This is a genomic window from Curtobacterium flaccumfaciens (genome assembly GCF_004361695.1).
In the GTDB taxonomy this organism is placed as follows: Bacteria; Actinomycetota; Actinomycetes; order Actinomycetales; family Microbacteriaceae; genus Curtobacterium; species Curtobacterium flaccumfaciens_B.
Genome location: NZ_SNVW01000001.1, coordinates 514260 through 595169, shown reverse-complemented (window position 1 = coordinate 595169; position 80910 = coordinate 514260). Strand labels below are relative to the sequence as shown.

The following is an 80910-nucleotide window of genomic DNA, read 5'->3' as shown; positions in this document are numbered from 1 at the left end:
CCGCGATCCACGACTACATCACCTGGTGGAACACCGACCGCTCCCAGGCACGACTCGAGGGCATGAGCCCGGTTCAATACCGAGCTCACGCCCTCTCGGCCTAACCTGACTTCACGGTCCAACAAACCGGGACCAGTTCACAGCTGGCACCGCGCCTCCAGGCCGTCGTGTGGTCGCGTTCGCGACCCCCGCTCAGCTGAGCTGGTTCGCCTCGACCCAGGACAGGTACTCCGGGCTCACGGTGCCCGTGACGTACTCGCCGGTGAAGCAGCTCATCTCGAGGTCGGTGACGTCGGACCCCTCGATGATCGCGTCGCGCATGTCGCCGATCTCCTGGTAGATCAGGTGGTCGCTGCCGAGCACCCTGTTGATCTCCGGGATCTTCCGGTCGTGCGCGATGAGCTCCGCGCGGGTCGGCATGTTGATGCCGTACACGTGCGGGTAGCGGACCGGGGGAGCGGCGCTCGTGAACGTGACCTCGTTCGCGCCGGCTGCCCGGGCCATCTCGACGATCTCCTTGCTGGTCGTGCCGCGCACGATCGAGTCGTCGACGATGAGGATGTTCTTGCCCTTGAACTCTGACGACATCGCGTTGAGCTTCTGGCGCACCGAACGCTTGCGCTCCGCCTGCCCCGGCATGATGAACGTGCGGCCGACGTAGCGGTTCTTGTAGAAGCCCTCGCGGTACTCGATGCCGAGCTTCCGGGCGACCTGCATCGCCGCGGGCCGTGACGAGTCCGGGATCGGCATGACGACGTCGATGTCACCGGTCGGCGCGTACTGGGCGATCGTGTCGGCCAGGCGGTTGCCGAGCCGGAGCCGGGCGTCGTACACCGAGATGCCGTTCATGACGGAGTCCGGGCGGGCGAGGTAGACGTACTCGAACGAGCACGGCACCAGGCGCGGGTTTCTCGCGCACTGCCGGGCGTGCATCGTGCCGTCCATCTCGATGAACACGGCCTCGCCGGGGGCGACGTCGCGGACGATCTCGTAGCCGCCGGACTCGAGCACGAGCGACTCGGACGCGACGACCCACTCGGACTTGCCGGCGTCGTCGAACTTGTGCCCGAGGATGAGCGGCCGGATGCCGAACGGGTCGCGGAACGCCAGCAGACCGTGCCCGGCGATGGTCGCGATCGCGGCGTACGAGCCCTCGACCCGCTCGTGCACGCGCTCGACGGCGTCGAACACCTGCCCGGGGTCGAGGTCCTTGCCGCGCACCTGGCCCTGGAGCTCGTGCGCGAGCACGTTCACCAGCAGCTCGGTGTCGCTCGACGTGTTGAGGTGCCGACGGTCGATGTCGAAGAGCTCACGCGTCAGTTCCCGCGTGTTCGTCAGGTTCCCGTTGTGCACGAGGACGATGCCGTAGGGCGCGTTCACGTAGAACGGCTGGGCTTCTTCCTCGTTGCTGGCGGCACCCTTCGTGGCGTACCGGACGTGCCCGAGTCCCATCGTGCCGAGGAGGGCACGCATGTCACGGGTGCGGAAGGACTCCCGCACGTGACCACGGGTCTTGTGCATGTGGTGGATGTGACCCTCGACCGTGGCGATGCCCGTCGAGTCCTGTCCCCGGTGTTGCAGGAGGAGCAGAGCGTCGTAGATGGATTGGTTTGCGGGCCCCTGCGCAACGAGGCCGACGATGCCGCACATTCGCGGTGTGCTCCAGACCGTAGAATCGGGTGGTACCGAACAAGTCTGCCATGCCCTAGCGGAGGACTACGCATGCCCAACCCGTACGCAGAGGCCGGCGTCGACACCGCTGCCGGTGACCTCGCGGTCGAGCTCATGAAGTCCGCCGTCGCGGCGACCCACAACACGTCCGTGCTGGGCGGTGTCGGTGGTTTCGCCGGACTGTACGACGTCTCGTTCCTGAAGGACTTCGAACGTCCCCTGCTCGCGACCTCGACCGACGGCGTCGGCACGAAGGTCGCGATCGCGCAGGCGATCGACAAGCACGACACCATCGGGCAGGACCTCGTCGGCATGGTCGTCGACGACATCGTCGTGGTGGGTGCGAAGCCGCTCTTCATGACGGACTACATCGCCTGCGGCCGGGTCGTGCCCGCGCGCATCGCCGACATCGTCGCCGGGATCGCCCGCGGCTGCGCCGACACCGGCACGGCGCTGGTCGGTGGCGAGACGGCCGAGCACCCGGGACTCCTCGGGCCGGACGACTACGACGTGGCCGGTGCAGCCGTGGGCGCGGTCGAGGCCGGGTCGCAGCTCGGTGCGCACCTCGTGCAGGACGGCGACGTCGTCGTGGCGATCGCGTCCTCGGGGCTGCACTCGAACGGGTACTCCCTCGTCCGCCACATCCTGGGCCAGCGCGGCGTCGGGTACACGGACTCGCTGCCCGAGCTCGGCGGCGCGGGCGTCTCGGTGGGGGAAGCCCTGCTCGAGCCGACGCGCCTCTACACGACACCGCTGCTGTCGCTCATCGAGCAGCACCCGGGCGCCGTGCACTCGCTCTCGCACGTCACGGGTGGTGGCATCGCGGCGAACCTGGCACGCGTGCTGCCGGTCGGGTCCTGGGTCGAGGTCGACCGCTCCACGTGGGAGCCCCTGCCCGTGTTCCGGGTGCTCGCCGACATGGCGGGGACCCCGATCGAGGACACCGAGGGCACGTGGAACCTCGGCATCGGCATGTTCGCCGTCGTCTCGGCCGCTGCCGCGTCGGACGTCATCGCGTCGCTCGGCGCCGCGGGGCTCGCGTCGTGGAGCGTCGGGACGATCGCGACGTCCGCTCGGGACCTCGACGGGTTCGAGCAAGGCGCGAAGGGCGTGGACGGCGGCGCGGTGCGGCTCGTGGGGGCCTACGCAAGCTGATTTCCACATGTTGTGTACAGAAGATTCTGTACGTGATGTATTGGTCGGTACTGTTCTCGTGTGCGCAACCGTTCCACCGACTTCCGTGACGACATCCTCGCAGCGCGAGGATGGTTCGCGGCACTGATCGTCGTCTACCACCTGTGGGGCGTGCCCATCGGCGGGCCGGTGGGCATCGATCTGTTCTTCGTGATCTCCGGGTACCTGATCACGCGGCAGCTCGTCGACGAGCGGACGCGCACGGGGCGGGTGTCGATGGTCGCGTTCATCGCCAAACGGGTCCGACGCATCGCTCCGGTGGCCATCGTCGTGATCGTGGCCACGGTGCTGGTCTCGTCGCTCATCTGGTACCTTCCGCGGGCCATCGTCGTCGCCGGGGACGGCATGAGCGCGCTCGGCCTCGTCGCCAACTGGCACTTCATCGCCGAGCAGCACTCCTACCTCGAGCCGAGCGGGACTCCCTCCCCGCTCGAGCACACCTGGTCGCTCTCGGTGGAGGAGCAGTTCTACCTCGTGTGGCCCCTGCTCGTCGTCCTGGCGACCCTGCGGGTCCGCTCGGGCGCTCGCCGTCGGATCGTCGCCCGCGTCGTGGCGGTCGCGGCCGTCGCGCTCGTCCTCACCGCGGTCTACTCGGCATGGCGCACGGCCAGCGCGCCGGACGCCGCGTACTTCGACACCGTCGCCCGGAGCTGGGAGTTCATCCCCGGGATCATCGGCGGAGCCCTTGCTGCCTCGATCGACCGCATCGACGTCCGTGTCCGGACCGCGGTCGGGTCCGCGGGGTTCCTGGTACTCGTCGGGTCGGCGTTCTGGCTCGATCCGTCGATCGGGTTCCCCTGGCCTGGTGCGGTCCCGAGCGTGCTCGGCGCGGCGCTCTTCGTCACGTTCGGCATCCACGGAGGCGTGCCCCGTCGACTCCTGACCATCCCGCCGACGCGGTACCTCGGTCGGATCTCGTACCCGCTCTACCTCTGGCACTTCCCGGTGGCGATCCTGCTCCCGGTCGCCTACGGTCGGTCCACCACGGTCCTCGTCGTGGCGGCGGCGCTCTCCGTCCTGCTCGCCGACCTCACGTCGCGGTGGATCGAGACGCCTGTGCTGCGCAGCGGCTGGCTGCGGGGCTGGACCGCGGGCGGACACCGGCCGCTCCGAGCCGTGCTGGCGCTGCGGCGCTCGTCGCGGCGCCGGACAATCCGAGCCGCAGCGATCACAGCCGTGTTCCTCGTGCTCATCGGCGCATCGGCGGCGGTCCCGTCTCCGGGGAGTGCCCGGTTGACGGCCGCGGTGGCCGCGGTCGTGGGGGATGTCCGTCCGTCGCCGACGCGGGAGTGGGCCGACGACGTCGAAGTGCGCCGTGCCGTCGACGCGGCCCTGGCAGCACCGCGATGGCCGAGTGCCCTCGAGCCGTCGCTCGACCGGGCCTTCACGACGACGATCGCCGATGAGTTCGACGAAGTCGCCGGCTGTCGGTACCCGGACGGAACCGTCCTCGCTGAAGCGCTCCCGTGCGATGCCGGGCCGGCGACCGCCGCGCACACCGCCTTGCTCATCGGAGACTCGACCGCGACGGCGTGGGCGCCAGGGGTGGTCGACGCCCTCGTCCCGCTCGGGTGGCGCGTCCGGACCCTGGCGTTCTCTGCCTGCTCGCCGTTCGCCGTCCCCGCAGCCCGAGATGCACCGTCCTCCACGTGCTCCACGTCACGGCAGGCCGGGCTGGCATTGGCGGCCGGAGCCGAGGCCGACCTGGTCGTCCTCTCTGCCGGCGGGGAGACCTGGAGCGAGCGGGTCCGCCAGCTCCCGTCCGAACGACGAGCGGCCTTTGCCCGCCAGTGGAGCGCCGCGGTGTCGGACGGTGTCGACCAGTACCGGCGGCTCGCCGACCGTGTCGTCGTGCTCGGACCGTCGCCGCACGGTGCGCACACGAGCGACTGCGCCGTGCGGGTCGGCGGTCCGGAACGGTGCGAGACCGAGCTGCCGCGGGACGAAGTCCGGGCGAGCTGCGTCGGCGGCGATGTCGAGTGCGTGGACGTGACGCCGTGGTTCTGTGACGCTGACGGAGTGTGCCCGGCGTTCATCGGGGACACGCTCGTGCGCGCTGATCGGTCGCACCTCACGGCTCGGACGGCACGCTCGATGAGCGCGCTGCTGCGAGAGGCGTTGGTGAGCGACGAGCACTGAGGGTCTGGTCGCGGCCCGAGCCGAGCGCCGCGAGACCATGGTCCGGTCCGGTCCGGTCCGGTCCGGCTCCGTCGCGCTGCGGGGGCGGTCATGGTGGATCGGCCGGAAGCCCAGCCTGATGGCGACGGTGCGCCGCACACACGAGAACGCAGCACACACGAGCACGCCGCACACACGAGAACGCCGCGCTGCCGAAGTGGCGCGCGGCGTCGACGGTGAGCCGGGGTCAGGCGGACTTGTTCTGGTCCTGTTGTGGTTCGAACTCGTCGTCCTCTTCGAGCTGGTCATCACCGTATTGGTCTGCCCAGCGGTCGACGTAGGAGTTCTCGTCCGAGTGCTGCCCGGCGGAGAGCTCGCGTTCGAGCGCACCGTAGTTCGTCTCCGGGCTGAAGTACTTCAGCTCCCGGGCGACCTTGGTGTGCTTTGCCTTCTGACGGCCGCGCCCCATGCGTGACCCCCTCGTGATCGGCTCTGGTCCGGTCCTGGCGGGCGAGGAGTCACCCGGGGAACCGAACGGTTTCGTGGTTGGAAATCTGCCGATCACTCTACCATGTACCCCGATCTGGACGTCGCCGCGACGGCCCCGCCCCCAGCAGAATCGAAGTGATGACAGACGACGCCCTGGACCCAGTCGATCAGCACGCCCGGGTGGTGGTGATCGGGGCCGGACAAGCCGGTCTCTCCGTGGGATACCACCTGCGTCGGCTCGGTCTGACGCCGGGGAGCGACCTGGTGCTCCTCGACCGTGCTCCGAGCACCGGCGGGGCGTGGCAGTTCCGCTGGGAGGCGCTCCGGCTCGGCGCAGCGCACCGGGTGCACGACCTGCCCGGGATGAACGCGATGGGCCTGCGCTTCGACGACGCCGACCGTGCCAGGCCCGCGCGTGACGTCGTCGGCGAGTACTACCGCCGCTTCGAGCAGCACTACGACCTGCGGGTCCGGCGACCGGTCGCGGTGTCGTCCGTTTCACGCATCGACGGCGGCGCGGCCGGGCTCTGCGTCACGATGCAGACCGCCGACGGTCACCCGAGCCGGATCGCGGCCGACGTCGTGGTGAACGCCTCCGGCACGTGGGGCACCCCGTTCGTGCCCTGGTACCCCGGTCGCGACGTTTTCCGCGGCCGGCAGCTCGACACGACCGAGTACCGCACGGCCGCCGAGTTCGCCGGGCAGGACGTCGTCGTGGTCGGCGGTGGCACGAGCGCGATCGGCTTCCTGCTCGAGCTGGACGGGGTCGCGGCGCGGACGCGGTGGTTCACCCGACGCCCGGTGGAGTGGTCGGAGTCGGGGGCACTCGACGTCGAGTCCGCGGTGGCGGCCGTCGACGAGCAGGACCGGGCCGCCCTTGCCGGTGAGACCCTGCCGAGCATCGTCAGCGGCACCGGTGTCCCCGTGTCACGACGCATCCGGGCCGGGATCGACAGCGGGGTCCTCCGCGACTCGCCCGTCTTCGTCCGGCTCGACGAGACCGGGGTCGTGACGGCCGACGGCGAGCACGTGCACGCCGACGCGGTGATCTGGGCGACGGGCTTCCGGGCCGACCTGCGGCACCTCGCCCCGCTGCACCTGCGCACCGCGGCGGGCGGGATCGTCGTCGAGGACGGTCGGTCGGTCGACGAGCCGCGGCTGTTCCTCGCCGGGTACGGGCCGCAGGCCTCGACGATCGGGGCGAATCGTGCGGGGCGGCGGATCGCCCGGCAGGTGATGGACGCGCTGGGCGGCGCCTGACCTCGCAGCACGTGAGCGGGGGCGGGTGCGGGCCCCGCACGGTGCGAAGGGGCACCGTGCGAGGCGCGGGCGGGTCAGGCGGGGTCAGGCGGGCAGGGGATCCTCGACGCCACGACGGCGGCGGGACGCCCGCAGCACCACGGCGTCGAGCGAGAACCGCCCCGGCCCGGTGAACGCCACCGCCAGGGACGCCACGGCGAGCACGAGCACGTACTCGAAGCCGCCGTCCTGCGAGAAGAAGCCCGCGGACGTGTGCGCGAGGAGGCCGGCGACGACCATGTCCACCGCGAGCAGGGCGCCCACGATGCGGGTCGCGACCCCGAGCACGAGCAGGACGCCGCCGACGAGCTCGAGCCCGGCGACGAGGGGTGCTGCCACCTCTGCGAGGGGGACGCCCATGCCGGAGAAGCCCTGCACCACGTTCGGGATGCCCTGCGTGAACTTCTGGGCGCCGTGGGCGATGAACACCACGCCGAGGACGATGCGGAGCGCGGTCAGGCCGATGGAGGTCGATGTCGTTCGCATGCCGCCGAAGCTAACCGGTGACACGTCATCGGTTACCCTCGTTCGGGGGACTGCTCGGACATCACCAGGACATGCCCAGGCCCGGGTCCACCGAAACGCGGACCCGCGCTCAGGGAACGAGCTGCGGGTCCGCGTCGAGTGGAGCGTGGCTCAGGAACCGGCGCCGCGCCCGGTCTGCTGCTGCAGGCGGTCGATGTGCTCCGAGGCCTCGGCCTTGCTGAGGTCGGCGGGGAGTTCTTCGCCGGCCTCGCGAGCGAGGGTGTCGAGGTAGCTGCGCTGCGGGCCGGTCATCGGCTCGTCGCCGGTGACCCAGTCCTCCGGGTCCTTGCTGGCGGTGGTGGAGGGGTCGGGGCGGGGGCCGCCGAGGGTCTCCGGTGCGTCGTCGTCGCCGGTCGGCGGGGTCGGGTTCAGGTCTGCGTCGCTCATGGCGTGGACGCTACGCCGCACCTCCGACCGGGACATCCACCGCGGCGTCCCCCGATCGAGCGAGCCGGAACCCCGAGCGGACCGGGTCAGGCAGGGACAGCCGTGTACCGCACTAGGTCCGGGCCGACCGAGCTCACCGCGATGGGCACGACCCGGTCGCCCCGGCGGATCCAGATCGTCGCCGCCCGCTCGTCGATGCGGTCGACGTCGTGGAGCTCACCGTCGATCAGGACGGCGGCGCTGACCTGCACGGACCCGGTAGCGGGGCGCGGGGGCAGCCCGACGACGTCGTCGCCGAACTCCGGGTACCGGCCGGGCGACAGGAACGGGGACACCGGGGTGGTGACGATCTCGAGCCCCTCCTCGACGGGCCGCACCGCCACGAGCCGCACCGCCTGGTCGGTGGGCAGCGGGACGGCGGCCACCGGGGCGTCGGCCGACCCGGCCAGTGCGCGGAACGCGGGCCGACCGTCGGGGGCGAGCCGTGCCTCCAGGCCGTCGATCCGGACCCGTCCGCGACCGCGCGAATCGGCGTACGTGCCCGGTTCGATGCCGGACCGACGCGCTTCGAGACGGGAGACGACGACGCGGTCCGGCCGGTACCAGTCACGCAGGGTGGCCGGGTCGACCCAGCCGATGCTCGCGGCGCCGCGTGACAGCGCTGCCGACTCGTCGGCGGCGCGCTCGTCGATGGCGCCGAGCGGGTGTTCGCCGCGGACGGCGACGAGGCCCTCGTACGGGCCGCCGACCGGGGGTTCGTGGTCGAGCACCTCGACGCGCTTCGAGACCTTGCCGCCGTGCCCGTCGAACGTGGCGAAGGTGCGCAGGTCGGAGATCGTCATGACGTCAGATGCTACGACGCGTCCGGACCGTGCGCGCGACCGTCGCCGCGCGGCGGGGACGGCACGAGCACGCGCATCTCGCCCGTGCACAGGGTCTGGTCGACGCCCTCGGCCGGCCCCGCAGGACGGGTCGCCCGGCGCGGCTGCAGGCTGTTCCGCTGCGCCGAACGGAGCAGCCGGTCCTCCTGGGCCTCGTGCTGGAACACGCCGTCCGGCGAGCGTCGGAGCGCAGGACGGATCGGTTCGCCGCGACGCTCCTGGCCGGGCAGCGGGCGCGAGCGACGGCCGTACAGCAGCTCGGACGAGTCGAGCAGCCACGGCACGAGCGCGACGGTGACACCGTGCACGAGCAGCAGCTTCTTCCGGATCCGGCGGCCGCGGTGGTTGTGCAGGAGCGACTCCCACCAGTGCCCGACGATGAAGACCGGCGTGTAGACCGTGACGACCTCGGAGCCGTGCTCGGTCCGGTGCCCCTTGATGTACTTGATGAGGGGCATCGAGATGTCCCGGTACGGACTCGGCACGATGGTGAGGGGGACCTCGATGCCGTACTCGGCCCACTGCGCGCGGAGCCGTGCGGCGTCGGCGTCGTCGATCGCGACGTGCACGGCCTCGAAGCTCGCGTGCTTCGCGGCGATGGCGTAGTCGAGCGCCTTGAGCACGGGCTTCTGCAGCTTGTTGACGAGGACGATCGCGTGGTCGCCGGTGGCGCCGAACTGGGTCTCGACGTCGGCCTCGATCTCGTGCGAGACGTCGCGGTAGTAGCGGTTCACGCCGAGCATGAGGACGAACAGGACGGGCATGATCACGAACACGAGCCAGGCGCCGTGGGTGAACTTCGTGATCGTCACGATGACGAGGACGACGAAGGTGAAGGTCGCGCCGATCGCGTTGATGGTGAGGGAGCGGTAGACCTGGCCGCGGTTGAGCGGCGCCTCGGCGGCACCAGCGGCACCAGCGGCACCAGCGCCGTCCGCGCCGCCCGCGCGCGCCGTCCTCCCGCGGTCCTCCCGCAGCAACCGCGTCCAGTGCCGCACCATCCCGCTCTGCCCGAGCGTGAACGACACGAACACCCCGATGATGTAGAGCTGGATGAGGCTCGTCACGTTCGCCCGGTAGACGATGAGCAGCGCCGCCGCGACGAGCGCCAGCACGATCACGCCGTTCGAGTAGATGAGCCGGTCACCCCGCGTCGACAGGGCCTTCGGCGCGTACGAGTCACGGGCGAGGATCGAGCCGAGCAGCGGGAACCCGTTGAACGCCGTGTTCGCCGCCAGGAGCAGCACGGCCGCAGTGGTCGCCTGGATCACGAAGAACAGCACCGAGTCGTTCCCGAACGTCGCCGCCGCGATCTGCGCAATGAGGGACCGCTGCGGGGTGGTCGCGCACGCGGTGAACCCCTGCAGGTCGCAGGCCCGCTCGGCGTAGTGCACGCGCGAGATGAGCGCGAGCGAGATGAGGCCGACGAACAGCACGATCGCGATCGACCCCATCAGCACGAGGGTCATCTGCGCGTTCTTGATCTTCGGGCGGCGGAACGCCGGCACGCCGTTGGCGATGGCCTCGACCCCGGTCAGCGCCGAGCAGCCGGACGCGAACGCGCGGAGGAGCAGCAGGATGAACGCCGCCTGCGTCGTGTGCTCGACGTTCTGCACGGTGTACGCGGCCGACTCGGCGACGGGGGCGTTGCCCGCGGCGACCCGGATCAGCCCGGTGACGACCATGACGAACACCGACGTCACGAACAGGTAGGTCGGCACGGCGAAGGCCTTGCTCGACTCGCGGACGCCGCGCAGGTTCGCGGCCGCCAGCAGGACGACGAAGAGGAGCGCGAGCTCCACCCGGAACTCGTTGAGCACGGGCAGCGCGGAGATGATGTTGTCCACGCCGGAGGCCACTGACACCGCGACCGTCATGACGTAGTCGACGAGCAGTGCGGACGCCACGACGAGCCCGGCCTTCTCGCCGAGGTTCCGGTGCGCGACCTCGTAGTCGCCGCCGCCGGACGGGTACGCCTTGATGAGCTGCCGGTAGGACGCGACGACCACGACGAGCAGGAGCACGACGAGCGCAGCGACCCAGGGCGCGAAGGTGAGGAACGACATCCCGCCGAGCAGCAGGATCATGAGGAGCTCCTGCGGCGCGTACGCCACGGAGGACAGCGGGTCACTCGCGAAGATCGGCAGGGCCAGGTGCTTCGGGAGGAGCTGTCCTTCGAGCTTCTCGGAGGGGAGGGGATCCCCGATCAGTCGTGCTTTCAACGACCGGATCTCGTTCGTCACGAGCGGCAAACCTACTCATTTCCGGACGCGAGTCAACACGGGCGACCGGCCCGGTATTCCGCCTTGGTCGAACCGGGGTCACCGACATCGGGGGAGACCCCTTGTGGTTGACGCAGCGTCAACCAGTACCGTCACCAGCATGAGGGATTCGACAGACCCGACCGGTCCAGCTGCGAAAGCTCCGCACGGCATCGCCGACGTGGCGCGTTCCGCGGGTGTGTCGAGCCGGACGCTGCGGCACTACGACGCGATCGGGTTGCTGCCGGCGACCGCGATCGGCGACGGCGGGCTCCGCCGCTACGACGACCGCGCGCTGGTCCGGCTGCAGCGCATCCTGCTCCTCCGGGGACTCGGACTCGGCCTGCCCGAGATCCGCCGGGTCCTCGACGGGGAGCAGGACGACGTCACCGCCCTCACCGCACACGTCGCGTGGCTGGAACGCGAGCGCGACCGGATGGCGCGCCAGCTCGCCGCCGTGCGGACCACCATCACCAGGATCCAGGAAGGAGCGGACATGAACACCACCGACACGTTCGACGGGTTCGACCAGACGAGGTTCAAGCAGGAGGTCGCGGAGCGCTGGGGTGCGGACGCCTGGGAGAGCGGCTCGCGCTGGTGGGATTCGAAGGACCCCGCCGCGAAGGAGGCGTTCCAGGCCGAGCAGCGCGCGATCGCCGCCGAGGCGGCAGCGCTCGCCGCATCCGGTGACGGTCCGGCGTCCGAGGCCGGGCTCGCGCTGGCACGCCGTCAGTTCGCCTGGCTCGCCGAGGCCACACCGCCGGCGGAACTGACCGCGGACCGCTTCCGCACCCTCGCGGACATGTACGTGCAGGACGAGCGGTTCACGCACGCCTACGAGTGGGCGGGACCCGGCGCGGCACGCGCGCTCCGCGACGCGATGCACGCACTGGCCGACCGCGGCCTCTGAGGAGGGACCGCGGTCGGCAGCCTGGAGGCACGGGGCGCGACCACCTGTCGGCCGACGGCCGTCAGATGGACTTGCGCAGTGCCTCCAGGCCGTCGCGCAGGCGCGTCACGGTGTCCGAGCTGAGCGTCCCGCGCGTCGCGCGGCGACGGAGGTCCGCCCGGACCTGCTGCCGGAACGACGACAGGACCATCTCGACCTCGCGGAGTGCACGCGCACCCTCGGACGGCACGTCCACCGGCTCGTCGGCGGTCTGACCGCGCGGGGCCTGCGCGCTGGCCGCGAGGTCGGCGCGGAGCGACCGCATGGCGTCGCCCACCGAGGCGCGGACCCCGTCGGCCAGGGTCTTCACCGAGTCGTTCACGCCGTTCTCGACCGCGGCGATCTCGTCGGCACGGGCGTCGAGCTCGGCACGGCCGGCGTCGGTGATCGCGTAGACGGTCTTGCGGCCGTCGACGGACTTCGAGACGAGGCCTTCCTCTTCGAGCTTCGACAGCCGCGGGTACACGGTGCCGGCGCTCGGGACGTAGGTGCCGCCGAATCGATCGCCGAGTGCCTGGATGACCTCGTACCCGTGCATCGGGTGGTCGGCCAGCAGGACGAGCAGGTAGAGGCGCAGGTGGCCGTGCGCGAACACGGGGCTCATTCGAACACCTCACCGTCGGTGGTCGTCGTCGGCGTCGTCGTCGGCCCGGCGTCCGGGACGACCGGCGGCGCGACCGGCGGGGCGTGCAGCACCGCGATGTCGCCGGACACCGAGTTCACCTTGAGGTCGAGCCACTGGCCGGAGAGCTCGCCGCCCTGCTTGACGTACGAGCCGCGGACGCCGCGGATCTCAGAGTCGTCGAACTGGAGCTTGCCGGAGGCCGTGCTGACGGTGCAGCGGTAGGGCACGCCGTCCTCGAGCCGGACGCTCACCGAGCCGGACACCGTGTTCACGCGGGCCGAGTCCGGGGTGCCGTGCAGGTCGAGCACGACGTCGGCGGAGACCCCGTCGGCCGAGAAGCGTGGGATCTCGCCCGTGGCCACGACGTCGCCGGACACCGTGTGCACGGTCAGGGCGCCGTCGAGCTCGCGGATCGTGGTGGTGCCCGAGACCGCGTTGACGGTGAGGTCCCCGGCGAGCTCGTCGACGACCACGTCGCCGGACACGGTGTTGAGCGTCGCGCCGCGGTTCGTGCCGGAGAGCAGCGCGCCGGCCGACACGACGCCGACGGTCACCCCGGCGTCGCGGGGGACGAGGACGCTGACGTCGGCGTGGGCCTTGCCGCGGAACGAGCGGAGGAACCCGAGCGGGTCGTCCCACCGGATCTGCGGGTGGTCGATCGTGAGGGTGTCCCCGTCGAGCTCGATCTTGAGGGGCTTGCCGGACACGCTGTGGACCTCGATGCGGGCGGTCGGCTCGTCGTGGGCGACGACGTCGACCTGACCACCGGCGAGACCCACGCGGAGCGTGCGGACGATGCCGGTGTCGATCACCTTCGGCTCTTCGACGAGCCACTTCTCCTGGGCCATGTTGCTTCCTCCAACTCGCGATGTATCGCGTCTGTGCGAGACACGTTATATCGCGACCTGGACGTGCGCAAGGGGTTCAGGCGACCTCCGAGGCGGGGACGGGGCGCGCCTCCAGGGCGGCGGACTCGACGACCGCACCGGGCGTCCGCTCCGGGCTCCACGGGAACCGCCGGAAGAGGGGCATGAGCGGCTGCACCATCGGGCCGATCGCGAACGCTGCGACCACGGTGCCGGCGCCGACGTCGCCGCCGAGGAACCAGCCGACGATGACGACCGAGACCTCGATGACGGTCCGTGCCACCCAGACCGGCCAACCGAGCCGCTCGTGCAGCCCGACCATCAGTCCGTCGCGGGCACCGGCGCCGAACCCGGCCCCGATGTAGAACGCGGTCGCGACCGCCAGCAGCAGCAGGCCGGCGGCGAACAGCAGGATCCGGCCGACCAGGTCCGACGGCGTCGGCACGAGCCAGAGCACCAGGTCCGCCGAGGGCCCGATGGCCAGCGCGTTCAGCAGTGTGCCGATGCCGGGCTTCTGCCGGAGCGGGATCCAGAACAGCAGGATCACGCCGCTCGACACCACGGTGATGACGCCGAACGACCATGGCACGACGTTCTCGAGCCCCTCGGTGAGGACGGTCCACGACGAGACGCCGACGACCGCTCGGACCTGCAGTGCCGTCGAGGCGCCGTAGAGGAACAGTCCGACGAAGAGCTGCACGAAGCGGAGGGTGAGGGCGGTGGAGCGGGGCATGGCTCGATGGTCGTCGCGATTGGACTGCACGTCGAGGGCCAATTCGGCTACCGTGGTCTCGTGCCCCCGGTCCTCCTCAGTGCCCGCTCCGCCGCGCTCCTCCTCACCGACTGGCGCGCCGCGACCGACGCCCCCGCCTACGAGGCGCTGTCCGACGCCGTCCGCGTCCTCGTGATCGACGGACGCATCCCGCAGGGTGTGCGCCTCCCCGCCGAACGGGGCCTCGCCGCCGCGCTCGGCGTCTCGCGCACGACCGTCGCCAACGCGTACGCCCGCCTGCGGGAGGACGGCTTCCTGGTGTCCCTGCGCGGCTCCGGCAGCGTGGTCCGCCTGCCCGTCGGACTCATCGGCCGGCCCGACCCGGAACGACTCGGCGGTGTCGTCGAGGACGACGTCCTCGACCTGCGGAAGGCCGCCCTGCACGCGGCACCCGGCCTGGCCGAAGCGGTCGACCGCGCCGTGCGGCACGTGCCCGCGGCGCTCGCCGGGATCGGGTACGACACGGTCGGCGACCCCGGGCTGCGGGCCGCGATCGCCGACCGGTACACCGAGCGGGGGCTGCCGACGGACCCCTCGCAGGTCGTCGTCACCATCGGCGCGCAGCACGCCATCGCCCTGCTCGCCCGCGTGCTCGTGCGCCGCGGGGACGCCGTGCTCGTCGAGTCGCCCACCTACCCGCACGCGCACGAGGCCTTCCGCGAGGTCGGCGGACGCCTCGTCGGGGTGCCGGTCGACGCGCGGACCGGGTGGGACGCTGCGGCCCTCGAGACCACGCTGCGCCGGACCGCACCGGCGGTCGCGTACGTCATGCCGGAGCTGCACAACCCGACCGGCGCGACGATGTCCCCCTCGACGCGGGAGACGCTGCTGTCCGTCGCGGCGTCCGTCGGCACGACCGTGATCGCGGATGAGACGATGGGGGAGCTGCGGATCGACGGGGTGCCGTCGGTGCCGCTGGCCGCTGCGGTCGGTGCCGGTGCTGGTGCGACCGTCGTCATGATCGGATCGGCGGACAAGGTCTTCTGGGGTGGCCTGCGGATCGGCTGGATCCGCGCCGAACCGGAACTCCTGCAGCGCCTGCTGCTCGCCCGCCCGACGGGCGACCTCGGCACGCCCGTCCTCGACCAGCTGGTCGCGCGGGAGCTCGTCCCACGCACGGCGGCCGTCCTGGAGGCGCGGCGCGAGTCCCTGCGACAGGGTCGCGACGAGGTGGTGGGCGCGTTGCGCGCGCGACTGCCGGAGTGGGACGTCCCGTCGCCGGCGGGCGGGTTGACGACGTGGGTGGGACTCGGGCGCCCGGTGTCGAGCGCACTCGTGCTCGCCGCCCGGGCCGAGGGTGTGGTGCTCGCGTCCGGCGGGGTGTTCGGGCCGGACGGCGGGTTCGAGCGGTTCCTCCGGGTGCCGTTCACGATGCCGCCGGCGGACCGTGTGCGGCTGGTCGACGTGCTCGAGCGGTCGTGGGCGCGGATCGGTGGGGACGGCGCCGGCGTCCGGGGATCGCTCGCCGCTGTGGTCTGACGGGCTGTGTTCTGACGGGCGGTGGTCCGCGGGGCGGTGGTCTGCGGGGGTGTCTGCTTCTCGCCCGTCATCCTCGGGGGTGATGCCGGGCACGCCATCTCGCTCCGTGGGGTGATGTGCGCTGGCCGGTCGTGACGGGATCCTGGGGACCATGACCGCTTCGTCCGTCCGCCCCGCCGCCGCTGCCGCTCCGGCCGCCGCTCCGGCCGCTGCTCCCGCCCACGCGGTGCCCGCCGCCGCCCGGGTGTCGATGGCGCTGACCGGAGCCCTGCTCGCCGGCGTGCTGACCTCGTTCGGGCAGGCCGTCCCCGGGCTGTCGTCGGTCGCGAACTCGGCCGGGCCGTGGTTCGTCGTCGCCGCGGCCCTCTGCCTGCTCGCCGGGGTCCGGACCGGACGGGTCGCCCTGCCGCTCGCGATGGCGCTCGGCGTGGTCCTCCTCGAGCTCATGCACGTCGGCTACTGGGCGGCCTCGAACCTCCGCGGGTTCCCGGACTTCCTGTCGATCACGAACTTCTGGGTGCTGATGGGGATCCCCGCCGGGATGCTCGCCGGTGCCGTCGCCGTGTCCCTCCGCTCCCGCGACGTCCGGTGGCGGGGTGCCGCGCTCGGGGCGACGGCCGCGGTGCTCGTCGGCGAGGGTGTGCGTGCGCTGCTCCAGGTGGCCGACACCACCGGGCCGGTGACCTGGGTGGTCGAGATCGTGGTCGGTGTCGCGGTGCTCGCCGTGGCTGTCCTGACGGCGCGGTCCTCGGTCGGCCGGGTCGTGGCGCTCGGCACCGGCGTGCTCGGGACCGTCGGGGTGCTGGCGGTGTACCTGGCACTCGGCGGCTGAGCGGTCCGCGCGCCCGTCGGTCGAGCCGCTGCCGTTCTCCACGGATCCGCGTGAACGCGTCCGCAGAGGGGTCCGCCCTGCAAGGATCGGAGTGTGCACCTCCTCTCGGTCTTCAGCCTCCGCAACCGGGCCCTCATCGCGCTCGTCACGATCGTCGTCGCGGTCTTCGGCGGCATCGCGCTGACGAGCCTCAAGCAGGAGCTCATCCCGAGCGTCCAGTTCCCGCAGGTCGCGATCGTGAGCGCCTACCCCGGCGCCACGCCCGAGGTGGTGTCGAACGACGTCTCGACGAAGATCGAGCAGGGCATCCAGGCGGTGCCCGACCTGAAGTCGACGACCGCGACGTCGTCGACCGGGCAGAGCGTGGTGTCCGCCGAGTTCGCCTACGGGTCGAACCTGGCGAGTGCCGAGGACAAGATCCAGACGGTCGTCAACGCGCTCTCGCTGCCCGACTCCGTGCAGACGCAGATCGTCACCGGGTCGTTCGACGACCTGCCGGTCATCCAGCTCGCCGTCTCGGCGAAGGGCGACCAGGAACAGCTCGTCGACCGGTTGAACGCGACGGCGATCCCCGACCTCGAGAAGCTCGACGGCGTGCGCGAGGCGGACGTCTACGGCAACCCCGGCCGCCGCGTCGTGATCACCCCCGACGAGACCGAACTGGCCGCCCGGGGGCTCGGGCAGACCGCGATCTCGGACGCCCTCGACGACAACGGCACGCTCATCCCCGGCGGGACGATCACCCAGGACGGCTCGACCCTGTCGGTGCAGACCGGCGCACGGATCGCCTCCCTCGACGACATCGAGGCGCTGCCGCTCACCGGCGGGACGAGCGCGACGACGATCGGCGACGTGGCGAAGGTCGCGATCGAGGAGTCCCCGCGCACCTCGATCAGCCGCGTCGACGGCGAGCAGGCCCTCACGATCGCGATCACCAAGACGCAGGAGGCGAACACGGTCGACGTCTCGACGACCGTGCGGGACGCCCTGCCCGGCATCGAGAAGAAGATCACCGGCAACCCGCAGTTCACCGTCGTGTTCGACCAGGCGCCGTACATCCAGCAGTCGATCGACTCCCTGGCGGAAGAGGGGCTGCTCGGCCTCGGCTTCGCCGTCATCGTGATCCTGCTGTTCCTGCTGTCGGTCCGCTCCACGATCGTCACCGCCATCTCGATCCCGACGTCGGTGCTGCTCGCCGCGATCGGCATGCGGGCGGCGGACTACACGCTCAACATCATCACCCTCGCCGGACTCACCATCGCGATCGGCCGAGTGGTCGACGACTCCATCGTCGTCATCGAGAACATCAAGCGGCACCTGCAACCGGGTGTCGACCGACGGCAGGCGGTGCTCGACGGCGTGCGCGAGGTCGCCGGCGCCGTCACCGCCTCGACGCTCACCACCGTGGTCGTCTTCCTGCCGGTGGCGTTCGTCGCCGAGCTCGTCGGGGAGCTCTTCCGACCGTTCGCCCTCACCGTCACGATGGCCCTGGTCGCGTCGCTCGTCGTCGCCCTGACGATCGTGCCGGTGCTGGCGTACTGGTTCCTCCGGCCGCCGAAGGCGCACAAGCACGCGGGCACGGCGTCGCAACCCGCCGCCGCGACCCCGTCGGCCACCACGGGAGCGCTCTCGTCCGCCGCCGACCTGCACGACGCCGCCGCGCCGGACCGGCTCCGTCGGGGGTACCAGCCGGTGCTGCGCTGGGTGCTCCGCACGCCGTGGACGGTGCTGATCCTGGCGTTCGTGGTCCTCGGCGGCACGGCGGCGGCGCTGCCGTTCGTCAAGACGAACTACCTCGGCGACTCCGGCCAGAACACCTTCACCGTGACGCAGGACCTCGCACCCGGATCGAGCCTCGACGTCCAGTCGGACGAGGCCCGCAAGGTCGAGCAGCAGCTCCGGGCGGTCGACGGCGTCGACACCGTCCAGACGACCATCGGCACGAGCGGCCAGTCGATCCAGGCGGCCTTCGGCGGCGGGGCGACGGCGTCCATCCAGTACGCGGTGACGACCGACTCCGACGCCGACCAGGAGCGCATCCAGTCCGACACCCGGAAGCGGCTGAACGGCCTCGACGGGGCCGGCGAGATCACGGTGTCCTCGGCCGGCGGCGGGTTCGGCGGCAGCAGCGACATCGAGGTCGACGTCACCGCGCCGACCCAGGCGCAGCTCCGGACGGCGGCGGACCAGGTGCTCCGCGAGATGCGGAAGGTCGACGACACGACGGGCGCCACGAGCAACCTGTCCTCGGCGGAGCCGTACCTGGCCGTCCGGGTCGACCGGGTGAAGGCCGCCGCACTCGGGCTCACCGAGACGCAGGTGGGTGGGCTCGTCGCCGCGGCCGTCTCCCCGCAGGACACCGGCACCGTCGAGATCGACGACGCCTCCCTCGACGTGTACATCGCCAACCCGGATCCGCCCACGACGACGGCGGCCCTGCGCGCCCTGTCCGTGCCGACCTCGACCGGACCCGTGCCGCTGTCCGACGTCGCGACGATCGAGCGGTCCGAGGGGCCGACCACGGTGACGACCTCCGACGCCGTGCGCACCGCGACGATCACCGTCACGCCGGACGCCACGAACCTCGGTGCCGCCGTGCAGTCCGTCACCACGGCGGTCGACGGACTCGACCTGCCGCGCGGCGCCTCGGCCTCGATCGGCGGCGTCGCGTCGAGCCAGTCGTCCGCGTTCAGCCAGCTGCTGCTCGCGGCGCTCGTCGCGATCCTCATCGTCTACGTGGTGATGGTCGCCACGTTCCGCAGCCTGCTCCAGCCGCTGCTGCTGCTCGTCTCGGTGCCGTTCGCCGCGACCGGCGCGATCCTGCTGCAGATCGCGTCGGGGATCCCGATCGGGGTGGCGTCCCTCATCGGTGTGCTCATGCTCGTCGGCATCGTGGTGACGAACGCCATCGTGCTCATCGACCTCGTCAACCAGTACCGCAGGCGGGGGCTCCGCGTCCGCGAGGCCCTGGTCGAGGGAGCCACCCGGCGTCTCCGGCCGATCCTCATGACGGCGCTCGCGACGATCTTCGCGCTCGTGCCGATGGCGGTCGGGCTCACCGGGCAGGGTGGGTTCATCTCGCAGCCGCTCGCCCTCGTGGTGATCGGCGGCCTGGTGTCGTCGACGCTGCTCACGCTCGTGGTGCTGCCGGCGCTGTACTCGGTGGTCGAGGGCTGGCGCGAGCGTCGGGCGGATCGTCGGGCTGCGGCGGCCGAGCCGACGGCGACCGAGCCGGCGCCGACTGAGCCGGTCGTGGGGACGGAGGAGGGCTCGGCCTAGCGGCGGTACTCGGCGTCGACGGCCGCGATCGGGTCGACGGACGCGGCCCGGACGGGAGCGACGGGTCGAGGGGCGCCGTCCTCGCGTTCGACCGCGCGGAACCACGAGACGACGACGCACGTGAGCGTTAGCAGGAACAGGACGCCGGCGATCTGCGACACCACGGCCAGCTGACCGGTGGCGGCCGTGTACCCGCCGAAGGCGACGGTGGCGGTGAACGACAGCCCGAGCGAGAGCTCGGCGAACGTCTGCAGCGGGGAGTGCCGCTCCCACCGGGTGGTGGTGGGGCGCGCAGGACGGGTCGAGGTGTCGGTCACCCCGGAAGTCTCGTCGCGCGGAGTCCCGCGCGGCAGTCCCGACTCCGGGTGCCACCCGCCCGGGGCACGCCCGCCGCCCGCCACGCCGAGTCTCGCCTTGGCCGCCCGCCCGGCGTCAGCCGAGCCGGCGCTGCAGGAACGTCACGACCCGCTTGCTCATCGCCTCGTCGAGCTGCGCGATCGAGTGCGCCGTCCCCTCGACCGCGACGAACGTGACCGGCACGTCGTGCTCGCGGAGGGTCTTCGCGAACTCCTGCGACTCCCACAGCGGGATGAACTCGTCCGTCGAGTGCCCGATGAAGAACGGCGCCGTGTCGTCGGTGACGTGGTACTCCGGCGACGCCCGGGTCGCGGCCGGGCAGTCCGCGTAGGTCCGGCACCCCAGGTACAGCAGTTGCCGCCGCTGGAACGCCGCCGAGACCCCGTCGGCGCGGGTCGAACGGGTGGTCAGGTTGGTCGGCCCGCTCAGGTCGACGACGGCCCGGATGCGGTTGCCCTCGGCGTACGCGGTGGAGTCGTGGTCGGTGACGGCGAGCATCGCCGCGAGGTTCCCGCCGGCACTGCCGCCGAACACCCCGACGCGCGTGCTGTCCACGTCGTACGTCGACAGCGTCGTCGGGCGGAACACCCAGTCGAGCGCCCGCCGGACGTCGTCGAGCCCGGCCGGGAACGGGTCGGTCGGGGCGAGCCGGTAGTCCACGTTGAACGTCACGAACCCCTGCGATGCGAGGTACTTGCACACGGACCGGTAGGCCGCGGTGTCCTTGTCGCCGTGGGACCAGCTGCCGCCGTGGATCATCAGGACGGCGGGACGGGAGCCGCTCGCCTCGCGGATGGCCTCGGCGCGGCCGGCCACCCCGCCGGCACCGTCGGCCTCGGCCTCGGCCGCAGCGGACGCCGATGTGGTCGGCGCCGCAGCAGCACCGGCCGCGCCACCCGCACCACCACCACCACCGGGACGGTCGCCGCCGGCCCGCGCTGATTCCGACCCGGCTGAAGCCGCCGCCGCAGAAGCCGTGGCCGCGGACGAAGCCGCCGCCGTGGCACTCGGCGTCGCCGTGGTGCCGGGCGCGCTGTCCGCCGGCAGGCACACGTCGAGCCGCTGCAGTGCGTCCGCGCCGTACGGCACGTCCGCGACGACGTCGATGCCGTGGTACCGCAGCGAGAGGGGGTAGATGACGGACCCACCGGTCACGGTGCGGTTCTCGTCGCCGACCGGATCCGAGCTGCACGAAGCCACCACGCCGAGCGCCACGACCGCAGCGACGAGCGCGAGCAACGTGCGACGGCCTGACCTCATCACGACAACGGTAACCCGGCCCTCACACCACCGGCGTCCACCCAACGGAGGAACTGCCGGACGAACCGGACCCGACCCCCGGCCAGTCCGCACCGACCCCCGGGCGCTCCGCCACCGACCCCGGACGACCCGCCATCCGGACGCCGCGCCGCCCGCGGTGCCAGGATGAGAGGCGACACCGCTGGAGGACCCGTGAGCCGTCGCAAGGCCTGGAACGCCGACCCCGAACCCCTGCTCCGCGTCGAGGAGGGCTTCCGCCTCGACAGCGTCGACCCGGACGGCACCCCGGGTTTCCCGGGCCGGAAGATCGACGGGCTCGAGGCGCTCGCCGCCGGGGCCTCCCGGCTTTCCGCCCTGCAGGAGCGACTCTGGGCAGCGTCCACTGCGGGCGACCAGCGGCGGGTGCTCCTCGTGCTCCAGGCGATGGACACCGCGGGCAAGGGCGGCATCGTCTCGCACGTGGTCGGTGCCGTGGACCCGAACGGCGTGCACTACGCCGGCTTCAAGGCGCCGACCGCCGAGGAGCGCGAGCACGACTTCCTCTGGCGGGTCGAACGGCAGCTGCCGGACGCCGGTCAGCTCGGTGTCTTCGACCGCTCCCACTACGAGGACGTGCTGATCCAGAAGGTCCGCTCGTTCGCCCCGCCGGAGGAGATCGAGCGACGCTACGGCGCGATCGTCGACTTCGAGGACCGTCTCGCCGCGTCGGGGACCAGCATCGTCAAGGTGATGCTCCACATCTCGAAGGACGAGCAGCGCGAGCGGCTCGGCGAGCGACTGGACCGCCCCGACAAGCACTGGAAGTTCAACCCCGCCGACATCGACGAACGGCTGCTGTGGGACGACTACCAGCAGGCGTACCAGACGGTCTTCGACCGGACGTCGACCGCTCGGGCGCCCTGGTACGTGGTGCCGGCGAACCGCAAGTGGTACGCCCGGCTGGCGGTCCAGCAGCTCCTCCTCCGCGCCCTCGAGGACATGCAGCTCTCGTGGCCCGCAGCGGACTTCGACGTGGCCGAGCAGCGGCAGCGGCTCGCCGAGTCCTGACCACGGTGACCGGCCTGGAGGCACGGATCACCCCAGCCCCGCGTCCCGCGCCGGTCGCGGGGCTGGCCAGCGTGCACCGGATCACGTAGACTCACTCGGTCGGCCTTCGACGCCGTGACATTGTGATCACGGGCTTTTCGTTTGGGTGTGTGTTGCTCGAGGGCTGGAATCACGTCGATCCGCGACGGGATGAACCCCCTCCGCAAGCAGCCCCCGCCGATGTCGCTGTCGGGCGCTGCGGTACGTCTGCACCCCGAGAAAGTAGCCATGGCCCCGTACAACAAGGGCGGCGCGGACAACCGTGCCTCCGACCGTGTCCGTCACCCGAACGGCACCCCCGCCGCGCGCAGCAGCAAGCACCGCGGCTTCCGCGCCGCCGAGCCGTCGCAGCCGCGCCAGAAGCAGCGCTGGGACGCCGAAGAGCGCCGCGGCCGTTCGGCGCAGGGCGAGCGTCCCGCGCGTCCGAACTGGGAGCCCCGTGACGCCGGCGCCCGTCGTCCGGAGCGTGACGACCGCGGTGGTCGTCGGTTCGACCGTGATGACCGTGCGCCCCGCCGCTTCGACCGTGACGACCGTGCCCCGCGTCGTGACAGCGACGACCGCGCCCCGCGTCGCTTCGATCGTGACGACCGTGCGCCCCGTCGCTTCGACCGTGACGACCGTGCCCCGCGTCGCTTCGACCGTGACGACCGTGCCCCGCGTCGTGACAGCGACGACCGCGCCCCGCGTCGGTTCGACCGCGACGACCGTGCGCCCCGCCGCTTCGACCGCGACGACCGTGCCCCGCGTCGTGACAGCGACGACCGCGCTCCGCGCCGCTTCGACCGTGACGACCGCGCCCCGCGCCGGTTCGACCGCGACGACCGCGCACCCCGTCGTGACAGCGACGACCGCGCCCCGCGCCGCTTCGACCGTGACGACCGTGCGCCCCGTCGCTTCGACCGTGACGACCGCGCACCCCGCCGCGACGACGCCGAGCGCAAGCCGTTCGTCCCCGCCGACGACGTCAAGCTCGAGAAGCTCCAGGCCGAGGCCACGATCGCGGCCGACGTCGAGGGCGTGACCTTCGGCGACCTCGGCATCGGCGGCAACATCTCGCGTGCCCTCGGCGAGCTCGGTGCGTCCAGCCCGTTCCCGATCCAGGCGGCGACGATCCCCGACGTGCTCGCCGGCAAGGACGTCCTCGGCCGCGGCCGCACGGGCTCCGGCAAGACCATCGCGTTCGGCGCCCCGCTCGTCGAGAAGCTCATGGAGAACGGCGGCGGCACGAAGCGCAAGATGGGCCGCGCCCCGCGTGCGCTCATCCTCGCCCCGACGCGTGAGCTCGCCCTGCAGATCGACCGCACGGTGCAGCCGATCGCCCGCTCGGTGGGCCTCTTCACGACGCAGATCTACGGCGGCGTCCCGTACGGCCGCCAGGTGGGCGCCCTCGAGCGTGGCGTCGACATCATCGTCGGCACGCCGGGTCGTGTGCAGGACCTCATGAACAAGGGGACGCTCGACCTGAGCGAGGTCGTCATCTCCGTACTCGACGAGGCCGACCACATGTGCGACCTCGGGTTCCTCGAGCCGGTGCAGGAGATCCTCTCCGCCACCGCCGAGGTCACCCCGGAGGGCAACCGCGCGCAGAAGCTCCTGTTCAGCGCGACCCTCGACGCCCAGGTGGCGTCGCTCGTCGAGCAGTTCCTGCACGAGCCGTCGGTCCACGAGGTCGCCGGTGAGGACCAGGCCTCGTCGACGATCGACCACCGCGTGCTCGTGGTCGAGCAGCGCCAGAAGGACCAGCTCCTCGAGGAACTCGTGTCCGGCGACGGCAAGACCATCGTGTTCGCCCGCACCCGTGCCTACGCCGAGCGCCTCGCCGACCAGTTCGAGGACGCCGGCATCCGCGCGACCTCGCTCCACGGTGACCTCAACCAGTCGCGCCGCACGCGCAACCTGCAGCTGCTCACCAGCGGCCGGGTGAACGTGCTCGTCGCGACGGACGTCGCCGCCCGCGGCATCCACGTGGACGACGTGTCGCTCGTCGTGCAGGCGGACGCACCGGACGACTACAAGGCGTACATGCACCGGTCCGGCCGGACCGGTCGTGCCGGCAAGGAGGGCACGGTCGTGACGATCGTCCCGCGCAGCCGTCGCCGCAAGATCGAGGGCATCCTCGAGCACGCGGAGATCGAGGCGGACCTCGTCGACGCCGCTCCCGGTGACGGGATCGTCGCGGAGCTCGCCGCGCGGTAGTCGCGACCAGCAGCAGGACAGGAGGCCCGTGGCGGGATCGCCACGGGCCTCCCGTCTGCCCGGACCGCGTCAGCGGTTGAAGAAGAGCAGTCCGCGCACGTACCCGGCCTGGCCGGCGTGCTGCGTGCAGTCGTCGAGGATGCTGACGAGCCGGGCGCCGGCGGTGACGGGCGGGTCCCAGGCGTCGTCGACGACGGGGTCGAAGTCCTCCGGGGCGAGCGTGCCGACGTAGGCCACGGTGCGCGCGTGCACCGCCTGCAGGTAGCCGAGCAGCAGGTCGGCGGAGGCGCGGACGCGTCCGACGTCGTCGCGGGACATGCCGTACCCGAGCGCCTCGGCGGGGAACGGCAGGCCGAACCGCTCCACCCAGCCGTCGGCCGTCCACACCTGTTCGGAGCCGGCGAGATCGGCGATCTGCGCGTCCTGCCCCCGGGCGATGTGCCATGCGAGCCAGGCGAGCGTGTTCGCGCCCGTCGCCGGGCGCGACGCCAACTGGTCTTCGGACAGCCCCTCGACGGCACGTGCGACCGTCGACGGCACCCGGGAGAACGCTTCGATGAGGAGTTCGGAAGGGGTCATGCCGGCCACGCTACGCGGCGGCCCCGACACGGTCCGTCACACGCGGTGGGGCCGGTCAGGCGGTCAGGCCGCCGAGCGTGGTCGCGTCGTGGACGGCGCGGGAGTGCCGGTCGAGGGCGGTGCCGAGCCGGTCGAAGGCGTCGGCGAACCGGGCCCGGTCGTCCGGGGCGACGACCTCGCGGAAGGCCGCGGTGTAGACGGCGCCGATGCCGCGCGCGACCTCGGCGCCGGACGGCGTGAGGTGGATGAGGATGCTGCGACGGTCCTCGGGGTTCGGACGGCGCTCGATGTGGGCGCGCTTCTCGAGCCGGTCGATGAGCGACGTCATCGCGCCGGTCGACAGCTCGAGGTACTCGCCGGCCTGCTTCGGGGTGACGCCCTGGCCGTCCGCCGCGGCGAGGAAGAACACGAACCGGGCGTCGGTCGCGTTGAGGCCCCGGGTGGAGCTCTCGTGGTGGAGCACACGGGCGTGCTGCATCTGGAGCACGCGGAAGGCGGTCATCAGCTTCGCGACGTCGGTGTCCGGTGTCGTCTCGGGAACGCTGACGGTGGGGGATGCGGGGGCCGGGGGGAGCTCCTGGCCGCGCAGGAACGCGGAGGCCTCCTGGGGGAGTGCGGGGGCGGTGTCCGTCATCGGGCGGCTCTTCTCGGATGGGTGATCGCTCGCGCGATCGGCGGGGCGACACGGTATGTCGCCGTGCTGCTCATTGAACAAGTATCTCACCGATTGAACTACCCCCAGCAGTGGGGGCATTCCTCCACTTGTGAGCAGCACGGCAGCAAAGTAGCTTGATCGTCGTAGCAATCACCACGGCGACGAAGCGCGGCCAACCACCGCGGACCCGGCGCCACCTCGGATCAGGAGCCCCGCCATGTCTCGTGTCACCCCTCGCGCCGCCCGTCTCGCCGCCTGGATCGCCATCCCCGCCGCCCTCGTGGCCTCGGGGGTCGTCGTCTCCACCGCGTCCTACTCGGCCTTCTCGGCCACGACGGTCAACCCGACCAGCAACTGGACCGCCGGCAGCGTCGCACTCACCGACGACGACAACAACACCGCGCTGTTCAACGCGACCGGCCTCAAGCCGGGCTCGACCGGCGCGAACTGCATCACGGTCACCTCGACCGGGTCGCTGCCCTCCACCGTGAAGCTGTACGGCACCAACGCCTCGGCCACGAAGGCGCTCGACGCGAACATCACCCTGACGGTCGAGCAGGGCACCGGCGGCGGCTTCGGCTCCTGCACCGGCTTCACCCCGGCCGCCACGAGCGGCACCCTCTACAGCGGCCTGCTCAGCAACTTCACCGCGTCGAACTTCGCCACCGGTCTCGGCACGTGGGCCCCGACCGGCACCGCGTCGGAGTCGCGCGTCTACCGCTTCACCTACACGGTCTCGAGCACCGCACCGAACACCGTGCAGGGCGGCACCGCGGCCCTCGGCCTCACCTGGGAGGCCCAGAACAGCTGAGCGGGACCGACGGGAGCGTGATCGAACGCTCCCGTCCTCTGCACCCGGCGACGACCGGGACCGCACCCGACGCGGGCCCGTCCGTCACCCCTTCCAGAACGCGCTCCCGGTCGAAGGCAGTCATGACGAGCATCACAGTGCACGGTGGTCCCACACCGCACGACGTGGTCCGTGACGCCGTCGACTGGGGGCGCGTCGTCGTCGCCACCCTCGCCCGCGGCGTCGTCGCCACGCTGCTCGGGCTCGCGCTCTGGGCCGCCGCCCCCGCGGTGATCGGCTGGCAGCCGACGACGGTGATGACCGGCTCGATGGAGCCCCGACTGACCCCCGGCGACGTCGTGGTCTCCCGCCCGGTGACGGCCGGCGACGTCCGGATGGGCAAGATCCTGCTGGCCGACGACCCGGACCAGCCCGGGCACCTCCGGATGCACCGCTACGTCGAGGACGGCCCCGGAGGCACCCTCGTCACCAAGGGCGACGCGAACCCGCAGCAGGACTCCACCCCGCTCGAGCCCTCCGCGGTGCACGGCGTCGCGTTCCTGCGGGTGCCGTTCGTCGGGACGCCGATCGTGTGGATCCGCACGGGCCAGTGGGTGCCGGTCGGCATGCTGGCGCTCGCGCTGGTCGCGGTCCTCGCGCTCTGCACGATCGACGGGTCGCTCCGGCGCTTCGCCGTGTCGGACGACGATCCCGCCGGTTCCGCCGGTTCCGCGGGTGACGGTGGTGACGCCGGTGACGGTGGGGCTGACGGTGCTGACGACGGCCTGGAGGCGCGGGACGGCGCCGCCACGCGCCTCCAGTCCGCCCCCGCGCACGTCCAGAGCCGTCGCACCCTGCGTCGACAGGCTCGCCGTGCGCGTCGGCTGCGCCGACTCGGTGGCGCCGCACTGGTCCTCGTCGTCGTCGCCGGCGGCGCCGGCGTGCTGCTGCCGGCCCAGGCCGTCGCAGCCCCCTGGTCGAAGACCACCACGACCACCACCGCGTTCGGCGCGGGGACGGCGACGCCGGCCACCGCGCTGACCTGCACGGCGAACGGCGACGGATCCGTGAACATCGGCTTCACCTACGGCGGGCCGACGGCCGCGTCCTTCTCGGTGCTCAACACGAACGCCGGAACCATCGCCGCGACCGGTGCAGCAGGCAGCACCGCGCCGATCCGCGTCACGGGCCAGAGCATCCTGACACTCGGCGCCGTCGTGACCGTGAAGATCCGGACGAACTGGGCCGGGTCCTGGTACGTCGACAGCACCGCGACCGCCCGGATCCAGACGGCACTCGTCGGGACCAACCTCAGCTGCGCGACCTGACCCGACCGGTTCTCCACAGGGTGGCGCGGGGCACCCCGGGATGTCCCCGGCCGGCGCTACCGTGACGGCATGCGCATCCTGCACACCGGCGACTGGCACCTCGGCCGCACACTGCTGGGCGCTGACCTGCTCGAGCACCAGGCCGCGTTCCTCGACTGGCTCGTCGCCCAGGTGCACGAGCGCGCGATCGACCTCGTCGTCATCGCCGGCGACGTCTACGACCGCGCCATCCCGCCGGTCGACGCCGTCCGGATGCTGTCCCACGCGCTCGAACGGCTCGCCGAGACGACCACCGTCGTGCTCACCCCGGGCAACCACGACTCCGCCGCGCGACTCGGCTTCGGTGCCGGCGTGATGGGCACCCGCGTCCGGATCCTCGCCGAACCCGCCGGCATCGGCACCCCGGTGATCGTCTCCGACGCCTCCGGGCCGGTCGCGGTCTACGGCATCCCCTACCTGCACCCGGACCTCACCCGGTACGCCCTCGCCGCGGTGCCCGACGAACCCCTCGCGCGGTCGCACCAGGCCGTCGTCGGCGCCGCGATGGACCGGATCCGTGCCGACCTCGCCGAACGACCGGGCACGCGCAGCGTCGTCGTGGCGCACGCCTTCGTCGGCGGGACCGAGCCGAGCGACAGCGAGCAGGACATCCGCGTCGGCGGGGTCGACCGCGTGTCCGAGAACGTGTTCGACGGCGTCGACTACGTGGCGCTCGGCCACCTGCACGGCCCGCAGCGCGTCGGCGCCACCGACCGCATCCGGTACGCCGGGTCGCCGCTCGCCTTCTCGTTCGGCGAGCGGAACCAGCAGAAGTCGGTGACCGTGGTCGACCTCGACGCCACCGGCGGGGTGACCGTCGAACTCGTGCCCGCGCCAGTGCCCCGGCGGCTCGTCGACGTGCGCGGCAGCATCGACGACATCGAGTCCGGCACCTTCCGGTCCGCGGCGGACGCCTGGGTCCGGGTGGCCGTGACGGACACCGTGCACCCGGAACGGATGTACGCGCGGGTGAAGGACCACTTCCCGTACGCCCTGGCGATCACGCACGAGCCCGCCGACCGTGGCGAACGCGCTGCCGCGCGGGCCGTCACGGCGACGTCCGACCCGGTCGAGGTGGCAGCGGACTTCGTGTCCTTCGCCACGGGTGCCGCGCCCACCGACGACGACCGCGCGATCCTGACCGAGGCGTACGAGGCAGCCGCCCTGGCACTGCAGCGCGAGGGGGACCGCTGATGTACCTGCACCGCCTCGAACTCCGCGCGATCGGTCCCTACCCCGACCTCGTGACGATCGACTTCGCCGCGCTCGCCGCCTCGGGGGTGTTCCTGCTCGAGGGGCCGACCGGTTCCGGCAAGTCGACGATCATCGACGCCGTCGTGTTCGCGCTGTACGGCAAGCTCGCCGGGGCCGACGCCACCGACGACCGGCTGCACAGTCAGCACGCCGACCCCGCCGTCGAACCCTTCGTCGAGCTCGTCTTCGAGACCGGCGCGGGCGTCCACCGGGTCCGACGCACGCCGCAGTACGACCGCCCGAAGCAGCGGGGCAGCGGCACCGTGAAGCAGCAGGCGTCCGTGCAGCTCTTCCGCCTCGCCGGGCCGGCCGACGTCGCCGGCGAGCCGGTGTCGTCCCGCATCCCCGAGGTCGCCGTCGAGATCACCCGCATCGTCGGGCTCGACCGGGCGCAGTTCCTGCAGACCGTCGTCCTGCCGCAGGGTGAGTTCGCACGGTTCCTGCGCTCCCCGGGCGAAGAGCGCCGGAAGCTCCTGCAGTCGCTGTTCGGCACGCAGGTCTACGACCGCACGGCAGACGAGCTCGCTGCCCGTCGCCGCGCCGTGCAGGCCGAGGTCGACGGTGCGGACGCCCGGGTGCGCGACGCCCTCAGCCGGTTCGCCCAGGCGGCCGGCGCCGACGACCCGGACGAGGCATCCGTGCCCCCGACGGTCGTCGCACTCCGCGCCGCGGCCGACGCGGCCGAGGTCGCACGGGCCGCAGCCGCACACACCGCCGCAGCGGCCGCCGCGCACGAGCAGGCGGTCACCGCTCGTGCCGCTGCGCTCGAGCGCCGCGCCGAACTCCTCCGACGCCGGTCGCTCCTCGACGCGGGTGCGCCCGACGTCGACGCGGCGCGCACACGGCTCGCCCTCGCCGAACGCGCCGCACGTGTGGCCGCGGTCGCCGACGGGCTCGACGCCGCCCGACTCCGATCGGACGACGCGGCGTCGGCTGCGGACACCCTGCGCGCCCGACACCGGGTCGGCGCGACGGGGGACGACCTCGTCCGCCAGCGTTCCACCGTGGCCGAGTGCGTCGCCGCGGTCCGCCACCTCGTCGCCGTCGAAGCCGGGTTCACCGACCGCCGACGCTCGATCACCGATGCCACGACCCGTGCCGAACAGCGCACACGGCGGTTGGCCGACCTCGACACCGCGCTCGAGGCACGGCCGGCCGAACGGGCGCGCATCGTCGAGGACGCCCGTGCCGCTGCCGAGACGGCCGCCGGTGCCGAGGCCGCTCGGCTCGAGGTCGAGCGGGTCGGGCGACTCCGCGCCGACCTCGACGCCCGAGCTGCGTCCGAACGGCGGGTCCGGGGCGCCGAAGCTGCCGTGGGCGCGGCCCGGACCACCGCGCACGACCTGGTCCGCGCCGAGCAACAGCTCCGCGAACGCCGCATCGCCGGCCTCGCCGGGGAACTCGGTGCGGCCCTGCAGCCGGACGAGCCGTGCCCCGTGTGCGGTGCCGTCGAGCACCCCGCCGTCGCCCTCCCGCAGGACGACCACCCCACCGCCCAGGCGATCGAGGCGGCAGCCCGGGCCGCCCGCCGCGCCGAGCAGGAGCTCTCCGACGCCGCCGCTGCCCTCGCGGTCGAGCGGGCGGAGCACGAGCGACTCGTGCAGGTGCTCGGCGACACCGACGCGGTCACCGTGGAGGCCCTGGCTGCCGCCGCCGGAGCTTTGGTCGAGGCAGCGCACACCGCGGCCGTCCGTGTCCGTGCCCTCGAACAGCAGCGTGCCGCGCACGACGAAGCGACCCGCACCCTCGAACGGCAGCGCAACCAGGTCGACACGGAGCGGGCGGTCCTGGTGGCCTCGGCCGCGGCGGACACCGAGCGGCTCGAACAGGACACGGCGGCGGTCCAGCAGGCGACCGGACGCGTGACCGAGCTCCTCGACGACGAACCGGACTCGCTGCACGCCGGCGTCGCGCAGCTCGACGCGCTGGTCGATCGGCTCGATGCCGTGTCCCGTGCGGACGACCGCGCGGTCGCAGCCGTCGGGGCGGTCCGCGAACGCCTCGCCGAGGTCGACCGGGTGCTGGCCGAGCAGGAGTTCGACGACGTGGCCGCCGCTCGTGCCGCGCTCCTCGACCGTGCGCGCACCGAGCAGCTGCAGGGCGCCGTCGCGACCGCCGACCGCGAGCGCGCCGTGGTGGACGCCGGCCTGGCAGAGCCGGCCGTGGTGGCGGCCGCCGGGGACGACGCGGAACACCTCGACCTCGACGGTGCCCGGGTGGCCCGCGAGCAGTCCGCCACCGCCGCCGACGAAGCAACCCGCGCGGCGGCCTCCGCCGAGGACCGCGCCGCCGCCTCCGAGCAGTGCGCCGCCGAGCTCGCCGTGGCCGTGCGTGCCCGCGACGACACCTCGGCCCGGAGCCGTGCGGTCGTCCGCCTCGCCGACATCGCCGCCGGTCAGCCGTCGGTCAACCCGAGCGGGATCACCCTCGGCACGTACGTGCTCATGCGGCGCTTCGAGGACGTCGTCGCCGCGGCGAACGACCGCCTGCGGGCGATGCTCGCGGGTCGGTTCACGCTCGAGACCTCGGACGAGCGGGAGTCGGGTTCACGGGCGCGACGCACGGGGCTCGCTCTCGCCGTGCACGACCAGACGACCGACACCCGGCGTGCTCCCGGCAGCCTCTCCGGTGGTGAGACCTTCACGGTGTCGCTGTGCTTGGCGCTCGGGTTGGCCGACGTCGTGCAGGCCGAGGCCGGCGGGGTCTCGCTCGGCACGCTGTTCGTCGACGAGGGGTTCGGCACGCTCGACCCGGAGACCCTCGACGACGTCATCGGGCAGCTCGCACGGCTCACCGCTGGTGGCCGTCAGGTCGGGATCGTCAGCCACGTCGAGGAGCTCAAGCAGCGGATCCCGGAGCGCATCGCGGTGCGCCGGACGCTCGAGGGGGGCTCACGCGTCACGACCACCGTCTGACGGCTGGCGCGGCGGCGACGGCGACCGCGACCGCGACCGCGACGGCGATTGCGACGGCGACGGCGATTGCGACGGCGACGTCGGTCAGCGCACCTGGCGCCGCCGGTCGGCACGTCCGCCGCGGTCGGTCAGGGTGACGGCGTGACGTCCACGGTGCCGTCGGGCGGCGGCAGGATGTCCGCTGCGACCCACGGGAACACCCACGTGAACAGCACGAACACGATCGCGGCGAGGAGCACGAGCAGCTCGAGCACCTTGAGGGCGGTCGGACCGGGCAGGATCCGCCACACGAACGGGAAGATCACTTCGCGGTCTCCGAGAGTTCCTTCGGGGTGCCCTCCGACGCGGGCATCCAGTAGTCGAGCTTGGCGTGCGTGACGAAGCGCTCCTTGGCGGACCACATCGGGTGGCACGCGGTCAGGGTCAGCCAGCGGTCGTCGGCGGTGGGCTCCACGCCCGGCTTGTTCGGCACCGGCGCGATGGTCTCGATGTGGTCCGGGGTGACGATCTGCGAGTCCGTGACCTTGTACACGTACCAGACGTCGAACTTCGTCTTGGCGTCGGTGACCCGCACCACGACCGAGTCGCCCCGCTTGAGCTCGGCGATCTGGTTGAGCGGCTTGCCGTAGGTCACGCGGTGCCCGGCGACGGCGAAGTTGCCCTCGGCGCCCGGCATCGCGGTGTCCTGGTAGTGGCCGAGCCCGATCGTGTTGAGGACCTTCTCACGGTCGGTGCCCTCGCCGATGGGCCGGTCGTAGTCCTTGCCGAACCGCGGGATCTGCATCGTCCCGAAGACGTCGCTGAGGTTCGGCGGCTCGGCGAGCACGGGCGCGGGGCCCCGGTGCTCGGTGCCCACGCCGGCCACGGGCTTCTGCTGCCCGAGCCCCTCGACGAGGTGCGTCTGCGCGTTCACGGCGACGACGTCCGTCCACCACGCGGTCCACACGACGTACAGGCCGGTGCCGGCGCCGGCGATGATGAGGAGCTCCGCGATGAGGGACACGATCGCGCCGCCGACGGTCTGCCGACGACGGGGCGCCCGCGTCGCACGATCGGCGCCGTCTCGTCGGGAACGACGCGACGGGAGTGTCTCGTGTGCGGTCACGGGGCTCCTGATCCGGAAGGGGTGGTCGGACAGGTCTATCAGACCACGGCGACGACACCGTGACGAGGTTCTCCACAGCACCGTTACCGTGAGGAGATGCAGCACGTCCTCCGCGCCTTCGCCCCGGCCGACACCGATGCCGTCATCGCCCTGTGGGAGTCCTGCGGGCTCGTCCGTCCGTGGAACGACCCCCGACGCGACATCGCGCGGAAGCTGACCGTCCAGCCCGAGCTGTTCCTGGTCGCCGAGCCGGTGGGACCCGAGCCGGCCGAGCGCAACATCGTCGGCGCGGGCATGGCGGGGTTCGACGGGCACCGCGGCTGGGTGAACTACCTCGCGGTGCGCCCGGACCTGCAGGGCTCCGGCCTCGGCCGGGCGCTCATGGCGGAGTTCGAGCGCCTCCTCACCGACCTCGGCTGCCCGAAGCTCAACCTGCAGGTCCGTGCCGGCAACGAGCAGGTGCTCGGCTTCTACGGGTCGCTCGGCTACGCCCCGGACCACACGGTGTCCCTCGGTAAGCGCCTCATCCCCGACGCCTGACCGCCCCGGCCGACCCCGACCCCGACCCGAGTTTCGGCGTGAGCGACACCTCACGCGCTCCGGAAGCCGAGAAGTGTCGCTCAGCGCGAGACCCGGACGGCCCGCGACGGGAGCGGCGAACGCGCAGAAGCACCTACGCCAGCGCCAGCCCCACGGACGCGGCGAACGCCAGCACGATGCCGGCCCACTGCACCGCGGTCAGCCGCTCCCGCAGCACCACGCCCGCGAGCACCACGGTGCCGATCGGGTACAGCGCGTTGAGCACACTGACGACGGGCAGCGTCACCGGGTCGTCGCTCGAGTGCAGCCCCGCCTGGATGAACACGTTCGCCAGCGCGTCCAGCACGCCACAGGCCACCACCGTGAGCAGCAGACGGGCCGGCCACCGCACCGGACCCACCGGACGCACCACCGGCCCTGGAGGCACGGCAGACCCCGCAGCGTCGGCCGACGTGGCGGGGTCTCCCGCGCCTCCAGGGCGGCCGGCCAGCGCCGTGCCGACGGCCGCCGCACCGAGCAGCACCGCCTGCAGCACCCGCGCGACGACCAGGGGCGCGACACCGGAGTCGGACGGCGTGAGGTCGTACGCCAGCACGATGCCGCCGAACCCGCACCCGGCGATCGCCGCGGTGACGAGGCCGCGTGCCGTGACGCGCGCGCCGGAGGTGTCCCGGACGGCGGCGACGAGCACGACCGCGACCACCGCAACCACGAGCGCGGCGATCGCGAGCCCGGACAACGCCGTCCCGCGGAGCACCGCGACCAGCACGGGCACGACCGCGGCGAACACGGCGGTGAGGGGTGAGAGCACGCTCATCGGACCGATCGCCAGCGCACGGTAGAGCAGGAGCACCCCGACGCCTCCGGACGCCCCGGCGACGGCGCCCCACAGTGTGCCGGTCCAGCTGAGGACACCGCCGACCACCACGAGCCCGAGCAGCAGTGGCACGATCCCGACGGCCGCTGCGACGGCGGCGACGGTCACCGCGCGGAGACGCCGCGACGCCAGACCACCGAGGAAGTCGGCGAAGCCGTAGACGAACGCGCCGGAGAGGCCGAGGACGACGGTGAGCACGGCTCCCATCCTGCCCCGCCCGGTAGCCTGCGTGGCGTGAGCGTTCCCTACCACCGCCTGCCCCGCGTCGACGCACGCTGGAGGTGGTGGCGCCCGCTCGTGGCCCTCGCCTTCCTGGCGGGCTGGTACCTCGCGTCGCAGGTCCTCATCGCGGTCGCCTACTTCGTCCCGATCGGTGCCACGCAGGGGCCGCAGGGGCTGATGGACCTGCAGAACGACCTGGCGAGCGGCGCGCTCGACCCGACGGACCCGATCGTCCTGTCGATGTCGCTCGTGTCACTCGTGGTGCTGCTGCCCGGCATCCTGCTCGCGGTGAAGATCGCGCGGATCGGACCGGCCGGCATCCTGTCCTCGACGCGCTTCCGGGTGCGCTGGGCGTGGACGGCCTGGTGCCTCCTGCCGACGCTCGTCATCGCCGTGGTCATGTTCCTGTTCCAGACCGGCGGCATGTTCACGTTCGACGGCGGCTTCGGGTGGGACCACGCCGCGATCGGGCAGTCGACGGTCTCGATCGGCACGCTGACCCTGACGATCGTGCTCGTGCTGCTGCTCGTGCCGTTCCAGGGCGCGGCGGAGGAGTACATCTTCCGCGGCTTCCTCATGCAGACGATCGGCTCGTGGATCCCGTGGCGCGTCGTCGGCACGGTGGTCGCCGTGGCGGTCTCGACCGTGGTGTTCGCCCTGCTGCACATCCCGAACGGCTACAACGTCTGGGGCATCCTCGACGTCGGCTCGTTCGGCCTGATCGCGGCGATCATCGTCCTGCGCACCGGCGGCATGGAAGCCACCGTCCTGCAGCACGCGTTCAACAACATCATGATCTTCGTGCTGCAGGCGCCCGGTTGGTCCAAGATCGACCTCGACTCGTCGAACGGCACGGTCGGCGGCTGGCTGCTCACGCTCGCGACGTCGTTGGCGTTCTGGGGCATGGTGGAGCTCCTCGCCTGGTGGCGGGGCCTCGACCGGCGGTTCGCCGGGCAGGAAGCGCCCCGGTTCCGCGGTGTGGCCCCGGCCTGGGCAGGCGGGCGGCAGTGGCTCCGGCCTGGAGGCACGGGCTGGGCCACCGCCCCGACCCGCGCCGACGACGTGGCCGGGTCCGGCGACCGCGCGGGCGCTGTGGACAACGCCGTGGGTGTCGCCGGTCGGCCGTAGGCTCGTGGCATGAGCACCACGCCCGCGCCCGTCGCCGTGCCCGACGGGGGCGCCTCTGCGCCCGCTGGTGCGGTCTCGCAGGCGCGCGCCGCTGCGCTCGAGGTGCTGCGGCGCGTCTGGGGGTACGACGACTTCCGGGGCGAGCAGGCCGCGATCATCGACCAGGTCGTGTCCGGCGGTGACGCCCTCGTGCTCATGCCCACCGGTGGCGGCAAATCGCTGTGCTACCAGGTGCCGTCACTCGTCCGCGACGGCGTCGGGGTCGTCGTGTCGCCACTCATCGCCCTCATGCAGGACCAAGTCGACGCCCTCGCAGCGAACGGCGTCAAGGCCGCGTTCCTCAACTCGACGCAGGGCCCCGACGAACGGGCCCGCGTCGAGCGTGCGGTCGTCTCGGGCGAGGTGGACATGCTCTACCTCGCACCCGAGCGGCTCCGACTCGAGTCCACCCGCGCACTGCTCGACCGCGCGCGGATCGCCCTGTTCGCCATCGACGAAGCCCACTGCGTCGCACAGTGGGGGCACGACTTCCGTCCGGACTACCTCGAGCTGAGCGTCCTGCACGAGCGCTGGCCGACGGTGCCGCGCATCGCGCTGACGGCCACGGCCACGCCGCAGACCCACCGTGAGATCTCGGCTCGGCTCGGCCTCGACGACGCCGCACACTTCGTCGCCGACTTCGACCGGCCGAACATCCAGTACCGCATCGAGCCGAAGACCGGCGCGCTGCAGCAGCTCCTCACCTTCATCCGCACCGAGCACAGCGGCGACGCGGGCATCGTCTACTGCCTGTCCCGCAACTCGGTCGAGCGCACCGCGACCGCCCTCGCCGAGCAGGGGATCCCGGCGCTGCCGTACCACGCCGGCCTCGACGCCACGGTGCGGGAGCGCAACCAGTCGACCTTCCTGCGCGAGGACGGCATCGTCATGGTCGCCACGATCGCGTTCGGCATGGGCATCGACAAGCCGGACGTCCGTTTCGTGGCGCACCTCGACCTGCCGAAGTCGGTCGAGGGGTACTACCAAGAGACCGGTCGTGCCGGGCGCGACGGGCTGCCCGCGACCGCGTGGCTCGCCTACGGTCTGAACGACGTCGTGCAACAGCGCCGGATGATCGACCAGTCCGAGGGCGACGCAGCGCACCGACGGCAGCTCAGCGCGCACCTCGACGCCATGCTCGCCCTGTGCGAGACGATCGAGTGCCGCCGCGTCCGGCTGCTCGCGTACTTCGGGCAGGAGTCCACGGCGTGCGGCAACTGCGACACGTGCATCGCCCCGCCCGAGTCGTGGGACGGCACGGTGCCGGCGCAGAAGCTCCTCTCCACCGTCGTCCGGCTCGACCGTGAGCGCGGGCAGCGGTACGGCGTGTCGCACCTCGTCGACATCCTGGTCGGCAAGCCGTCGCCGCGCGTGCAGGAGCTCCGTCACGAGTCCCTCGCGACCTTCGGCATCGGCAACGACCTCGGCGAGGCCGAGTGGCGCGCGGTCGCGCGGCAGCTGCTGGCGCAGGGGTACGCCGCGGTGTCGGGCGACGGGTTCGGCACGATCGTCCTCAGTCCGACGAGTGCGGACGTCCTCGGCGGCAAGGTCACCGTGCGGATGCGCCGCGACCCGGTGAAGGCACCGCGCGGCAGCCGGGCACGACGCGCGGTCGTGACGGACATGCCGCAGGAAGCCGTCGGGCTCTTCGAGGCACTGCGCGTGTGGCGTGCGGCCCAGGCCCGCGAGCAGGGTGTCCCGGCGTACGTGGTGTTCAACGACGCGACGTTGCGCGGCATCGCGGCGGTGAAGCCGGCGGACGAGGACCAGCTGTCCGAGATCTCCGGCGTCGGTGGGGCGAAGCTCGAGCGCTACGGCCGTGCCGTGCTCGACGTGGTCGCCGCGGCGGACTGACCGCGACACATTCCCGGACGGGCATGCGGGTGCCGCGGCCGTCACTACACTCGGAGACTCCCGTCACGAGGAGGCCCGGTGTCCGGATCGACGAAGTTCACCACCACGCTCAGCCGTGCGGTGGTGACCCCGCTGGCACGCATGCTGTGGCGTCCACGGATCATCGGTCGGAAGAACGTCCCGAAGCGCGGCCCGGTGATCCTGGCGAGCAACCACCGCTCGTTCATCGACTCCCCGGCGATCACGCTGATGGCGCCCCGGAAGGTCTCGTTCCTCGCGAAGCAGGAGTACTTCACCGGGACGGGCCTGCGCGGTGCCGTGTCCCGTGCGTTCTTCGGCGGCATCGGCGCCATCGGCGTCGAGCGCGGTGCGGGGTCGGCGGCGCAGCACGCCCTCGACCTCGGCCTCGAACGGCTCGAGGCGGGCGAGGCCTTCGCGATCTACCCCGAGGGCACGCGCTCGCTCGACGGCCGGATCTACAAGGGCCGCACGGGCGTGGCCTGGCTCGCCCTGACGAGTGGCGCTCCGGTGGTGCCCGTCGCGCTCAGCGGCACCGAGGACGTGCAGCCGGTCGGATCGCGGGTCCCGAAGCTCGCGAAGGTGACGATCGAGTTCGGGAAGCCGCTCGACCTGTCGTCGTTCGGCGAAGCGTCCTCGGGCCGTGCTCGCCGCCACGCCACCGACGCCGTGATGGCCGCGATCCAGGAGCTCAGCGGCCAGGAGCCCGCGAACGCCTACAACAACCCGCCGGCCACGATCGTGGAGCGCGTGCGCCAGGCGCTCCGGCGTGACGATCCGACCGAGGCCGTCGAACCCGACTGATCATCGGTATCTGGTCGAGCGCTATTGCACATTTGAAATATCGGTGTTTGAATGAGGGCGTGCCCAGGGGCACATCCCACCGCGGTCCGGCCGAGAACGGACCGCCTCACACCGATCGGTAGGCCCGCAGCATGTCCTCCACCCCGCTCTTCGACTCCATTGCCCGCCGGACCGAGGGCACCGCGTCCGCGCAGTCCGACTCGGCTCCCGTCACGACCGGCGGACCGTCGCTCCCGACCACGGCCCGGGCGAGCTTCACGCCCGCTCCCACCTCCCCGATCTCCGCTCCGGTCCGCTCGCGTGACTCGATGCTCGTCCCCGCCGCCCTCGTCGCCGCGATCGACGAGATCCCGGCCAGGGTCGTCGCCGCTGCCGACGCCGGGCACGCTGTCCGCGCCGAGCAGCTCGTCCTGGTCGAGGCCGTCGCCGACGCGATCACCCGCGCGGTCGTCGACGCCGTCGTGGCCGAGCTCGAGCAGATCACCCGCGACGGCGTGGTCCGCGCCTGACCCGCAGCTCGCGCTCCCGATGACCTCGACGACCGACCTCCAGCCCATGCGTCCGCGCGGCGCGGCCAGGCACGCGGCGAACGCCGCCGCCGCAGCCGCCTCGGTGACCGAGGGCTTCCCGACCCGTCGGGCCCGCCGGAAGGCCGAGGCCGGGGCGTCGGGCGCGCGACGTCGGCCGACCGCCCCCAACGACACAGCAGCCGGCCGCGACTCCGCGGGCCACCACCAGACCACCGGGGCGGCGGCGACCACTCCCGCCGTCCCGGTCTCCACCGCTCCCGACCAGGCCACCCGGCTGGCCGGAGCGGGCGTGACGGGGCCGGGTCGCGCCTCCAGTCCCGGCCCGGCCACCCGGCGGGCCGGAGCGGGCGTGACGAGGCCGGGTCGCGCCTCCAGGCCCGCGGCCGACTCGCTCGCCCGCTCCGTGACCCAGGCGATCACCCTGCCGCTGCGGACGATCGGGCACGCGGTCGCCTCCGCGAAGGCGGTCCCCGTCACCGCAACAGCCGTCGCGGCCTGTCTGTTCGTCACGGTCGCGACCCCGCAGACCGCCGTGGCGGCGCCACCACCGGCGGCGCTCCCGGCGCTCGACGCGCAGGAGTACACCGTCGCCGAGGGGGCCACGATCCCGGTCCAGCGCGATGCGTTCGCGATCGGTCGGATCCCGATCCGGATGCCCGCCGCACCACCGCCGTCGACCGGCGACGGTCCGGCATCCGTCCGTCCGGTCGTCGGCACGATCCCGGCGGCGGGTGGGTTCGGCTCCCGGTGGGTCCGCGGCTGCGCGGCGTGCTCGACGAACCACCACGGGCTCGACTTCGCCGCACCCACCGGCACCGCGGTCGTCGCGGCGATGTCCGGCCGCGTGGTCGCCGCCGGTGTGCTCGGGGGGTACGGCAACCAGGTGCTCCTGCAGCACGCCGATGGGTCGCAGACGCGCTACGGCCACCTGTCGCAGATCGGTGTCCGCGTCGGCCAGTCGGTGTCGGCCGGGGAGCGGATCGGCGCCGTGGGCAACACCGGCGTCTCGACCGGGTCGCACCTGCACTTCGAGGTCATCCTCGGCGGCACCCCGGTCGACCCCGCGGTGTGGCTCCAGCACCGCGGGTTGCTCTGACGCCGCGGCCCCTCGCGCGCCTCGGACGGCTCCAGCACCGCGGCTCGCTCTGACGCCGGGCGCGTAGCGTCGACACGGAGAGCGGCACGGTGTCGCTCGGGAGACGGAGACGCACGTGCGGGTGACGGTACTGGGGACGGGGACGATGGGCGCCGGGGTGGCGGGGTCGCTGCTCCGTGAGGGCCACGAGGTGACGGTCTGGAACCGGACCGCCGACAAAGCAGCCCCGCTCGCTGCACGGGGAGGAACCGTCGCGACCGACCCGGCCGAGGCCGTGGCCGACGCCGAGGTCGTCCTACTCACGCTCTTCGACACCGAGGCCGTGCTGGACGTGCTGGAGTCGGCCGCCGGGGACGCCCCGACGGACGCCGTGTGGGTGCAGGCCTCGACGATCGGGGTCGCCGGCACCGAGACCGTCGTGCAGCTCGCCGGGAAGTACGGCATCACGCTCGTCGAGGCGATGATGCTCGGCACGAAGGCGCCGGCGGAGCAGGGCACGCTGACGATGCTCGCCGCCGGGCCCACCGAGGTCCTCGACCGCATCGACCCCGTCCTCGACGCCGTGGGGGCGAAGACCGTCCGTGCCGGCGACCAGGTCGGGGCGGGGACGGCGCTCAAGCTCGCCGCGAACGCCTGGATCGCCTCGATCACGGCGGCGACCGGCCAGTCCCTCGCGCTCGCGGCGTCTCTCGGGCTCGACCCGGCGCTGTTCCTGCAGGCGATCGAGGGCAGCGCGAGCGACTCGGCGTACGCCCACACGAAGGGGAAGTCGATCATCGCGGGGGAGTTCCCGGCGCAGTTCGCGCTCGACGGTCTGCGGAAGGACATCGGCCTCATCGCGGATGCCGCACGGGCGTCGGGGGTCTCGACCGTGCTGCTCGACGCTCTCGGCCGGGTCTACGCGGACGCCAGCGCGGCGGGCCACGGCGGCGACGACATCGCCGCGGTCGGCACCGCCTTCACGCCGCGCTGACCGCGCGACCGGCGCAAGCCGCGCCACCGGCGCAAGCCGCGCGCCGCGCAAGCCGCGCGCGCTGCGTCAGCCGCGGCGGAAGAACCGTCGGACGGCGTTCGTCAGCCGTCCGACGGTCTCGTCGTTCATCGTGTTGGCGAGGTCGAACGCCTCTCGGGCGGGGTCCGAGCCGTTCTGGATGCGCCGGAGTGCCGCGTCGGCCCGGGCGCGGGCGTCGAGTTCCGCGAAGGGCATGTCGTCCTCGGGGTCGTGCGGCGCGGGCGTCTGACCGTGTGCGCCCGTGTCTGCCATGGGAGCAGGCTACGCGGAGCGCCCGCGGACGGAGTCCACGTCGTCGACCACGCGGACCATCTGGTCGAGGAACGCGACGATCACCGCCATCTCGGCGTCCGACAGGTGCTCGGTCGCCTGGATCGCGCGGGAGTCGAGCTGGTCGAGCACGCGCATCACGTGGCGCATCGAGGCACCCGTGGCGGTGAGGATGACGCCGCGGCGGTCGTTCGGGTCGGCGTGCCGGACGACGTGGCCACTTCGGACGAGCCGGTCGACGAGCGCCGAGGTCGAGGCTGCGGTGATCTCCAGCTGCTCGGCGAGGTCCTTCGCGTTGACGGTGCGACCGGCCTTCTCGGCGTCGAGGAGCACGCGGAGCGCCAGCAGGGCGTTCTCGCCGATGCCGAGTGCTTCGCGGGCCCGGCGCTGCGCCGAGGTCTCGGCGGTCCGGTACCGGCGCAACGCGTTGAGCACGTCCACCGCGTCGACCCTGGACTCCTCGTCGTACCAGAATCCCGCGGCGCTCGTCGTCACCTCGGAAGTCATGACGACAATGCTAGACGGTCTAGTTAGTTTGTCTAGCGAGTGCGCCGATCGGCCGACTGCAACACCCGTGACGCGGCGACGAAACACCCCGGCAACGACCGGTCAGTAGGTTCACGACATGCAGGAGCCGACGTGCTGAGCCGACTCGCGGGGAGCGTCTTCCACGTCGGGAACGCCGTCGAACGCACGGACGTCGTCGCCAGGATGCTCGACGTCTACGTCGCGCGGGGCGAGCCGGCCGCGGTCGACCAGGACCGAGCGGTCGCCGCGGAGCTCCGGTCCGTCGTGGGTGCGGCCGGCCCGGCGAACGACCCGGACCGTGCGTCGACCATCGACTCGCTCGCCCTCGACCGGCACGAACCGGCCTCGATCGCGTCGGCGGTGGCGGTCGCCCGGGACCACGCTCGCCGTGCCCGCGACGTCGTCTCCACCGAACTGTGGGACTGCCTCAACGTCACCCGGTCGCGGATGCCGCGGAAGGTCTCGCCCGACCGTGCCCACGAGTTCCTCGGGTGGGTCCGCGAGCGCAGTGCCCTCGCCATCGGTGTCGTCGAGGCGGACGCCAGCCGCGACGAGGTCTGGGAGTTCTTCACCCTCGGTCGCTCGCTGCAGCGCTGCGCGGCGACGGCTCGGCTGGTCGCGTCCGGGCTGCTCGACCCCGAGTCCGGCTCGTCGTGGGCCACCGCGCTCCGTGCCTGCGGTGCCGGCGAGGCGTTCCAGCGCGGCCGCGACCACCACACGCTCGGCCCCGAGGACGCCGCCGCGTTCCTGCTCCTCGACGAGCACAGCCCCCGATCGCTCCGGTTCCTGGCGCGGCGGACGGACGAGTGCCTGGCGGACGTCGCGCCGTCCTGCATCGAGGACGAGGTGGGTGCGTTCACGGAGACGCGTCGGGACCTCGAGGCGGTGTCAGCTGACACCGCGCTGCTGGTCGCCCGGACGGCGGGGCAGCGCCTGGCGGTCGCGGCCGACCGGGTCGCCGCCGCCCTCGACGAACGCGTCTTCGCCACCGCGGAGGCGGCCCGGTAGGTCGCCTCCCGCCGTCAGGGCGACCGGGCGCCGGACTGGAGGCGCGGGGCGGGGCCGCCACGTGCCTCCAGGCCGTCGGTGGGTCGCGTCAGACGGCGCTGGACCGGTCGGCGACCGCCTCGTCGCGTTCCAGGTCGTGTCGCACCGCGGCGCGCGAGGCGCGCGTCCCGACCACGGGCACGGCGTGCGTGATCGCCAGGTGCAGGCGGGTGTCGGCGTCGTACCGGACCCGGAAACGCTCCCACCGGATGAGCCAGACGAGCGCGATCGCGAGCGCCACGAACCCGGAGGCGGCACCGACCGCGATGGCCCAGCGCGGACCCCAGGCGTCGGCGACCGCGCCGACGATCGGAGCGCCGATCGGGGTGCCCCCGGCGAAGATCGCCATGTAGAGCGCCATCACCCGGCCACGCATCGCCGGCTTCGTCGTGGTCTGCACGAGGGCGTTCGCCGTCGTCATGAAGGTGAGGGACGCGAGGCCGACGAACACCAGGACGAACGCGAAGGTCCAGTACGTCGGTGCGAGCGCGGCGGCGACACATGCGATGCCGAAGCCGGCGGAGGCGATCACGAGCGTGCGCATCCGCGGACGATCGCGCCGTGCCGACAGGAGCGCACCGGCGACCGAGCCGATCGCCATCACGGAGTTGAGCAGGCCGAACTCCCCGGCGCCCTTGTGGAACTCCACCCGCGCCATCGTCGAGGTGAAGATCGGGAAGTTCACGCCGAACGTGCCGACGACGAAGATCATGCAGAGCACGACGATGATGTCGGGCCGGGTCCGCACGTACTGGAAGCCGGCGATGATCTGGCCCTTGCCGCGCTTCGCCCGGATGCGTTCGGCGAGCTGCGCGGGGTCGACGAAGCGCAGCGCGATGAGGACGGCCAAGAACGACCCGGCGTTGATGACGAACACCCAGCCGGAGCCGATCGCTGCGATGAGCACGCCGGCGACCGCGGGGCCGATGAGCCGTGCGGCGTTGAACGACGCGGAGTTGAGCGCCACGGCGTTCGCGACGTGCTCGCCCTGCACGACGTCGGACACGAAGGCCTGCCGGATCGGGGTGTCGAACGCTGCGACGACGCCGAGCGCCAGGGCGAAGCCGTAGAGCGACCAGAGCGTCGCGGTGTCCGTGAGGACCATGATTCCCAGGCCGAGCCCGAGCGCCCCCATCAGTCCCTGCGTCAGCATGAGCATCTTCCGCCGGTCGAACCGGTCGGCGGCGAGGCCGGTGAGGGGGAGGAGCAGCAGCTGTGGTCCGAACTGCAGCGCCATCGTGATGCCGACCGCGATCGCGTCGTTGTCGGAGAGCTTGGTGAGGACGATCCAGTCCTGGGCGGTGCGCTGCATCCAGGTGCCGACGTTGGAGACGAGTGCCCCCGCGAACCAGATGCGGTAGTTGTGGGTGGACAGGGAGCGGAACATGGCGGTCACTGCTGGGCCAGCCTCCTCATGATCTCGGTGGCGTCGGCGAGGGTCTGCCGTTCGGCCTCGGTGAGTTCGGCGAGGCGCGGGGTGAGCCAGCCGTCCCGGCGGCGACGGGTCTCCTCGACGAAGGCGGCGCCGGCGGCCGTGGCGCAGAGGAGCACCTTGCGCCGGTCGTCCCCGTGGCCGTCCTTCGACACGAGGCCGCGGTCGACGAGCACGGCGATCGTCTTCGTCATCGACGGCGGCGTCACCCCGTCCTGCCGGCTGAGGTCGGCGAGCGACATCGCGCCGTCGCGGTGCAGCCGGGCGAGGGCGGAGAACTGCGCGTCGGTGACGGTCGTGTCGGCCTTCTGTGCGCGGAGGGTCCGGGACAGCCGGTTCACGGCGATGCGGAGGTCGGTGGCGTCGGTCACGGGTCGTTAGCCTACCTCATTAGTTCAGCGAACGAACTGGTTTGCGGGTGTACGCTTCGACTAGACAACAGGTGTTGCCAAGAGAGAAGGAGAACATGTCCGAGTTCGAGGGCAAGGTCGCGATCGTCACCGGTGGCGGCAGCGGCATCGGTGAGTCCATCGCGAAGGAGCTCGCCGCGGCGGGCGCGAAGGTCGTCGCCACCGACATCAAGCTCGACGCCGCGCAGCGCGTCGCGTCCGAGATCGAGGCCGCCGGCGGCACGGCCACGGCGTTCGAGGCCAACTCCGCCGTCGCGGGCGACAACGAGCGCATGGTGCAGTTCGCCGTCGACACGTACGGCGCGCTCCACCTCGCCGTGAACAACGCCGGCATCGGTGCGGCCCCGCAGCCCATCGGCGAGTACGACGTCGCCGCCTGGGACCGCGTGCGCGCGGTGGACCTCGACGGGGTGTTCTACGGCCTCCGCTACGAGATCCCCGCGATGCTCGCCTCCGGTGGTGGTGCGATCGTGAACATGTCGTCGGTGCTCGGCTCGGTCGGCATCGCGCAGAACGCGGCGTACGTCGCCTCGAAGCACGCACTCGTCGGGCTGACCAAGGTCGCTGCGCTCGAGTACACCGCGCAGGGCGTCCGCACGAACGCCGTCGGCCCGGGCTTCATCGACACCCCGCTCGTCCGGGCATCGCTGTCGTCCGAGGCCCTGTCGGCGCTCGAGGCCGAGCACGCCGCGAAGCGCCTCGGCACCGATGCCGAGGTCGCCGCACTCGTGCTGTTCCTGCTGAGCGACAAGGCGTCCTTCATCAGCGGCAGCTACCACCTGGTCGACGGCGGCTACAGCGCGCACTGAGCCTGGCCCTGGCGGGTCGTTCCGCGCGTGGGATGACGAATCGCGCATGGGAGGTCGGAAGTTCCGACTCCCCATGCGCGATTCCGCTTCCTACAGCGGGCGCGATGGGACGGAACGCGCTAGTGGAACTGCGGGATCGTGAGCCAGATCCCGAGCAACACCGCAGCGATGCACACCGCGAAGCACACCACCGCGCCCGCCAACGCGATCGGCGGCGTGTGCCCCGACCGAGCCGACTCCTGGGCGTACTGGGTGTGGTCGCCGCCCGCGTCCGTCGGCTGTCCGGTGCCGAGCAGCCGCAGGCCGAGCGTGTAGACGAGCACCACGCCGACGGCCGAGACGAACCCGACGCCCGCCACGGTGGCGATGCTGGTGAAGTCGATGTCCATGCGTGTCCTCCTCAGGCCTCTGCCGGCGCGACGGCCGGGTCCTTGCCACGCGAGCCGTCGGCGCCGCCGGTGCCCTCGGTGCCGTCGGTGCCGTCGGCGTCGCGCACGTCGGCGGCGTTGATCGGCTTCCGCCGGGCGAGGACGAAGAACGCCAGACCGGCGGCGAGCGCGAGCACCGCGACGACCACCAGGCCGAGCGTGGACGTCGCGGCGAGGGCCGTGGCGAGTGCGCCGACCACCGCGGCCGCCGGCAGCGTGATCACCCACGCGACGACGATCCGGCCGACGACCGACCAGTGCACGTCGGCGAGCTTCTTGCCCAGGCCGGAGCCGATCACGGAGCCGCTCGTGACGTGCGTCGTCGAGAGCGCGAACCCGAGGTGCGACGACACCAGGATCGTCGCGGCCGAGCTGGTCTCCGCCGCGAAGCCCTGCGGGGACTGCACGTCGGAGATCTTCTTGCCGACGGTCTGCATGATCCGCCAGCCGCCCGTGTAGGTGCCGAGGCCGATCGCGAGGCCGCAGGCCAGGATCACCCAGAGCGCCGGGCCGGTGCCCGCCGACTGGTAGTTCGCGGCGATCAGGGTCAGCGTGATCACGCCCATCGTCTTCTGCGCGTCGTTCGTGCCGTGCGCGAGCGACACCAGCGACGCCGAGATCGTCTGCCCGTGCCGGAAGCCGGTCGCCGCACCGTGCGTGGTCGCGTTCTTCGTGAGCGTGTACGCCAGGTAGGTCGCGACGAGGGCGATCACCCCGGCGATGACGGGGGAGAGCAGCGCCGGCAGCACGACCTTCGACACGACCGTGGCCCAGTCGACGGACTGCAGTCCGGCGCCGATGATCGACGCCCCGATGAGGCCGCCGAACAGCGCGTGCGTCGACGACGACGGCAGGCCGAAGTACCAGGTGGCGAGGTTCCAGAGCACGGCGCCGACGAGTCCCGCGAAGATCATCGTGGGGGAGATGTGGACGCCGTCCTGCCCCTCGCGGATGATGCCCTGGGAGACGGTCTTGGCGACCTCGGTGGAGAGGAAGGCGCCGACCACGTTGAGGACGGCGGAGATGAGCACGGCGGTGCGGGGCTTGAGGGCACCCGTGGCGACCGAGGTGGCCATGGCGTTCGCGGTGTCGTGGAAGCCGTTCGTGAAGTCGAACACGAGCGCAACGACGATCACCAGCACGACGGTGACGAGGACGTCCATGCCGGGGACGGTAGGCCCACGCCGCACCGGCTGCGTGAACGCCGGGTGAACAGGCTGGACCGCCTGCCGATCTGGGAGGATCGACCCGTGCCCACCTTCTCCGCAGCGCGAGGCGACGCCTCGTTCACCGACGCGTACGGCGTCGAGATCGTCTACTCCACCTGGCGGGCGGCGCGACCGAAGGGCATCGTGCAGATCGCGCACGGCGTCGGGGAGCACGGGCTCCGCTACGAGCCCCTCGCGCAGGACCTCGTCCGCGCCGGCTACACCGTCCACGTGAACGACCACCGCGGGCACGGGCGCACCGGTCTCGGGCAGTGGGAGGGCGACCACGCGAAGCTCGGGCGCCTCGGACCCGGTGGCCTGCGCGCCGCGATCGCAGCGGTCGAGCAGATGACCGCGGTCGCGAAGGAGGACACCCCGGGCGTCCCGCTCGTGCTCCTCGGACACTCGTGGGGCTCGCTCATGGCCCAGCGGATCGTGAACACCTCGTCCGGGTCGTACGACGGCGTCGTGCTCTCCGGCAGCGCGTACCGACTGCCCGGGTGGATGAACAGCGGCGACCTGAACGCCCGGCACGCGGGGTCCGGGCCGACGAAGTTCGAGTGGCTCACCCGTGACCGGAAGGTCATCGACGCGATGGCGGTCGACCCGCTGGCGGTCGAGGCGGACGTCATCGGCCTGTTCGGTCTGGCGGACACGCTGCGGCTGCTCGGGGTGCCGCGTCGGGGCATCCCGCACGACCTGCCGATGCTGCTGCAGGTCGGGTCGGACGACCCGCTCGGCGGCCCTCGCTCCGTCGAGCGGCTCGCGCAGGCGTACCGGCGGCGGGGTCGGCTCTCCGACGTGACGGTGCAGGTGTACGAGGGGGCGCGGCACGAGGTCTACAACGAGACGAACCGCGACGAGGTGGTCGCCGACCTGGTCGCGTGGCTGGACCGGGCGACGACCCGCTGACGCTGACGCTGACGCTGACGCTGACGCTGACGCTGACGCTGACGCTGACGCTGACGCTGACGCTGACGCTGACGCTGACCCTGACACGGACGCTGACGAGACCGGCGGCGGTCTGCAGGTGCGACCCACCGGGCCTGGAGGCGCGTGGCGGCGCCGCCACGCGCCTTCAGGCTGCCCTGTTCCGGCCGCACCGCCGGACCGTCACCCGCCCGGAATAGGGTTGCGTCATGCACGGTGAGTACAAGGTCCCCGGGGGCAAGCTGGTCGTCGTCGACCTCGAGGTCGTCGACGGCGTCATCCACGAGTTCCGTCTGGCGGGGGACTTCTTCCTCGAACCCGACGACGCGCTGCCGCGCATCGACCAGGCGGTGAACGGCCTGCCGGCGACCACCGACGCTGCCGGCATCGCCACGGCCGTCCGAGCCGCCCTGCCGGAGGACGCCGTGCTCCTCGGCTTCACCCCCGAGTCCGTCGGCGTCGCCGTCCGCCGGGCGCTGTCCCGCGCGAGCACGTGGCAGGAGTACGACTGGGAGATCGTCCACGAGGGGCCGATCAGCCCGAACGAGCACCTCGCCCTCGACCAGGTCCTCACCGAAGAGGTGGGCGCTGGCCGCCGCGGTCCGACCCTGCGCATCTGGGAGTGGGACCAGCCGGCCGTCGTCATCGGGTCCTTCCAGTCGCTCAAGAACGAAGTGGACCCGGAGGGCGCGGCGAAGTACGGCGTCGAGGTCGTGCGGCGGATCTCCGGCGGCGGCGCGATGTTCATGGACGCCGGCGCGATCATCTCGTACTCGCTCTACGTGCCGACCGACCTCGTGCAGGGCATGACCTTCGCCGACTCGTACGCGTACCTCGACGAGTGGGTGATCGAGGCGCTGAAGTCCCTCGGCATCGAGGCGTACTACCAGCCGCTCAACGACATCTCCTCGACGAAGGGGAAGATCGGCGGCGCCGCCCAGAAGCGCCTCGGCACCGGATCGCTGCTCCACCACGCCACCATGAGCTACGACATGGACGGCGAGAAGATGGTGCAGGTCCTCCGGATCGGGCGCGAGAAGATGAGCGACAAGGGGACCACGAGCGCGGCGAAGCGTGTCGACCCGCTGCGGTCCCAGACCGGGCTGAGTCGCGCCGAGATCATCGAGCGGCTGAAGGGCACGTTCACGAAGCTCTACGGCGCGCACGAGGGGCACGTGACCGAGGCCGAGCGGGCGCGGGCCCAGGAACTCGTGCGGACGAAGTTCGCGACGCAGGAGTGGCTCGAGCGCGTTCCCTGATCACCGTTCGCGGGAGCGGTCCTCGTCGTCGATGTCGTCGTCGTCCTCGGGTGACCGCAGGGTCACGTCGAGTCGGCTCTGCATCGGGCCCGGGGCGAACGTGGTGTGCGCGAGGGGCGCGACGGCCACGTACGAGCCCGAATAGGTGACCTCGTCGGGGTCCTCGTCGTGCTCGTCGTCCTCGTCGTGCTCGCCGCCCGTCCGGGTGCCGAGCAGCTTCCGCGTCAGCGCCGACCGCTCGGTGAGCAGGGAGTCGAGCGCAGCACGGAGGTCGACGTCCGACGGCTCGGCGTCACGCAGTGCCGCCGCGAGGACGCTCCGCCGCATGAGCTCCTTCGCGAACGACCCGGTGGTGCCCTCCGCTCGCTCGGCCGCCTCGGACAGGGCCGCGTCGGAGAACGGCAGCGCCGCGGCGTACCGGCGGAACAGCCGCACCCGTTCGGGTAGTTGGGGCAAGGGGATCTCGACGGCCAGGTCCACCCGACCGGGGCGATCGGCCAGGGCGCGTTCGAGCACGGACACCCGGTTCGTCGTCATCACGAACGCCACGTCCGCGTCGCCGTCGAGTCCGTCGAGGGCGTCGAGCACCTCGAACAGGAGCGGCTGCGGGGAGCTGTGCCGCTCCATGGCGACGAGGTCGATGTCCTCGAGGACGACGATCGACGGCTGGAACGTGCGGGCGATCTCGGCAGCGGAGCCGATCGCCCGGATGCTCGACCCGGTGAGCAGGATCGCCGTCACGCCGGGGGTCCGAGCCAGCAGGTGGCGGATGGTGAGCGTCTTCCCGGTGCCGGGCGGGCCGTAGAGCAGCACCCCGCGCTTGAGGTGCTGGCCTGCCGCGAGGAGCGCATCACGCTGCTCGCCGATCCCGACGACGTGGTCCACGACCTCGTCGAGCACGCCGTCGCTCAGCACGACGTCGTCGGCGCCGACCTCGGGGCGTCGGAGGAACGTCGCGCCGGCGTCGGACCCGTACTCGGACTGCACGAACGACAGCACCTGGCCGCGCAGGACGCTCCGCTCGATCATGAGGGCGCGGAGCCGCAGCAGGAAGGCGCTGCCGGCGTCCTGGTCGGCGGCGAGGATCTCGAGCGTCGCCTGCGCACGGCCGTACTCGGGCTTCGCCGACCGCTGGACGACCGCCACCGGGGCGCCGTCGAACGTCAGGAACCGCAGGCCGAACGAGACCACCCGACGCGTGTCGTCGGCGCTGGTCGCCCGCGGCGCGTAGCTCACCGGGCCCGTGGTCCAACGGGTGTGCGGGTTGGCGACGAGCTCGCTCACCGAGCTGTGGAAGCGGCTGTCGTCACCGGCGATGCCGACGAGCGCGTCCGCCGCGGTGCCAGCGAGTTCCTCGAGTGCGATGTCCGCGTCGACGAGCCGGTGGTCGGGGAACTCCTCGGTGACCACGGGGACGGACTGCGGGTCGACGCCGAGGTGCTCGCGGATCCGTTCGCCGACGGGCGTGAGCACCGCCTGCTGCTCGGAGGCGGCGAGTTCGTTCGCCTTCTCGATGTAGCGGGCGAAGGCCCGCATCAGGTCACGGTCTGCGTCGTCGAGCACGTCGTCATCTTGGCACGTGCCCCCGGAGCGGGCATCGTCCTGCAGGACGACGTCTGTGGATCGCGAGGATCCCCCGCGCGGCTGATGTCGGCCTCCGACAGCCCACGTAGCCTCGTCAGCGTGAACTGGTTGATCCTCCTGGGGGCGGTGGCCGCCGCGGCCGTCGTGATGTGGGTCGCCGATCGCGTGGGGTGGATCGACCTGTCGAACAAGGCCACACGCAGCGGCGGATCCGGCGGCGTGATCTCGATGATGGACGAGGTCTTCGCGCCGACCCGTCACGAGACGCAGGCGGAGTACGAGCGGCAGTCGCGCCTCCCGAGAGAAGCGCCGACACCGGCGGACGACGACCACGACCTGCTCAGCGGCAGCGTGCTCATCAAGGTGCCGGCGGTGCGGAGCGCCGGGCGGCACGAGGCCCGCGCCGGCACGCACGACCGCAGCTACTGAGCTGCGGCGACGGGCCGGATCGGCTCAGCGGATCGGGTCAGCGGGTCGTGAGCTCCTGGTAGTCCGGGTGCTTCTCGATCCACGCCTTGACGTAGCTGCACTGCGGCACGACGCGGAGCGATCCGGATCGGACGTCGTCGAGCGCGTGCTCGACCAGGATCGACGCGTGGCCGCCGCCACGGTGCGCCGGGTCGACCTCGGTGTGCACGAAGCGGATCTCGTCGCCGTCGACTTCGTACGCGGCGAAGCCGATGACCTCGCCGTCCTCGACGAGGGAGTACTGCTGCTTGTCGGTGTCGTTGCGGACCTCGGGTGCTGCCATGGCGGCGAAGATACCCCGGCTGCCGCACCGCACGCTGTGGACCGGCGCCCCTGCTGTCCTGGACCACAATGGAGCCGTGCAGAGCGGAGACGATCGCGGTCCGGACCGGGTGGTCCTCGGGGACAACCTCGATGTCCTGCCGACCCTGGCGGACGGCTCCTTCACGCTCGTCTACCTCGACCCGCCGTTCAACACCGGCCGGTACCAGCGGCGCCACGCGAGCGCGGCGGTCGCGACGTCCGACACGGCGGTCGTGACGTCCGACACGGCGGTCGCGGCGTCCGGCGGCATGGCGCCCGAGCCCGCAGCACCCCCGCGCGCCCGCCCCGAGACCCGCGTCACCGGCTTCCGCGGGCGCACGTACGAGCGGATCCGCGGCGACCTCATGCGCTTCGACGACCGGTTCGACGACTACTGGTCGTTCCTCGAGCCGCGGCTGCTCGAGGCCTGGCGACTCCTCGCCGACGACGGCACCCTGTACCTGCACCTCGACTACCGCGAGGCGCACTACGCCAAGGTCCTGCTCGACGCGCTATTCGGCCGTGACGCGTTCCTCAACGAGATCGTCTGGGCGTACGACTTCGGCGCGAAGTCCCGCTCCCGCTGGCCGACGAAGCACGACACGATCCTGGCCTACGTGAAGGATCCGGCGCGGTACTGGTTCGACTCCGCGGCCGTCGACCGTGAGCCGTACATGGCACCCGGCCTCGTCACCCCCGAGAAGCGGGAGCGCGGCAAGCTGCCGACCGATGTCTGGTGGCACACGATCGTGTCGCCGACCGGCAAGGAGAAGACCGGCTACCCGACGCAGAAGCCCGAGGGCGTGCTGCGGAGGATCGTGCAGGCGTCGTCGCGCGAGGGGGACTGGGTCCTCGACTTCTTCGCCGGCAGCGGCACGACGGGTGCGGTCGCCCGGGCGCTCGGCCGACGGTTCGTGCTGGTCGACGACAACCCGGTCGCGGTCGACGTCATGCGTCGTCGGCTGCCCGGTGCGTCGTTCGAGATCGTGGGACCGTCCGCCGCCTCCACGGGCTGACGCGGGCGGGTCGACGCGCGCGGACGCGCTCGACCGGCCTCACGAACGGGCGCTCCGACGCGGTCGGGTGCGCTCCGAGACGCGCGGACGCGCGGACGCGCGTGCGCAACGAGCGACAGCGCCGACGTCGTACGACATCGAGCACGTCGTTCCCCCGCGGCGGCAACAGTTGCAGGCGCGCAGCGACGACGAGGTCGCTGTCGTACGACAGCGACCTCGTCGTTCCGAGTCGGAAGGTCCCGACTGGCGGGCGCCCGACTGGCGGGCGCGGACGGGCGGGCCCGGCAGTCGGTCGGCTACTCGGCCGAGTGGCGGCCGTGCGCGTGCTCGTCCGGCCGGGAGGCGCGGCTCGGGTCCGCCGCGTCCGCTGCGGTCGGTTCCGCGGTCGCGTCGACGAGCGTCGCAGCGGCGTGGGCAGCCCGGGTCCGGATGGCACCGGTGGTGGTGGGTGGCTCATCGACCGGGGCGGCGGCGGAGTGCGCGCCGTGCGTGGTCGCGTTCGGCAGTGGCGCACGCGTGGCGTCGGCCGGTGCCGTGTCGGCCGGTGCCGTGTCGGCAGGGCCGGTCGCCGGAGCGGGGGACGCGTGGGACGGTGCCGACGTGGCGGAGGAGGCCGTGCCTCCAGGCTGACCCGACCCGACCGCGGAACCGGCGGACCGGGGCTGCGACGGGACGTCCGGCGAGGTCGGCACGACCGCCATGGACCCGGTGTCGGGCGAGACGAGCGACCCGGTGTCCGCGGCGGCCCGCTGGGCGTCGACGGATAGCCGGTCGGCGTCGTCCTTGGCGGCGTTCGCCTGCTCCTGCAGGGCCGAGACCTTGCGGAGCGGCGGCACCCGGAAGAACCACGTGAGGACGAACGCGAGCAGGATCACCGCGAGGCCGACCCAGTAGACGACGACCGCGGAGTCGCTGAACCCGACGAGGAACGGACGGGTCAGACGCTTGTCGGCGCCGTTGAGGAACGAGGTGTCGCTCGTCGCGGAGCTGGACGACGAGTTCGCGCTCGAGTCACCGCTCTTGAGCTGCTTGACGAGCGTCGGAGCGACCTCGTCGACGACGTTCGACCGCTGGTCGGCGTTCGAGTAGTCGACCTGCAGCGTGCCGTCGACCACCTCGGCGTTCGCCTTCGACGCCGCGGTCTCGAGCGCCTGCTGCTCGGCGGCCGGCTTCGCCGCGGCGACCTGCTCCGCGATGACCGCGTCGGCCGAGGCAGCGGGGACCTGTCCGGCGGCGACCTGCTGCTGCACGGCGGCGGTGACCTGCTTCGTCACGGCGGCGTCGGCTGCTTCCTTGGCCTGCACGGCGCCCTTGTTGAGGCCGTCCTGCACGTTCTGCTTCACCGGGTCGACGATCTTGTTCCAGATCTGGTCCATCACGCCCTTGTTGTCGGCGGCGTTCGCGACCGAGGGGGTGAGGGCGGCGTTGAGCGCGGGCTTGAGGTCGCTCTCGTTCTGCATCGCCGTGGTGATGTTCGTCGGCATCAGGGTGAACAGCACCGAGAGCAGCACGGCGGTGCCCATGGTGCCGCCGATCTGGCGGAAGAAGGTGGCCGCACTGGTCGCGACGCCGATGTCCCGCGGGCTGACGGAGTTCTGCGCCGCCAGGGTCAGGGTCTGCATGAGCTGCCCGAGCCCGAGGCCGATGCCGAACATGCCGAGCATGAGGAACCACAGCGGCCGGTCGGCGGTGAGGAAGGTGAGCACGGTGAAGCCGATGGCCGTGAAGGCCGTGCCGGTGATCGGGAAGACCTGGTAGTTGCCGGTCCTCGAGATGATCTGCCCGGACGCGATCGAGGAGATCATCAGACCGAGCACCATCGGCAGCATCGCGAAGCCGGACTCGGTCGGCGTGACGCCCTTCACGATCTGCAGGTACAGCGGGATGGTCAGCATCGCGCCGAACATGCCGAAGCCGACCAGGACGGACAGCACCGCCGACATCGAGAACACCCGCGAGCCGAACAGCTTCAGCGGCAGGATCGCGTCGTCCTTCATGGCGCGCTCGACGAGGATGAACGCCACGAGCCCGGCCGCACCGATGCCGTAGCAGGCGAAGGCCGCCGCGGAGTCCCAGCCCCACTCGCGACCCTGCTCGGCGATGAGGAGCAGCGGGACGAGCGTGACGATGACGAGGGTCGCGCCCCACCAGTCGATGCGGGGCTTCCCGCGGTTCCCGAACTTCGGCAGGTGCAGGAACGTCAGCACCATGAACAGCGCGATGATGCCGATCGGCACGTTGATCAGGAAGACCCAGCGCCAGCCGGAGATGAAGAGCAGCTCGCCCGAGCCGGCGAAGACGCCGCCGACGAGCGGGCCGATGACGCTCGAGATGCCGAACACGGCGAGGAAGTACCCCTGGTACTTCGCCCGCTCGCGGGGAGCGAGCATGTCGCCCATGATCGCCAGCGGCAGGGACATCAGGCCACCCGCGCCGAGGCCCTGCAGCGCACGGAACCCGGCGAGCATGAGCATCGACGTCGAGAACGATGCCGCGAACGAGCCGACGATGAAGATGCCGATCGCGGTGAGGAACAGCGGGCGCCGGCCGAAGATGTCGGACAGCTTGCCGTAGATCGGCGTGGTGATCGTCGAGGCGATGAGGTAGCCCGTCGTCACCCACGCCTGCTGGTCGAGCCCGTGCAGGTCGTCGCCGATGGTGCGGATCGCGGTGCCGACGATCGTCTGGTCGAGTGCGCCGAGGAACATGCCGGCCATCAGGCCGTAGATCACCAGCAGGATCTGCCGGTGGTTCATCACGGCGTTCGACGAGGTCGTCGGTGCCGCGGGTGCGGTCGCGGTCTGGGTCATGTGCAGGGTCTCCCGAAAACTTTGCGCTCGCTGCAAAGTTACATCTGCCGCAACGGGGACGTTCACCTCGGAGCGGGTTCCTGAGTGGATCGGCAGCCCCGGCGTCCGCGGTGGCAGCTGGTCAGTAGGGTCGCCTTCATGAGCACGCCCGACGCCGTCACAGTACGCCCGGCCGTGCTGCCGGGTTCACGACCGGCCGTCATCGTCCTGCCGGGTGGCGGGTACGAGGAGCACGGGCGGGCGAGCTCGGAACCGGTGGCGGACTGGTTCGCCGGCATCGGCGTGCACGCCTTCCTGTTCCGGTACCCGCTGCGGACACCGGACCTGGACGGGCCGCTGCACCCGGCGCCGATCGACGCGACCCGGCGGGTGTTCGACTGGCTGCGTGCCGGCGCGCCGGGGTCGGGCGTCACGGTGGACACGGAGCGCATCGGCGTCGTCGGCTCGAGCGCCGGCGGGCACCTGGCCGCGTCGCTCGCGAACGGCATCGACGACCCCGCGCTCGACCGACCCGCGTTCTGCGTCCTGGCGTACCCGGTGATCAGCATGGAGACGCCGACCCGGCCGCGACCCGTCGTCGGCCTGCTCGGGGACGCGCCGAGCTGGCGGGAGCGCCGTGCGCTCTCGATGGAGACCCGCGTGGACGCCCGGACGTCCCCGACGTTCGTGTGGACGACCGCCGACGACCGGATCGTCCGGGCGACGAACACACTCGCCTATGCGGACGCCCTCGTCCGGAACGAGGTCGAGGTCGAGGTGCACGTCTTCCCGCACGGCCGACACGGCCTCGGCACCGCCGTGCGCGAGCCGCACACGTCGCAGTGGACGCGGCTCTGCGAGGACTGGCTGCGGTACCAGCGGGTGCTGACCGACTGAGGTGGGTCGCGCCTCCAGGCCCGGTCCGGACCACCTGTCGGACTGGAGGCGCAGGGTGCGTCCGTCAGGCCGCTGCGGCCTCTTCCAGCGCCTGCTGGAACCGCTCGTCGACCTCGATGCGCATCGCGCCGGTCTCGTCGTCGAAGCCGGAGACCGCGCTGACCCGACCGTTCCGCGAGAAGAACAGCAGCGGGGACAACGGACCGCCCGGCAGCCCGCGCTCGGTGTTCGTGAGGACCTGCATGAGCATGCCGGCGAGGGTCTGCACCGCGCTGATGCTGTCGGCGTCACGGAGCGGAGCGGCGAGCAGGAGGTGGCGGTGCGGGATCGCGAACACCGTGCCGAACGGCGCCGATCCGAACACGGCGGGCAGGTTGACGGCCTTCGACGCCACGAAGAGCGACTCGCCCTCGACCACGAAGACGCCCGGCGCGAGTTCGGTGTGCTCGTCGACCGGCTCGGAGTCGGTGTTGAGCTGTCCGATCGCGAAGAGCTCGTCGACGCCGAGCGACAACCGGTCGAGTGACGGGGACGAGATCGTGGTGACCATCGTCGGGTAGTCGACGCACAGCCCGAGCACCAGCCCGGGAGCGAACGGTCGCGCGTAGGAGAGGTCGGTGGGGTCGGACGGCACGGCGCCGTCGTCGGCGAGCACCCGGAGCCGGATGCGTTCGCGGAGCTCGTCCGGGCCGAGGTCCTCGACCGGCGGCTCGCTGTACGCCTGGATCATCCGGTCGAAGTGCTCGGCGACGATGTCGGCCTGCGCCGCCGGGGTCTCGCCGCGGACCTGCGACGCGAGGTTCTCGAGCAGGAACACCCGGCCGTCGGTGGCGATCAGGCGTGCCTCGCCGAGGTCACCCGCCGGGCCCTCGACCGTCGTCTCCATCCCACGCTCGGCGAGGGCGCGCTGGGCGAGCACGACGAGGCTCGGTGCCGCCTCGTCGGGCTTCTTCCGTCCGAACCACCCCATGCGCGTGCGGGTGTCAGGCGCCGAGGGCGGCGTCCACGATCTCCTTGGCTTCACGCTGCACCTGTTCGAGGTGCTCCTGCCCGACGAAGCTCTCGGCGTAGATCTTGTAGACGTCCTCGGTACCGGACGGACGGGCCGCGAACCACGCCTTGTCGGTGACGACCTTCACGCCGCCGACCGCAGCGTCGTTGCCCGGGGCCTTCGACAGCTTCGCCGTGATCGGGTCGCCCGCCAGGGTCTCCGCCGTGATCGCGTCGCCGTCGAGCTTGCCGAGCCGGGCCTTCTGGTCCTTGCTCGCGGCGGCGTCGACCCGCTGGTAGACCGGGTCGCCGAAGCGCTCCGTGAGCTCGTCGTACAGCTGCGACGGGGTCTTGCCCGTCACCGCGATGATCTCCGACGCCAGGAGCGCCAGGATGATGCCGTCCTTGTCGGTCGTCCATGCGGTGCCGTCCTTGCGCAGGAACGACGCCCCCGCCGATTCTTCGCCGCCGAACGCGACCGAACCGTCGATGAGGCCCGGCACGAACCACTTGAAGCCGACCGGGACCTCCCACAGGCGGCGGCCGAGCGACTCGGCGACCTTGTCGATGATGCTCGACGACACCAGGGTCTTGCCGATCGCGGCGTCGTCGCGCCAGGCCGGACGGTGCGCGTACAGGTACTCGATCGCCACGGCGAGGTAGTGGTTCGGGTTCATCAGGCCGCCGTCGGGCGTCACGATGCCGTGCCGGTCGGAGTCCGCGTCGTTGCCGGTCAGGACGTCGAACTCGTCCTTCCGGGCGACCACGGAGGCCATCGCGCTCGGGCTCGACGGGTCCATCCGGATCTTGCCGTCCCAGTCGAGCGTCATGAACGACCACGTCGGGTCGACGTCGGGGTTCACGACCGTCAGGTCGAGACCGTAGTGGTCGCGGATGCGGTTCCAGTACGGCAGAGACGCACCGCCCAGCGGGTCGGCACCGATCTTCACGCCCGCACGCTTGATCGCGTCGATGTCGATGATGTTCTCGAGGTCAGCGACGTACGCGCCGAGGAAGTCGTACCGGTCCGGGGTGGCCTGCTCGGTGCGCAGCACCGCGGCGTTGCCGCCCTCGATGATGGCGTTCGCCCGGTCGGCGATCCACGACGTCGCGTCGCTGTCCGCGGGGCCACCGTGCGGCGGGTTGTACTTGAAGCCGCCGTCGCGGGGCGGGTTGTGGCTCGGCGTGATCACGATGCCGTCCGCGGTGTCGGAGTGGCCCGCACGGTTGTAGGCGATGATCGCGTGGCTCAGCGCGGGCGTCGGCACGTAGCCGTTCTCGCTGTCGGCGAGGACGTGCACGCCGTTCGCAGCCAGGACCTCGAGCGCGGTGCGCTCCGCCGGCCCGGACAGTGCGTGCGTGTCGCGGCCGATGAACAGCGGGCCGTCGGTGCCCTGCGTCTGCCGGTACTCGACGATCGCCTGCGTGATGGCCGCGATGTGGGTGTCGTTGAACGCGGAGTCGAGCGACGAGCCGCGGTGACCCGACGTGCCGAACACGACCTTCTGCTCCGGCACGGACACGTCCGGGACGCGCTCGTGGTAGGCGGCGATGAGGGCGTCGAGGTCGACGAGGTCGTCTGCGGTCGCGGGGGTGCCGGCGCGGTCGTTCATGGGTCCATCCTGGCACCCCGGTCCCTCGGGCGTTCTCGCCGTATCCGACATGTTGGCGAACAGCGGTAGGGTCGGCTGCATGGGGGAGACGATCCGCGCGGACGCGGCGCTGCTCGCCGCCGTGCAGGCCGGCGACGCAGCGACGCTGCACACCGCGGCCGGTGCCGAGATCTCCTGGGCGGCGCTGCACCTGCTCGCGCAGCACGGGTTCCGCTGGAAGCCCGAGTGCCTCGACGATGCCGCGCGCGGCCCGGTCGGCGATCGACTGCACGTCGACCTCACGATCGAGCACGCCGCGCGATCCGGGATCACGCTCGGCACGACCCCGGCGCGGTTCCTCGCACGGGCGCTCGACCTCGACGTCGCCTTCTCTCTCGCCGAGGGGCTGCCACCGCTCGAGCCGACGCGGATGACGGCCATGGCGGAGCGTCGGTCGCCGCGGGCGGCCACCTTCGTGGTCACCGGTACCCACGGAGCGGTGGTCGGCGGTGTGCTGACCGTGGAGCGCGGCCCGCGCACCGTCTTCGAGACGCTCCGCTGCACGGTCGCCGTACCGGCGGCTCTCGACCGCGCCGACGGGTTCCGTGGGGTGCGTGACGGACTGGAGGCGGGCCTCCAGTCCGTCATGCTCGGTCGCCATCCACAGTCGGCCCTGTTCTCCACCAGCCGTGGCCGGGCCGACGGGGTCGTGGACACGGCGATCGCGGGGCCGCCAGCGCCGCTCGGGGTCTTCTCCGGTGCGCGCGTGGCGCGCGCCCGCGGTCTGCTCGAGCGCCGACGCGAGCTCGGCGGACATCTGGTCGGTCCGGCGCACGCACCCGGCCTCGTGATCTGGTTCCACGGCACCGAACGCGAGCGGTGGGCCGCCGCTGCCGGACTCGGTCGGCGGCTCGGCGATCTCCGAGCAGATGCGATGCATCCCGAGGACTTGCTGCCGCACCGACGGAACCGCGACGATGGCACGCGGACGGGGGGAGAACGATGAGTGCGCAAGGGTGGAAGATCGACCTGGCTGGGGTCCAGACCGTGCTGCACGACGTCAGTGGATCGGTGAACGGCACCGCCAGCGCGCTGCAGTCCGTGCAGGGCGGGGTCGCCGAGGTCGCCGGGGGTGCGGGCGACGTGGTGAACGAAGCGCTGGGCGCGTTCCTGACGAAGACCCAGGACGACGTGGACCAGGTGACCTACCGCCTCATCGGCGGGGTGCAGGGTGTCACGAACGCGGTCGACGCCTACAAAGCGGGCGACCTGGACATGGCCGCGAACGCCCAGCGTGCCGGCGTGACCGCGGCGGACACCCACGACGTCTCGTTCTTCGTCCAGGCAGCGGAGCGCCAGCGGTGAGCGGCGTCGCGTACGGCGATCACGGTCTCGTCAACCCGGCCGGGATCCCCGGGGCCGATCTCGACCTGGTCGCGGTCTCCACCGGCGCCGACAGCATCAAGACCGGCGGCACCTCGATGAAGACCGTCGCCGACGACCTGCCGGCGAAGTGGCAGAAGCTGTCCGGAGTGTACGAAGCGCCGGAGTCCGACCGGGTGTTCGCACTGATGGACCCGGTGACCGAGGACGTCCACACGATCGGCGGGATCGCCCGCAAGGTGGCCGCGGCGCTGGAGACCTACGCGAGCACGGCAGCTGGTCCGAAGAAGCAGCTGGACGTCCTGCGGAAGGAGGCGAAGGCGTTCGTCGCCGACGTCAAGGACGGCGTCACCCGGGCGAAGCAGGTCCCCATCCCGAAGTCCGCCGCCGAATGGGACGCCTACGACCCGGGGAAGTACGACGGCGAGACGGAGACCGTTCCGTGGTACGACGACTCCGGCGCGCTGTTGCAGAACAACGAGCTCGTCCGGCAGATCAACGAACAGGTGGCACTGCTGCAAGCCGCCCAAGCCGAGTGCGCGCTCGCGATCAAGCGTGCCGCGGGCGCCAGCGTGAAGAAGGCGTACAGAGCGCGCTCCGAGAGCGACCTCAACGAGCGGGGGGTCGACCTCCCCTGGTCTCGCGTGGGAACGGCGAAGGGGAAGTCCTGGGCGGAACAGTTCGAGGACGGCCTCAAGGACGACATCCTGACGACGATCCTGGGTCTCACGCACCTCGGCGGCTGGGACAACAGCGGGGACTGGAGCTGGGGCAACCTCGGCTCGGCGTGGAAGGGTGCGGCCGACGGCGCCGTGGCGTTCAGTCTGCTGGTGAACCCGATGTCGTGGCTCGATGCCGCGTTGAACCCCAAGGGCGAGTCCGGGCAGACACTCGGTGCGATGGGTGACGCCGCTCAGGACTGGTGGAAGGACGCGAGGGAGAACCCCGGCATTGCGGCCGGAGCGGCGGCGTCGGCGGTGGGAACGAGCTTCCTCGGGCCGGAGGGATGGGCCGGGCGAGCTGGTCGTGCGGAAGAGCTCGCTTCCGGGCTCGGGAAGCTCGGCCTGCGCGGGGTGGAAGCAGACGTCCGCGCCTGGATGAAGGGCGGGGCGTCAGAGTCGAACGTGAACGCGCTCGCGGACCTCGTCGATCGCGAGTACGCGAAGTGGACGCAGACGAGCGGGTACTCTCCGGGGCTCGGCGTCGGAGACGACGCGTTCGCGAACTTCTTCCGCGATGAGCTCGATCGGTTCGGGCGAGAGCATCCGGACTTCCATCGTCTCCACGACGTCGATGCAATCGAGCACGGCGTTGAGTCGGCTCCGTTCACCGAGCGGGGTGGGCTCCAGTACTCCGAAGCTCACGGCGGGCACGCGATCGAGCGACACGTCCCGCCCATGGTGCTCTCGGGGCAGGCGCTAGACGACTTCGTGCGAGACCGTTTCAAAGGGTTGAAGGAGAACAGCGCGTACGCCTTGCCGGTCAAGGAGGTTGACAAGCTCGTCGCGTCGACGCTGGACTTCAACCACGCCAAGATCGACGAGTGGATCGAGTCCAAACGGCTGAAGATCGAATCCAGGCCAACTCAGGAATTTGATTGGCCTGCTGACACAGTGGTCGGTCGTTACTTCGACCCGGACGGAACTCCGCCCATGCGCAATGCGTCTGTGGTGCGTGTCGTTCTAAAGTTCGACCGGGACGGCAATCCGCCGTATTCCGTCGTCACAACTTACCCCAGGGAGGCATTGGGTGGATAGGCATGATTTCCTCAGGGAGGTCGCGGGCCGTGCGCCTGAATTCAAATCACTCCTCGCTGCGGAGTTCAACTACGACTGGGAGCTGGATTGGCCGGATGTCGAGTCTGTCCTGGTTCATGACCTCGACAGTGCGTCGTACTCGGAGAACGAGCAGTACCGAGACGAACTGGACTACTTGTTGAATGCTCTGCCGACCGAAGGCGACGCGGACGAATTCTTCAAGTTCGTCGGCTCTGGGCTTTCGCCGAAGGTGGACCTCGGCAAGTCTGCGCGCGCGTGGATGGTTGAGCTGCGGGATCGCGTTGACAAGAACTGCGCGATCAAAGAAGGAGATGCGCGATGACACAATCCATCAGCTGGGCGCTGCGCCGAGATAGCTGGGAAGGGTGATGGGCCACGAGGTCCGGACTGGGGAGTCCTACTTTCCGAGCGTTGAACGCGCGAACGAAGCCGTGGCGTACGCACTCGACTTCAATCACGAGCGCATTCGTCGATGGGTGGCTGCAGGGGCCGTCCGGCCGCTGCGGATCTACGCGGTGCCGGGTGGTGTCACTGGTCGCGGCAATCCCTTCGCGGAACCCCAGGACCTGGAAGGCGTGCGAGTCGTGCTGACGCGAGCGTCCGACAATCCGTCGGGCTACACCGTGTTCACCGCGTACCCCGCTGTCGCGAGCATCACCGCGCAGAACTTCCACGGCTTCGACGCATTCGTGGGCTCGTACTTCCACCAGGACTGGGCGGAGGAGCCGTACTCAGCCGAGCAGGCGCTGGAGGATCACGTCACAGTTGGGTCCGAGGGGGCATTGCGCACGCTCCTGGACGACGTCCGCGACCTCGACGCGATCCTTCCCGATGAAGCCTCCCTCGCTGGTCGTCTCGTCGAACTCGACTGCAACTACGTCCCAGCGGAGGACGGCCTCGATGACCGGCGGTGGTTGCGGAGCGTCGGTGAGCGGCTACTGCGTCACCTCTCCGCGGCCGAGAGTGAGAACGACAGTGTCTGATGGCGTGACAGGGACGCGGCAGCTACGGACCGGCGTGGCACGGTTCACCGTCGACGACTCGACTGTTCGGTCGTTGGCGCGCGCTGCGATCCACACCGAACAAGCACGGTTCGACGCCTGGTCGAACCGCGGCATGCTGAAGCCGCTCCGGCTGACCTACCGACCCGAGCGTCGCGGTGCTGTCGGCGTCGGCACGCCGTTGGGGGAGGAGATCGACCTCGACACGGTTCGCGTGATCCTGAAGGCGAGCACCGGGGATCCGTGGCAGCACACCGTGCGGGCGGTGTACCCCTCACTCGACGTCGGTGCAGGCGCGCAGTTCCCGGCGCTCGATGACTTCGTGGGGGCGTACTTCAACCGGACGTGGACGGACGGCGACCTGTCGCCGATCGAGGCGATGGCGCACTTCTCCGCGCATGCGCGGCTGACGGAGGTCGAGGCTCTGGCGATCGACATCCGTGCGGTGCTCGAGCTCGATGACGAGGCGATAGCGGCCCGCCTCGTGGCCCTCGACTGCAACTACGACCCGGCTGACGACAACTCCACGGATCGGTCGTGGCTCGAGTGGGTCCTGCGAAACCTCGAGCGTGACGCGGTCGCTCTCGCCCCGGTGCCATCGGCGGTCGTCGGCGAGGCCGGATGGGTGCGGGACTCGAGGCCGATCCGCGGGGCGGACCCCGTGGTCGCTGTCAAGCGGTTCGTGGTCAACGCGGTGTCGGTCGACGGCCGGGCGAGCCGTGGGGAGTTCTGGTGGGCGCGATTCCTCTGGGGTCTGGTCTGCGTGATGCTGTGCGGCCTGTTCAGCGCCGTTCCGTACGAGATACGCCCGCCGGTCATGATCGGCCTCCTCGTCTGGATCGCAGTCACCGCCATCCCGAACATCACGCTGCAAGTGCGACGCCTCCACGACACGGGACGGAGCGGCTGGTCGATGCTCGTGCAACTCGCGCCGGTCGTCGGGCCGTTCCTGCTGCTCGTGTGGAACGCGCAGGACAGCGATCGCAGCGGAGTGCGGTTCGACCGACCCGGCGAGGTCCGGCACTGACGAAGCGAGCGGCCGTCCAGCCCGGAGTGAAAGGGGGAGACCCCGGGTGGACGACCGCTCGCGGTCTGGGGAGGCAGCTGCCTCAGGCGGTGCGGAACGATCCGGTCGCCGTGCGGAGCGAACCGGTCACGGTGCGCGTCGAGGACGTCGCGGTGCCGGGGCGCCGGAACTGCGTGTCGACGAACCGGCCGAGCGCACGGCCGATGCCGGTCCCGGTGTAGGTGCCGATCGGACGCCAGGCTGCGGTGACGGCGTAGCCGCCGAGCTCGTCGCGGGCTTCGAGGCCGGTCACGTAGGCGCCGCCCAGGGGGTTCTGACGGTTCTGCATGGGTGCTCCTCGTCGTCGTGCCGAGGGCCGTCGGTCACCGGGCCGGCGACCGCGACGCCGTCGGCTTGATGACACCCAGCCTACCTTCTACTTTTGCATCACGCAAAAGAAGGAAGGCTCAGGCGAGCAGCTCACAGAACGTCCGGCCGCTGGCCGTCCAGCTCTGACGCGCGGTCAGCCCGGCGCGCTCGGCGTGCTCGAGCAGCGCGTCGACCCCGACCTCGGCCCAGGGGAACCCGGCGCTCTGGTGGCCGTCGGCGTCCACGACGCGGGCGGTGAAGGTGCGGTCGGCTTGGCGCTCGACGTGCGTCTCGACGATGACACGGCCGCCCTCGCGCACGATCTCGCGGCACCGGGCGAGCAGCGCCGTGGGGTCGCCGCCGATGCCGATGTTCCCGTCGATCACGAGCGCAGTGTCCCAGTGGCCCTCGTCGGGGATCGGTTCGAACACCGACCCCTGCAGCGCGGTGCCGCCGGAGCGTCGGGCGATCGCAACGGCCTCGGCGGAGACGTCGACGCCGAGCGCCGGGATCCCGAGCGTCCGTGCGGCGACGAGCATCCGACCCGGTCCGCAGCCGATGTCGATCACGGGGCCGTCGGCACCGTCGAGGAGCGACCGGTCGACCCGGTCGGCCGCGGCACTCCAGCGACCGACGTCGAGCGTGACCTCGGCGTCGGGGCGCTCGGGGTCGGTCAGGCGGATCCGGCCGTCGGTGCGGAGTGCACGGGCGTAGGGCTCGCCGCCGCCGGCACCGAACGAGACGGGTGCGTGCATGGTCATCGGAGGCTCCCCACCGTCTCGGCGCGCAGGGCCCCGGCGAACCGGGAGTCCGGCACGAGGGCTGCGACGCGCTCGGCATCGGGCACGGTGTCGACGTCGAGCAGGACCCCGAGGGTGCCGACGTCGAGGCCGGCGTCGGTCAGGCGTGCGAGCTGCACGGCTCCGGTGTCGTCCTGCGACATCGGGACGCCCCGGAGGTGCGCGCCGTTCGGCTCGCGGAGGTACAGCGACCAGAAGCCGCCGTCCTCGGCGGGACCGAACCACGCGTCGCGCGACGGGTCCTCGAACACCGGGGCGACGTCGGCGGCGCTGCACTGCGGCGTGTCCATCCCGACCAGCAGTGTCGGGCCGTCCACGGCGTCGAACAGGGCACCGAGGCGTTCGTCGAGCCCGCCGGTGGTCTGGTGGATGACGTCGAAGCCGTCCGCCCCCTCGGGCAGGACGGTGCCGTCGAAGAACAGGACGCGGCGTGCGGCAGGCAGGGCGCGGACGGTCGCGAGGGTGTCCGCGAGGCTCGCGGCGGCGACACGGGCGGCTCCCTCGGGGGTGAGTGCCGGCGTCAGCCGGGTCTTCACCTTGCCGGGCAGGCACTCCTTCGCGACCACCGCGACGGTGATGCCGGCGTCGTCGATGCTCATGAGCGCGCACCTTCCGTCGTGGAGGCGGCCATCTCCGGGGTGGACCCGGCCGTGTGCCGGACGGAGGCCGGTGCGACGACGCGGCCCCGTGCCTCCCGACGCTCGGTCTGCGCTGCTCGGCGGTGGGTGCGGAGCAGGCGGGACATGTCCTTGACGGCGTTGATCGTGCCGCGGAGCGTGCCGGTGACCTTGCTGTCGCCGATGCGCTGCGCGTACCCGATGTCGGACTCGTCGACGCGCCAGCCCGCCGCGTGGGCGGCGAGGACCATCTCGAGCGGGTAGCCGCTGCGGCGGTCGCGGAGGTCGAGGGCGACCAGGTCCTCACGGCGCATCACCCGCATCGGCCCGAGGTCGCGCAGCTTGTACCCGGTCGCACGGTGCATGAGGACGGCCAGCACGCGGTTCGCGAAGCGGGCGTGCGGTGCCCATGCTCCGGGCGTGGTGGGGACGCGGCGGCCGAGTGCGAGGTCGGTGTGGCCGGTCGCGACGCGTGCGACCAGCGGGACGAGTTCGGCGGGGTCCATCGAGGCGTCGGCGTCGCAGAAGGCGACGTACTCGGCGGTCGCGGCGGCGACACCGGCGGCGCATGCGGAGCCGAACCCCTTGACGGGTTCGGTGACGACGAGTGCGCCGTGTGCACGGGCGACGTCGGCGGAGCCGTCGGTCGAGCCGTTGTCGACGACGATCGCGCGGTAGCCGGTGGGCAGGCGGCCGAGGACCTCGGGGAGGGCATCGGCCTCGTCGAGACAGGGGAGGATGACGTCGACGTTCATGTCTGCCATTCGGTGCCCTCGGGCGGAACGACTGGTGTCGGGCCGTTCCGCGCGCGTCGCGCCGGGGGAGCGGTCGGTCTCGTCGTCGGCCGGCTGTCGTTCCATGCCTCCGAGCCAACACGTCGCGCCGCTCCGGGGTACAGGATCGGCGTCCCCCGCTGGTCGTTCTGCGCACTCGGCGCGCGTGGTTCCCCCTGATCGGGGGACAGGAAGTGGGTGGCGGGGTCGGGCACGGCCGGCCCGCCGACCGGGGCGCCTGCCGGACGGGAGGCGCGGGTCGACTCGCCACGCGCCTCCCGTCCGACAGGTGGTCCGGTCCGGTGCCGCGCCGCTACTGCACCGCAGCGCGCAGCGGGGCCGTCGCGAACTCGCGCATCCCGCGCTCGAAGTCGACCTCGGCACGCCAGCCCAGCTCCGCCGCGATCCGGTCCGACGACGCCGTGACGTGCCGGACGTCGCCGAGCCGGTACTCGCCGGTGACGACCGGCTGCGGACCGTCGGGTCCGGCGATCGCCGCGGCCATCTCGCCGATCGTGTGCACGACGCCGGAGCCGACGTTGTACGCGCGGAAGGACTCGGACGGCAGGTCGGCGGTCGCGGCGATGGACGCGGCGTTCGCCCCCGCGACGTCCTCGACGTGCACGAAGTCGCGTCGCTGGCGGCCGTCCTCGAACACGCGCGGGGCCTCGCCGCGGGCCAGAGCCGAGCGGAACAGGGAGGCGACACCGGCGTAGGGGGTGTTCGCGGGCATCCCCGGGCCGTAGACGTTGTGGTACCGGAGCGCGACGGCTCGGCCGCCGGTCGCCCGGGCCCAGCTCGACGCGAGGTGCTCCTGCGCGACCTTGGTCTGCGCGTAGACGTTGCGCGGGTCGAGCGACGCGGACTCGTCGATCAGCCCGGGCACGAGCGGCTGCCCGTCCGCGCCGATCGGGTCGAAACGGCCGGCGTCGAGGTCCTCGCGGCGACGGGCCGGCGGCCGGACGGGCTCGCCCGCAGCGGTCGTGTACGCGCCCTCGCCGTAGACGACCATCGAGCTCGCGACGACCAGGCGGCCGATGCCGTGCCGGTCCATCCCGGCGAGCACGTGCGCGGTGCCCGCGTCGTTCGAGGAGACGTAGTCGGGAGCATCCTGGAAGTCGACCCCGAGGCCCACCTTGGCGGCCTGGTGGCAGACGACGTCGACACCGTCGAGGGCCGCGTCGAGGGCGACCCGGTCGCGGACGTCTCCGTGCACGAACTCGATGCCCTGCTGCTGGTGGGCGAGGACGATCTCGGCGGGATCGCCGTGCACGTCGTCGCGGAGCGAGTCGATCACGCGGACCTCGAGGCCCTCGGCTCGGGCGCGGCGGACGATCGCGGAGCCGATGAACCCGGCGCCGCCGGTGACGAGCAGGCGGGTCATGCGGTCGCCACGGTGGCGGGCGTGGCGGCAGTCGCGGGCGCGGCGGCGGGTGCGGCGGTCACGCTGGCGCTCGCCGCTGCCGGCACGAGTTCGCGCGGCGTGTAGTCGTCGGGGATCGCGGCGACGATCGAGCCGATGGCGCGGACGATGACCTCGTTGGCGCGGGCCAGCCGTTCCATCACCATCCCGTGGGTGACGGGGGCTTCGCCGGAGTCGGCGGCCTCTTCCTCGGTCGGGGCCAGCCCGGCGTCGGCGTCGGTCACGAACGACAGGTTCACGGTGCCGATCCCGAGTTCGGCCGCGAGCGGCACCTCGGGCGTCATCGTCATGTTGATGGTGTGGCCGCCGGCCTGGCGCATCCACAACGACTCGGCGCGGGTGGAGAACCGCGGGCCCTGGATCACCACGCACGTACCGGTCGGCCGGAACGGCACGTCGAGCTGCTCGATCGCCGCGACGGTCACTCGGCGCAGGACGGGGTCGAACGGGTCGGCGAAGGACAGGTGCTGGACGGCGTCCTCGAAGAAGGTGTCGGCGCGGCCCCAGGTCCGGTCGATGAGCTGGTCGGTGACGACGAACGTCCCCGGCGCGTAGTCCGGGTGCAGGCCGCCCACGGCGCTCGACGACACCACGGCGCGCACCCCGAGCGACCGCAGCGCCCACAGGTTCGCGCGGTGGTTGATGCGATGCGGGGCGACGGAGTGCTCGCGGCCGTGCCGGGTGAGGAACGCGACCCGCTTGCCGGCCATGGTGCCGATGCTGATCGGGCTCGACGTGGCGCCGAACGGGGTGTCGACGTCGACCTCGTCCGCGGTGCCGGGTTCGAACAGCTCGTAGAGGCCGGAACCGCCGATCACCCCGATGGCCACGGTCTCGTCCACAGCTCCGGTCGTGGTCACGTCGTTCTCCACAGGTCCTCCGAATGGTCGTCGGCGCGTTCTGCGCGCTGGTTACGCTACTGAGACCGCCCCGGTACGAACCGGGAGCGAGCACACTTCCCACCTGTTCGGAGGCCCCCGTGCGAACGATCGGTCAGCACCGCGACGAGATCGCCGCGCTCGTCGCGCCGGTCCTGTCCGGCAGACGCGCGTCCGACCTGGAGGCACGGGGCATCGACGACCTCGCGACCCGGGCCGCGGCCGGACGAGGCCACCGGGTGCTCGGACGGGCCGTCGTCGCACCGGTTCCTCTCCCGCCGTTCGACAACAGCCAGATGGACGGCTTCGCCGTCCGTGCCGCCGACGCTGGTCGCGTCGTGCGGGTCGTCGCGCCGATCCCCGCCGGGGTGGTCCCGCCGCCGCTCGACGTCGGCGCGGCCGCTCCGATCATGACCGGCGCGCGGATCCCGGCCGGTGCCGACGCGGTGTTCCCGGTGGAGCAGACGGCGCCGGGCTCGTTCCCCGCAGCACTCGAACTCACCGAGGTGCCCGTGCAGGACGACCTCGCGGCCGGCACGTTCGTCCGTGGCACCGGCACCGATCTGCCGCAGGGAGCCGAGCTCGCACCCGTCGGGGCCCCGGTGACGCCGGCGCTCCTCGGGGCGCTCGCGTCCGCGGGGGTCGCCTCGGTCGAGGTCGTTCGTCCGCTCCGGGTCCTGGTGGTGTCGACCGGGTCGGAGCTCCGGGCTGACGCAGCACTGCGGGGTGAGTCCGGGGATGCCGGCACCTCCGCGATGATCGGCGACGCGAACGGCATCGCGTTGCGGGCGGCGCTCGCCGAGGTCGGGGTCGAGTCCCGGACCGTGCGGGTGCCGGACGATGAACAGGCGTTCCTCGCGGCCCTCGACGACGCGGTCGGGGACTGGGCGGACCTGGTGCTCACGACGGGCGGCATCAGTGCCGGCGCGTACGAGGTCGTGCGTCAGGCACTCGAGCCGCGCGGGCTCGCCGTGACCCCGGTCGCGATGCAGCCCGGTGGGCCACAGGCCTTCGGCACGGTGATGATCGCCGGACGCCCGGTGCCCGTGGTCTCGTTCCCCGGCAACCCGGTCTCCGCCCTCGTCTCGTTCGAGGTGTTCCTCCGTCCGGTCCTCGCGGCGGACTCGTGGGTCGCCGACGACCGTGCCGTCCAGGTGCTGCCCGCCGCCGACGCCGCGACCTCGCCCGCCGGCAAGCACCAGGTCCGTCGCGGTCGGGTCCAGGACGGCCGCGTGCACTTCGTCGGCGGTCCGAGCTCCCACCTCCTCGCCCACTACGCCGCCGCCACGCACCTCGTGCACGTGCCGGTCGGCACCGACACCGTCGAACCCGGAGACCCGTTGACCGTCTGGACCATCCGATGACCGAACCGCAGCTCTCCCACGTCCGAGCGGACGGCAGCGCCCACATGGTGGACGTCTCCGAGAAGGACGTCACCGCCCGGTCGGCCACCGCCACGGCGACCCTCGTCACCCGGCCGGACGTGGTCACGCGCATCCTCGACGGCTCCCTGCCCAAGGGCGAGGTGATCGGCACCGCCCGCGTCGCCGCGATCATGGCGGTCAAGAAGACCTCCGACCTCATCCCGCTCTGCCACCCGCTGCCGATCGCCGGCGTCGAGGTCGACATCGCCGGTGACGGGGACCGGGTCGTCATCGAGGTGTCGGTGCGCACGACCTCGCGGACCGGCGTCGAGATGGAGGCCCTCACCGGCGCGAGCGTCGCCGCACTGACCGTCTACGACATGGTGAAGGCCGTCGACCGCACGGCATCGATCACGGACGTCCGGGTGCTCGAGAAGCACGGCGGACGCTCCGGGGACTGGAGCAACCGATGACCCAGCAACCGATGGCCCAGCAACCGGCGCCCTCGCAGCCGACCAGGGGACGGGCGGGGATCGTGGTCGTGTCCACCCAAGCGTCCGCCGATCCCACCCTCGACCGCACCGGACCCGTCATCGCCGCCTGGCTGCGCGACCGCGGCTTCACGGTCGGCGACCCGGTCGTCGTCGCCGACGGCGGGCCGATCGCCGAGACGGTCTCGGCCGAGCTCCTCGGTGATGCGCGCGTCGTCCTGACCACCGGCGGAACCGGGGTCACCCCGACCGACCGCACGCCCGAGGCCGTCGCGCCGCTCATCGACCTCGAGCTGCCGGGCATCACCGAGGAGATCCGTCGGCGCGGGCTCGCCGGAGCCGGGCCGACCGCACTCCTGAGCCGGGGCATCGCGGGGATCACCGGTGGCGGCGCGTTGCTCGTCACCCTCCCGGGGTCGCGTGGCGGTGTCGCCGACGGACTGGACGTGCTCGACGGGCTGCTCGACCACGTGCTCGCCCAGGTGCACGGCGAGGGACACGCCCCGCGGAGCGCATCGTGACCGGGGGAGCCGGGATGGTCGGGGCGGCCGGCGGGCCCGGGGACACCGGGGCGACCGGGGCAGCCGGGGCCGCGTCAGCCGGGCCAGCCGGAGCCGGTGACCGTGTCGTCCTCGCCGACGTCGTCGACCGTTCGATCACCGTCGACGAGGTCTCGGCCGTCGTCGCAACGGAACAGGACGGCGCGGTGGTGACCTTCGCCGGGGTCGTCCGCGACCACGACGGCGGCAAGGGTGTGAACGCCCTCGACTACGAGCGGCACCCGAGCGCCGGCACGGTCATCGCCGAGGTCGCCCGCGAGATCGCCGAAGCGCACCCCGAGGTCCGCATCGCCGTGCTGCACCGCGTCGGAGCGCTCGGCATCGGGGACGTCGCGCTCGCCGCAGCCGTGTCGTCGCCGCACCGGGCCGAGGCCTTCGCGGCGTGCGGCGCGCTGGTCGACCTCGTCAAGGAGCGCGTGCCGATCTGGAAGCACCAGCGCTTCTCGGACGGCACGGACGAGTGGGTCGCAGCCCTCTGACGGATCCTCATGCAGTGTGGTTGAGTCGGACACGATGACCGACACCGCAGCGCAGGCCGAGTGGCGATGGGCGCTCGCCGAGCACCAGGCGCGCCTGGTGCTCGAGCACCCTGCTCCACGCCGTCGCTCGCTCCCGCTGATCGCCGGCGCGGTGGCGGTCGCCGTGGTCGCACTCGTCGGGACGGCGCTCACCTTCGCGCCCGGGTCGACGGGCCGCTGGGTGACCGGGATCGTCGGCATGGTCGTCGGGCTCGCACTCGTCCTCACGGACGTCGTCCGCACCGCTCGTGCGCGATCGCAGCACCCCGAGCTGGCCCCCGTGACGAAGCACCTGTCCCCCCGAGAGCGGTCCGCCGTCCAGCGGGTGATCCGCGGGCGCGACCAGGCGCCGGAGGACCGCGTCGACGTCGTCCGTGCATTCGCGCTGCAGATCGCCGGCGGCCTCGTGATCCCGTCCTCTGCCGGGCAGCTCCTGCTCTTCACCGGCATCGCCGTGTCCGGAGTGACCTTCTGGCCGCTGTACACGGTGGTCGCGACGCTGTGGGCCGTACCGATGGTGATCGCGCTCCGCGACGTCGCGCTCGCCCGTCGGTACCTCGACCGAGCACCTGTGTGATCGCGCAGCAGACCGTTGCCGGATCGCAACCGCGGCACGCGTTCGGGGCGTAGCGGCGGCTCGGAGCCGATCCATAGACTCGCTGCTCATGAGCGTGCTGCTGTACGGGGCCTCGATCGTCCTGTTGGTCTTCGCCCTGATCGACATCCTGACCAAGGGAGCCGACCAAGTGCGCGGCCTGCCGAAGGTCGCATGGGTGTTCCTCGTCATCCTGGTGCCCGTCGTCGGCAGCATCGTGTGGTTCGCCGTCGGACACGACTGGACCGCGGGCGACCGGAACCACGGCCGGTACCTCGAGCCGCGGCGCCACGAGGACCAGTACGCGAGCCTCGGGCACGCCCGTGCCGCCCACGGTGACAAGCGCGTCACCGGGACGGAGCAGGAGCTCGCCGAACTCGAGCGCGAGATCGAGTACTGGGAGGCCCAGGCGCGACTGCGCCGTGCCAAGGAGGCAGCCGGCGAGGGCGAGCCGACCCCGGGGAGCTGAGCCGCGCCTCCAGGCCGTCTGCCGGGTGTGTTGCCAGGGCGGGCCGCTGACGTGGAACGACACCTGTCGCCGTCGTACGACGGCGACACTGTCGCCCCCGCGCGTCTGCAACGGTTGCAGCCGCGGGGTTGCGACACGGATGTCGTCGTACGACGACGACACTGTCGTTCCGACGCAGCCGACGCACCCGACGCAGCCGACGCAGCCGACGCAGCCGACGCAGCCGACGCAGCCGACGCACCCGACGCACCCGACGCGGCCGACCCGCCCGACGCACCCGACGCACCCGACGCACCCGACGCACCCGACGAACACGCCACCGCACCCACCCACCCGCCCAGCCGCCTACCCTTGACGGGTGGCACATCTCCTCGGCGCCGAGAACCTGCATCTCGAGTTCCCCACCAAGGTCGTCTTCGACAGCGTCACCCTCGGCATCGACGAGGGTGACCGCATCGGCGTCGTCGGACGGAACGGCGACGGCAAGTCGACCCTGCTCGCCCTGCTGTCCCAGCGGCTCGAACCGGACGGCGGCCGGGTCACGCACCGCCGTGGTCTGACGGTCGGGTACCTCGACCAGCGCGACATCCTGCCCGCCGGTGAACTCGTCGGCAGCGTCGTCGTGGGCGACCGCGAGGAGCACGAGTGGGCGGGCGACCCGAAGATCCGCGACATCATCGGCGGCCTCGTGTCGGACATCCCGTGGGACGTCAGCGTGGACGAGCTGTCCGGCGGGCAGCGTCGGCGGGTGGCTCTGGCGCGGCTGCTGGTCGGCGACTGGGACGTCCTGTTCCTCGACGAGCCCACGAACCACCTCGACGTCGAGGGCATCCAGTGGCTCGCCGAGCACATCAACCGCCGGTGGTCGTCGACCCAGGGCGGCCTCGTGGTCGTGACGCACGACCGGTGGTTCCTCGACGCGGTGTCGACCGACACGTGGGAGGTCCACGACGGCATCGTCGACCCGTTCGAGGGCGGCTACGCGGCGTACATCCTGCAGCGCGTCGAGCGTGACCGGCAGGCCGCGGCGAGCGAGCAGCGTCGGCAGAACCTGGCCCGCAAGGAGCTCGCGTGGCTCCGCCGCGGCGCCCCGGCCCGCACGAGCAAGCCGAAGTTCCGCATCGACGCGGCCAACGCGCTCATCGACGACGTGCCGCCGATCCGCGACACCGTCGCCCTGGCGAAGACGGCCACGGCGCGGCTCGGCAAGGACGTCGTGGACCTGCTCGACGTCAGCGTCTCCTTCGACGGCACCGAGATCCTCGACCGCATCGAGTGGCGGATCGCGCCGGGGGAGCGGACGGGCATCCTCGGTCCGAACGGCGCCGGCAAGTCGACGCTCCTCAACCTGGTGTCGGGTCGGCTGCAGCCGACGAGCGGCCGCGTGAAGACCGGCAAGACCGTGCAGGTGGCGGTGCTCGACCAGCAGCTCGCCGACCTCGCGCAGTTCGCGACGGACCGCGTCCGCGAGGTCGTCGCCCGCAAGAAGACGAGCTACGTGGCGGACGGCAAGGAGATGACGCCGTCGCAGCTGCTCGAGCGGCTCGGCTTCACCTCGGAGCAGCTCTCGACGCCGGTGAAGGACCTGTCCGGCGGGCAGAAGCGCCGACTGCAGCTCATGCTCATCCTGCTCGACGAGCCGAACGTGCTCATCCTCGACGAGCCCACGAACGACCTCGACACCGACATGCTCGCCGCGATGGAGGACCTCCTCGACACCTGGCCGGGCACCCTGCTCGTCGTCTCCCACGACCGGTACCTGCTCGAGCGCGTGACCGACCAGCAGTACGCGGTGCTCGGCGGGCACCTTCGGCACCTGCCGGGCGGCGTCGACGAGTACATGCGGCTCCGTGCGGCCGGCACCGGTGGCGGGACCGCCTCGGCGGCTGCCGCCGCGTCTGCCGGGAGGCCCGACACGGCAGGCGGGACGGGCTCGGCCGGTTCCGTGGCCGGGTCCAGTGCCGCCGGTGCGTCTGCCCTGTCGGGTGCGGACCGGCGGACGGCGGAGAAGGAGATGTCGGCGCTCGACCGGAAGATCGCCCGCGTCGGGGCGGATCGCAAGAAGCTGCTCGACGCCTTCGCGACCCACGACCAGTCCGACTACGCCGGGCTCGGGGAGCTGCAGGCGAAGCTCGCGGCGCACGAGGCCGAGATCGAGCAGCTCGAGGAGCGCTGGCTCGAGGTCGCGGAGTTGCTCGGGGTGTAGCGGGGCGGCTCGGGTCAGTCCCTGAGGCAGTCGACGTCGGGCTCGTCGCCGCCCTGTTCGACGCCGACACCGAACGCCTCCGGCGTGCTGTCGGTCCGCAGTGTTCCGAGGACACCGGTGGTGGTGACCGTGAAGCCCCGCACCTGGCCTGCCACCGCTCCAGGCCGTAGCACGATCCGTCCGGTCACGTCGAGTTCGCCGTGCGCCGGCACCACGAAGCCGCTGTCGACGGGCACGGTGCGGCCGTACTCCGTGGGGCGGCCGGTGTCGTCGGTCGCGATCAGGCCGGAGGTGCGCTCGTCGGGGTGCGGCGCGATCGCGAAGCGTTCGAGTGTGACGTCGCTGAGCTCCTGTGGCTCGACGTCGCGGACGTGGACCTCGAAGTCCGAATCGTTCTGCAGCGCGACGAGGAACCACGCCGACGGTGCGTGCGAGCCGTGCGGGAACGTGGCGCAGGCGCCGCCACTGATGACGTTCGTCGTGAGTCCGTGCACCGGCGCGACGGCGAAGCCGAACCCGACCGCCAGCACGACCGCCCCGACCGTGCTCGTTCCGAGGATCGCCCGCCCGATGTCCACATCGTCACCGTAGGGCACGCCCGGCTCGTCGCGCAGCCCCCCGTCGTGGTGGGCTACTCGCCCGCGTCCGCGCCAGCCGGGGCTGCGTCGGCGGGGTCGCCGCCGCCGGGGTTCGCGACGACCTCCCAGAGGTGGCCGTCGGGGTCCTGGAAGAAGCCGGAGTACATGCCCCACGGCCGCGTGTACGGCGCCGCGAGCATCGTCGCGCCGGCCACTCGTGCCCGGTCGAGGAAGGCGTCGGCGGCCTCGCGGGAGTCCACGAAGTGCCCGATCGTGCTGCTCGGGCCCTCCGCCAGGTGGACGCCGCCGTCCTTCGCCATGTCCTCCCGGCCGTACACGCTCACGATCAGGCCGTCGTCGAGGGTGAACATCGCGGTGGTGCCGCCGGCCTCGGTCTCGGTGGCGGGGTACTCGGTGCCGATCACCCCGCTCCCGTCGACGCCGAGCAGGGCACGGTAGAAGTCCGCCGATCGTGCGACGTCGGCGACGGCCAGGGTGATCGCGTGCATGCGCCGGAGCGTACCTTTGTCGCGACCTCCGCGCGCCGTGCCGGTCAGCCCGCGTTGCCGCCGCAGCGCCACAGGGCTGCTGCGAGTGCGTCGATGTCCTTCCGCGCCGCCGGGTCACCGGTGCCCTCGGCGAAGACCGTGAACGCGATCCGGTCGCCGGCGACCTCGTCCGTGACACCGGTCAGGCCGAACATGTCGTCGAGGGTCCCGGTCTTCCCACGGACGTGGCCACGGGCGTCGGCGGCCGGACCGGTGAAGCGCCCGTGCTCGGCGAGGGTGCCGGTCGTCCCGGCCACCGCCAGCCCCGCGTCGACCGGGGCGAGTCCGTGGCGGTGCTCGGCGACCGCCCGCATCAGCTTCGTCAGGGTCGACGCCGGCACGCGGTTGTCGGGGCTCAGCCCGGAGCCGTCGACCAACCGGAGCCCGGCCGTCGGCACGTCGACGTGACGGAGCGCCTTCGTGGTGCCGGCCTGGATCGCGTCGAACGACCTGCCGGTGCCCTCCGCGACGGCGACGTGCCGGGCGAGCACCTCGGCGAGTGTGTCGTCGGAGTGCGTGAGCAGCGTGCCGACCAGGTCGGACACCGTCGCCGACCGCACGGAACCGAGCACGGTCGCACCAGACGGCGCCGCACCCGACGGCGCCGCACTCGATGACACCGCGACCGACGACGTGTCGACGCGGACGTCCGGTCCGAGCAGCACGGCGAACGCCGATGCCGCCCGAGCGACCGCGGCCGCGCTCCGGAGCGAGTAGGCGTCGGCGGGGTCGTCCCGGTCGCCGTCCACCATGAGCGCGGTGATGTTCGAGACGCTGCCGCTCGTCCGCGCGCTCTCCGTCCAGGTCGGGTGCCACGCCGGACCGTCGAACAACCCGGTGTCCACCTGCACGACGTCGATCGGGCCGGGGTGCGCCGCGCGGACCTGACGGGCGAGGTCGTCCAGGTGGGGAGCACCCGGGTAGACGCCGTCCTGCCCGCTCGGCAACCGGCTCAGCGTCGGATCGCCACCGCCCACGAGCACGACGCTCCCCGGGGTCGTGCCGGCGACGATCCGGGTGGTGAAGCGGCGGTCCGGGCCGAGCGCGCTCAAGGCTGCGGACGCCGTGAGGAGCTTCATCGTGCTGCCGGTCTGCGTGGGTTCGTCCCCGCGCACGGTCAGCACCGCCTTGCCGGTGCGCACCGATCGCGCGTCGAGGAACAACCGGCCCGCAGACCACCGCCCGGCGAGCGAGTCAGCCGTGCACCGTCCGTCCGCGGCGGTCGCTCGGTCGCGCGAACTCCCGATCGCCGTGGTGGCCACCGCGATGCCGCCGACGACCAGCGCGAGCACCGTCGCGAACGCGATGGTGTGCGGGTAGCGGCGGAGGAGCTCACGGGGTTTCTGCACCCGTCCATCGTCGCGAGCGCCACGTTCGTCGGCATCGGCCGCTCGACCGAAGGGAGCGCTCCGCGTTCGTCCTGCCGGGTGAAGGCGGTGCCGTCAGTCCCCGAGACCGAGGATGAGCCGACGCAGCAGGCCGGACAGCTGGCCCTGCTCGGTCTCCGACACCCCGGCGAGGATGTCCCGCTCGGCGGCGAGCAGATCGGCGATCGCGGCGTCGACCGCTCGGCGCCCCTCGCTCGTCAGGGACACGAGGATGCCCCGACCGTCCTTCGGGTCGGTGCGACGGGCCACCAGCCCGCGGGCCGTCAGCCGGTCCACGCGGTTCGTCATCGTGCCGCTCGACACCAGGGTCTGCTGCAGGAGCGTCTTCGGACTGAGCTCGTACGGCTCACCCGCCCGCCGGAGCGCCGACAGGACGTCGAACTCCCACGGCTCGACGTCGCTCTCGTCGAACGCCGCGCGACGTGCTCGGTCCAGGTGCCGGGCGAGCCGGTCCACCCGGGACAGCACCTCGAGCGGCCCGAAGTCGAGATCGGCACGCTCCCGTCCCCACGCAGCGACGATGCGGTCGACCTCGTCCTCCTGCGGCATCCCACCATCTTGGCCGAAGCGGGGGCTGCACGGCCAGCCTCGTCGGCATGGGAGGATGGTCGGGCACTCCGCGGGGTGTGTTCCGCCTTGGTGTAATGGCAGCACGACGGCCTTTGGTGCCGTTAGGTCCGGGTTCGAATCCTGGAGGCGGAGCCAGCCAGGGGGTGTTCGGAGATTTCGGCGATCTCAGTCGGAAAATTCGAGCGTGACATTAGGCCGAGGTGGAAAACCGCGCTCAGCTCCGCTCCCAGGGTCGCTCGTCCTGTCCCGACGACCGCTGGGGAGCGTACCGCGACGCGTGCCTTGGTCTGCGTTCGCTTCGAGGAACGACGAATACCCCCTGCCGGACGTGGCGAGGGGGAGTTCAGGGTCTATGAAGTTTGGAGGCGCGGGCTCGTCAGTCCAGTAGTTGGAACTCTGGTAGCTGCGCGATTGCGTTGAAGCCGTTTCGAGTGTCGTGCTCGTCGAGGGTGAGGGTGCTCAGGCCGGCCTCGAACAGGGCGGGGCTGGTGTTGTTCATGCGGTTGATGGGCGCGAGGCTCAGTCGCTCCTTCAGCCACTCGATGATGCGAGCGAGGTTTGCGCTTGCAGCTGCGAATGCGGCAGCGAGCTCGACGAACCAGGGTCCGCGGACGCGACGCTTCATAGCCACTCCGAGGGCTTCGCGATCGGCGTCTTTGAGGCGCGAGTTGCCGTTCTCGACATTGTTGCGCTGGCCGAACCAGGCACGCTGCCTGAGTTCCGTGGCCCCCAGACGTCCAGCGTCACCCGACGAGGCCGTCGACCCCTCAGGCGCTTCGGCGGGCTACGAGCGAGAAACTCGCGACGATCTCTGAGGGCTGCGCTGGAGGCCCGTCCGAGATTCTCCGGGCAAGGAGATCGGTCGACGTCTTTGCGATCTGCGCAAGTCCCGGATCGATGGTTGTCAATGAGGGATAGGAGAACGCAGCGGCAGGAACGTTGTCGAAGCCGACGACGCGCACATCTCTGGGAATCTCCAGGCCCGCTTCCAGCAGCACACTCATCGCTCCGATTGCCAAGTTGTCGTTGAAGCAGAACAGACCATCGAACGCGACCCCGCTGTTGAGCAATCGATGAGCGGCTACGGCGCCGTCGTTCTGATGCCACTCGCTGGCTGTTGCAACGAGTCTGTCGTCGAGTCCTCGGCCGGCTCGCTCGAGAGCCCGGGCGTGCCCCTGCAGCCGGAGCGCTGCTGCACTCACTGATCCACCCGCCGGATTGGCCCCAACCACCGCAATGCTGCGGCAACCGCGGTCGATCAGGTAGGTGGTGGCTGCGTCAGCAGCCTCCGCGTTGGCCATGGCGACGTGGTCGACCGGCCCGTTGAAGATCCGGTCGCCGAGCAGTACCAAGGGCTGATCTCCTGTGATGAGCCGTTCGTCTCCAGGTCCGAGGGCATGCGGTTGAAAGATCAAGCCGTCGGACAGCTGCCGTGCCGCTCCGGAGAGGATCGCGAGTTCGGTCTCTCGCCGCGCACCCGTCTGCTGGATGATCACTGTCCATCCGTGCGCCTCGGCCTCGCGCATGACTCCATTCGCGAGCTGCGCGAAGTAGTCGATACTCAGGTCCGGGATCGCCAGGGTGATCATGCCCGTCAGCCCGGTACGCAGCCCCCGTGCCGAAACATTCATTTGGTAGCCGAGGTCGCGGACTGCCTTCAGGACAGCATCCCGTGTCGCATCGCGAACGCCGACTTTTCCGGAGAGAACGTTCGACACGGTGCGCGCGGTGACCCCCGCCGCCGCACCGACGTCCGCCATCGTCGCGGAACGCCGCGGCTGCGATGTCGGCACGATCGTCCTCTCGAGGGTCATGAGAAGGTGACCGTGATCACGCTCCAGGAAACCGGAGGGATCTGCACCCGGACTCCCGTGCCGAGGATATCGACCGGCAGCGACTGTGGTCGCACCCGCTCCGGCGTGGACGCGTCGTTCGTAGCGAACGGGTCCGGATCGGACAGCACTGTCCCGGCCGCCCCCGCCACCGGGCCGAAGGAGCTCAGGTCGAGTTCGACGTAGATCGCTGTTGCGGTGTGGCGTCCGACGAGCATGATCTGCAGCGTTCCGTCCGTGCGCTGAACCACTGCAGCGCTGATTGCCGGCGCTTCTGCTTCCGTTGTCGGCGCCTGAATGGCGACCTGGAGGGCCTCCCCTCCGGCACTCGCCGCTGCGTCCCGGAACGGGAAAAACGTCGTCTGGCGCCAGGCCGGTTTCCCCGGCTCGGCCATGATGGGCCCGATGACGTTGACCAGCTGCGCCATGCTCGCCGCACGAACAACATCGGCTCGGTTGATCATGCTGATCAGCATGTCGCCAACGACG

82 protein-coding genes, 1 tRNA gene and 1 pseudogene (1 of these 84 cut by a window edge) are annotated in these 80910 nt (G+C 71.8%); 44 read left to right on the top strand and 40 right to left on the bottom strand.

Annotation, left to right across the window (positions count from 1 at the left end):
* Window positions 1-5: 5 nt before the first annotated feature.
* Complete coding sequence (locus EDF64_RS18655) at window positions 6-104, top strand: IS3 family transposase (protein ID WP_432207010.1); 99 nt, start codon at window positions 6-8, stop codon at window positions 102-104.
* A gap of 88 nt (window positions 105-192) precedes the next feature.
* Here the strand turns inward: EDF64_RS18655 and purF are convergent, their stop codons facing one another.
* Complete coding sequence (purF, locus tag EDF64_RS02715; protein ID WP_133518526.1) at window positions 193-1650, bottom strand: amidophosphoribosyltransferase; 1458 nt, start codon at window positions 1648-1650, stop codon at window positions 193-195.
* A gap of 72 nt (window positions 1651-1722) precedes the next feature.
* On the opposite strand from purF, the gene purM reads away from it, so the two are divergent.
* Both purM and EDF64_RS02705 read left to right on the top strand, forming a co-directional pair.
* Window positions 1723-2826 (top strand): phosphoribosylformylglycinamidine cyclo-ligase, encoded by a 1104-nt coding sequence (purM, locus tag EDF64_RS02710; protein WP_133518525.1) that lies wholly within the window; start codon window positions 1723-1725, stop codon window positions 2824-2826.
* Window positions 2827-2886: 60 nt separating this feature from the next.
* Window positions 2887-5004 (top strand): acyltransferase family protein, encoded by a 2118-nt coding sequence (locus EDF64_RS02705; protein ID WP_166645571.1) that lies wholly within the window; start codon window positions 2887-2889, stop codon window positions 5002-5004.
* A 226-nt stretch (window positions 5005-5230) separates the two neighbouring features.
* Here the strand turns inward: EDF64_RS02705 and EDF64_RS02700 are convergent, their stop codons facing one another.
* Window positions 5231-5452: a DUF3073 domain-containing protein gene (locus EDF64_RS02700; protein ID WP_070417000.1), complete on the bottom strand. Its 222-nt coding sequence runs from the start codon at window positions 5450-5452 to the stop codon at window positions 5231-5233.
* 158 nt (window positions 5453-5610) lie between these two features.
* On the opposite strand from EDF64_RS02700, the gene EDF64_RS02695 reads away from it, so the two are divergent.
* Entirely contained in the window at window positions 5611-6732 is a 1122-nt protein-coding gene (locus tag EDF64_RS02695) for an NAD(P)-binding domain-containing protein (RefSeq protein WP_133518523.1), read from the top strand.
* 84 nt (window positions 6733-6816) lie between these two features.
* On the opposite strand, the gene EDF64_RS02690 is transcribed toward EDF64_RS02695, so the two are convergent.
* The 4 genes from EDF64_RS02690 to EDF64_RS02675 all read right to left on the bottom strand — a co-directional run bounded on the left by EDF64_RS02690 (window position 6817) and on the right by EDF64_RS02675 (window position 10816).
* Complete coding sequence (locus EDF64_RS02690) at window positions 6817-7257, bottom strand: DoxX family protein (RefSeq protein WP_133518522.1); 441 nt, start codon at window positions 7255-7257, stop codon at window positions 6817-6819.
* Between the two features lie 150 nt (window positions 7258-7407).
* Entirely contained in the window at window positions 7408-7683 is a 276-nt protein-coding gene (locus EDF64_RS02685) for a DUF3072 domain-containing protein (protein ID WP_133518521.1), read from the bottom strand.
* 86 nt (window positions 7684-7769) lie between these two features.
* Window positions 7770-8525 (bottom strand): hypothetical protein, encoded by a 756-nt coding sequence (locus EDF64_RS02680; RefSeq protein ID WP_133518520.1) that lies wholly within the window; start codon window positions 8523-8525, stop codon window positions 7770-7772.
* An 11-nt stretch (window positions 8526-8536) separates the two neighbouring features.
* The gene (locus EDF64_RS02675) at window positions 8537-10816 is read right to left on the bottom strand and encodes an APC family permease (RefSeq protein ID WP_133518519.1); all 2280 of its coding nucleotides are present in this window, start codon (window positions 10814-10816) and stop codon (window positions 8537-8539) included.
* A gap of 130 nt (window positions 10817-10946) precedes the next feature.
* Between EDF64_RS02675 and EDF64_RS02670 the strand changes: the two genes are divergently transcribed.
* The gene (locus tag EDF64_RS02670; RefSeq protein WP_133518518.1) at window positions 10947-11735 is read left to right on the top strand and encodes a MerR family transcriptional regulator; all 789 of its coding nucleotides are present in this window, start codon (window positions 10947-10949) and stop codon (window positions 11733-11735) included.
* Between the two features lie 61 nt (window positions 11736-11796).
* On the opposite strand, the gene EDF64_RS02665 is transcribed toward EDF64_RS02670, so the two are convergent.
* The 3 genes from EDF64_RS02665 to EDF64_RS02655 form a co-directional block, all read right to left on the bottom strand.
* Window positions 11797-12378, bottom strand: a complete 582-nt coding sequence (locus EDF64_RS02665; RefSeq protein WP_133518517.1) for a PadR family transcriptional regulator — start codon at window positions 12376-12378, stop codon at window positions 11797-11799.
* Window positions 12375-13247, bottom strand: coding sequence for a DUF4097 family beta strand repeat-containing protein (locus EDF64_RS02660; protein ID WP_133518516.1), 873 nt, complete (start codon window positions 13245-13247; stop codon window positions 12375-12377). Before EDF64_RS02660 ends, EDF64_RS02665 begins: the two co-directional genes overlap by 4 nt.
* A gap of 76 nt (window positions 13248-13323) precedes the next feature.
* Window positions 13324-13998, bottom strand: coding sequence for a YczE/YyaS/YitT family protein (locus EDF64_RS02655; protein ID WP_208108809.1), 675 nt, complete (start codon window positions 13996-13998; stop codon window positions 13324-13326).
* A gap of 60 nt (window positions 13999-14058) precedes the next feature.
* Here EDF64_RS02655 and EDF64_RS02650 point away from each other — a divergent pair, with 60 nt between their 5' ends.
* The 3 genes from EDF64_RS02650 to EDF64_RS02640 all read left to right on the top strand — a co-directional run bounded on the left by EDF64_RS02650 (window position 14059) and on the right by EDF64_RS02640 (window position 19627).
* A complete protein-coding gene (locus EDF64_RS02650; RefSeq protein ID WP_243736216.1) occupies window positions 14059-15516 on the top strand; it encodes a PLP-dependent aminotransferase family protein in 1458 nt (485 codons plus the stop codon).
* Between the two features lie 151 nt (window positions 15517-15667).
* The gene (locus EDF64_RS02645) at window positions 15668-16348 is read left to right on the top strand and encodes a DUF6518 family protein (RefSeq protein ID WP_133518514.1); all 681 of its coding nucleotides are present in this window, start codon (window positions 15668-15670) and stop codon (window positions 16346-16348) included.
* A gap of 93 nt (window positions 16349-16441) precedes the next feature.
* Entirely contained in the window at window positions 16442-19627 is a 3186-nt protein-coding gene (locus EDF64_RS02640) for an efflux RND transporter permease subunit (protein ID WP_133518513.1), read from the top strand.
* Here the strand turns inward: EDF64_RS02640 and EDF64_RS02635 are convergent.
* A complete protein-coding gene (locus EDF64_RS02635; protein ID WP_133518512.1) occupies window positions 19624-19944 on the bottom strand; it encodes a hypothetical protein in 321 nt (106 codons plus the stop codon). The two genes, EDF64_RS02640 and EDF64_RS02635, sit on opposite strands and share 4 nt — an antisense overlap.
* 115 nt (window positions 19945-20059) lie before the next feature.
* The gene (locus EDF64_RS02630; RefSeq protein ID WP_133518511.1) at window positions 20060-21244 is read right to left on the bottom strand and encodes an alpha/beta hydrolase; all 1185 of its coding nucleotides are present in this window, start codon (window positions 21242-21244) and stop codon (window positions 20060-20062) included.
* A gap of 165 nt (window positions 21245-21409) precedes the next feature.
* On the opposite strand from EDF64_RS02630, the gene EDF64_RS02625 reads away from it, so the two are divergent.
* Together EDF64_RS02625 and EDF64_RS02620 are read left to right on the top strand one after the other, a co-directional pair.
* On the top strand, window positions 21410-22291 hold the full coding sequence (locus EDF64_RS02625; protein ID WP_133518510.1) for a PPK2 family polyphosphate kinase: 882 nt from the start codon (window positions 21410-21412) through the stop codon (window positions 22289-22291).
* 267 nt (window positions 22292-22558) lie between these two features.
* Window positions 22559-24529, top strand: coding sequence for a DEAD/DEAH box helicase (locus EDF64_RS02620; protein WP_133518509.1), 1971 nt, complete (start codon window positions 22559-22561; stop codon window positions 24527-24529).
* Between the two features lie 69 nt (window positions 24530-24598).
* On the opposite strand, the gene EDF64_RS02615 is transcribed toward EDF64_RS02620, so the two are convergent.
* Both EDF64_RS02615 and EDF64_RS02610 read right to left on the bottom strand, forming a co-directional pair.
* Window positions 24599-25108, bottom strand: a complete 510-nt coding sequence (locus tag EDF64_RS02615; protein ID WP_133518508.1) for a mycothiol transferase — start codon at window positions 25106-25108, stop codon at window positions 24599-24601.
* Between the two features lie 55 nt (window positions 25109-25163).
* A complete protein-coding gene (locus EDF64_RS02610) occupies window positions 25164-25742 on the bottom strand; it encodes a MarR family winged helix-turn-helix transcriptional regulator (RefSeq protein ID WP_166645570.1) in 579 nt (192 codons plus the stop codon).
* A gap of 238 nt (window positions 25743-25980) precedes the next feature.
* Here EDF64_RS02610 and EDF64_RS02605 point away from each other — a divergent pair, with 238 nt between their 5' ends.
* From EDF64_RS02605 to EDF64_RS02590, 4 genes are all read left to right on the top strand, one after another.
* Window positions 25981-26574, top strand: coding sequence for a hypothetical protein (locus EDF64_RS02605; RefSeq protein ID WP_133518506.1), 594 nt, complete (start codon window positions 25981-25983; stop codon window positions 26572-26574).
* 122 nt (window positions 26575-26696) lie between these two features.
* The gene (locus EDF64_RS02600) at window positions 26697-27881 is read left to right on the top strand and encodes a S24/S26 family peptidase (RefSeq protein WP_133518505.1); all 1185 of its coding nucleotides are present in this window, start codon (window positions 26697-26699) and stop codon (window positions 27879-27881) included.
* A gap of 69 nt (window positions 27882-27950) precedes the next feature.
* Window positions 27951-29114 (top strand): metallophosphoesterase family protein, encoded by a 1164-nt coding sequence (locus EDF64_RS02595; RefSeq protein WP_133518504.1) that lies wholly within the window; start codon window positions 27951-27953, stop codon window positions 29112-29114.
* Window positions 29114-32089: an AAA family ATPase gene (locus EDF64_RS02590; protein ID WP_133518503.1), complete on the top strand. Its 2976-nt coding sequence runs from the start codon at window positions 29114-29116 to the stop codon at window positions 32087-32089. The genes EDF64_RS02595 and EDF64_RS02590 overlap by 1 nt, the downstream gene beginning before the upstream one ends.
* Window positions 32090-32217: 128 nt before the next feature.
* On the opposite strand, the gene EDF64_RS18075 is transcribed toward EDF64_RS02590, so the two are convergent.
* Together EDF64_RS18075 and EDF64_RS02585 are read right to left on the bottom strand one after the other, a co-directional pair.
* A complete protein-coding gene (locus tag EDF64_RS18075) occupies window positions 32218-32394 on the bottom strand; it encodes a hypothetical protein (protein ID WP_166645533.1) in 177 nt (58 codons plus the stop codon).
* Window positions 32391-33194, bottom strand: coding sequence for a class E sortase (locus EDF64_RS02585; protein WP_243736214.1), 804 nt, complete (start codon window positions 33192-33194; stop codon window positions 32391-32393). The genes EDF64_RS18075 and EDF64_RS02585 overlap by 4 nt, the downstream gene beginning before the upstream one ends.
* Window positions 33195-33290: 96 nt before the next feature.
* On the opposite strand from EDF64_RS02585, the gene EDF64_RS02580 reads away from it, so the two are divergent.
* Window positions 33291-33734 carry a GNAT family acetyltransferase gene (locus tag EDF64_RS02580; protein WP_133518502.1) on the top strand — a complete coding sequence of 148 codons (444 nt, stop codon included), beginning with the start codon at window positions 33291-33293 and terminating at the stop codon, window positions 33732-33734.
* Between the two features lie 133 nt (window positions 33735-33867).
* Here the strand turns inward: EDF64_RS02580 and EDF64_RS02575 are convergent, their stop codons facing one another.
* Window positions 33868-34809, bottom strand: a complete 942-nt coding sequence (locus EDF64_RS02575) for an EamA family transporter (RefSeq protein ID WP_133518501.1) — start codon at window positions 34807-34809, stop codon at window positions 33868-33870.
* A gap of 36 nt (window positions 34810-34845) precedes the next feature.
* On the opposite strand from EDF64_RS02575, the gene EDF64_RS02570 reads away from it, so the two are divergent.
* From EDF64_RS02570 to EDF64_RS02545, 6 genes are all read left to right on the top strand, one after another.
* Window positions 34846-35961 carry a CPBP family intramembrane glutamic endopeptidase gene (locus EDF64_RS02570; RefSeq protein ID WP_133518500.1) on the top strand — a complete coding sequence of 372 codons (1116 nt, stop codon included), beginning with the start codon at window positions 34846-34848 and terminating at the stop codon, window positions 35959-35961.
* A gap of 9 nt (window positions 35962-35970) precedes the next feature.
* Entirely contained in the window at window positions 35971-37854 is a 1884-nt protein-coding gene (gene recQ / locus EDF64_RS02565) for a DNA helicase RecQ (RefSeq protein WP_133518499.1), read from the top strand.
* A 78-nt stretch (window positions 37855-37932) separates the two neighbouring features.
* Complete coding sequence (locus tag EDF64_RS02560; RefSeq protein WP_133518498.1) at window positions 37933-38676, top strand: lysophospholipid acyltransferase family protein; 744 nt, start codon at window positions 37933-37935, stop codon at window positions 38674-38676.
* Between the two features lie 131 nt (window positions 38677-38807).
* Window positions 38808-39185, top strand: a complete 378-nt coding sequence (locus EDF64_RS02555; protein WP_133518497.1) for a hypothetical protein — start codon at window positions 38808-38810, stop codon at window positions 39183-39185.
* A 19-nt stretch (window positions 39186-39204) separates the two neighbouring features.
* The gene (locus EDF64_RS18390; RefSeq protein ID WP_208108808.1) at window positions 39205-40302 is read left to right on the top strand and encodes a M23 family metallopeptidase; all 1098 of its coding nucleotides are present in this window, start codon (window positions 39205-39207) and stop codon (window positions 40300-40302) included.
* 121 nt (window positions 40303-40423) lie between these two features.
* Window positions 40424-41275 (top strand): NAD(P)-dependent oxidoreductase, encoded by an 852-nt coding sequence (locus EDF64_RS02545; protein ID WP_133518496.1) that lies wholly within the window; start codon window positions 40424-40426, stop codon window positions 41273-41275.
* 66 nt (window positions 41276-41341) lie between these two features.
* Here the strand turns inward: EDF64_RS02545 and EDF64_RS02540 are convergent, their stop codons facing one another.
* Window positions 41342-41566 (bottom strand): hypothetical protein, encoded by a 225-nt coding sequence (locus EDF64_RS02540; protein ID WP_133518495.1) that lies wholly within the window; start codon window positions 41564-41566, stop codon window positions 41342-41344.
* Window positions 41567-41575: 9 nt separating this feature from the next.
* A complete protein-coding gene (locus tag EDF64_RS02535; protein ID WP_133518494.1) occupies window positions 41576-42091 on the bottom strand; it encodes a MarR family winged helix-turn-helix transcriptional regulator in 516 nt (171 codons plus the stop codon).
* A gap of 132 nt (window positions 42092-42223) precedes the next feature.
* Between EDF64_RS02535 and EDF64_RS02530 the strand changes: the two genes are divergently transcribed.
* Window positions 42224-43120 (top strand): alpha-E domain-containing protein, encoded by an 897-nt coding sequence (locus EDF64_RS02530; protein WP_166645569.1) that lies wholly within the window; start codon window positions 42224-42226, stop codon window positions 43118-43120.
* An 88-nt stretch (window positions 43121-43208) separates the two neighbouring features.
* On the opposite strand, the gene EDF64_RS02525 is transcribed toward EDF64_RS02530, so the two are convergent.
* Both EDF64_RS02525 and EDF64_RS02520 read right to left on the bottom strand, forming a co-directional pair.
* Window positions 43209-44555 carry an MFS transporter gene (locus EDF64_RS02525; protein ID WP_133518492.1) on the bottom strand — a complete coding sequence of 449 codons (1347 nt, stop codon included), beginning with the start codon at window positions 44553-44555 and terminating at the stop codon, window positions 43209-43211.
* A complete protein-coding gene (locus tag EDF64_RS02520) occupies window positions 44552-44962 on the bottom strand; it encodes a MarR family winged helix-turn-helix transcriptional regulator (protein WP_133518491.1) in 411 nt (136 codons plus the stop codon). Before EDF64_RS02520 ends, EDF64_RS02525 begins: the two co-directional genes overlap by 4 nt.
* Window positions 44963-45057: 95 nt before the next feature.
* Here EDF64_RS02520 and EDF64_RS02515 point away from each other — a divergent pair, with 95 nt between their 5' ends.
* Window positions 45058-45810 (top strand): SDR family NAD(P)-dependent oxidoreductase, encoded by a 753-nt coding sequence (locus EDF64_RS02515; protein ID WP_133518490.1) that lies wholly within the window; start codon window positions 45058-45060, stop codon window positions 45808-45810.
* Window positions 45811-45929: 119 nt separating this feature from the next.
* Here the strand turns inward: EDF64_RS02515 and EDF64_RS02510 are convergent, their stop codons facing one another.
* Both EDF64_RS02510 and EDF64_RS02505 read right to left on the bottom strand, forming a co-directional pair.
* Window positions 45930-46199 (bottom strand): hypothetical protein, encoded by a 270-nt coding sequence (locus EDF64_RS02510; protein ID WP_133518489.1) that lies wholly within the window; start codon window positions 46197-46199, stop codon window positions 45930-45932.
* 11 nt (window positions 46200-46210) lie between these two features.
* Window positions 46211-47401, bottom strand: coding sequence for an inorganic phosphate transporter (locus EDF64_RS02505; protein WP_166645568.1), 1191 nt, complete (start codon window positions 47399-47401; stop codon window positions 46211-46213).
* 87 nt (window positions 47402-47488) lie between these two features.
* Here EDF64_RS02505 and EDF64_RS02500 point away from each other — a divergent pair, with 87 nt between their 5' ends.
* The 3 genes from EDF64_RS02500 to EDF64_RS02490 are packed head-to-tail and all read left to right on the top strand — an operon-like array spanning window position 47489 to window position 49635.
* Window positions 47489-48358, top strand: coding sequence for an alpha/beta hydrolase (locus EDF64_RS02500; RefSeq protein WP_133518488.1), 870 nt, complete (start codon window positions 47489-47491; stop codon window positions 48356-48358).
* Window positions 48331-48576, top strand: coding sequence for a hypothetical protein (locus tag EDF64_RS18070; RefSeq protein ID WP_166645567.1), 246 nt, complete (start codon window positions 48331-48333; stop codon window positions 48574-48576). The genes EDF64_RS02500 and EDF64_RS18070 overlap by 28 nt, the downstream gene beginning before the upstream one ends.
* A gap of 9 nt (window positions 48577-48585) precedes the next feature.
* Window positions 48586-49635: a lipoate--protein ligase family protein gene (locus EDF64_RS02490; RefSeq protein WP_133518487.1), complete on the top strand. Its 1050-nt coding sequence runs from the start codon at window positions 48586-48588 to the stop codon at window positions 49633-49635.
* Here the strand turns inward: EDF64_RS02490 and EDF64_RS02485 are convergent, their stop codons facing one another.
* Entirely contained in the window at window positions 49636-51198 is a 1563-nt protein-coding gene (locus EDF64_RS02485; RefSeq protein ID WP_133518486.1) for an AAA family ATPase, read from the bottom strand.
* A 120-nt stretch (window positions 51199-51318) separates the two neighbouring features.
* On the opposite strand from EDF64_RS02485, the gene EDF64_RS02480 reads away from it, so the two are divergent.
* Window positions 51319-51648 (top strand): hypothetical protein, encoded by a 330-nt coding sequence (locus tag EDF64_RS02480; protein WP_133518485.1) that lies wholly within the window; start codon window positions 51319-51321, stop codon window positions 51646-51648.
* 37 nt (window positions 51649-51685) lie between these two features.
* Here EDF64_RS02480 and EDF64_RS02475 read toward each other — a convergent pair whose 3' ends face one another.
* On the bottom strand, window positions 51686-51970 hold the full coding sequence (locus tag EDF64_RS02475; protein WP_133518484.1) for a GNAT family N-acetyltransferase: 285 nt from the start codon (window positions 51968-51970) through the stop codon (window positions 51686-51688).
* Between the two features lie 76 nt (window positions 51971-52046).
* Here EDF64_RS02475 and EDF64_RS02470 point away from each other — a divergent pair, with 76 nt between their 5' ends.
* Complete coding sequence (locus tag EDF64_RS02470) at window positions 52047-53006, top strand: DNA-methyltransferase (protein ID WP_243736213.1); 960 nt, start codon at window positions 52047-52049, stop codon at window positions 53004-53006.
* 296 nt (window positions 53007-53302) lie between these two features.
* Here the strand turns inward: EDF64_RS02470 and EDF64_RS02465 are convergent, their stop codons facing one another.
* On the bottom strand, window positions 53303-55816 hold the full coding sequence (locus tag EDF64_RS02465) for a DHA2 family efflux MFS transporter permease subunit (RefSeq protein WP_133518482.1): 2514 nt from the start codon (window positions 55814-55816) through the stop codon (window positions 53303-53305).
* Between the two features lie 138 nt (window positions 55817-55954).
* Here EDF64_RS02465 and EDF64_RS02460 point away from each other — a divergent pair, with 138 nt between their 5' ends.
* Window positions 55955-56692, top strand: coding sequence for an alpha/beta hydrolase (locus EDF64_RS02460; RefSeq protein ID WP_133518481.1), 738 nt, complete (start codon window positions 55955-55957; stop codon window positions 56690-56692).
* A gap of 64 nt (window positions 56693-56756) precedes the next feature.
* On the opposite strand, the gene EDF64_RS02455 is transcribed toward EDF64_RS02460, so the two are convergent.
* Window positions 56757-57662, bottom strand: a complete 906-nt coding sequence (locus EDF64_RS02455; protein ID WP_133518480.1) for a hypothetical protein — start codon at window positions 57660-57662, stop codon at window positions 56757-56759.
* A 13-nt stretch (window positions 57663-57675) separates the two neighbouring features.
* Window positions 57676-59295: a phosphoglucomutase (alpha-D-glucose-1,6-bisphosphate-dependent) gene (gene pgm, locus EDF64_RS02450; protein WP_133518479.1), complete on the bottom strand. Its 1620-nt coding sequence runs from the start codon at window positions 59293-59295 to the stop codon at window positions 57676-57678.
* 79 nt (window positions 59296-59374) lie between these two features.
* Between pgm and EDF64_RS02445 the strand changes: the two genes are divergently transcribed.
* From EDF64_RS02445 to EDF64_RS02425, 6 genes are read left to right on the top strand one after another with little or no spacing between them, the layout of a single operon-like run.
* On the top strand, window positions 59375-60280 hold the full coding sequence (locus EDF64_RS02445) for a DUF6177 family protein (protein ID WP_133518478.1): 906 nt from the start codon (window positions 59375-59377) through the stop codon (window positions 60278-60280).
* Window positions 60277-60639 (top strand): DUF6507 family protein, encoded by a 363-nt coding sequence (locus EDF64_RS02440; RefSeq protein WP_133518477.1) that lies wholly within the window; start codon window positions 60277-60279, stop codon window positions 60637-60639. Before EDF64_RS02445 ends, EDF64_RS02440 begins: the two co-directional genes overlap by 4 nt.
* Window positions 60636-62414, top strand: coding sequence for an RNase A-like domain-containing protein (locus tag EDF64_RS02435; protein ID WP_133518476.1), 1779 nt, complete (start codon window positions 60636-60638; stop codon window positions 62412-62414). The genes EDF64_RS02440 and EDF64_RS02435 overlap by 4 nt, the downstream gene beginning before the upstream one ends.
* The gene (locus tag EDF64_RS02430; protein ID WP_133518475.1) at window positions 62407-62757 is read left to right on the top strand and encodes a contact-dependent growth inhibition system immunity protein; all 351 of its coding nucleotides are present in this window, start codon (window positions 62407-62409) and stop codon (window positions 62755-62757) included. Before EDF64_RS02435 ends, EDF64_RS02430 begins: the two co-directional genes overlap by 8 nt.
* A 46-nt stretch (window positions 62758-62803) precedes the next feature.
* Window positions 62804-63418: a contact-dependent growth inhibition system immunity protein gene (locus EDF64_RS18065; protein ID WP_166645566.1), complete on the top strand. Its 615-nt coding sequence runs from the start codon at window positions 62804-62806 to the stop codon at window positions 63416-63418.
* Between the two features lie 34 nt (window positions 63419-63452).
* Complete coding sequence (locus tag EDF64_RS02425) at window positions 63453-64463, top strand: contact-dependent growth inhibition system immunity protein (protein WP_166645565.1); 1011 nt, start codon at window positions 63453-63455, stop codon at window positions 64461-64463.
* Between the two features lie 82 nt (window positions 64464-64545).
* Here the strand turns inward: EDF64_RS02425 and EDF64_RS02420 are convergent, their stop codons facing one another.
* The 6 genes from EDF64_RS02420 to EDF64_RS02395 form a co-directional block, all read right to left on the bottom strand.
* A complete protein-coding gene (locus EDF64_RS02420) occupies window positions 64546-64791 on the bottom strand; it encodes a hypothetical protein (protein WP_133518473.1) in 246 nt (81 codons plus the stop codon).
* Between the two features lie 118 nt (window positions 64792-64909).
* Window positions 64910-65572 (bottom strand): class I SAM-dependent methyltransferase, encoded by a 663-nt coding sequence (locus tag EDF64_RS02415; RefSeq protein ID WP_133518472.1) that lies wholly within the window; start codon window positions 65570-65572, stop codon window positions 64910-64912.
* On the bottom strand, window positions 65569-66210 hold the full coding sequence (locus EDF64_RS02410; protein ID WP_133518471.1) for a TIGR04282 family arsenosugar biosynthesis glycosyltransferase: 642 nt from the start codon (window positions 66208-66210) through the stop codon (window positions 65569-65571). Before EDF64_RS02410 ends, EDF64_RS02415 begins: the two co-directional genes overlap by 4 nt.
* The gene (locus EDF64_RS02405; RefSeq protein ID WP_133518470.1) at window positions 66207-66992 is read right to left on the bottom strand and encodes a glycosyltransferase family 2 protein; all 786 of its coding nucleotides are present in this window, start codon (window positions 66990-66992) and stop codon (window positions 66207-66209) included. The genes EDF64_RS02410 and EDF64_RS02405 overlap by 4 nt, the downstream gene beginning before the upstream one ends.
* A 322-nt stretch (window positions 66993-67314) precedes the next feature.
* A complete protein-coding gene (locus tag EDF64_RS02400; RefSeq protein WP_133518469.1) occupies window positions 67315-68385 on the bottom strand; it encodes an NAD-dependent epimerase/dehydratase family protein in 1071 nt (356 codons plus the stop codon).
* Window positions 68382-69284: an MTAP family purine nucleoside phosphorylase gene (locus EDF64_RS02395; protein ID WP_243736211.1), complete on the bottom strand. Its 903-nt coding sequence runs from the start codon at window positions 69282-69284 to the stop codon at window positions 68382-68384. Before EDF64_RS02395 ends, EDF64_RS02400 begins: the two co-directional genes overlap by 4 nt.
* 119 nt (window positions 69285-69403) lie before the next feature.
* On the opposite strand from EDF64_RS02395, the gene EDF64_RS02390 reads away from it, so the two are divergent.
* The 8 genes and pseudogenes from EDF64_RS02390 to EDF64_RS02360 all read left to right on the top strand — a co-directional run bounded on the left by EDF64_RS02390 (window position 69404) and on the right by EDF64_RS02360 (window position 75505).
* Window positions 69404-70666 carry a molybdopterin molybdotransferase MoeA gene (locus tag EDF64_RS02390; RefSeq protein ID WP_243736210.1) on the top strand — a complete coding sequence of 421 codons (1263 nt, stop codon included), beginning with the start codon at window positions 69404-69406 and terminating at the stop codon, window positions 70664-70666.
* Window positions 70663-71139 carry a cyclic pyranopterin monophosphate synthase MoaC gene (gene moaC, locus EDF64_RS02385; protein WP_133518467.1) on the top strand — a complete coding sequence of 159 codons (477 nt, stop codon included), beginning with the start codon at window positions 70663-70665 and terminating at the stop codon, window positions 71137-71139. Before EDF64_RS02390 ends, moaC begins: the two co-directional genes overlap by 4 nt.
* Before the next feature lie 68 nt (window positions 71140-71207).
* Window positions 71208-71678, top strand: coding sequence for a molybdopterin-binding protein (locus tag EDF64_RS02380; RefSeq protein WP_347813174.1), 471 nt, complete (start codon window positions 71208-71210; stop codon window positions 71676-71678).
* The gene (locus EDF64_RS02375; RefSeq protein WP_243736209.1) at window positions 71675-72196 is read left to right on the top strand and encodes a molybdenum cofactor biosynthesis protein MoaE; all 522 of its coding nucleotides are present in this window, start codon (window positions 71675-71677) and stop codon (window positions 72194-72196) included. The genes EDF64_RS02380 and EDF64_RS02375 overlap by 4 nt, the downstream gene beginning before the upstream one ends.
* Before the next feature lie 34 nt (window positions 72197-72230).
* A complete protein-coding gene (locus EDF64_RS02370) occupies window positions 72231-72812 on the top strand; it encodes a hypothetical protein (RefSeq protein ID WP_133518466.1) in 582 nt (193 codons plus the stop codon).
* 88 nt (window positions 72813-72900) lie between these two features.
* Window positions 72901-73299, top strand: coding sequence for a PLD nuclease N-terminal domain-containing protein (locus tag EDF64_RS02365; RefSeq protein WP_133518465.1), 399 nt, complete (start codon window positions 72901-72903; stop codon window positions 73297-73299).
* Window positions 73300-73657: 358 nt separating this feature from the next.
* Window positions 73658-74126 (top strand): annotated as a pseudogene (locus EDF64_RS18650) (ATP-binding cassette domain-containing protein); the annotation flags it as partial.
* A 59-nt stretch (window positions 74127-74185) separates the two neighbouring features.
* Window positions 74186-75505: an ABC-F family ATP-binding cassette domain-containing protein gene (locus tag EDF64_RS02360; RefSeq protein ID WP_432207009.1), complete on the top strand. Its 1320-nt coding sequence runs from the start codon at window positions 74186-74188 to the stop codon at window positions 75503-75505.
* 14 nt (window positions 75506-75519) lie between these two features.
* Here EDF64_RS02360 and EDF64_RS02355 read toward each other — a convergent pair whose 3' ends face one another.
* The 4 genes from EDF64_RS02355 to EDF64_RS02340 all read right to left on the bottom strand — a co-directional run bounded on the left by EDF64_RS02355 (window position 75520) and on the right by EDF64_RS02340 (window position 78568).
* Window positions 75520-76083 (bottom strand): hypothetical protein, encoded by a 564-nt coding sequence (locus EDF64_RS02355; protein ID WP_133518463.1) that lies wholly within the window; start codon window positions 76081-76083, stop codon window positions 75520-75522.
* A 53-nt stretch (window positions 76084-76136) separates the two neighbouring features.
* Complete coding sequence (locus tag EDF64_RS02350; protein WP_133518462.1) at window positions 76137-76592, bottom strand: VOC family protein; 456 nt, start codon at window positions 76590-76592, stop codon at window positions 76137-76139.
* Window positions 76593-76636: 44 nt separating this feature from the next.
* Window positions 76637-77980 (bottom strand): D-alanyl-D-alanine carboxypeptidase/D-alanyl-D-alanine-endopeptidase, encoded by a 1344-nt coding sequence (locus tag EDF64_RS02345; protein WP_133518461.1) that lies wholly within the window; start codon window positions 77978-77980, stop codon window positions 76637-76639.
* A gap of 93 nt (window positions 77981-78073) precedes the next feature.
* Window positions 78074-78568, bottom strand: a complete 495-nt coding sequence (locus EDF64_RS02340) for a MarR family winged helix-turn-helix transcriptional regulator (protein ID WP_133518460.1) — start codon at window positions 78566-78568, stop codon at window positions 78074-78076.
* An 81-nt stretch (window positions 78569-78649) separates the two neighbouring features.
* Here EDF64_RS02340 and EDF64_RS02335 point away from each other — a divergent pair.
* Window positions 78650-78724, top strand: a tRNA-Gln gene (locus EDF64_RS02335).
* 241 nt (window positions 78725-78965) lie between these two features.
* On the opposite strand, the gene EDF64_RS02330 is transcribed toward EDF64_RS02335, so the two are convergent.
* The 3 genes from EDF64_RS02330 to EDF64_RS02320 form a co-directional block, all read right to left on the bottom strand.
* Window positions 78966-79214, bottom strand: a complete 249-nt coding sequence (locus EDF64_RS02330; RefSeq protein ID WP_133518459.1) for a hypothetical protein — start codon at window positions 79212-79214, stop codon at window positions 78966-78968.
* A 142-nt stretch (window positions 79215-79356) separates the two neighbouring features.
* Window positions 79357-80403, bottom strand: a complete 1047-nt coding sequence (locus tag EDF64_RS02325) for a LacI family DNA-binding transcriptional regulator (RefSeq protein ID WP_235515497.1) — start codon at window positions 80401-80403, stop codon at window positions 79357-79359.
* Window positions 80400-80910, bottom strand: the 3' portion of a protein-coding gene (locus tag EDF64_RS02320) for an alpha-N-arabinofuranosidase (RefSeq protein ID WP_208108807.1). Its footprint extends 989 nt past the window's final position; only the last 511 of its 1500 coding nucleotides appear in the window; the start codon falls outside the window, past its right edge — the gene reads right to left on this strand; its stop codon occupies window positions 80400-80402. The genes EDF64_RS02325 and EDF64_RS02320 overlap by 4 nt, the downstream gene beginning before the upstream one ends.

Excerpts from the sequence above, each read along its gene's own strand:
- EDF64_RS02370 (WP_133518466.1), top strand. The coding sequence starts at position 72,231 with ATGACCGACACCGCAGCGCAGGCCGAGTGGCGATGGGCGCTCGCCGAG.
- EDF64_RS02505 (WP_166645568.1), bottom strand. The coding sequence starts at position 47,401 with ATGGACGTCCTCGTCACCGTCGTGCTGGTGATCGTCGTTGCGCTCGTG.
- EDF64_RS02600 (WP_133518505.1), top strand. The coding sequence starts at position 26,697 with ATGACGAGCATCACAGTGCACGGTGGTCCCACACCGCACGACGTGGTC.
- purF (WP_133518526.1), bottom strand. The coding sequence starts at position 1,650 with ATGTGCGGCATCGTCGGCCTCGTTGCGCAGGGGCCCGCAAACCAATCC.
- EDF64_RS02540 (WP_133518495.1), bottom strand. The coding sequence starts at position 41,566 with ATGGCAGACACGGGCGCACACGGTCAGACGCCCGCGCCGCACGACCCC.
- EDF64_RS02630 (WP_133518511.1), bottom strand. The coding sequence starts at position 21,244 with ATGAGGTCAGGCCGTCGCACGTTGCTCGCGCTCGTCGCTGCGGTCGTG.
- EDF64_RS02330 (WP_133518459.1), bottom strand. The coding sequence starts at position 79,214 with ATGAAGCGTCGCGTCCGCGGACCCTGGTTCGTCGAGCTCGCTGCCGCA.
- EDF64_RS02595 (WP_133518504.1), top strand. The coding sequence starts at position 27,951 with ATGCGCATCCTGCACACCGGCGACTGGCACCTCGGCCGCACACTGCTG.
- EDF64_RS02660 (WP_133518516.1), bottom strand. The coding sequence starts at position 13,247 with ATGGCCCAGGAGAAGTGGCTCGTCGAAGAGCCGAAGGTGATCGACACC.
- recQ (WP_133518499.1), top strand. The coding sequence starts at position 35,971 with ATGAGCACCACGCCCGCGCCCGTCGCCGTGCCCGACGGGGGCGCCTCT.
- EDF64_RS18390 (WP_208108808.1), top strand. The coding sequence starts at position 39,205 with ATGACCTCGACGACCGACCTCCAGCCCATGCGTCCGCGCGGCGCGGCC.
- EDF64_RS18065 (WP_166645566.1), top strand. The coding sequence starts at position 62,804 with ATGGGCCACGAGGTCCGGACTGGGGAGTCCTACTTTCCGAGCGTTGAA.
- EDF64_RS02610 (WP_166645570.1), bottom strand. The coding sequence starts at position 25,742 with ATGACGGACACCGCCCCCGCACTCCCCCAGGAGGCCTCCGCGTTCCTG.
- EDF64_RS02605 (WP_133518506.1), top strand. The coding sequence starts at position 25,981 with ATGTCTCGTGTCACCCCTCGCGCCGCCCGTCTCGCCGCCTGGATCGCC.
- EDF64_RS02490 (WP_133518487.1), top strand. The coding sequence starts at position 48,586 with ATGCACGGTGAGTACAAGGTCCCCGGGGGCAAGCTGGTCGTCGTCGAC.
- EDF64_RS02670 (WP_133518518.1), top strand. The coding sequence starts at position 10,947 with ATGAGGGATTCGACAGACCCGACCGGTCCAGCTGCGAAAGCTCCGCAC.
- purM (WP_133518525.1), top strand. The coding sequence starts at position 1,723 with ATGCCCAACCCGTACGCAGAGGCCGGCGTCGACACCGCTGCCGGTGAC.
- EDF64_RS02510 (WP_133518489.1), bottom strand. The coding sequence starts at position 46,199 with ATGGACATCGACTTCACCAGCATCGCCACCGTGGCGGGCGTCGGGTTC.
- EDF64_RS02405 (WP_133518470.1), bottom strand. The coding sequence starts at position 66,992 with ATGGCAGACATGAACGTCGACGTCATCCTCCCCTGTCTCGACGAGGCC.
- EDF64_RS02350 (WP_133518462.1), bottom strand. The coding sequence starts at position 76,592 with ATGCACGCGATCACCCTGGCCGTCGCCGACGTCGCACGATCGGCGGAC.
- EDF64_RS02620 (WP_133518509.1), top strand. The coding sequence starts at position 22,559 with ATGGCCCCGTACAACAAGGGCGGCGCGGACAACCGTGCCTCCGACCGT.
- EDF64_RS02440 (WP_133518477.1), top strand. The coding sequence starts at position 60,277 with ATGAGTGCGCAAGGGTGGAAGATCGACCTGGCTGGGGTCCAGACCGTG.
- EDF64_RS02590 (WP_133518503.1), top strand. The coding sequence starts at position 29,114 with ATGTACCTGCACCGCCTCGAACTCCGCGCGATCGGTCCCTACCCCGAC.
- EDF64_RS02400 (WP_133518469.1), bottom strand. The coding sequence starts at position 68,385 with ATGACCCGCCTGCTCGTCACCGGCGGCGCCGGGTTCATCGGCTCCGCG.
- EDF64_RS02680 (WP_133518520.1), bottom strand. The coding sequence starts at position 8,525 with ATGACGATCTCCGACCTGCGCACCTTCGCCACGTTCGACGGGCACGGC.
- EDF64_RS02365 (WP_133518465.1), top strand. The coding sequence starts at position 72,901 with ATGAGCGTGCTGCTGTACGGGGCCTCGATCGTCCTGTTGGTCTTCGCC.
- EDF64_RS02580 (WP_133518502.1), top strand. The coding sequence starts at position 33,291 with ATGCAGCACGTCCTCCGCGCCTTCGCCCCGGCCGACACCGATGCCGTC.
- EDF64_RS02325 (WP_235515497.1), bottom strand. The coding sequence starts at position 80,403 with ATGACCCTCGAGAGGACGATCGTGCCGACATCGCAGCCGCGGCGTTCC.
- EDF64_RS02420 (WP_133518473.1), bottom strand. The coding sequence starts at position 64,791 with ATGCAGAACCGTCAGAACCCCCTGGGCGGCGCCTACGTGACCGGCCTC.
- EDF64_RS02445 (WP_133518478.1), top strand. The coding sequence starts at position 59,375 with ATGGGGGAGACGATCCGCGCGGACGCGGCGCTGCTCGCCGCCGTGCAG.
- EDF64_RS02465 (WP_133518482.1), bottom strand. The coding sequence starts at position 55,816 with ATGACCCAGACCGCGACCGCACCCGCGGCACCGACGACCTCGTCGAAC.
- EDF64_RS02695 (WP_133518523.1), top strand. The coding sequence starts at position 5,611 with ATGACAGACGACGCCCTGGACCCAGTCGATCAGCACGCCCGGGTGGTG.
- moaC (WP_133518467.1), top strand. The coding sequence starts at position 70,663 with ATGACCGAACCGCAGCTCTCCCACGTCCGAGCGGACGGCAGCGCCCAC.
- EDF64_RS02340 (WP_133518460.1), bottom strand. The coding sequence starts at position 78,568 with ATGCCGCAGGAGGACGAGGTCGACCGCATCGTCGCTGCGTGGGGACGG.
- EDF64_RS02535 (WP_133518494.1), bottom strand. The coding sequence starts at position 42,091 with ATGACTTCCGAGGTGACGACGAGCGCCGCGGGATTCTGGTACGACGAG.
- pgm (WP_133518479.1), bottom strand. The coding sequence starts at position 59,295 with ATGAACGACCGCGCCGGCACCCCCGCGACCGCAGACGACCTCGTCGAC.
- EDF64_RS02415 (WP_133518472.1), bottom strand. The coding sequence starts at position 65,572 with ATGACCATGCACGCACCCGTCTCGTTCGGTGCCGGCGGCGGCGAGCCC.
- EDF64_RS02665 (WP_133518517.1), bottom strand. The coding sequence starts at position 12,378 with ATGAGCCCCGTGTTCGCGCACGGCCACCTGCGCCTCTACCTGCTCGTC.
- EDF64_RS02685 (WP_133518521.1), bottom strand. The coding sequence starts at position 7,683 with ATGAGCGACGCAGACCTGAACCCGACCCCGCCGACCGGCGACGACGAC.
- EDF64_RS02690 (WP_133518522.1), bottom strand. The coding sequence starts at position 7,257 with ATGCGAACGACATCGACCTCCATCGGCCTGACCGCGCTCCGCATCGTC.
- EDF64_RS02700 (WP_070417000.1), bottom strand. The coding sequence starts at position 5,452 with ATGGGGCGCGGCCGTCAGAAGGCAAAGCACACCAAGGTCGCCCGGGAG.
- EDF64_RS02625 (WP_133518510.1), top strand. The coding sequence starts at position 21,410 with ATGAGAGGCGACACCGCTGGAGGACCCGTGAGCCGTCGCAAGGCCTGG.
- EDF64_RS02460 (WP_133518481.1), top strand. The coding sequence starts at position 55,955 with ATGAGCACGCCCGACGCCGTCACAGTACGCCCGGCCGTGCTGCCGGGT.
- EDF64_RS02655 (WP_208108809.1), bottom strand. The coding sequence starts at position 13,998 with ATGCCCCGCTCCACCGCCCTCACCCTCCGCTTCGTGCAGCTCTTCGTC.
- EDF64_RS02515 (WP_133518490.1), top strand. The coding sequence starts at position 45,058 with ATGTCCGAGTTCGAGGGCAAGGTCGCGATCGTCACCGGTGGCGGCAGC.
- EDF64_RS02615 (WP_133518508.1), bottom strand. The coding sequence starts at position 25,108 with ATGACCCCTTCCGAACTCCTCATCGAAGCGTTCTCCCGGGTGCCGTCG.
- EDF64_RS02410 (WP_133518471.1), bottom strand. The coding sequence starts at position 66,210 with ATGAGCATCGACGACGCCGGCATCACCGTCGCGGTGGTCGCGAAGGAG.
- EDF64_RS02555 (WP_133518497.1), top strand. The coding sequence starts at position 38,808 with ATGTCCTCCACCCCGCTCTTCGACTCCATTGCCCGCCGGACCGAGGGC.
- EDF64_RS02455 (WP_133518480.1), bottom strand. The coding sequence starts at position 57,662 with ATGGGGTGGTTCGGACGGAAGAAGCCCGACGAGGCGGCACCGAGCCTC.
- EDF64_RS02475 (WP_133518484.1), bottom strand. The coding sequence starts at position 51,970 with ATGGCAGCACCCGAGGTCCGCAACGACACCGACAAGCAGCAGTACTCC.
- EDF64_RS02645 (WP_133518514.1), top strand. The coding sequence starts at position 15,668 with ATGACCGCTTCGTCCGTCCGCCCCGCCGCCGCTGCCGCTCCGGCCGCC.